Below are 115343 nucleotides of genomic sequence, written 5' to 3'. Positions count from 1 at the left end.
CCCGCGCGTCCGTCCCGGCCGACCGAGCCGGCGTGGAGGACGCGGCGCTCACGCTGCTCGCGCAGGCCGTGCTGGCCGCCGCAGGCACCCGCACCGAGAGCCGCGGGTGCCACGTGCGCACCGACTTCCCCGAGCGCGACGACGTCTGGCAGCGGACGAGCCTGGTGCTCGCCCTCGACGAGGCCGGGCACCCCGTGGTACTTCCCGGCGCCATACCGGAAGGCAGGGCGGCATGACGGCCACGATCGCTGGACCCGACATCGACGACCTGCGCCGGGTCGTCGCCACGGCACTGCAGGAGGACCTGCGATACGGCCCCGACGCCACCACCGCGGCCACGGTCCCGGCGGGCGCGACGGCCGTCGGCGCGTTCGCCGCGCGTGAGCCGGGCGTGCTCGCCGGGCTTCCCGCGGTGCGCGAGGTGCTCGACGACGTGCTGGGCCGTACCGGCTACGAGGTGCTCGCCGAGCGCGCCGACGGCAACCGGCTCGCCGCGGGCGAGTCCGCGCTGACCGTCCGGGCGCCGGTGCGGGGGCTGCTCACCGCCGAGCGCACGGCGCTGAACCTCCTGTGCCACCTGTCGGGGGTCGCGACGGCCACCGCCGCATGGGTGGACGCGGTCGCCGGCACGCGGGCGCGCATCCGCGACACCCGCAAGACCATTCCGGGGCTGCGGCTGCTGGAGAAGTACGCGGTGCGGTGCGGCGGCGGCACGAACCACCGCCTCGGCCTCGGCGACGCCGTGCTGATCAAGGACAACCACGTGGCCGCGGCGGGGTCGGTGGGCGCCGCGCTCGCCGCGGCGCGGGCGCACGCCCCGAACCTGCCGTGCGAGGTGGAGGTCGACACCCTGGAGCAACTCGACGAGGTGCTCGACCTCGGAGCCGAACTGGTGCTCCTCGACAACTTCGACGTCGAGCGCACCCGGGAGGCCGTGCGCAGGCGCGGGGAGCGCCCGACGCTCCTGGAGAGCTCCGGCGGGCTGGTGCTCGCGAATGCCCGCGCGTACGCCGACACGGGCGTGGACTTCCTCTCGGTGGGTGCACTCACCCATTCGGTCCGGGCATTGGACCTCGGTCTCGACATCAATCCTGATCCGGGGGCTTGACCTCGACCGGGGTGCAGCGCCGACCATTCTCGAGATGACCGTGCCTACCCACCCCGCCGACTCCGCAAGCTCCGCCGGCTGCCATCCCCCGGTCTGGATCTGCGCCACGTGCGCCATCGAGCATCCCGACACGCCCGAACCGCCGCAGGTCTGTGAGATCTGCTCCGACGAGCGGCAGTACGTGCCGCCCGGCGGGCAGCGCTGGACGACGCAGGCCGAGCTTGCAGAAGCGGGCCACCGGCTGCGCTTCACGGAGCTGGAGCCGGAGCTGTTCGGGATCACGGTGGAACCGCGGTTCGGCATCGGCCAGCGCGGCCTTCTCGTCCGGACCAATGGGGGCAACCTGCTGTGGGAGCCGCCGGGGTACATCGACGCCGTCGCCGTTGCCGCCGTGCGCGCGCTGGGCGGGGTGGCCGCCGTCGCCGCAAGCCACCCCCACCTCGTCGGGAGCTCGGTGTCGTGGAGCCGCGCCTTCGGCGGGGTCCCCGTGCTCTTCGCCGAGGCCGACCGGCAGTGGGTGCGCCGCCCGGACCCCGCGATCGAGTTGTGGAAGGACGAGAAGGAGGTCCTGCCCGGACTCACCCTCGTGCCGTGCGGGGGACACTTCCCCGGGAGCGCGGTGGCGCACTGGGCCGAGGGCGCCGAGGGCCGCGGCGCGCTGCTCACCGGCGACACCCTCGGCGTGGGCGCCGACCGCGCGTCCGTGGGCGTGATGCGCAGCTGGGTCAACCACGTCCCGCTGCCGCCGCGCGCCGTCCGCCGCATCGCCGACGCCCTCCGCCCCTGGCACTTCGACCGCCTCTACGGCGGGTTCAGCACGATCGACTCCGGCGCGGAGGAAGCCGTGCACCGCTCCCTGGAGCGCTACCTGCTCTGGCTGGACGACCGAGCCCCGGTGGACACCTGACACCCCGACTCGCGCGCACTCACACCCCGACTCGCGCGCGCTCACACCCCGACTCGCGGGGGTGGGACTCCACACTCCGCGAGTCGGGGTCTGGGTGTACGCGAGTCGGGGTCTGGGTGTACGCGAGTCGGGGTCTGGGTGCGCGCGAGTCGGGGTCTGGGTGCGCGCGAGTTGCGGTTGCGTGGGCAGGCCCGCCGTGGACGTGCCGCCGCGGGTCTCGTGCCGCCCACCCCCGTACGCTGGGCACATGCTCCGCCGACTCGACCTGCGTGCTGCACAACTGCCCCGCACCGCCGACCTGCGCGGCCTCCTACCGCGCGCCGCGGTGGACGTGGACGAGGTGCTGCACCAGGTCCGGCCGATCGTCGAGGACGTGCGCGAGCGCGGCACCGACGCGGCGCTGGACTACGCGGAGCGGTTCGACCGGGTCCGCCCCACCGGGGTGCGTGTGCCCGTGCAGACGCTCAACGGCGCGCTCGCCGCGCTCGACCCGGCGGTGCGCGCCGCGCTTGAGACGGCCATCGAGCGCACCCGGAAGGTCCACGCCGATCAGCGCCGCACCGACCTCGTCACCGAGGTGGTGCCCGGCGGCACCGTCACCGAGCGGTTCGTGCCGGTGCAGCGGGTGGGCCTCTACGCGCCCGGCGGGCTGGCCGTCTACCCGTCGAGCGTGGTAATGAACGTCGTGCCGGCGCAGGAGGCGGGCGTCGAGTCGCTCGTGCTCGCCTCGCCGCCGCAGGCCGAGCACGGCGGGCTCCCGCACCCCACGATCCTCGCCGCGGCCGCGCTGCTCGGCGTGGAGGAGGTGTGGGCGGTCGGCGGCGCACAGGCAGTGGCGCTCCTCGCGTACGGCGGCACCGACACCGACGGCGGCGAGCTCGCCCCGGTCGACATGGTCACGGGGCCGGGCAACCTCTACGTCACGGCCGCCAAGCGGTTGCTGCGGGGCCTGATCGGGATCGACGCCGAGGCGGGCACCACCGAGATCGCGGTGCTCGCCGACGACACCGCCGACCCGGCGCACGTCGCCGCCGACCTGATCAGCCAGGCCGAGCACGACACCGCGGCCGCGTCCGTGCTGGTCACCACGTCCGCCGAGCTGGCCGACGCCGTGGACGCCGAGCTGGAGAAGCGTGTGTCGGCCACTAAGCACTCCGAACGCGTCCGCACGGCGCTCACCGGCCCGCAGTCGGGCACGGTGCTCGTCGACGACCTCGCGGCGGGCGTCACGGTCGTCGACGCCTACGCCGCCGAGCACCTCGAGATCCAGACCCGCGACGCGCGGGAGGTGGGCTTCCGGGTCCGCAACGCCGGCGCGATTTTCATCGGGCCGTTCGCGCCGGTGTCGCTCGGCGACTACTGCGCAGGCTCCAACCACGTGCTGCCCACTGGCGGGTGCGCCCGGCACTCCGCCGGGCTGTCGGTCCAGACGTTCCTGCGCGGCGTGCACGTCGTCGAGTACACCCAGGACGCGCTGCGCGACGTGGCCGACGAGGTGGTCACGCTGGCCGCCGCCGAGGACCTCCCGGCGCACGGCGAGGCAGTGACGGCGAGGTTCGGCCGGTGACGGCCGTCGAGGAGCTCGTGGGCGGTGAGGTCGAGCTCGCGGACCTCCCGCTGCGCGACGATCTGCGGGGCCGCAGCCCGTACGGGGCCCCACAGCTCGACGTAGCGGTGCGGCTCAACACCAACGAGAACCCCTACCCGCCGCCGCCCGAGCTGGTCGCCGACGTCACCGCGGCCGCCCACGCCGTGGCCGCTGAGCTGCACCGCTACCCGGACCGCGACGCCGTCGCGCTGCGCACAGACCTCGCCTCGTATCTGACCGCGGCCACCGGCGTGCCGCTGACCAGCGCGAACCTCTGGGCCGCCAACGGCTCCAACGAGGTGCTGCAGCAGATCATGCAGGCCTTCGGCGGGCCGGGGCGCACGGCCGTGGGCTTCGAGCCGTCGTACTCGATGCACCCGATCATCGCCGCGGGCACGCGCACCGAATGGCTGCCCGCGCCGCGCCGGGCCGACTTCTCCGTGGACGTCGACGCGGCCGCCGCCGTGCTGCGCGAGCGCGCCCCCGACCTCACGTTCCTGACCAGCCCGAACAACCCCACGGGCCAGTCGCTGGAGCCGGACGAGGTCGCCGCGCTCGTCGAGGCCGCCCCGGGGCTCGTCGTGGTCGACGAGGCGTACGCGGAGTTCTCCGACCGGCCGAGCGCGATCTCGCTCCTGCGCACCCACGGCCGCAAGCTGATCGTCTCGCGCACGATGAGCAAGGCGTTCGCGTTCGCGGGCGGGCGGCTGGGCTACCTCGCCGCCGCACCAGCGGTGGTCGACGCGCTGCAGCTCGTCCGGCTGCCCTACCACCTCTCGTCGCTGACGCAGGCGGCCGCTCGGGCGGCGCTGCAGCACGCCGGGGCCACCCTCGGCTCGGTGGCGCTGCTGCGCGCCGAACGGGACCGGGTGGTGGCGGCGCTCGTGGCGAGCGGCTACGACGTGGTGCCGAGCGACGCCAACTTCGTGCTGTTCGGCCGCTTCGCCGACGCACCGCGGGCGTGGCGGGCCTTCCTCGACCGCGGCGTGCTGATCCGGGACGTGGGGATCCCGGAGCGGCTGCGTGTCACGGTCGGCACCCCCGAGGAGAACGACGTGTTCCTGCAGGTCGCGGCGGACGTTGTGGATCAGGAGATCGCGGGATGACCAGGGTCGGGCGCGTGGAGCGCGTCACCAAGGAGTCCAAGGTGCTCGTCGAGATCGACCTCGACGGCACCGGCACCACCGAGATCAGCACGGGCGTGCCGTTCTACGACCACATGCTGGACGCGCTGGGCAAGCACGGCGCGTTCGACCTGACCGTGCGTGCCGAGGGTGACGTCGAGCTCGATGCCCACCACACGGTCGAGGACGTCGCGATCGTGCTCGGGCAGGCGATCCGGCAGGCGCTGGGCGACAAGAAGGGCATCCGCCGGTTCGGTGACGCCTGGATCCCGATGGACGAGGCGCTCGCGCACGCCGTCGTCGACGTCTCGGGGCGGCCGTACACGGTGCACACCGGCGAGCCGGACGTGATGCAGGGCTTCGTCGTCGGCGGGCACTACCCCACGGTGCTCAACCGGCACGTGTTCGAGTCGCTCGCGTTCCACGGCCACCTCGCGCTGCACGTCCGGGTGCTCGACGGGCGCGACCCGCACCACATCACCGAGGCCGAGTTCAAGGCCGTCGCGCGGGCGCTGCGCGCGGCCGTCGAGCCGGACGCCCGGATCACCGGCATCGCGTCCACCAAGGGCGCACTCTGACGCTGCCGGGCGACTCCCACGTCCACAGCGAGTGGTCGTGGGATGCGGTGGAGGGCTCGATGCTCGCCTCCTGCGCGGGCCGCACCCTCGTGCGGGTTCCGGCCCGGGGCCGACCCGGCCGAACTCTGGGGACGCCGGCGGTCCGCGGTATCTGCGCCGCCGTCAGGCCGCTCTTAGGAGCGGGCTACGGCGTTTCAGGGAGGCGCGTATGGAGATGATCGATCGCGGTCCGGATCCGGACGAGTACGTGACATGGGTGCGGGAGGCCGCCGCACGGGCCCTGGACACCCATCCCGGACCGGTCGGCGAGGTGCTCGCCCGCGAGCTGCGGGCGTACGCGCAGTTCGGCTACCGGTTCGGCACCGACGGGCTGCTCGACAGGCTCGCAGGCGACATCCTGGCCCGCCCGGCGGTCGACACCGCCGCCAGCGCGAGCGCGGCGGCCACGGCCGTGCCGGCGAGGTAGGTCGCAGGCCCGAGAGCGACGAGCGCGGCGAACAGCGCGTCGGCGATCTGCAGCGCCGAGCTGTTCGTACCCTGCTCCGTGGGCGCCGAGAGCTCCAGCAGCTCCAGCACGAACGCCGCGACGCCCGTACGCATCGCCCACGCCGGTACTCGGGTGTCGCTTCACGTCCCGGCGAGTACAACCCTGCAACCTCAACTGGGGTCGAGGTCAACCGGGTTGCCGGTACCCTGGCGCCCGTGTCGCGGATCGTCGTGCTCGACTACGGGTCGGGCAACCTCAGGTCGGCCGAACGCGCCTTGGCGCGCGTCGGGGCCGACGTCACGGTCACCGCCGACGCCGACGCGGCGCTGGAGGCCGACGGCCTCGTCGTGCCGGGCGTGGGCGCTTTCGCCGCGTGCATGCGCGGACTCACCTCGGTCGGCGGTCCGCGGATCATCGAACGGCGGCTCGCCGGCGGTCGTCCCGTGCTGGGGATCTGCGTCGGCATGCAGGTGCTGTTCGACCTCGGCGTCGAGTGGGGCGAGCGCACCGCGGGCTGCGGGCAGTGGCCGGGCACCGTCGAGCGGATCAAGGCCGACGTGCTCCCGCACATGGGCTGGAACACCCTGCGCGTGCCGACCGGCTCCACCCTGTTCGCCGGGCTCGACCCCGACACGCGGTTCTACTTCGTGCACTCCTTCGGGGTCCGGACCTGGGACCTCCCCGAATCGGAGGTGCTCAAGCCGCCGCTCGTGACGTGGGCGCACCACGGCGAGGACTTCGTCGCCGCCGTCGAGAACGGCGCGCTCGCTGCCACCCAGTTCCACCCCGAGAAGTCGGGGGATGCGGGCGCCGCGGTGCTGCGCAACTGGCTCCGCGACGTCGTGGGCTGAAGGTCCTTCACGCTCGGTAGGCTTTCCGTGTGAGTTTCACCCTGCTCCCTGCCGTCGACGTCGCTGACGGCCAGGCCGTGCGCCTGGTCCAGGGCGAGGCCGGCACCGAGACCGGCTACGGCGCCCCCCGCGACGCCGCGCTCCAATGGCAGGCGGACGGGGCGGAGTGGGTCCACCTCGTCGACCTCGACGCCGCGTTCGGGCGCGGGTCCAACGCCGAGCTGCTGGCCGAGGTCGTCGGCGAGCTGGACGTCGCCGTCGAGCTGTCGGGCGGCATCCGGGACGACGCGTCGCTCGAGCGGGCGCTGTCCACGGGCTGCTCGCGGGTCAACCTGGGCACCGCCGCCCTGGAGGACCCCGCCTGGTGTGCCAAGGCCATCGCCACCCACGGCGAGAAGGTCGCGGTGGGTCTCGACGTGCGGATCGTCGACGGGCGCCACCGCCTTGCGGCGCGCGGCTGGACCACCGACGGCGGCGACCTCTGGGAGGTGCTCGCGCGCCTCGACCGCGACGGCTGCTCCCGCTACGTCGTCACCGACGTGAGCAAGGACGGCATGCTCCGCGGCCCCAACGTCGATCTGCTGCGCCAGGTCGCGAAGGCCACCCCCGCGCCGGTGATCGCGTCCGGCGGGGTGTCGTCGCTGCAGGATCTGGTGGACCTGGCCACTGTCGCCGCGGAGGGCGTCGGACTCGAGGGCTCGATCGTCGGCAAGGCGCTCTACGCCGGCCGGTTCACGCTGCCCGAGGCCCTCGCCGAGATGCGCCGGATCGACGCGGCCGGAAGGGCAGCGGGCTGACATGGGCGTTGCGGTTCGGGTGATTCCGTGCCTGGACGTCGACGCGGGCCGGGTGGTCAAGGGCGTCCGGTTCGCCGACCTGCGCGACGCGGGCGACCCCGTCGAGATGGCCAGGGTCTACGACGCCGAGGGCGCCGACGAGCTGACGTTCCTCGACGTCACGGCGTCGTCGGGGGAACGGGCCACGATGCTCGACGTCGTGCGGCGCACCGCCGAGCAGGTGTTCATCCCGCTCACGGTGGGCGGTGGCATCCGCAGCACCGACGACGTCGACACGCTGCTGCGCGCGGGCGCGGACAAGGTCAGCATCAACACCGCGGCCATCGCCCGCCCGGAGTTGCTGCACGAGGCCAGCCGCCGGTTCGGGGCGCAGTGCATCGTGCTCTCGGTCGACGCGCGCACGGTGCCCGAGGGCAGTGCGCCCACCCCGTCCGGGTGGGAGGTCACCACCCACGGCGGGCGCCGCGGCACCGGCATCGACGCGGTCGAGTGGGCGGCGCGCGGCCAGGAGCTGGGCGTGGGGGAGATCCTGCTCAACTCCATGGACGCCGACGGCACGAAGGCCGGGTTCGACCTCGCCATGATCGCGGCCGTGCGCAAGGTCGTGGACGTGCCGGTGATCGCGAGCGGCGGCGCCGGCGCGGTGGATCACTTCCTGCCCGCCGTGCGCGCAGGCGCCGACGCCGTGCTCGCGGCGAGCGTGTTCCACTTCGGGCAACTGCGCATCAAGGACGTGAAGGACGGCCTGCGCGAAGGCCACGTGGAGGTGCGATGACTGCTCGTGTGGAGGAGTCCGCGCTGGAGCCGGCAATCGCGGCCCGGCTCAAGCGCAGCCCGGACGGGCTGGTCTGTGCCGTCACCCAGCAGCGCGGCACCGGTGAGGTGCTGATGGTGGCCTGGATGGACGACGAGGCGCTGCACCGCACCCTCACCACGGGCCGGGCCACGTACTGGTCGCGCTCCCGGGAGGAGTACTGGGTCAAGGGCGAGACGTCCGGCAACGTGCAGCACGTCCACGAGGTGCGGCTGGACTGCGACGGCGACGCCCTGCTCGTCGTGGTCGACCAGACCGGCCCGGCGTGCCACACGGGCACCCGCACCTGCTTCGACACGGACGTCCTACTCTCCGGCTCGTGACCGAGCTCGCGAGGTCACCATCGGACACAGCATGGTCTGTCGCGGCACCGACGAGCGTCAGCGAGGAGGGGACGTGATTGAGGAGCTCTTCGCCACCGACGCCTACCTGCGCTCGTTCGACGCCACGATCGCGGAGGTCGACCGGGACGGCGGCCGGGTGGCGCTCGCGCGCACCGCGTTCTACCCGGGCGGCGGCGGCCAGCCGCACGACCTCGGCAGCCTCGACTGGGGCGCCGGCACCGTGCCCGTCACCCGGGTCAAGCGCGAGGCGGGGCGGATCTGGCACTGGGTCGACGCTCCCGAGCTTCCCGGCGAAGGCACCGAGGTCGCGGGTGAGCTGGACTGGGGCCGCCGACACCTGCTGATGCGCACCCACACCGCACTCCATGTGTTGTGCGGTGTGGTCTGGGTCGAGTTCGGCATCCCGGTCACCGGCGGCAACATGGAGCCCGGCGCGGGGCGGCTCGATTTTCCGCTGGAGTCGATCTCCGCTGAGCTGGGCAGGCGGCTCGAGTCGCGGATCAACGAGGAGCTGGCCGCCGCGCGGGCGGTGGTCGTGGCGTTCCTCGGTCGTGACGCCGCGGACGCGGACCCAGCCCTCATCCGCACGGCCGCGAACCTCATCCCGCGTGAGATCGACCCGCTGCGCGTGATCGACATCGTGGGGCTGGACAAGCAGGCCGACGGCGGCACGCACGTGGCGAGCACCGCCGAGGTCGGCGCCGTCCGGGTGACGGGCACGGAGTCGAAGGGCAAGGGCAACAAGCGAGTACGCATAGAGGTGATCAACGCCCCCGGGTGAGGCCCCCGTTCTTCGGTGGGTGGTGCGGCCGCCCGGCCCGCGTCCCCCGTCGGGCGGCCGCACCGGCTCAGCGGGGCGCCGTCGCGCACTTCCCGGTGAGGGCGATCAGGCCGGCCACGACCAGTGCGAAGCCGCCGAGAAGCCCGGTGAGCTGGGCCATCCCGAGCGCCGTCGACCCCGCGACGAGCGGCGTGTTCAGCGTCGCTATCGCCGTGTTGCGCCCCAGCGGTGGGTCAGCGCGAGCGCGAGGGCGACGACCACGAGGTCCATCCCCAGCGTCACCGCGTTCATCGTGTGGATGACGGGATCGGCGAGGAACGCAGGGTCCCGCGTCCCGACGGTGCTCCCGGTGAGCCAGAGGCATTTCAGCAGGACGTAGGGCAGGGTTCCGGCGGCCGCCAGCCAGCCGAGTGCGCGGTGCCCGGGCCGGACCGGTGCGGGGGGAGCGATCGCGGGGGTGAGAGTGGCGGAGGTCATGGCGTTCACCGTGGCGAGCCGCGGCGGCGCGAGCCTCCCGCCGCAGGGCGAACCAGCTCCCTCGTAAGGGGGAGGAGCAGGTCAGCGGGTTCTGCGACGATCGTCGGGTGCCCGGTCCACTGCGGAACCTGCTGGCCCCGCTCAGGGCGGGACTGACCTACCGCAGGTACGTGCACCTCTTGCTGGGTGCCGTGTTGCTCCTGCCGTACCTGGCGCTCGTGGCGCTGTTCGTCCAGTCGCTGAACCAGGGTGGGCTCGACCCGCTGGCCTTCGTGCTGCTCGTCGTCCCGGCGACGGCCGCGGCCGTCGGCGTCGTGCTGGTGCCCGGCGTGCGCGCGCTGGAGATCACCGCCGCACGTGCGCTGCTCGACGCCGACATCCCCGAGCCCGACCCGGCCACCGCCGACAGCTGGCCCGCCCGCCGACGGGCGCTGCTGTGGCTGCTTCTGAACCTCGCCGTCGGCGGCCTCACCGCGCTGGTGACGCTCGCCGTCCTGCCCACGGCGATCGGCTTCCTGTTCGCCCCGTGGCTGGTGCTGCGCCCGTTCCCGACCGGTGCGTACGCGGCCTGGATGCCGGTTGTCGGGCTGCTGCTCCCGGTGATCCTGCTGAACGCCGTGTCCGCGGGCGGTGCGGCGCTCGCTCGCCTGGCGCCGCGCGTGCTCGGCCCGACTCCCACGGAGCGGCTCGCCGCGGAGCTGGAGCGGGCGCACAACGCCGAGCGCGCCCTGGCCGAGCGCAACCGGCTCGCCCGTGAGCTGCACGACTCCGTCGGCCATGCGCTGACCGTCACAACGCTGCAGGCGGGGGCGGCCGCCCGGGTGCTCGACACGGATCCCGCGTTCGTCGCCCGTGCACTGGACGCCATCGCCGAGGTCGGCCGGGCCGCGCTGGAGGACCTCGACCATGTCCTCGGACTGCTCCGGGACGGCGGCGAGGGCACGCGTGGCCCGCAGCCCGGCCTCGCCGACCTGGACGTCCTGCTCGACCGCGCCCGCGCGACCGGCCTAGTGGTGGCCGCCGAGCGGCAGGGGCCGCTGGCCGCGGTGCCGCGCGCGGTCTCCCGGGAGGCGTACCGGATCGTGCGGGAGGCCCTCACCAACGCGCTCCGGCACGCTGGGCAGGTGCCCGTGACCGTCCGTGTCACGGCCGACGAGAGCGCCGTCGAGCTGGAGGTGACCAACCCGCTCGGGGCGGGCGGTGCGCGGGCGCGGGCCGGCGGCCGCGGTCTCGCCGGGATGCGGGAGCGGGTCAGCGTGCTGCGCGGGGAGCTCGCGGCCGGACCTGCGGGCGGGGACTGGCGGGTCGCCGCCCGTCTGCCGCTGCCCATGGCCGGATCGCGGCCCGGAACCGAGATGATGTCCCCGTGATCGGGTTGCTGTTGGTGGACGACGAGGAGCTGGTGCGCGCCGGGCTGCGCGCGATCCTCGACGCCGAGCCGGACATCTCCGTGCTCGGCGAGGCGGGTGACGGCGCGGAGGTGCCGGGGCTGGTGCGCAGGCTGGAGCCCGACGTGGTTCTGATGGACGTGCGGATGCCCCGCGGTCGACGGGATCGCGGCCACCCGGCACCTGGTGACGACGCTGCCGGAGCCGCCCCGCGTGCTCGTGCTCACGACGTTCGGCAACGACGGCCTCGTCTACGACGCCCTCCAGGCCGGGGCCACCGGGTTTCTGCTCAAACGCGCGAAACCGGCCGACATCGTGCAGGCCGTGCGCACGGTCGCGCGCGGCGAGTCGCTGCTGTTCCCCGTGGCCGTGCGGGACCTGATCGCTACCCAGGGCCGCGGCGGCGGCGACGCGCTACGGGGGGCGGGCCTCACCGAGCGCGAGGGGGAGGTGCTGCGCCTGATGGCCCGGGGCCTGTCCAACGCCGAGGTCGCCCGTGAGCTGGTGGTGGGTGTCGAGACGGTCAAGACGCACGTCGGCAACGTGCTCGCGAAGCTGGGCGCCCGCGACCGCACGCAGGCCGTCGTCGCGGCCTACGAGTCGGGGTTCATCGACCCGCGGAGGCCCGTCGAGACCTGACGGAGCCGCCCTCCGACGCACCCGGGGCGGTGCGGGGCCGCCGGGCCCCTACGGCAGCGGCCCGGTGAGGTAGCGCTGCATGTTCGGGGCCACGGCCGCGATCAGCGTCGCGTGCTCGGCCGACGCGAGCGGCTCTACCTTGAGCACGTACCGGACGACCGCAAGGCCGATCAGCTGCGAGCCGAAGAGCTCGGCCCGCAGATGCGGCCGGTCCGGGGCGATCTCCGCAACGACGTTCGCCACGAGCACGCGGCCGATGAACTCCCGGAGCATCTGCGCGGCGGTGTCGTTGCTCGCGACGCTCTGGATCAGCGCGGAGAACTGAGCGGCTCCCGAGGCGTCCCACACCTGCAGGAACCGCGCCAGCACCCGCTCGGCGAGGTGCTCCGGGTCGCCGGGGACCACCTCGACGAGGATCGTCGCCGGGTCGATCGGGATGCGGAGCACCGCCGTGAAGAGGGCGTCCTTGCCGCCGAACCAGTGGTTGACCATCGCCGCGTCCACCCCGGCGCGTTCGGCGATCAGGCGGACGGTCGCCCCTTCGTAGCCGCGCTCGGCGAACACCGTACGGGCCGCGTCGAGTAGTAGCTCGCGCGTGTCGGCGCCACCCGGCCTGCGGCCTCGGCGGCGCTGCCCGGCGGGCGTCGGGGCCTCGGTGCTGGTGTCGTCGGGAGCAGCCACGTCCCCATCTTCCTCCGCAGCGCATGTCGAGAACTGCGCACCGGCTTCTACGTCCCCTGTGAACGGCGGCCGCGACGGGTGGCCGTGGACGAGGAGGAGTACGAGATGGACACGACTACGCAGGCGGGGATCACCGGGATCCGGACGGTGGCGGTGCCGGTCGGCGACCAGGACCGGGCGCTGGAGTTCTACCGCGACGTGCTGGGTTTCGAGGTGCGTCTCGACGGCCAGTCGCCCGCCGGGAGGTGGCTGGAGGTGGAGCCGGCCGGTTCGGCGACGTCGATCGCGCTGGTCGCAGACGACGGGCAGGGCGCGGGCGTCGACACGGGGATCCGGCTGACGACGGCGAACGCGGACGCCACCCACGCCGCCCTGCTGGCTCAGGGCGTGGACGTCGACCCGGAGGTGCTGCGCTTCGGCGAGTACGTGCCGCCGATGTTCACCTTCCGCGACCAGGACGGGAACGTGCTGGTGGTCGTCGAGGCCTGAGACCAGCAACTCGCGCACTCTCAGACCCCGACTCGCGCACTCTCAGACCCCGACTCGCGGGAGTGCCGGACGCAGGTTCCGCGAGTCGGGGTCTGGGTGCACGCGAGTCGGGGTCTGGGTGCGTGCGAGTCGCTGGGAAAGTGCGTGCGAGTCGCTGGGTGGGCCTGCGCCTCGGGGTGGGCTGACCGCCCGCGCGATACTTGCGACAATGGGCGCATGACCGCTTTTGCGCCCGCGGGCGCCCTCGGAGCGGTCACCCCCAGCCGCGAGGAGTTCCGCGCGCTGGCCGTCGGGCACCGGGTCATCCCGGTCACCCGGCGGCTGCTCGCCGACGACGAGACCCCCGTCGGGGTCTACCGCAAGCTGGCCGGTGACCGGCCCGGCACGTTCCTGTTCGAGTCTGCGGAGAACGGGCGGTCCTGGTCGCGATGGTCGTTCGTCGGGGCGCACAGCGCCGCGGCGCTCACGGCCGTGGACGGCGAGCTGGTCTGGACCGGCGACGTGCCGGCCCAGCTGCCCACTGGCGGCGACCCGCTCGTGGCGCTCCGCGCGGTGGTCGAGGAGCTGCACAGCGAGCCCCTCCCCGGGCTGCCGCCGCTCACCGGCGGGATGGTCGGCTATCTCGGCTACGACGTCGTGCGGCGCCTCGAGCGGCTGCCGGTGCTCACCGAGGACGACCTGCAGCTGCCCGAGCTCGTGATGCTGCTGGCCACCGACCTCGCCGCGGTCGACCACCACGAGGGCACGATCACGCTCATCGCCAACGCCATCAACTGGGACGCGAGCGACGAGCGCGTCGACGAGGCCTACGACGACGCGGTCGCGCGGCTGGACCGGATGACGGCCCAGCTCGCCGCACCCGCGCCGTCGACGGTGGCGGTGTACCGGCCGGTGGAGCCCGAGTTCATCCGGCGTCGCTCGCCGTCGGAGCACCACGCCGCCGTGGAGGAGGCGAAGGAGCAGATCAGGGCGGGCGAGGCGTTCCAGGTGGTCGTGTCGCAGCGGTTCGAGGCCGAGTGCCGGGCCGACCCGCTCGACGTCTACCGCGTGCTGCGGGCCACCAACCCGAGCCCGTACATGTACCTCCTGCGCCTGGAGTCCGCGGCCGGGGAGCGTTTCGACATCGTGGGCTCCAGCCCGGAGGCGCTGGTCACGGTGCGGGACGGCAAGGCCACCACGCACCCGATCGCGGGCACGCGCTGGCGCGGGGCCACCGAGGAGGAGGACGTGCTCCTGGAGAAGGAGCTGCGCAACGACGAGAAGGAGCGCGCCGAGCACGTCATGCTCGTCGACCTGGGCCGCAACGACCTCGGGCGGGTCTGCCGGCCGGGCACCGTGAAGGTGCACAGCTTCTTCTCCGTGGAGCGCTACAGCCACGTCATGCACCTCGTCTCGACGGTCACCGGCACCCTGCGCGCGGACTGCAACGCCTTCGACGCCGTCACGGCGTGCTTCCCGGCCGGCACGCTCTCCGGGGCGCCGAAGCCGCGGGCGATGGAGATCATCGAGCAGCTGGAGCCGACGCGGCGCGGGCTCTACGGCGGGATCGTCGGTTACCTCGACTTCGCGGGTGACGCCGACACGGCGATCGCGATCCGTACCGCACTGGTGCGCGACGGCGTCGCGTACGTGCAGGCGGGCGGGGGGATCGTGGCCGACTCCGACCCGGTGGCCGAGGACACCGAGTGCCTGAACAAGGCGCGTGCGGTGCTGTCGGCGGTGGCGACGGCGGGCACGCTCGCCAAGCCGCCTGTCGACACGTCGGCGACGCTTGCGCAGCCGCCCGTCGACACGTCGGCGACGCTTGCGCAGCCGCCCGTCGACACGTCGGCGACGCTTGCGCAGCCGCCCGTCGACACGTCGGCGACGCTTGCGCAGCCGCCCGTCGACACGGCGGCGCGGTGACGGTGGTGTCGGCTCCTCCGGAGCGCAGCCCGCGCACGCTGGGCGTGGTGTGCGTCTCGCTGGCGGCGTCGGCGGCACTCCTGTGGGGTGCATCTGCCGTAGCCTGGGAGGGCACTCGCACCGGTGCGCAGGCCGCGCCGTCGCTCACCGGGGTGGCGCTGCTCGCGCTCGCCGGAGTGGCCGGAGTGCTCGCCACGGGCGGTTTCGCGCGCCGGTTGGTTGCGGGGTTGCTGGCGGCCGCGGGTGCCGTGCAGGTCGTCGCAGCCGCGGTGGTGCTGGGCGGTGGCGGAGGCATACTCGGCCCGCTGCTCGCAGTGGCGGGTGGAGCAGTGTTGCTTGCGGGCGCGGCGCTGGCGGTGCTGCGGGAGCGGCGGTTGCCCCGGCTCGGCGCGCGGTACGCGGCGGCCGGTGACAAGCGGGCGCAGCGGGACCCGGATCGGGCCGCCTGGGAGGCGCTCGACGCGGGCGAGGACCCCACGTCGGAACCGGTTCTCGGTGCTGACGAAGGTACTGGCGACGGCGGCAGAGAAGGGCGTGGCTAGCATGATTCGCGCTTGGCCCTATCCGGAGAGGGGGACTTCTGCCATGGAGTACGGCGGAGCGAGTGTCCTCGATTCCATCGTGGACGGTGTCAAGGCTGATCTCGCCGTCCGTGAGGCCGAGGTCGACTTCGCGGAGATCAAGCGGCGGGCGGCGGCGGCCCCGCCCCCGCGGGATGTGATGGCTGCACTGCGCGCGCCTGGCATCGGGGTGATCGCCGAGGTCAAGCGGCGCAGCCCGTCCAAGGGCGATCTGGCGACGATCGCGGACCCTGCCGAGCTGGCCGCGGCCTACGCCGAGGGCGGCGCGCGGGTGATCAGCGTGCTCACCGAGCAGCGCCGTTTCGGCGGGTCGCTCGCCGACCTCGCGGCCGTCCGCGCCGTGGTCGACGTGCCCATCCTCCGCAAGGACTTCATCGTCAGCCCGTACCAGGTGCACGAGGCGCGGGCGTTCGGCGCCGACCTGGTGCTGCTGATCGTGGCGGCGCTGGAGCAGAACGTGCTCGACTCGCTGCTCGACCGTGTCGAGTCGCTCGGCATGACGGCGCTCGTCGAGGTGCACACCGAGGAGGAGGCCGACCGCGCGCTCGAGGCGGGGGCCAAGCTCGTCGGGGTGAACGCCCGCAACCTGCACACGCTCGAGGTCGACCGGTCGATCTTCGGTCGGATCGCGCCCGGCCTGCCCACCGACGTGATGCGGGTGGCCGAGTCCGGCGTCCGAGGGCCCGGGGACCTGCTGACCTACGCCGGGTGGGGCGCCGACGCCGTGCTCGTCGGCGAGGGCCTCGTCACAAGTGGGGATCCTCGCAACGCGGTACGGGGGCTGGTGGCCGCAGGCTTCCATCCGTCGTGTTCCAGAATGGTGCGGTGAGCATCAGCAAGCCAGCCGGCACCACCAGCACGGCCAGCGACGGCATCGCCACGCGGTCCGGGCACGAGCCGGACGAGCGGGGACACTTCGGGCGTTTCGGCGGCCGGTTCGTGCCCGAGGCGCTGATCGCGGCCCTCGACGAGCTGTCCACGGCCTACGACAAGGCGCGCGGCGACCGGGACTTCCTCGACGAGCTCGACCGCCTGCACCGCGACTACACGGGCAGGCCGTCGCCGCTGACCGATGTCCCCAAGCTCGGTGAGCATGCGGGCGGAGCGCGCATCCTGCTCAAGCGCGAGGATCTCAACCACACCGGCTCCCACAAGATCAACAATGTACTGGGTCAGGCGCTGCTCACCAAACGTATGGGCAAGTCGCGGGTGATCGCGGAGACCGGCGCGGGCCAGCACGGCGTCGCGACGGCCACGGCGTGCGCGCTGCTCGGCCTGGAGTGTGTCGTCTACATGGGCGAGGTCGACACCGAGCGGCAGGCGCTGAACGTGGCCCGGATGCGGCTGCTCGGGGCGCAGGTCGTGCCGGTCAAGACGGGCTCGCGCACCCTCAAGGACGCGATCAACGAGGCGCTGCGCGACTGGGTCACCAACGTCGACGGCACGCACTACCTGCTGGGCACGGCCGCAGGCCCGCACCCGTTCCCGATGATGGTGCGCGACTTCCACCGTGTCATCGGGCTGGAGGCGCGCGACCAGGTGCTCGACCGGGTCGGGCGGCTGCCCGACGTGGTCGCCGCATGTGTCGGGGGCGGGTCGAACGCCATCGGCATCTTCCACGCGTTCCTGGACGACCCGGGTGTGCGGCTGGTCGGCCTCGAGCCCGGCGGCGACGGCGTCGAGACCGGACGGCACGGCGCCACGCTCACCGCAGGCTCGCCCGGCGCGCTGCACGGCGCGATGTCCTACCTGCTGCAGGATGAGGACGGGCAGACCGCGGAGTCGCACTCGATCTCCGCGGGGCTCGACTACCCGGGTGTCGGGCCGGAGCACGCGCTGCTGAAGGACATCGGCCGCGCGGAGTACCGGCCGATCACCGACACCGAGGCGATGGACGCGTTCTCGCTGCTCTCGCGCACCGAGGGGATCATCCCGGCGATCGAGTCGGCGCACGCGGTCGCGGGTGCGCTGAAGCTCGGCCGCGAACTGGGCCCCGACGCCGTGATCCTCGTGAACCTCTCCGGGCGCGGGGACAAGGACGTCGACACGGCGGCGAAGTGGTTCGGCATGATCTCCGGCGACGAGAGCGCCGAGGAGGCGAGCGGTACGGCGATTGCCGAAGCGTCCCTGGCGGGTCCGGGAGCCGACGCGCCGGAGGACCGCCCGAGCGGCGTGACGGGGGAGAACCAGTGAGCCGAGTCGAGTCGATCTTCCGGGCCGCGAAGGCCGAGGGCCGCGGCACGCTGGTCGGTTACCTCCCGGCCGGCTACCCCACCGTCGACGGATCCGTGGACCTGCTCCGCGCACTGGTCGACGGTGGGTGCGACCTGCTCGAAGTTGGCATCCCGTACTCCGACCCCGTGATGGACGGCCCGACCATCCAGGCCGCCGCCGACAAGGCGCTGCGCGCCGGCACCCGCCTGCGTGACGTGCTGTCGGTTGTGGAGCGGGTCAGCGCCGCCGGGGGGCGTGCGGTGATCATGACCTACTACAACCCGCTGCTGCGCTACGGCATCGACGCCTTCGCGCGCGACCTGGCCGCGGCCGGCGGGCTCGGCGTGATCACCCCGGATCTGATCCCCGACGAGGCGGAGGACTGGCTCGCCGCGTCCGACGCCCACGGGCTGGACAGGATCTTCCTGGTCGCGCCGTCGTCCACCGAGGAGCGCATCGCGTCCACGGCAGCCGCCACCCGCGGCTTCCTCTACGCCACCTCGACCATGGGCGTCACCGGCGCCCGGGACGCCGTGGCCGCGGCGGCACCGCAGATCGTCGCCCGCTGCCGGGCCCACACCGACCTGCCCATCGGCGTGGGCCTGGGCGTGCGGTCGGCTGACCAGGCCGCCGAGGTGGCGTCCTTCGCCGACGGTGTGATCGTCGGCTCCGCCTTCGTCACGGCGGCCGAGGCGGGCGGCGCCGAGGGCGTACGGGCGCTGGCCGCGGAACTGGCCGGTGGCGTGCGCCGAGCGGCCCCCCAGCCCGTCTGAGCGCGGGGCCGGAGCACGGTTCAGCCGGCGAGGAAATCGAGCAGGACGCGGTTGACCTCCTCGGAGTGCGTCCAGCCGATGTTGTGCGGGCCGCCCTCGATCTCCACTAGGCGGGCGCCGTCGATCAGCGCCGGCAGCCGCCTGGCGGTGGCGTCGATGGGAAGGATCCGGTCCTCCGTACCATGCACCATCAGCATCGGGATGTCGATCTTCGGCAGGTCGCCCCGGAAGTCGGTGAGCCAGGTCGGGACGCACGTCAGCGTGGCGTAGGCGGATGCGCCCGCGGCGACGTTGAAGCTCATCTGCAAGGCCTGTGGGCTGATCCGGGTGCCGCCGAGCTTGTCGACGTTGTTGAAGTTGTCGAGGAAGTCCGTCAGGTAGGTCGGGCGATCGGCGACGATGGCCGCCATGATCCCGTCGAAGACCTCTTTGTCGACGCCCTCGGGGTTGTCGTCGGTCTTGAGTAGGAACGGCGGGATGGCCCCGAGCAGGACTCCGGTGCGCACCCTGTCCGACCCGTGTGTGCTCAGGTACCGGGTCACCTCGCCGGTGCCCATCGAGAACCCGACCAGCGTGGCGTCGCGCAGGTCGAGGGACTCCACCAGCGTGTTGAGGTCCGCGGTGAAGGTGTCGTAGTCGTAGCCGACGGTGGGCTGGCTGGAACGGCCGAAGCCGCGGCGGTCGTAGGTGATCACCCGGTATCCCGCGTCGAGCAGGACCAAGAGTTGCCTCTCCCAGGAATGCCCGCTCAGCGGGAAGCCGTGGATCAGCACGACGGGCCGGCCGTCGCCGTGATCCTCGTAGTAGATGTCGATGTCGCCGGAGTTCTCCTGGCCGACCGTGACGAAGGGCATTGCTTCCCTTCCTCCCTGTACATTCTTGTACATGCGGTGGTCCGGCCGCCGGTCGACAACCGGAGCTGGCGCCCACGGCCTGCGCACCGGGCGCGTCCGGACGCTGCCGCCCGGCCATCGTCGGCCCCCACCTGCGGCGCTGTCTACCGCCGCCGGCGGCAATCGGCTCCGCTGTTCGCGCACCTGGCCGGGCCGGCGGCCGCTGTGGCACCTCATCACGGAGCGTGAGACGTCCCGAGGTGATGCATCTCTTCGGGTATCCGTCGGCCACGCAGGGTGGCGCGGCCGGGGCGTGCGGGGGAATGCGGGAATGGCTTTCCTACCCGAGGGGACGCATATCCTTGCGCAAAGTATTCGGCATCACACGATAGTGGTACCTGATGGGGTGAGGAAAGCGCGGAACGGATAGCTTTTGGTGTGTCAGCGGGGCTCCCTCCCGAAGGCGCTGACACTTCCGCAGGTCCCTGAAAGGGGCCGACTCATTCATCTGGAGAGAAACGTGCTGAAGAAGGCTGGAATCGTCGTGGCTGCCACCGCCGCGAGCGTGCTGGCGGTCAGCCCGCTGGCCTTCGCCAGTGACAAGGGCGGCCACGGCGACAACGAAAAGCGCGGCGGCTCGCCCACGCAGGTCAACTACCTCGACCAGGACGGCACCAGCGAGCAGAAGGGCCTGATCAACGTCGGTGACGTCAACGCACTGAACAACGTCAACGTCTGCCCCGGCGTCGCGGCGTCCGTCGGGCTCGGCAACCTGCTGGGCCTGCTCGGCAGCGGGCTCATCGGCAACGAGGCCGAGAACGAGGACATCACCTGCGTCAACGACAACAGCGTGACGCAGGTGAACAACCGCTGATCCGGTTCTCGGCAGGAACTCCTGGAACGGTTCTGGAGTAGCCGGACCATTCGGATCAGCAACCGGGGACAGCGCGCCGGACTCGCCATGGCGGGTCCGGCGTTCTTGTGCTCGGGGGTGTCCCGCGACCGCTGCGACCAGCGGCGGGCCGGTGGCGATACCGTGGCCCCGTGAGTGCTGCCGTCGCCACCATCGTCCTGGCGTACATCCCGAGCCCGGACCGCGGGGTCTGGATGCTCGGACCGATCCCGATCCGCGCGTACGCGCTGTGCATCATCGCGGGCATCGTGCTCGCGGTGTTCTGGGGCGAGCGGCGGTTCGTGGCCCGCGGCGGGCAGGCCGGCATCGTCACTGACGTGGCCGTGTTCGCGGTGCCGTTCGGGCTCGTGGGTGGCCGGCTCTACCACGTCATCACCGACTGGCAGACCTATTTCGGCCCCGGCGGCGACCCGCTCGGCGCGCTGCGGATCTGGCAGGGCGGGCTCGGCATCTGGGGCGCCATCGCGCTCGGCGCCGTGGGTGCCTGGATCGGGTGCCGCAGGCGGGGAGTCCCGCTGGGGTTCTTCGCCGATTCCGTGGCGCCCGGCATCGTCGCCGCACAGGCCGTCGGCCGGCTGGGCAACTGGTTCAACCAGGAGCTGTACGGCGGACCGACCACGCTGCCGTGGGGCCTGGAGATCTACCGGCGCGTCGACCCCTCCACGGGACTGCCGGACGCGCTCGGGGGTGTGGCGCTGGACCGCACGCCGATCGAGGTCGTGCACCCGACTTTCCTCTACGAGCTGCTGTGGAACCTCGGGGTCGCCGCACTCGTCGTGTGGGCCGACCGGCGCTTCCGGCTCGGCCACGGCCGCGCGTTCGCCGTCTACGTCGCGGGCTACACGGCGGGCCGGTTCTGGATCGAGATGATGCGCACCGACACCGCCACCCGCGTGTTCGGCGACATCCGGATCAACGTGGTCGTATCGGCCGTCGTGTTCCTCGGCGCCGTGGCCTACATTGTGCTCGTCCGCAAGCCCCGCGAGGTGCTCGCGCCCCGCGACGGCGAGGCCGAACCGGACGGGACCGAACCGGACAGGACCGAGCCGGGTGCCGCCGATGTTTCCGACGCCTCAGACGCCCGCACGGAACGCGACGAGGACGGCGCCGAACCAGCGGCGGCGGAAGCCACGGGTGAGCGAACGCCGTGACGGCGTTCACCGGCTTCGGCGACGGCGCCGTCGAGTTCTACGACGGGCTCGAGGCGGACAACTCGAAGGCGTACTGGACCGACCAGCGCGAGGTCTACGAGAACGAGGTCCGGGCACCGATGCTGGCGCTGCTCGCCGCGCTGGAGCCCGAGTTCGGTCCCGGCAAGATCTTCCGGCCATACCGCGACGTCCGGTTCTCCCACGACAAGACGCCCTACAAGACGCACTGCGGGGCGATCGCGGGCGGGTTCTACGTCCAGATCGGCTCCGGAGGGCTGGTTGTGGCCGGCGGCTACTACCGGATGGCGTCGGACCAGGTCACGCGCTTCCGCACCGCCGTAGCCGAGGACCGCAGGGGCACCGACCTGCAGAAGCGGCTCGCGACGCTCGCTGCTGACGGCTTGACGGTGTCGGGGGAGGCGCTCAAGACCCGGCCCCGCGGGTTCGACCCCGACCACCCCCGCATGGACCTCCTGCGGCACAAGGGCCTCTACGGGAGTCGGACGTGGCCGCCGGACGACGTGCTGCACGAGCCCGGGGCGCTCGACCGCGTGACCACCGCGTGGCGGGCGCTGCGCCCGCTGATCGAGTGGCTCGACGACCACGTGGGGCCGAGCGAACAGCCGCGCCGGTGACGATCACCCGGACGGGCTCCACCGTTTGTTACTCCCCGCGCTTCCTTATCGTTCCAGAACCGGCGCTAGACTGACCGACGTGAGCCGTCGCACAAAGATTGTCTGCACCATCGGTCCGGCCACTGCCACGCCGGACCGGATACGCGAACTCGTGCAGGCCGGCATGGACGTCGCCAGGTTGAACTTCAGCCATGGCAACCGGGATGACCACAAGCGGGTCTACGAGATGGTGCGCAACGCGGCGGACGCCGAGGGGCACGCCGTCGGCATCATGGGCGACCTGCAAGGGCCCAAGATCCGCCTCGGTCGCTTCGCCACCGGCCCGGTCGAGTGGCGCACCGGCGAGGAGGTGCGCATCACCGTCGAGGACGTCGCCGGCACCCACGACCGCGTCTCCACCACCTACAAGGGACTGGCGGACGACGCCCGCCCCGACGACCGGCTGCTCGTCGACGACGGGAAGGTCGGCCTGCGGGTCGTCGACGTCGACGGGCTCGACGTCGTCTGCCGCGTCACCGAGGGCGGTCCCGTCAGCGACAACAAGGGCATCTCGCTGCCCGGGATGAACGTCTCGGTGCCTGCTCTGCCCGACAAGGACTGCTCCGACCTGGAGTTCGCGCTCGACCTGCGCGTCGACTCGATCGCGATGTCGTTCGTGCGCAGCCCGGCCGACATCGACCTCGCGCACAAGATCATGGACAGCCGCGGCGGCCGCCTCCCGGTGATCGCCAAGCTGGAGAAGCCGGAGGCCGTCGACAACCTCGAGGCCATCGTGCTCGCGTTCGACGCGATCATGGTCGCCCGCGGCGACCTCGGCGTCGAACTGCCGCTGGAGCACGTGCCGCTGGTGCAGAAGCGGGCCATCCAGATCGCCCGTGAGAACGCCAAGCCGGTCATCGTCGCCACCCAGATGCTCGAGTCGATGATCACCAACTCCCGCCCCACCCGCGCGGAGACGTCCGACGTCGCCAACGCGGTGCTGGACGGCGCCGACTGCGTCATGCTCTCCGGTGAGACGAGCGTCGGGCGCTACCCGATCAAGTCGGTGCGCACGATGGCGCAGATCGTCGAAGCCGTGGAGGCCGGGCCGGTCGACGTGCCCCCGCTCAACCACGTGCCGCGCACCAAGCGGGGCGTCCTGTCCTACGCCGCCCGCGACATCGGCGAGCGGCTCTCGGCGCGGGCGCTGGTGGCGTTCACGCAGTCCGGCGACACGGTCCGCAGGCTCGCCCGCCTGCACTCCCGCCTGCCGCTGCTCGCGTTCACGCCCACCCCCGAGGTGCGCAGCCAGCTCTCGATGAGCTGGGGCGTCGAGACGTTCCTCGTCCCGGAGGTGGACTCCACCGACGCCATGGTGCGCCAGGTCGACCAGGCGATGCTCTCGATCGAGCGCTTCCACCCCGGTGACCTGGTGGTCATCGTCGCGGGCTCCCCGCCCGGCACGGTCGGCTCTACCAACCTCATCCGCGTGCACCGCCTCGGCGAGGAGGACCACGCCTGACCGGCGTCTCCGTACGCAGGCTGGGCCCGTCCGACTGGGCCCTGTCTGCTCGACCTGCGCCTCGCGGCGCAGGTCGAGCAGCGGCGGGTCCTGGCGCTCGAGGCGTGACCGGATGCCCGGTGCAGCCGGATGACAAGATGCGGCGGTGACCCGTTCGTCCGCTGCGCCCGTCCCCGAGTTCGCCGCCGACGGACTGCCCCGTGGCCAGGCGGTGCTCGACGGGCTCGTGCAGCTGCTCGACCTGGAACAGCTCGAGGTCAACCTCTTCCGCGGGGTGAGCCCGCCGCAGAGCCCGACCCGCGTGTTCGGCGGCCAGGTGGCGGGGCAGGCCCTGGTCGCCGCCGGCCGAACCGTCCCGTCCGACCGCGAGGTCCACTCCCTGCACGCCTACTTCATCCGTCCCGGCGATCCCCGCGTCCCGATCGTCTACGAGGCCGAACGCGTCCGTGACGGCCGCTCGTTCACCACCCGCCGGGTGCTCGCGATCCAGCACGGCGAGGCGATCTTCTCCCTCTCGGCGTCCTTCCAGCTGCCGCAGGAGGGCCTCGAACACAGCGCCGCCGGCCCGTCGGACGTCCCGCCGCCGGAGACCCTGCCCAGCATCGGCGACCGCGTCGCCGCGGGTCGTCACGCCGGCTGGCCGGCACGCACGCCGAGACCCATCGACATGCGCTTCGTCGACGAACCGGTCTGGTCCTCGGAGCGGACCGGTGCCTCCGACGACCCGGTGCGGGTGTGGATGCGGGCCGACGGCGCCCTCCCCGACGACCGCCTCCTGCACGTCTGCCTGCTGACCTACGCCAGCGACATGACCCTCCTCGGCTCCGTGCTCGCCCGCCACGACCTCGATTTGGACAAGGTGCAGATGGCGAGCCTCGACCACGCCATGTGGTTCCACCGCCCCTTCCGCGCCGACGAGTGGCTGCTCTACACCTGTCACTCGCCCACGGCGTCCGGCTCGCGCGGGCTCGCGACCGGCCGGTTCACCGCACGCGACGGGCGACTCGTCGCCACCACCGTGCAGGAAGGCCTCGTGCGGGTTCGCCGGAACTGACCACAGACAGGCGCCGAACCGCTACGGTCGGCGCGTGAGTCGGGTGGTCAGCGTGCTGCTGGCGTGTGTGGCGGTGCTGCTCGGGGGATGCTCGGTGGAAGGTGAGCCGTCGCCGGGGGAGCCGTCGGCGGCGGAGCCGACCGGGCTGGCGCTTCCGCCGCGGCCGCGGGACGTGCCGATCAACGGGGTGGATCCGTGTTCGCTGTTGACGGAGGCGCAGCGGGCGGAGTTGGGGCTGGACGCACGACCGGTCTTCGATCTGAGTCCGTCTGCGCTGTACCCCGGGCCGGAAGTGCCCGCCTGCGTGATCGGCGGGAACGTCCCGCGGGCGATCACGGTTGGAGTCAGCGTGGTGACGTCCGCGGGGATGGATGTGTTCACGTCGGGTGGGCTCGCCGCGGAACTGCGGCCCACAAGCGTGTTGGGGTTCCCTGCGGTCGTGGCGGTTCCCACGCGGTTCACGGACTACTGCACGGTGGTTGTGGAAGTCGCGCCTGGACAGCTGCTCGACATCCAGTTCAGGGACGGTGGACGTCGTCCCCCCATTCCGCAGGATCAGCTTTGCCGCGATGCTGAAGGTGCGGCGAACGCAGTCGTACAGACGCTGCTGGCCAGCCGCTGAGATGCCGTGACATTCGCAATTGCAAACGATCCGGGCGAACGATCAGGTGAGCCGCGAAATCGGGCCTAATGTTGTACATCCGCCCATACGAGGAGGAGTGTCGATGCCCGGCCAGCATCTGCCAGTGGTGCTCCGTCTCGAGCCGAGTGCGCTCCCGTCGGTCCGAGCGGCATTCGACGATGCCCTCGCCGAGCTGAGGCCTCATCTCGTTCGGCTCGGCAGGGACGGATACGTGCCGGACGCGTGGCTGGGCGATCCCATCAGCGCAAACGTCCAGGCTCACTACAACAGCACTGTCATGGACGCTCCTGCTGGGCCATACGCCGCCCTTGTCGCGTACGAGGCCGAGCTGATCAAGATCCGCGACAACCTCCAGCTGCTGGAAGACCACTACCGCCGTACCGAGGGCGACAACACTGCGCTCTGGGGGCGGGTGTGACCGGCATCAGGTGGGAGGGCTACTCCCACGAGGAGATCTACCGAGTCGTGCATACCGGGCCCGGGCGGGCGGCATCCGTCGCGGCCGAGTCGTCGTGGGCCGAAGTGCAGGCGCTCATCCTGCGAATCGATGAACGCATCACGGCCGCCATGAACGGTTCCGCGAGCGGGTGGGAGGGCGGCGCCGCCGACGCCGCACGGACGGCTTTGTCACCGCTTGCGCAATGGGCGTCCGATGCGGCCAACGACGCCGGCATCACTGCGCGCGCCGTGACGACCCAGGCCGAGCAGGCGCAGGAGCTCCGCAACACCATCCCGGAGCCGCCCGGCCCCGACACCAAGGCCTGGGCGTTCCTCGACACGATCACCAACGAGTCGATGGGGAGCATGGAGGATCTGCAGGCTGCTGAGCAGGAGGAGGCCAACCGGGCCGCCCGCGCCGTCGACCTCATGAACACCTATACGAACAACTCCTTCGAGAACCGCCGCCACATGGACTACTGGACGCTCCCGCCGCAGGTCACCGTCGAGACCGCGGCCCCACCCGCGCCAACCGGCGTAGGGGCCGGGGCGGGCGGTGGGTTCGCGCCCGGTGATTCGGGGCCGGTGGAGGTCGCGGCCGCGGGTGCGCCTGCCGCCCCCGGCCCTGGGGCGTCGGTGGTGGTGGGCCCTGCCGCGGATGCCCCGCCCGCCGGAAACGCCGGAGGTGTCCCGGTGGCCGCCCCTCCACCTGTTGCCGCTCCCGGTCCCGGAGCCGGAGCGACGGGTAGGGCCGGCGGAACCCCCATCGGCGGTGCGGGCCTACCGCCGGCGACTCTCCCCGCGCCAGGCACGGCGGGCGGAGCACGCAGCGCCATCCCGCCTGTTCTCCCGCCGACCGAAGCCGTGACCCCGAGCCGTCGCCGGGGTGAGGGGGAGGCGGCTGCGGTCCGGCCCGTGATCCCGGGCCCGCCGCCGCGCCCGGCGCCCGCCCCGGGCTGGCGTGACGTCGTCGCGAGCACGCCCGAGCGCCCTGCGCCGGGAGCCCGCGCTCCCGGCGAGCCGCCGGTCGCGTCCGAGCCCCCGCCGCGGAGCGGGGTGTCGCGCGGTGGTGCCGCCCTCCCGGGGCCCGCGGGGCTCTACCCGCCGATGGCCGCGGGCCTCGCAGGGAGCGCCCAAGAACAGGAGCACCGCAGGCCCGACTACCTGATCGACGACACCGATGCCTTCGCCGACGACCGCTGGTTCCCCGGGTCGGTGATCACCCCCGACGACGTGCCGCCCCGCCGTCGCTGAGCGCACAGCGCTTGCACGACCGGCGCGAGGCAGGATATGGACATGACCGACCAGGACCGGAGATGGGGCTTCCGCACGCGCGCGGTGCACGCCGGGCACGTGCCGGACGCTGCCACGGGCGCGCGGGCCGTGCCGATCCATCAGTCCACGAGCTTCGTCTTCGAGGACACCACTGACGCCGCCAGCCTCTTCGCGCTGCAGAAGTACGGGCTGATCTACAGCCGGATCGCGAACCCGACGGTCGCCGTCCTGGAGGAACGTCTGGCGAGCCTGGAGGGCGGGCTCGGCGCGGTAGCGACGTCCAGCGGGCAGGCGGCCGAGTTCCTGACGTTCGCGTGTCTCGCCGGGGCGGGTGACCACATCGTGGCGGCTGCCGGTCTCTACGGTGGCACGATCACTCAGCTGGACGTGACGCTGCGCCGGTTCGGCGTCGACACGACGTTCGTCCCGGGCAGCGAGGCCGATGCGTTCGCCGCGGCGATCACCCCGCGCACGAAGCTGCTGTTCACGGAGGTCGTCTCGAACCCGGGCGGGGAGGTCGCGGACATCGCCGCGCTCGCCGACGTCGCCCACGCCGCCGGGCTCCCGCTGGTCGTCGACGCCACGCTCGCGACGCCGTACCTGTGCCGGCCGATCGAGCACGGCGCCGACATCGTGATCCACTCCGCCACGAAGTTCCTCGGCGGCCACGGCACCACACTGGGCGGGGTGGTGATCGAGTCGGGGCGCTTCGACTGGGGCAACGGCAACTTCCCGCTGATGACCGAGCCCGTGCCCTCCTACGGCGGCCTGAGCTGGTGGGGCAACTTCCAGGAGTTCGGTTTCCTCACCAAGCTCCGCGCCGAGCAGTTGCGCGACATCGGGGCATCGTTGTCGCCGCACAGCGCGTTCCTCCTGATACAGGGCGTGGAGACACTGCCGCAGCGGATGGAGGCGCACATGGCGAATGCGCGGGAGGTCGCGGAGTGGCTCCACGCGGACCCGCGGGTGTCGTTCGTGCGGTGGGCGGGGCTACCCGGCCACCCGCACCACGACCGGGCGGCGCGCTACCTGCCGCTCGGGCCGGGCGCGGTCTTCTCGTTCGGCGTCCGGGGCGGGCGCGCCGCGGGGCAGCGGTTCATCGAGTCGGTGCAGCTCTGCAGCCACCTCGCCAACGTCGGCGACGCCCGCACGCTCGTGATCCATCCCGGATCCACCACCCATCAGCAGCTCACCGACGCCCAGCTGCGTGCCGCCGGCGTGCCGCCGGACCTCGTCCGCATCAGCGTCGGGCTGGAAGACCCCGAGGACATCCTGTGGGATCTCGACCAGGCGCTCGCCGCCGCCGCGAAGGAGGAGTCGTGACCCACGTGAAGCCGACCTGGGAGAACCCGCCCGCAACTCGGCGCCAGCAGATCCTGCGCACCACCCGCACCGTCGCCGTGGTCGGCGCCTCGCCCAACGCGGCGCGAGCCAGCAACTTCGTGGCCACGTACCTGCTCGCGAGCACCGACTACGACGTGTACTTCGTCAACCCGAACGCCACGGAGATCCTGGGCCGCCCGGTGTACAAGACGCTGGCGGACCTGCCCCTCGTGCCCGACCTCGTCGACGTGTTCCGCCGCCGCGAGGACCTCCCCGCAGTGCTCGACGAGGTCCTCGCACTCGACGGGGTGCGCACCTTCTGGCTGCAGTTCGGCCTCTTCGACGAGGGCGTCGCGCGCCGCGCCGAGGCCGCCGGCCTGGAGGTCGTGATGGACCGCTGTCTCAAGGTCGAGCACGCCCGCTTCCACGGCGGCCTGCACATCGCGGGATTCGACACCGGCGTGATCAGCTCACGGCGCCGCGCCGGCTGACGCGCTGACGGGGCGGGGCCCGTAGGTCAGGCGGCGCAGCAGCACCTCGGCCGGACCGCGGATGCCCGCCCGAGCGGACACAGCCGCCACGACGAGGATCACCAGCCATGTGCCGATCCCGACGAGGGCGGTCTGCCACAGGTGCGCGTCCTCGCCGAGGCCGAGCGTCCACGCCGGGAGCAGTGCCACGAACGCGACCGACTGGGCCAGGTAGCACGACAGCGACCGCTGCCCACAGGCTTGCAGGGCGCCGGCAACGGGTCCGGGACGGCCGCGGCGGGTGATCCGGATCGCGAGCAGCCCGAACAGCGCCGCGTACCCGACCCCGCCCGCGAAGCCGCCCAGGGTGTGCAGCGACGCGGCGAGCGCGGCCAGCCCGCCTGGCGGCAAGGTCCACATGCCTGCGGCCATCAGCGCCATCGGCAGTCCGAGCAGCACCGCGGCGCCGATACCCAGGACAGCGGCCCGGCCGAGCAGCGGCCGGTGCCGTTCCGGTTCGTCGAGGAGCCTGCGCCGCGCCGCCCATGCTCCGAGCGCCACCGCCCCGAACACGCCGATCACCTGCAGGAGGAACCCGATGATGACCCATTCGAACGCATGGACCACGAGCGCGGCGGCGGGCTCCTCGATGGCCATCGAGGGCAGGAACGTCTCGGCGTCCGACGGCGCGAAGGCGGTGCCCGCGTAGATCAGCGTTGTGAGCAGCGTCCCGCCGATGGCCACCCTGAGCAGGGTGCGATCGTCACCGCGCACCAGCAGCCCGGCCATGAGTACCGCGAGCAGCCCGTAGGCCCCGACGATGTCGCCGGGCCAGAGCAGCACGCCGTGCGCGGCGCCGATCGCGATCAACCATGCCCCGCGGCGCCGGACCAGTCGGGTCACCGCGCCTGTCGGCATCCCGACGTCGCCACGGCGCCACGCGAGCTGGACGATCCCGTAGCCGAACAGCAGCGCGAAGAGCGGGTACGCGCGCCCGTCGACGAGCAGCATCTGAAGGAGCGCGACCCACCGGTCGACGCTGTCGATGTTCAGGGGGTACCCGCGGGGTCCGATCGGGTGGCCCCAGTTGTAGACGTGGACGTTGGCCAGCGCGATGAGCAGCAGCATGCCGCCCCGCGCGATGTCGGGTGCGAGTGCACGGGCGGCGGTCGGAGTGGCCCCTGGGTCGACAGGGGCTGAGGTGGACATAGCGGGCAGCGTAGGGCGGATCGGACCTTCGCCACGTCCACCTTCGACGGGCGCGGCGTACACCGGAAGTCGACGATCCGGCGTGGGGAACCCCACTCCGAAATCGCACCGCACACGTGGTCCCCGTCGCGGCGGGAGTCCGAAACGGGGGCTAGCCTGCCAGCGTGTCTGCGTCGACCAACCCCCCTGTCACCGTCACTGTCACCGGAGCTGCCGGCCAGATCGGCTACGCGCTGCTGTTCCGGATCGCCTCCGGGCAGCTGCTCGGGCCGGACACCCCGGTCCGTCTGCGCCTCCTGGAGATCCCGCAGGCGGTGAAGGCCGCAGAGGGCACTGCGATGGAGCTCGACGACTGCGCGTTCCCGCTGCTGCAGAGCATCGACATCACCGACAACGTGAACGTGGCCTTCACCGGCACGAACGTCGGCCTGCTCGTCGGCGCCCGCCCCCGCGCGAAGGGCATGGAGCGCGGCGACCTGCTCGAGGCCAACGGCGGGATCTTCGCGCCGCAGGGCAAGGCGATCAACGACAACGCCGCCGACGACGTGCGGGTGCTCGTGGTGGGCAACCCGGCCAACACGAACGCCCTCATCGCGCAGGCCGCCGCCCCGGACGTGCCGGCCGAGCGGTTCACGGCCATGACCCGCCTCGACCACAACCGCGCCATCGCCCAGCTCTCCAAGAAGCTGTCGGTGCCGGTCACCGAGATCACGAAGATGACGATCTGGGGCAACCACTCCGCCACCCAGTACCCCGACCTCTTCCACGCCGAGGTGGGCGGCAAGATCGCCGCCGACCAGGTGGACGAGGGCTGGCTGCGCGACGAGTTCATCCCGACGGTCGCCAAGCGCGGCGCGGCGATCATCGAGGCCCGCGGCGCGTCGTCGGCGGCATCGGCGGCCAACGCCGCGATCGACCACGTCTTCGACTGGGTCAACGGCACGCCTGAGGGCGACTGGACGTCGGCCGCGCTCGTCTCGGACGGCTCCTACGGCGTGGCCGAGGGCATCATCTCGAGCTTCCCGGTGGTGTCGCGGAACGGCTCGTGGGAGATCGTCCAGGGCCTGGGGATCGACGAGTTCTCCCGCGGCAAGATCGACGCCAGCGTCGCGGAGCTGATCGAGGAGCGCGACGCGGTGAAGGCGCTCGGCCTGCTCTGACCGCCCTTTGCGCGACGGCGGTGTCTTGTCCAGCGTGCGGGCGCCACCCACGAGGAGGCGGCGCCCGCCGCAGAGCGGTCCGTCAGGCGTGCGGGTTGAACGGGATGCCGGCCGGCATCGCGCCCGCGAGGTTGTTGTCGAACGAGTTGCCGCCCCTCGGACTACGGATCGCCGAGTCGTCACCCCACCGTCGCTGCGAGTTGCACCACCGCGAACGACTCCGGCAGCAGGGCGAGCGCGTCGTCCTCACCCGCCGCCGGCTCCGAAGCCAGCAGGATGCGGCCGATCGGAGCCCCGAGAGCGAGCGTGACGGGCTCGGCGCCGAGGTTGCACACCACTCGCAATCCGCCGCGGTGCAGCACCACCGTGCGCGCGGCCTCGTCGACGTCGACGTCCACCTCGTCCAACCAGGGGTTGGACAGCTCCGGCCACGCCTTGCGCAGCGCGATCAGCTCGCGGTGCACCCGCAGCAACGTGGCGTGCGGCTCGTCCGACGGCTCACTCCAGTCGAGCTTCGAGTCGAGGAACGTGCTCTCGGCGTTCGGGTCGGGCACCTCGGCGTCGCCCCAGCCGTGTTCGGCGAACTCCGCCGTCCGGCCCGCGCGGACGGCCTCCCGCAGGGCCGGGTCGGGGAAGTGGGAGAAGAACTGCCACGGGGTGCGCGCGCCCCATTCCTCACCCATGAACAGCATCGGGGTGAACGGCGAGCAGAACACGAGCGCTGCGCCGCAGGCCAGCAGGCCGGGGGAGAGGGTCTCGGTGAGCCGGTCGCCGGTGGCGCGGTTGCCGATCTGGTCGTGGTTCTGCAGGTAGGCGAGGTAGCGGTGCCCGGGGATGCGCCGGGTGTCCACGGGCGCCCCGTGCATGCGCTGCCGGAAGCTCGACCAGGTGCCCTCGTGTAGGAACACCCGGGTGAACACGTGGGCGAGCCCGGCGAGCCCGGCCGTGGCGAAGTCGGCGTAGTAGCCCTGCGATTCCCCGGTGAGCACCGCGTGCAGGCTGTGGTGGATGTCGTCGGCCCACTGGGCGTGCAGCCCGTAGCCCCCCGCCTCGCGCGCGGTGACGAGCCGGGCGTCGTTGAGATCGGACTCCGCGATCAGCGAGAGCGGCCGGCCCAGGTGCGTCGACAGGGATTCGACATCGACGGACATCTGCGCCAGCAGGTGCGTGGCGCGGGAGTCGCGCAGCGCGTGGACGGCGTCGAGCCGCAGTGCGTCGACGTGGAAGTCGCGCAGCCACATCAGGGCGTTGTCGATCGCGTACCGGCGGACGTGCTCCGAGTGCGCCCCGTCGAGGTTCAGGGAGGGACCCCAGATGTTGCCGCCGGCGAAGTAGGGCCCGAACCGGTCCAGGTAGGCGCCTGAGGGACCCACGTGGTTGTGCACGACGTCGAGCACCACCCCGAGGCCGCGGGCGTGGCAGGCGTCGACGAACCGTTTGAACGCGTCCGGGCCGCCGTAGTTCTCGGTGACGGCGTACCAGCCGACGCCGTCGTAGCCCCAGTTCCGCGGCCCGTCCACCGCGTTCACGGGCAGCACCTCGACCAGGTCGACGCCCAGGTCGGCGAGGTGGTCGAGCCGCTCGATCGCCGAGTCGAACGTGCCGTCGGGGGTGAAGGTGCCGATGTGCAGCTCGTAGAGCACGTTCCCGGGCAGCTGCCTGCCGGTCCACGACTGGTCGGTCCAGAAGAACGCGCTGTCGTCGTAGACCTGGGACGCGCCGTGCACGCCGGTGGGTTGCCGGCGCGAGCGCGGGTCGGGTAGCGGGGTCTCGTCGTCGCCGAGCAGGAAGGCGTAGGCGGTTCCGGGGCCGGCGTCCTCGACGCTCGCGCGCCACCAGCCCCCCGCATCCGGGGACATGAGGTGCGGCGTGCCGTTGACCAGCACCCGGACGCGATCGTGCTGCGGCGCCCACACGGAGAATTCGGTCACGACGCCTGATCCTGCCGGGAAGCCGCCGGCCTCGCCGCGCCGGACGGTGTGACGTCCTCGGTAACGGAGATCAGCTCACGGCCGACCTCCGGCGTGCCAACGAGCATGCCGCTCCTAGGTTAGGAGTACTAGGCGGGGCGGACGAGCAGCGCGACGGGGTAGCGCTCCAGCACCGTCGCCAGCCGCGGGGCGCTGCCGTCGACGGGAGCCCCGCTGATCACGTCGTGCCAGTCGGTGGTGCCCTCCGGCAGCGGGAGCACGGTGTCGCCCCAGCCGCCGCGCGCCTCGAGACCGACCGGCAGCCTCGTGGCGACCGCCACCAGCGACGCCGACCGCGCGAACGCCACGGCGTGCTCGGCCGCGGGACCTTCGGCGGGCAGCGGCCGGTAGCCGGTGAACACCTCGGGGCGGAACCGGCGCAGCCGCAGCGCGCTCATCGTGACCAGCAGTTTCGCGGCGCCTTCCGCGTCGACGTCCGGCAGCCAGCCCTCGTCGAGGCGGGTGAGCATGTCGCGCCGGGCGGCCCAGTCCACCGGGCGCCGGTTGTCCGGGTCGACCAGCGAGTACTCGAACAGCTCGGTGCCCTGGTAGACGTCGGGCACACCAGGGCCGGCGATCTGCAGGAGCTTCTGCCCCAGCGAGTTCGACCTGCCGGGCCCGGAGATGCGCGCGACGAACTCCTCGATCTCCGCGACGGTCTCCGCGTCGGCGAGCACCTGCGCCGGCCACTCGGCGATCGCCTCGTCCACCTCGGGGACGGCCTCGACGTGGCTGGTCACGAGCTTGGCCTCCCGGGCCGCCTTCGTCAGGTAGCCGGCGAACCGCTCGGCTGAGATCGGCCACGCCCCGACGAGGTTCTGCCAGGCCAGCAGCTCGAGCGACCGGTCGGGCAGCGGGTGCGCCGCCGCCCACCGGCGCATCAGATCGGTCCACTCGCCGGGGATCTCGGCCAGCACCGTCAGCCGGGCGCGGACGTCCTCGGAGCGCTTGGTGTCGTGGGTGGAGAGGGTGGTCATGGTGTCCGGCCAGGACGCCTCACGCGCGGCGAGCGCCGCGTGGAACTCGGCGGGGGAGACCCCGAACCGGGACGGGTCGCCGCCCACCTCGTTGAGCGCGACGAAGCGGTTCCACCGGTAGAACGTGGTGTCCTCGACGCCCTTGGCCATGACCATGCCGGACGTCTGCTGCACGCGGGTGGCGAGAGTGCCCTGCGGGTCGGCCAGCATGGCGGAGCGGATCCGCTGCAGCACGTCGGTGAGGTCGGGGCGGTGCGTGCGAGCCACGGACACGGCCGTGTCGAGCGCCGAACGCCCCTCGGGGAGGTAGCTGCGGTAGACCGGGAACCCGCAGAGCAGCTCCGCGACGGCCGTGCGCACCCGGTCGGCGGCTGGCCCGGGCTCATCCTCCGTGGACGGTGCCGCATCCGGCACGGGTACTAGTGCGGCCCTGATGCTCGGCTCTGACAAGCAAGCCTCGGCGATGCGCCGCACCTCGGCCGCCAGGATCGTGTCGGTCACCTCGCGCCGCGCGGCGTGCTCCGCGGCGTGCAGCGACTCCTTGCGGCCCGTGTGCTCGGCGGCGAACTGGGTGAGCAGCCCGGCCCCGGCGGGGTCGACGAGCACCCCCTGGACCTCACGCAGCGCCTCGTACCCGGACGTGCCGTTGACCGGCCACGACGGGGGGAGCGCCTCGCCGACGCCGAGGATCTTCTCCACCAGTAGCCAGCGGTCCGGACCGATCGCCGCCCGGAGCCTGCGCATGTACGCACCCGGGTCGGAGAGGCCGTCCGGGTGGTCGACGCGGATGCCGTCCACCTCGCCCGCCTCGACCCAGCGCAGGATCTCGCGGTGGGTGGCCGCGAACACCTCGGGGTCCTCCACGCGCAGGGCGGCGAGCGTGGACACGTCGAAAAAGCGGCGGTAGGTCAGCTCGGCCGCGCCGCGCTTCCACGAGACCAGCCGGTAGTGCTGGCGCTCGTGCACCTCCTGCGGCGTGCCGGTGTTCCCGGTGCCGGGCGCGACGGGGAAGGCGCGCTCGTAGTACCGCAGCTGCGTGCGGTCGTCGGAGAGCGTCAGCTCCGAGAGCGCCTTCTCGACGTTCTCGTCGAGGATCGGCAGCAGTACCGGGACTGCATCCCAGTCGATGTCGAAGTACGACGCGTACTGCGACGAGCGGCCGTGGGCGAGCACGTCCCACCACCACGGGTTGGCCTGTGGCACGTCGACGCCGACATGGTTGGGCACGATGTCCAGCACGAACCCGAGGCCGCGCTCGTGGACCGCGGCCACGAGCGCCCTGCGGCCCTCCTCGCCCCCGCGCTCGCCCGAGGTGCGGGTGGGGTCGACCACGTCGTAGCCGTGGTTCGACCCGGCACCCGACTCGAGCAGCGGCGACGCGTAGAGCGCTCCGACGCCCAGCGCGTCGAGGTAGGGCAGGAGTTCGACCGCGTCGGCGAACGTGGTGTCCTTCGAGAACTGGATGCGGTAGGTGCCTGAGGGCACCGACGGGGCGGCCGGGCGACTCACGAGCCCGTGTTCTCCGTGCGCTGCAGCACCAGCAGCGAGCGGGCGGGCACGGGCAGCACCGCGGCGGCCTTGTGGGTCGGCGGCGTGGCGGCCACTACGCCGGGCACCGTGGACAGCGTGGTCACCTCACCCGCCGCGGTGTCGACCACCACCGCCCACCGCGACCCGTACTCGGGATCGGGCAGCGTGACGTCGATGTCCTCGTAGTGGGCGTTGAGGCAGAGCAGGAACGAGTCGTCGGTGACGCGCTCGCCGCGGGTGTCGGCCTCGGTGATGCCGTCGCCGTTCAGGAAGACCGTGACGCACTTGCCGAACCCGGAGTCCCAGTCCTGCTCGGTCATCTCGTCACCCGCAGGGGTGAACCAGGCGATGTCGGGCAGGTTCGGGCCGCGGCGGCTGCGCGCGATCGGGCGGCCCTCGAAGAACCGCCTGCGCCGGAACACCGGGTGGGCGTGGCGCAGCGCGGTGACGCCCGCGGTGAAGTGGAGCAGCGGCGCGTTCTTCGTGGCGAGCGACCAATCCACCCAGGCGATGTCGCTGTCCTGGCAGTAGACGTTGTTGTTGCCGCGCTGGGTCCGCCCGATCTCGTCGCCGTGCAGCAGCATCGGCACACCCTGGGAGAGCAGCAGCGTGCTGATGAAGTTGCGCTGCTGGCGGGCCCGCAGCGCGAGCACGGTCTCGTCGTCGGTGGGCCCTTCCACGCCGCAGTTCCAGGAGCGGTTGTGGCTCTCGCCGTCGTTGCCGTCCTCGCCGTTGGCCTCGTTGTGCTTCGCGTTGTAGGCGACGAGGTCGGCGAGGGTGAAGCCGTCGTGCGCCGTGACGAAGTTGATCGAGGCGTACGGGCGGCGGCCGTCGTCCTTGTAGAGGTCGGAGCTTCCGGTGAGGCGGGAGGCGAACTCACCGATCGTGCCGGCCTCGCCGCGCCAGAAGTCGCGGACGGTGTCGCGGTACTTGCCGTTCCACTCCGTCCACAGGGGCGGGAAGTTGCCCACCTGGTAGCCACCCGGCCCGACGTCCCACGGCTCGGCGATCAGCTTCACCTGGCTGATCACCGGGTCCTGCTGCACGAGGTCGAAGAACACCGACAGCCGGTCGACGTCGTAGAACTCGCGCGCGAGGGTGGACGCGAGGTCGAACCGGAACCCGTCGACGTGCATCTCGGTGACCCAGTACCGCAGTGAGTCCATGATCAGCTGCAGGGTGTGCGGATTGCGCACGTTGAGCGAGTTGCCGGTGCCGGTGTAGTCCATGTAGTACCGCGGGTCGTCCTCGACGAGGCGGTAGTAGGCGGCGTTGTCGATGCCGCGCTGCGAGAGCGTGGGGCCCATGTGGTTGCCCTCTGCGGTGTGGTTGTAGACCACGTCGAGGATCACCTCGATGTCCGCGTCGTGCAGGTCGCGGACCATCGCCTTGAACTCCGGCACCTGGTTGCCCGCGCGCGGCGACGACATCGCGTAGGCGTGGTGCGGGGCCAGGTAGGCGATGGTGTTGTAGCCCCAGTAGTTGGAGAGGCCCTTCTCCTGCAGGTGGTGGTCGTTGAGAAACTCGTGCACCGGCATGAGCTCCACGGCTGTTACCCCGACCGTCTTGAGGTGGTCGATCATCACCGGGTGTGCGAGACCGGTGTAGGTGCCACGCAGGTTCTCCGGGATGTCCGGGTGCGCGATCGTCAGGCCCTTGACGTGCGCCTCGTAGATCACGCTCTCGTGGTACGGGATGCGCGGGGCGCGGTCGGAGCCCCAGTCGAAGAACGGGTTGACCACCACGGACTTCGGCACGAACGGGGCCGAATCGGCGTCGTTGCGGCCGGTCGGGTCGTCGAAGGGATAGCCGAAGACGGCCTCGTCCCATTCCACCGGGCCCTCGAGGGCCTTGGCGTAGGGGTCGATCAGGAGCTTCGCGGGGTTGCAGCGCAGCCCGTTGGCGGGGTCGAACGAGCCGTGCACCCGGTACCCGTAGCGTTGCCCCGGCTCGACGTTGGGCAGGTAGCCGTGCCATACCGACCCGTCGACCTCGTTGAGCGCGTGCCGCTCCTCGTTGCCCTCGGCGTCGAACAGGCACAGCTCCACCTTGTCCGCGACCTCGGAGAAGAGCGCGAAGTTGGTGCCCGAGCCGTCGTAGGTGGCGCCCAGGGGGTAGGCGTGCCCCGGCCACGGCCGCATAAAGGTCCTCCGGTCGTTCGTGAATCGCAGTCCGGCCGCGGCCGTGCGCTTTCGTTCCTTCTGCGCGGAACTGCACCGGTCCGCCCAGGAAGGTTACCGGGGTACCCGGCCGGTCCGCCGGACGCGGCGCGGCGTCACGCCAGCCGGGCGGGGAAACCACCGGTCGCGATCGGGCTCCACCGGGTTGGCGTGATCCGGATGAGGGCCTTTCCCTGGGTGGTCATCGCCTGCCGGTACTCCTCCCAGTCCGGGTGCTCGCCCGAGATGCACCGGAAGTATTCGACGAGAGGTTCGAGCGCGTCGGGCAGGGTGAGCAGCTCGGCGTCGCCGTCGACCTGCACCCACGCGCCGCCGAAGTCGTCGGAGAGCACGATCACCGACGCCTTCCCGCGCTTCGCGACGTTGGCGGCCTTGGCCCGTTCCGGATAGGTCGAGATGACGATCCGGCCCTCCGGGTCGACACCCGCGGTGACAGGCGAGCCCTGCATACCGCCGTCCGCGCGTGGGGTCAGGAGGATCATGTGGTGTCGGGGCCGGACGAAGTCGAGCAGCTCCTCGAGTTCGACCTTCGTGTTTGTCGCGATCGTGCGGGGCATGCTGCCCACCCTAGGGCGGCAGATAAGGTCCGTCCTGATGAGCACCGTCTTCACGAAGATCATCAAGGGCGAGCTGCCCGGCCGGTTCGTCTGGTCCGACGACCGGGCGGTCGGGTTCCTGTCGATCAACCCGCTCACCCCGGGCCACACTCTCGTCGTGCCGCGGCATGAGGTCGACCACTGGGTCGACGCCGAGCCCGACCTGCTCGCCCACGTCACGGCCGTGTCGCAGGCCATCGGCGCCGCCCAGCGCGACGCGTGGCAGGCGCCGCGGGCGGGGCTGGTGGTTGTCGGTTTCGAGGTGCCCCACCTGCACCTGCACGTCTTCCCGGCGTGGGAGATGGCCGACTTCGATTTCTCGAAAGCCGCCCGATCGGTGGACCCCGCCGAGCAGGACGCGCACATGGAGAAGCTGCGCGGGGCCCTCCGGGCAGCCGGGCACGGCGAGCACGTTCCGGACTGACCCGGGTGGCTCCCTGACCGTCGGCCGCGCCCAGGCTCTGCACACAGATACGCGTCCCTCGACGTCCTGGCCGGCCTGTTGCGTATGTGTGTGCAGAGCCTGGACAGGCGTCGTCGAGCAGGGAGTGAGATGCAGCTGATCCTCGTCCGGCACGCGCTGCCCGAGCGCATCCACGCCTCCGACGCCGCGGCGGCCGATCGCCCGGGCGGGCCCGCCGACCCGCCGCTGACCGAGCTGGGGGACCGGCAGGCGGAGCGGCTCGTCGGCGCTCTCGCCGGGGAGGACGTGGCCGGGCTCTACGCCAGCCCGCTGGCCAGGGCCCGGGGCACGGCGGCGCCGCTGGCCGCGGCGCTGGGCCGCGACCCGGTGATCGTCCACGACCTGCGCGAGTACGACGCCGACGCCGCGCACTACGTCCCCGTGCACGAGATGGCCAGGCTCGATCCGGGCGCCTGGGAGCGGATGCTCGCCGGGCTGCTGCCCGAGCACGTCGACGTGCCCGCGTTCACCGCGCGGGTGGACGCTGCTTTCGAGGGGATCATCGCCGCGCACGAGGGCCGCGAGGCGGCGGTCGTCGTGGCACACGCCGGAGTGGTGAACACGTGGCTCGCGCACCTGCTCGGCCTGCCGCGGCCACTCACCTTCCCCCTGGACTACGCGGGCATCACCAGGATCATCGCCGCGCGCGACGGGCGCCGTCTCGTCCGAACGGTCAACGAGATCGCCCACGTGGGGGACCTGCTCACCATGACGGCCGGATCCGGGTAGGGCACGATCGTCGGATGATTGTGGGCGTTCCCCGCGAGGTGAAGAACCACGAGTACCGCGTGGCGATCACCCCAGCAGGGGTCCGGGAGCTCACCGCCCGCGGCCACGGCGTGCTCCTCGAGCATGACGCCGGTGCGGGCGCGGGCATCCCCAACGAGGATTTCGTGGCGGCCGGGGCGCAGATCAGCGCGGACGCCGACGAGGTGTGGGGCGGCGCCGGGCTCGTGCTGAAGGTGAAGGAGCCGGTGGCGTCGGAGTACCACCGTCTCCGCGCCGACCAGGTGCTGTTCACCTACCTGCACCTCGCGGCGTCGAAGGAGTGCACTGACGCGCTCGTGACGTCGGGCGCCACCGCGATCGCGTACGAGACCGTCCGGCTGCCCGACGGCTCGCTCCCGCTGCTCGCCCCGATGAGCGAGGTGGCCGGCCGGATGGCGCCGCAGGTCGGGGCGCACTACCTGCAGCGCACGGCGGGCGGGCGCGGGGTGCTGCTCGGCGGCGTCTCCGGTGTGCCCGCAGGCAAGGTCGCCGTGCTCGGCGCGGGCGTCTCCGGCATGAACGCCGCGACGATCGCGCTCGGCCTGCAGGCCGAGGTGGTCGTGCTGGACACGAACATCAACCGGCTGCGCCAGATCGACTTCACCTACCGCGGCCACCTGCAGACGATCATGAGCAACGCCTATGAGGTGGAGCGGGCGTGCCTGTGGGCCGACCTCGTGGTCGGCGCCGTGCTCGTGCCCGGAGCGAAGGCGCCCAAACTCGTGTCCAACGAGCTGGTGGCTCGCATGCGCCCGGGCTCCGTGCTGGTCGACATCGCCGTCGACCAGGGCGGCTGCTTCGCCGACTCGCGGCCCACCACCCACGGCGACCCGGTGTTCCGCGTGCACGAGTCGACCTTCTACTGCGTGGCGAACATGCCCGGCGCGGTCCCCAACACCTCCACGCGCGCCCTGACGAACGTGACACTGCCCTACGTGATCGCCCTCGCGGACCGTGGCGTCGCCGGCGCCGTCGAGGACGACCCGGTGCTGGCGGCCGGCGTCAACGTGGCCGCAGGGCGGGTGGTGCAGCCCGAGGTCGCCGCGGCGCACGGCCTCGCTGTGACCCCGTTGACCGACGTGGCCGGCGAACTACCGGAACCGCGGTGACAGTGCGCGACGGCGGCGGTTGCCCGGACCCCTTCGGGCACGATCCTTCCGTTTTGATGACTCGGCGCGCACGTTTTCCTACCCTGAGTGCAACGGGCAGGTGAGGCGGTTCGGGTCGAGGGGGAATCCACCCGATGACGGATAGCGGGCTGGGCGCGGTCTTCCGCGTCCGAGAGTTCAGGGTCGTCTGGACAGCCGAGCTCTTCTCGGTTGCGGGCGACCAGTTGGCGCGCGTCGCACTTGCGGTGCTGGTGTACGGGCGCACCGGGTCGGCGGCGTGGGCGGCGTTCACCTACGCCCTGACGTTCCTACCGGCGCTGCTCGGCGGTGTGCTGCTCGCAGGACTCGCCGACAGCTACCGCCGCCGCGAGGTCATGATCACTTCCGACCTGCTGCGGGCGGCGCTGGTCGCGCTGATGGCGATACCGCAGATGCCGTTGTGGGCCCTCTGCGGGCTGCTGGTCACCGTCGTGTTGCTCGGTGCGCCGCACACCGCGGCTCAGGGCGCCCTCCTGCCGGTGATCCTGCGCGGCGAGCTGTACGAGCGCGGCCTCGCCGTCCGCCAGATCACGACCCAGTCCGCCCAGCTGGCCGGGTTCGCCAGCGGTGGCCTGCTCGTCGCGGCGCTCACGCCGTCGGTCGCGCTGCTCGCCAACGCCGTCACGTTCGCCCTTTCGGCCGTGCTCGTGCGCGCGGGGGTGGCTGACCGGCCGCGGCCGGGACGATCCGACGGCAGCCAGGAGTCCGGCCAGGAGTCCCACTCAGCCTCGGTCGGCGGCCTCCGGGGGGCGGTCGCCGGGTTCGCCGAGATCGCCGCCGACCCCCGGCGCCGCGCGCTCGTCGCGCTCGCCTGGCTCGTCGGCTGGTACGTCGTGCCGGAGGCGCTTGCCGCGCCCTACGCCGACCAGCTCGGCGCGGGGCCCGCCGTCGTCGGGCTGCTCATGGCAGCCGACCCGCTCGGCAGCGTGCTGGGCGCGTGGCTGTTCGTCCGCTACGTCCCGGCCGAGACCAGGGCACGGCTCGTCGGCCTGCTCGCGGCGGCCGCAGGTCTGCCGCTGCTGGTCTCGCTGTTCCACCCCGGGGTGGCGCTCACCGTCGTCCTGTGGGCGTTGTCGGGGGCGCTGGCCACCGCCTACCTCCTCCAGACGCAGGCGAGCTTCGTCCGGGCGACGCCTGACGGCAGCCGTGGGCGCGCCATCGGCGTCGCGGCGTCCGGAATCGTCGCGGCCCAAGGTGTCGCGGTCCTGGTCGGTGGCCTGCTGGCCGACCTCTGGGACCCCGCCACCGCCATCGCGGTCGCCGGCGCGGCCGGCGCTTCGATGTCGCTCTGTGGTGCCCTCGCGTGGCACCGGGCCAACCGGGGAGCCTCTGTCGGGGCCTCGGTGGGAGCGCCCTCGCGCGGTTGATCCCGCGGTTCACCAGCTCTTGTTGCGCATGGGGCGTCCTTCCGTGGGGTGTGTGGTCGGGGGTGGGGGGTGGTTCACCAGCTCTTGTTGCGCACCGAGGCGACCTTTCTGAGGTGTGTTCGGGGTCTGTGGAGGTCGGTCACCAGCTCTTGTTGCGCACGGGCGTCCTTCCGTCAGCGAGGTCGGGGGTGGGCTGGGGGGTGGTTCACCAGCTCTTGTTGCGCATGGGGCGTCCTTCCGCGGGGTGTGGTCGGGGGTGGGGGGTGGTTCACCAGCTCTTGTTGCGCACCGGGGCGACCTTTCTGAGGTGTGTTCGGGGTCTGTAGAGGTCGGTCACCAGCTCTTGTTGCGCACCTGCTCGTCCTTTCCGCGGGGTATCCGGAATTGTCCGCATTGCGTCACCAGCTCTTGTTGCGCACGGTTGTCCCCCCTGATCTACGACTTGGTGGCGCAGTGCAACTGCTTCGCCTCGGTCGGTGAGTACCGTCGACAACGTGCGATCATTTGTTTCAGTTACGATCCGCGCACGATGGGTGCCGATCCGGTCGGAACGGCGCGAACGGCGCGCCGGCCGCATCCGGGGCTGTACTGCGGCAACGGATCCAGCGCGACTCTCGTCACATTTTCCACACGTCTCCCGACCCGCAGGAGTGGCGGCCGCACGGGCGATGCTGGGGGATGCGCCGCTGGCTGCGCGGCCGAGACGCGGGCGACCTCCTCTCCCCGCCCGCCCGCCAGGCGCGGCGAGCAGAGGGTTGTTGCGTGTCCTTCGGTGTTCTCGCGGTACGTCCGATCACGTGACACCTGGGGCGGGTGTCCACTATCCTCACGTGCCGCGCCAGCGGACGAGTGAGAGTGCGAATGCCTAGCGATTCGAGCGAGGATGCGGGGGCACCCCAAGCGTCCGTTTGGCGGCTGCGCCATTGGGCCATTTGGCGCACTCCGCCCCGGTTGATGCTTCCGGTGCTGCTCGTCGAGCTCACCACTGTCGCTCTTGTGGCCGTGAGCCTTCGCGGAGCGAATATCGATCCTTCCGCGGCGCTCCTCGCCACGATGTTGTGCGGATTCGGGCTCCTGCACACGGAGATCGCCGTCCGGGTTGAGCGTGTGCGGCGCCGCGTCTCCGTCACCGCGCACGTCGACCTGAGCTCGGTCTGGACGTTCGCCGCGGCGCTCCTGCTCCCGCCCGCGCTCGCCGCGGTGGTCGCGGTGGTCGTGTTCACGCACCTGTGGTGGCGGTCGTGGCGCCCGCGGGTCGCGGTCTACCGGCACGTCTTCAGCACCGCCACGATCGTCCTCGCCTGCCTCGCCGTCTCCGCCGTGATGGCCGCCGACATCGGCGGCGGGGGGATCAACCTGCTGTCCGTCGGGCTGGCGCTGCTCGTCTACACCACGGTCAACAGCGCGCTGGTCGCCGGCGCGATCGCCATGAGCAGCGCCCAACCGGATCTCTCCACGGCACTCGGCCGGTGGGACGACAACATGCTGGAGATCGCGACGCTCTCGCTCGGGGCGCTCACAGCCGTCGCGCTCTCGGTCAACCCGCTCCTGGTGCTGTTCGTCCTCCCACCGCTGCTCGTGCTGCACCGGGCCGTGCTCGTGCGCCACCTCGAGGAAGCCGCGAGCACCGATGGGAAGACCGGTCTTCTGAACGCGGCTGCGTGGATGGTGCAGGCCGAGCGGGCACTGCGGAAGTCTGTGCGCCGGGGCGCTCCGTGCGGCGTGCTGGTGCTGGACCTCGACCACTTCAAGCTCGTCAACGACACCCACGGACACATCGCGGGCGACCACGTCCTGGCCGCGGTGGCGGACACCCTGCGCACCGAGGTGCGTGAGCGCGACCTGGTCGGCCGGTTCGGCGGCGAGGAGTTCGTGGTGCTGCTCGATGAGCTGGGCGAGAGGGGAGCGGGCGAGCTCGAGGCCGTCGCGGAGCGCATCCGGCACCGGGTGGCCGCGCTTCGCGTCGAGATCCCCACGCCGGACGGCCCGCTCACGGTCAGCGGCCTCAGCGTGTCGATCGGCGGCGCCGTCTCACCCACGGACGACGCCGAGCTCCGATCGGTGCTGCAGGTCGCCGACACCGCGCTCTACTCGGCCAAACGGGCGGGGCGCAACCTGGTTCGGCTCGGCAGGGCGCTGCCGTCGCCGTCGCCGACCTCGTCCGGCCTTCCGCCCGCCGCCGCGGGCTGAACGACGGGACTCTCAGCGGTCACTACTGTCGGTGACTGCGCCATCCGGAGGTCCACCCCCATGAGGGATCTCGCTCCTCCTGACACGTCCAGCAGGCCTCACTAGCCTCGTCAAGTAACACCGATCCGCCGCGGGAAGTCCGTCGCTGAGATGGAGGAAACGCTCGTGGATGATCCGTCCTCGCCGGACGCCCGCGGTTGGGCGCTGTGGAAGCTCCCCGCCAAGGTCGTCACCGTCGTCCTGGCCGTCGAGGCCGGCGCCATGGCACTCGTCGTCGCCAGGGCGTCCGTCCCGACGCTGCCGGACGTCGGGCTCGCCGCTTTCCTCGCCACCCTGAGCGTCGTGCACACAGAGCTGGCCACCGGTATCGAGCGGGCCAGGCGCCGCGCCGCGGAGACGTCCTACTTCGATCTCAGCTCGGTGTGGACGTTCGCGGCCGCGCTGCTTCTACCGCCGCTGCTCGCTGCCGCTGTGATCGGCGTCGTCTACCTGCACCTGTGGCAGCGGGTGTGGCGCCCGGCCCGGGTGCCGCTCTACCGGCACGTCTACACCACAGCCACGGTGTTGCTCGCCGCCGGCGTGGCGCGCGGCGTCGTCCAGGCAGCCGGCGGGCTGCCCAGCGGGCCCGAGGACGTCATCGGCGTCGTCGGGGTCGGGCTGGCAGTGCTCCTGTACGTCCTGGTCAACACCGTGCTCGTGGCCGCCGCGATCGCCTTCACCCGCGACCGGCCCGCCAGCCGCGACCTCATCGGCCGCTGGGACGACAACGCGCTCGAGGTCGCCACGATCTGCATGGGCGCGCTCGCCGCCGTAGCGCTGGGCTCCACACCGGGCCTGGTCGCGCTCGTGCTGCCGCCCATCCTCGTGCTCCACCGGGCCGTCCTGGTGCGCCAGCTGGAGGAGGAGGCGAGCACCGACTCGAAGACCGGGCTGCTGAACGCGGCGGCGTGGCAGACCGAGGCGTCTCGGACGGTCCGCCGCCTGCACCGCTCCGGCGGGTCGGCGGCCGTGCTCATCCTGGACCTCGACCACTTCAAGATGGTCAACGACGCCTACGGCCATCTCGCGGGCGACGTCGTGCTCGCTGCGGTGGCCGCGGAGCTGCGGGCCGGGGTGCGCGAGCCCGACATCGTGGGCCGGTTCGGCGGCGAGGAGTTCGTCGTCCTGCTGCCGGACCTGGCCAACGGGGCCGCTGGCCAGGGCCAGATGTACGAGGTGGCCGAGCGCGTCCGCAAGCGGGTCGCCGCGCTCGACGTGGCCGTCCGAACGCCCGACGGAGGCCTCACCATCACCGGTGTCACGGTCTCGGTGGGGGCCGCGGCAGTGCCCGGCGACGGGACCACTTTGGAGCAGGTGATGAAGGCCGCCGACGTCGCGCTTTACGCGGCCAAACGCGACGGGCGCAACGTCGTGCGGGTCGCGGCGGGCGGGCTCCCGATCCCCGACATCCCGGCCCCGCGCCAGGCCAGCTGACCCCCACCCGATGCGGCGACGGCTCCCGCTTTGCGGCGTCGCCTAAGCTGACCCGGGTGACCGTGTTGCGATCCATCCGTGGCCCGGCAGACCTCAAACGGCTCGAGGCCGACCAGCTCCCGTCGCTCGCCGCTGAGATCCGCCGCGAGCTGGTGACGTCGGTGTCCCGCACCGGCGGGCACCTCGGCCCCAACCTCGGCGTCGTCGAGCTGACCATCGCGCTGCACCGCGTGTTCGACTCGCCGCGCGACACCCTGATCTGGGACACCGGGCACCAGGCCTACGTCCACAAGATGATCACCGGGCGGCAGGACGGCTGGGACCAGCTCAAGAAGACCGGCGGGCTCTCCGGGTACCCGTGCCGCGCCGAGAGCGACCACGACCACGTGGAGAACAGCCACGCGTCCACATCGCTCTCGTGGGCCGACGGCGTCGCGCGCGCCTACGAGCTCACGGGGCAGCAGCGTCACGTCGTCGCGGTGATCGGCGACGGCGCGCTCACCGGCGGCATGGCCTGGGAGGCGCTCAACAACATCGCCGCCGGCAAGGACCGCAATGTCGTCATCGTCGTCAACGACAACGGGCGCTCCTACGCCCCGACGATCGGCGGCCTCGCCGACCGGCTCGCCACACTCCGGCTGCAGCCGGGCTACGAGCGGGTGCTGGAGGCGGGCAAGCAGGCGCTGTCGAGCACGCCGGTCGTCGGCAGCACCCTCTACGCTGCGGTGCACGCCGTGAAGGCGGGCCTGAAGGACGCGCTCAGCCCGCAGGAGCTCTTCTCCGACCTCGGCCTCAAGTACTTCGGCCCGGTCGACGGCCACGACATCGAGGCCATGGAGTCCGCGCTGCGGCGCGCCCGCCACTTCGGTGGCCCCGTGATCGTGCACGCGGTGACGCAGAAGGGCCGGGGCTACCCGCCTGCAGAGAACGACGAGGCCGAGCAGATGCACAGCCCTGCCGCGTTCGACCCGGAGACGGGCCTGCCGACGGGGCCGCCGTCGGTGAGCTGGACCAGCGTGTTCGCCGAGGAGATGGTGGCGCTCGGGGCGCGCCGATCCGACATCGTCGCGATCACCGCGGCGATGCTCGGGCCCACCGGGCTCGTGCCGTTCTCGAAGGCGTTCCCGGAGCGCTGCATCGACGTGGGCATCGCCGAGCAGCACGCGCTGACGTCCGCGGCCGGGCTCGCGCTCGGCGGGCTGCACCCGGTCGTCGCCCTGTACTCCACGTTCCTCAACCGGGCCTTCGACCAACTCCTGATGGACGTCGCGCTGCACCGCAAGGGCGTCACGCTCGTGCTGGACCGCGCGGGCGTCACCGGCAACGACGGGCCGTCGCACAACGGCATGTGGGACCTGTCGCTGCTGGGCATGGTGCCCGGGATGCGGGTCGCCGCACCCCGCGACGCCGGCACGCTGCGGGAGGAGCTGGCCGAGGCCGTCGAGGTCGACGACGGGCCGACGGCGATCCGGTTCCCCAAGGGTTCCGTGGTCGAGTCCGTCCCTGCCTTGCGGCGCGTCGGCGGCGTGGACGTGCTGCATGAGCCGGCCGAGGACGCATCGGTGCTCCTCGTCTGCGCCGGGGCCTTCGGTGCGCTCGGCGTCGCCGCAGCGGAGCGGCTCGCGCAGCAGGGTGTTGCGGTCACCGTGGTCGACCCGCGCTGGGTGCTGCCGGTGCCCGAGGTGCTCGCCGACCTCGCCCGTGCCCACCGGCTCGTCGTCACCGTCACCGACTGCGGCCGCCACGGCGGGTTCGGCTCGGCGCTCGCGGACCTGCTGCGCTCCTATGAGTGCGACGTCCCGCTGCGCGACCTGGCGATCCCGCAGCGGTTCCTCGACCACGGCAGCCGGGCCGACGTGCTCGCCACCGCCGGGCTCACCGCGCAGGACGTGGCGCGGCGGGTCACGGAGTGGGCGGCCGCACTGTCCGGTGCCCGGGTGTCGGAAGAGGCGCAGGCTTCCGGGGATCCGGCCGCGTCGGAGGATCCGCGCTGATGCGCCTGCTGGTCGTCGAGGATGAGCGGGCGCTCGCCGACGCGGTCGCCCGGGGGCTCCGCCGTGAGGGCATGGCGGTCGACGTCGCCTACGACGGCGACACGGGGCACGAGAAGGCGCTCATCACGCGCTACGACGTCGTGGTGCTCGACCGGGACCTGCCCGGGATGAGCGGCGACCGGCTGTGCGCCGAGATCGTGGCCTCCGGCGCCACCACCCGCGTCCTGATGCTGACGGCCAGCGGCACCCTCGCGGACAAGGTCGACGGCCTCTCCCGCGGAGCCGACGACTACCTCGCGAAGCCGTTCGACTTCCCCGAGCTGGTGGCCCGCTGCCGCGCGCTCGCCCGCCGCGCCACCCCGGCTGTGCCGCCGCTGCTCACCGCGGGTGATGTGGCCCTCGACCCGGCCCGGCGCACCGTGCACCGGGCGAACCGGGCCGTCGAACTCACCCGCAAGGAGTTCGGGGTGCTCGAGGTGCTCCTCGGCGCAGGCGGTGCCGTGGTGAGCAGCGAGGAGCTGCTGGAACGCGTGTGGGACGAGAACGCCGACCCGTTCACCACCACCGTGCGGGTCACGGTGATGACGTTGCGCAAGAAGCTCGGCGACCCCGGCGTGATCGAGACGGTGGTGGGCGCCGGGTACCGGGTGCCGGCCGCCGGCTGAGCGGGGTGGTGCGGTGCTGCTGGACCGCCTGCGAGTGGGCCGCGTGCTGCGGGGCGTCGGCCTGCGGCCGCGTCTCACGCTCGTCTGCACCGTCGTCGTCGCGTTGGTGAGCGCCCTGCTGCTCTGGCTCGGCTGGCTGCTGGTGGGCGGGGTGGCCCGCGCGGTGCCCGCGCTCCCGCCCGGCACCGCCGTGCGCGTGGGAGACGTCAGCGTGCCCGCAGAGCAGCTGAGCGATGCGCTCGGGGAGGCGGCCCGCGCCGACGTGCTGCGTGCAGGGCTCATCGCGTTCCCGCTGGTGGTGGCCGCCGCCGCCGTGGTGTCGTGGGTGCTCGTCGGCCGTGTGCTCGAGCCTCTCCAGGCCGTCACCGCGACGGCCCGCCGCCTCACCGTCGAGTCCCTCGACACCCGCACCGGGCTGCGCGACGCCCGCGGCGAGGTCGCGGAGCTGGCCGCCGGTTTCGACGCGATGCTCGACCGGCTGCAGGCCGCGTTCGACGCGCAGCGCCGGTTCGTCGCGAACGCCAGCCACGAGCTGCGCACCCCGCTGTCGGTGCTGCGCACCGAGGTGGACGTGACCCTCGCCGACCCCGACGCCGACGAGGCGGAGCTGCGACGCATGGCCGAGGTGGTGCGCGACGCCACCCGCCGCGCCGACGACCTCGTCGCCGGGCTCCTGCTGCTCGCCCGCACCGAGGGGGCTGGGCTCGCCGACGTGGCGCCCGTCGACCTCGCCGAGGTGGCCGTCCCGGCGCTCGCCGCCGTGCGGGGCGAGGCCGCGCGGCGGGGGCTGCGGATGCAGGTACGCAGGGCCCGGGCGCCGACCCGCGGCGACCCGGTGCTGCTCGAGCGGGTGGCAGGCAACCTCCTGGAGAACGCGGTGCGCCACAACCATGAGGGCGGCTGGGTGGAGGTGTGCACGGCTACGCGCGACGGGTTCGCGCAGCTGCAGGTGACCTCCAGCGGGCCCGTGATCCGCGGCGACCGCGTGGCCGAGCTGTTCGAACCGTTCCGCCGCGGCCCGGTGGCTCGCACGGCCGACACCGCAGGCTCGGGCCTCGGCCTGTCGATCGTGCGGGCGGTGGTGCGGGCGCACGGCGGGAGGGTGCACGCCGAACCGGTGGCAGGTGGCGGCCTGCGGGTGACGGTGCAGTTGCCGACCGCGTGAGCGAACCGGCGCTAGGGCCTAGCTCCGGACGGTCAGCGCCTGTTCCAGCAGGTCCGAGAGCAGGGCCACCTGCCACGGCCGTGCCCCGCCCGCGCGCAGGGCGCCCGCGACGTCGCCGTCGGCGGGCGGGGACCAGCAGAGGCGGCGCACGAGGTCGGGCTGCAGGAGGTTCTCCACCGGCACCGACCACTGCTCGCCGACGCCCTGCACGGCGGCGCGGGCGGCGGCGAGGCGGGCGGCGGCGTCGGGGTCGCGGTCGCCCCAGCGGGCGACGGGCGGCGGGCCGTCGTTCGGCGGCGCGGTGCGGGGCAGCTCGGAGGGGTCGAGCCGGGCGGCCTCGGAGAGCGCTGCGAACCAGTAGCTGGTGAGGCGGCGCTGCGCGCGGCCACGGAAGATCGGCATCGCGGCCAGGGCGTGCGCGGTCTCGGGGGTCGCTGCGGCGGCCTCGACGATCGCGGCGTCGGGCAGCACGCGCCCGGGAGCGATGTCGCGCTCGGCGGCCAGCCGGTCGCGGGCCTCCCAGAGGGCGCGCACGGCGGCGAGCAGGCGCGGCTTGCGCAGCTTGTGGATCCCGGACGTGCGTCGCCACGGCTCGGCGCGCGGAACGGGCGGGGGTGCGGTGCGGACGGCCTCGAACTCCTGCATGGCCCAGTCCAGCTTGCCCTGCTCGGTCAGGAGGGTTGCCAGCACGTCGCGCAGCTCGATCAGCACCTCGACGTCGAGCGCGGCGTAGACGAGCCAGTCCTCGGGCAGGGGCCGGCGCGACCAGTCGGCGGCGCCGTGGCCCTTCTCCAGCGACAGCCCGAGCATCTGCTCGACGAGCGGGCCGAGTCCCACACGCGGGAGGCCGGCGAGCCGTCCGGCCAGCTCGGTGTCGAACAGCGAGGCCGGGGCGAGCCCGACCTCGGCCAGGCAGGCGAGGTCCTGGTTGGCCGCGTGGAGCACCCACTCCGGCCCGGTCACGGCAGGAGCAAGCGTCGAGAGGTCGCTGCCCAGCGGGATCGGGTCGACGAGCGCGGTGCCCGCACCTGCGCGGCGGAGCTGGACGAGGTAGGCGCGCTGCGAGTACCGGAAGCCGGACGCGCGCTCGGCGTCGACCGCGATCGGCCCGGTACCCGCAGCGAACTCGCCGGCAGTTCTAGCCAGCGCGGCGGGGTCCTCGACTACGGCGGGCAGCCCCCCGGCCGGCGCCAGCAGTGGCGTCGGTGTGGGTGGCGCCTCTCCGTCGTGCTCGGGATGCCCCGCCTGATCGAGCCGTTCCGGATCGATGCGAGCGAGGTGGGGCCGTTCTCCGCTCAGCGGATGACCCCGGCGCGCATCGCGAGCGCGACCATCTGGGCGCGGTCGCCTGTGCCGAGCTTGCGCCCGATCCGCGATAGGTGGCTCTTCACGGTGAGGGCGGAGAGGCTCAGTGCCTCACCGATCTCCTTGTTGGACTGCCCGTCCGCCACGAGCTGCAGCACCTCCACCTCACGCGCCGACAGCTCGCGCGGGGTGTTGTCGGTGCCGGGCACGCGGGTGCCGGTGGCGAGCAGCGGAGCGACCGTCGGGTCGGCGTAGACGCCGCCGTCCAGCACTCGCTTCACGCCATCGGTGACGATCGCCGCGGAGGCCGACTTCAGGAGGTAGGCCTGCGCCCCCGCCTGGAAGGCCGACCGCACGGCGTACGGGTCGTCCGAGGATGCCAGCACCACGAGGCGGTTCCACCCCAGCGAGCGCAGTTCGGTGACGAGGTCGAGCCCGCTCCCGTCAGGGAGACCGAGATCGAGGATCGCGAGGTCGCACGGCCCGTTGGCGTGGGCTCTGGCCCGCGCCTCCGCGACGGATGCGGCCTCGTACACCGTGCCTGCGCCCATCGAGCGCAGCCGGGCGGCGATCGCCTCGCGCAGGAGCGGATGGTCGTCAACCACCAGCACCGAGAACAGCTCTTCCCGCGGGTGCGGAACCATCGCGGGCGACAGCACAGCACCGGTGGTGCCGCGCACTGGAGCGCCCTGGCCCACAACGGCCACGTTACCTCCCTGGAGTCGGTCGTTGCCCCCCGACCGGCACCAGAACCCCGGTCGATTGGAACCTTCGCCCGACCGCCCGAGGAGGTGTCGTGGAGGAAGCGTAGCCCCCCAAGCGGTCTAACGTCGTGTAGTGGTTCGCACTTGTCCGGGTGAAAGTTACAGCGTTGTCGACGATGATCCACCCGATAGGGTGATCATTCTGATCACGGGGAGCGCAACAAGAGTGGTTGAACGCCTGATCAGACGGTGCGTCGGGCGAGCGGGAGGACCCCAGTAGGAGGTAGTCCGGCTGCCGACGCGACGAGTCCGCAGAACGCTTCCGCATGCCGGGAAAGGTCGCTCCCGACCGGTGTCCAGGACGCCCGAAGCTCCACGTCGTCGTCGCGGCGGGGGCCTGCGATGTCCCCGAACCGCACGGAAGAGGTCTGGGTGACGGTGCCGCCGAGGGCCACGTAGTCGGCGCCGGCGTCGTCGAGGGCCTCGGTGAGCCACGACCAGCCGACGATCGGCAGCATGTCGTCGCCCCGCTGCTCCGGTTCCACGCGGGCCTGCACGAAGCAGACCAGGCGGAAGGTGCCCTCCCATGCCTCCTGGCCTGCCGGGTCGTGCAGCAGGATCAGCCTGCCGGACGTGTCGGGCTCCGCGATGTCGTCCTCCGCTGCGGGGGTGAGGCCCTCCGCGTCGGCCTCCACCGCGAACGCCCAGGTGAAGGGGGCGAGCCGGGGTGGCGCGTCGAGCGTGGAGACGGCGAGCTCAGGCCTCAGCCGCACGGCGCGCAGCGAGGCGACCGCCTGCTGGAACTCCGGAGGTGGGGCGGGCGCGTCGGGCACGAGCCTGGACTCTAGGTCGCTCTCCGTGATCCGCAGCCGAGGCGCGCCGCGAACGTCGCAACCCGGATGGGCGACCGGTGCGCGGTGCGTGGTCGGTGCATGGGAGGATGATGAGGCCATGGCGCCCTCCGCACCCCTCGTCGCTCGCCGCGATCTTCGTTCGGCGCCGTTCCTGGCCGCGACCAGGGGAAAGACCCCGTCCCACGTGCCGGTCTGGTTCATGCGGCAGGCCGGGCGCTCGCTGCCGGAGTACCGGGCACTGCGCGCGGGCGGCGACATGCTGCAGGCCTGCCTCACCCCCGAGCTGGCCTGCGAGGTCACGCTGCAGCCGGTGCGTCGCCACGGCGTCGACGCCGCCGTCCTGTTCAGCGACATCGTGGTGCCGCTCTTCGCGGCGGGGGTCGACGTGACCATCGTCCCGGGCACCGGCCCGGTGATCGCCGAGCCGGTGCGCACGATGGCCGACGTCGAGCGGCTGCCGCTCCTCCATCCCGAGCAGATCACCCCCGTGACCGACGCGATCGGCCTGCTGCTGCGGGAGCTGGGGGAGACCCCGTTGATCGGTTTCGCCGGCGCGCCGTTCACCCTCGCCTCCTACCTCGTCGAGGGCGGCCCGAGCCGCAACCACGAGCGCACGAAGGCGCTCATGCGGTCGGCGCCCGACGTGTGGCACGCGCTGATGGCGCGGCTCGCCGAGATCACCGGCGCGTTCCTGCAGGCCCAGGTGGCCGCCGGGGTCGACGCCGTGCAGCTCTTCGACTCGTGGGCGGGGGCGCTCTCGGAGCGCGACTACCGCCAGTACGTCCTGCCACACTCCGCGCGCGTGCTGCACGGCCTCGACGACGCCGGCGTCCCGCGGATCCACTTCGGCGTCGGCACCGGCGAGCTGCTGGGCGCGATGGCCGAGGCCGGCACCGACGTCATCGGCGTCGACTGGCGGGTGCCGCTCGACGAGGCCGCGCGCCGCACCGGTGGCATCCATCCGGTGCAGGGCAACCTGGACCCGGCCGTGCTGTTCGCCGACGCCGCGTCCGTCGAGGCCGAGACGCGCCGCATCGTCGACGAGGGCCGCGCCGCCCCCGGCCACGTGTTCAACCTTGGCCACGGGGTGCTGCCCGAGACCGACCCGGACGTCCTCACCCGGCTCGTCGAGCTGGTGCACTCGCTGCGCCCATGACGGCCGGGCCCACCGTCGCCGTCGTCGGTGGCGGGATCTCCGGGCTCGCCGCGGCGCATCGCCTCCGCGCCCTGCTCGGGCCCCGCGCCGAGCTCACCGTGCTGGAGCAACGCGAGCGCATCGGCGGCGTACTGCACACCGTCGACCTCGCGGGGGTGCCGTTCGACGTCGGCGCGGAGGCGTTCCTCGTCCGTAGGCCCGAAGTCCCCGCGCTGCTCGCCGAGCTGGGTCTCACGGAGCAGCTTGTGCACCCGGGACCGGCCGCGGCGTCGGTGCGGGCGAACCGGCGCACCGGGCCGTTGCCCGCAGGCACCCTGCTCGGCGTGCCGACCAGCGCCGCGCGGCTCGATGGGCTGCTTTCGGACGCCGGGCTGGCCACGGTGGCCGCCGAGCCTGAACAGCCCCTGCAGTGGCAGCCTGGTGGTGACGTGGCGCTCGGCGGGCTGCTGCGCGCCCGCTTCGGCGATGAGCTGGCCGACCGGCTCGCCGACCCACTGCTCGGCGGGGTGTACGCCGGACGGGTCGACGCGCTCGGGCTGCGCGCCACCGTGCCCGCCCTCGCCGCCGCCCTCGACGCAGGCGCATCTTCCCTCACAGCTGCGGCCGACGCGGCGACCCCGCCCGCTCCGGCGAGCCGTGCTCCAGGGCCCGTGTTCGGCGCCGTCCGCGGCGGGTATCAGGTGCTCCTCGACGCCCTCGCCGCCGCCGCGCGTACGGACCTGCGGCTCGGCACCACCGTCCGCGAGCTGGCCCGCCGCGAGGCCGGGTGGCGGCTGACGCTCGGCCCCACCACCGCCCCGGAGGCCCTCGACGTCGACGCCGTGGTGCTCGCCGTCCCGGCCCCGGCGGCGGCCCGGCTGCTGGTCGGGGTGGCGCCCGCCGCCGCCCGGGCTGCGGGTGACGTGGAGCTGGCCTCCTCGGTGGTGGTGGCGCTCGCCTTCCGGCCGCAGGACGCCGCGGGCCTGCCGTCGACCTCGGGAGTGCTGGTCGCGGCGGACGAGCCGCTGTCGGTCAAGGCCGTCACCCACTCCACCACGAAGTGGAGCCACCTCGCCCCGGACGGGCTGGTGCGGCTGCGCGCGTCGCTCGGGCGCTTCGGCGAGGCCGCGACCCTGCAGGCCGACGACGCCGCGCTGACCGCGCGCGTCCGCGCCGACCTGGCGACGCTCGCGGGGATCACCGCCGCCCCGGTGGCTGTGCACGTCCAGCGGTGGGGCGGTGGCCTCCCGCAGTACGGGGTCGGCCACCTCGACCGGGTGCACACGATCGAGCACGGCCTGCCCGCCGGCCTGGCCGTCGCCGGGTCGGCGCTGCACGGGGTCGGCGTCCCGGCCTGCGTGGCCACGGGCCGGGCCGCCGCCGAGCGGGTCGCCGCCGGCCTTCGATCGGGACCCTCCTAGCCGGCCGCCACCGACAGGGCGGCCTGCCGCAACCTGTCGTCGCTCACGGCCCGCAGCACGGCGTCGGCGAGGTCCGCGCGGCGGATGGAGAACGAACCCCGCACGTTTGCGCCGACCCGGCTGCGGAACCGCCCTGTGCTCGGTCCGTCGGTGAGCCGCGGGGGCAGCACGATCGTCCAGTCGAGGCCGCTGGCCCGCACGATCTCCTCCATCGCCCGCATGTCCGCGAAGCCGTGCCGGAGCACGTAGCCGAGCAGCGGCTTCACAAGGAGTCGGACGAGCAGCCCGTCGCCGGTGGTGTGGGCGCCCGAGGCGCTCACCACCACGAGCCGGCGCACGCCGGCCTCCTGCATCGCGGGAACGATGACGCGGGAAGCGTCGACGCGCACGGTCGTCGGGCCGTTGCCGCTCCCGCCCAGGGCGTCGACCACGGCGTCGGCGCCGGTGACGGCGCTGAGCACGGCCGCGCGGTCGGCGAACGTCGCGACGGCAACCCGCAGCCCGTCCCGCGGGGCCAGGCGGAGCCGCGCCGGGTCCCGCACCACGGCCGTGACCGTGTGCCCCGCGGCCAGTGCCTGTTCCACGACCAGCCGGCCCGTGCCGCCGGACGCACCGAAGACAGTGAGTTCCATGACCCCTCCTGTAGGGTTAGTAAACGCTAACCACCATGGTGGGTGAGTACTCACTCACCCGTCAAGTGGAGCTGAGGAGGCGCATGGGTACGCGCGAGGAGATCCTGGCCGCGGCGGCCCGGATCATGCGGACCGAGGGCTACTCGCGGGCCACGACGAAGGCGATCGCGGCGGAGGCCGGCTACTCCGAGGCCGCGCTGTACAAGCACTTCGCCGACAAGACCGAGATCTTCCTGAGCGTCCTGGCCGAGGAGATGCCGGGGCTGAGCGCGCTGATCGGCCGCCTGGAGGAGCGGGCGGGGGCAGGCACGGTGCAGGCCAACCTGGAGGAGGTCGCCGCCACCGCCATCGCCTTCTACACCGAGAGCTTCCCGGTGGCGATGTCGTTGTTCTCCACGGCGACGCTGCTCGCCGCACACCGGGACCGCGTCCGCGAGCTGGGTGCCGGACCGCGTGCGCCGCTCGACGGGATCGCGCGCTACCTCGACGCCGAGCGACGCCTCGGCCGGATCAGCGCGACGGCCGATCCCATGGCGGTGGCGTCGCTCCTGCTCGGCGCGTGCTTCCAGCAGGCGTTCCTGGCGGCGTTCGTTGGCGAGACGCCGTCGGCGTCCGTCCGCGCGGAGCTCGCCGGGCGGCTGGTGGCGGCTCTCCTCGCCCCGCTGTGAGGAGTGGCAGGATGGAAAGCATGGCACGTCTCGACTACGCCGAGCTGAACAGCGCGATCCGCTACACCATGTGGTCGGTCTTCCGAGTCCGGCCCGGCGTGCTGGGCGAGGACCGCGCAGACGCCGCGGCGCAGGTCACCGACTTCCTCGACGCGCTGGCCGGCAAGGGCGTCAGCGTCCGCGGGGTGTACGACCTCGCGGGCCTGCGTGCGGACGCCGACTACATGCTCTGGTGGCACGCCGACAACGTCGAGGCCCTGCAGTCGGCGTACGCCGCGCTGCGCCGCACCACCGACCTCGGGCGGGCGAGCGAGCCGGTATGGAGCCAGGTGGCGCTGCACCGGCCGGCCGAGTTCAACAAGAGCCACGTCCCGGCGTTCCTCGCGGGCGAGGAGGCCAGGCGCTACGTCTGCGTGTACCCGTTCGTGCGGTCCCTGGACTGGTACCTCCTCCCCGACGAGGAGCGCCGCAAGATGCTGGCCGACCACGGCAAGGCCGCGCGCGGTTACCCGGACGTCCGGGCCAACACGGTGCCGGCCTTCGCGCTCGGCGACTACGAGTGGATCCTCGCGTTCGAGGCCGACGACCTCGATCGGATCGTCGACCTCATGCGGGACCTACGGGCCACCGAGGCCCGCCGCCACGTCCGCGAGGAGGTCCCGTTCTTCACGGGCCCGCGCGTGCAGCCCGGCGACCTTCTGGCCACCCTCCCCTAGAAGCGCGCTGAAAGCACCGTCCCAGATCAGGGACAGGGCTCGTACAACCGCCGCGTCTCCTGCTCCGAAACAGGGCCGGCCGCGGCGTAGGCCGCGGGGTCGGAGAACCGGCACCCGAACGCCGGGTCGGCCACGGCTTCCGCGTCAGTCACCGGGTCGCCGTCCGGGCGGTCGCCGCCCTTCACCCACGCCACCAGATCGTCCCAGGCCGTGCCCGCCTCCACCGCCGAGAACTCGCAGTGGCCGGTGGCCCGGATCGCCCGCTGCACGAGGAGCTCCGATCGGCCGGCGTCGGCGACCTCCCCGGCGTAGATCTGCTCCATCGAGAACGGGACGAACAGGTCGCCGAGGTCGTGCAGCGACAGCACCGGCACCCTCGGCCTGCCCTGTACCTGCGCGACGGGTGTGAGCCGGCCGGACTCCCGGACATCGGCTGCCGCGGGCGGCACGCGCTGCACGACGGCATCGATGTCGACCGGCGCGTCCGGGGCGTAGTCGGTGTGCAGGTTCGTGGCCACCAGGCCCGGGTCGGCGGCCACCCCGTCGACCGGAGTGGGGCTCGCGTCCGGCACCCCGAGCTGGAACAGGAAGTCCTTCCAGAACGAGTAGGACGCCTCGGCACCCGGCCGGGCCCCTCCCGAATCGAGCACGGTGGCGGCGCGCAACTGCTGCCCGGCCGGAGTGGTGACGGCCGGGTCGTTCGGCGCGAGGCCCAGCCCGGCGTAGACGGCCGGGAGCACGGTCGAGGCGTAGTCCGGCGGCGGCGGGTACGCCCGCACGCCCGCAAGCGCCTCGGCGGCGAGCTGGTGGTCGAGCAGGTAGTCGAACAGCTCGTGGTCGCCGAGCGCCCCGCACATCGGCAGGGCCCCGTCGTAGAAGCCGGGGTTCTCCTCGAGCGACCGGGCGATGATGTGCCCGCCCATCGACACCCCGGCCACGTAGGTGCGGCCGGGATCTCCGACGAGCTCGCCGAACCTCTCGGCCAGCGCGCGGGTCGAGCGCACTCCGGAGGCGACGTCGTAGCCGTTGCGGTCGTAGGACGAGGCCGCCCAGGCGTATCCCTGCTCGACGAACCGCTCGCGCAGCCCGAAGTCAGGGGCGTCGACCGTCAGCTCAGGACCGTTGCCGCGGTACCCGTGCGCCCACATGACCAGCTCGCCGTTCCACCGCGCCGGCACCTCGATGGCGTAGCCGGCGTTGCGGGTGACGCCGGTGAGCACGCGGGTCGGGGCGCCGCCGACGACCAGCGGGGCGAGCTCGGGCAGGACGATCGTGTAGCCCGGCCGCGCCGCGCCGACGTCCGGGTCGCCGTCGGAGGGCTCGGACGCCGCGGCAGGCGCGCTCGCCACTGCCAACCCGAGGATCGTGGCCAACAGCACCGCGAACGGACGGGTGGCGGGGCGCGGCATCGGACCTCCGGCAGCGTCGGAACAGGCGCGTGCTATCAGGCAGCTACAACATCTACCCGCCGGGAGCGATCATGGCTACCGCCGACGGGTGAACATGCCTCGGTTCAGCGCCGTCCGCTGTTCAGGTACGCGAGAACGGCGAGCACGCGCCGGTGGCCGCTGTCGGCAGGAGCGAGCCCGAGCTTGGCGAAGATGTTGCCGATGTGCTTGTGCACGGCATTGGCGGTGACGACCAGCCGCTCGCCGATCGTCGTGTTGTCGTGCCCCTCCGCCATGAGCGCGAGCACCTCCCGCTCCCGCGGGGTGAGCGTGCCGACCAGGTCGCGGTCCCGGCCGCTGAGCAGCTGCGGGGTCCATCACCGTGCCGCCGGTCGCCACCCGGTGCAGCGCGTCGAGGAATTCGGTCACCCGGCTGACGCGGTCCTTGAGGAGGTAGCCCACGCCACCGCGCCCGTCCGAGAGCAGCGTGTCGTTCGGCTCCGTGGCCGCGGTGCTCGGCCCGGCGCTAGCGGCGCTGCCGCTGCTGATGGTCTTCGTGTTCGGCGAGGAGGTGGGCTGGAGCTACCTGCTCCCGAAGCTGCTCCCGCTCGGGCTCTGGCCCGCGCTGCTGCTCAGCGGCGTGACCTGGGGTGTGTTCCACGCACCGTTCACGCTGCTGGGCTACCACTACCCGGATCTGGCGGGGGGATGGGCGATCGTGTCCACCACGGTGGCGTCGGTGCTGTTGGGCACGCTGATGGCGTGGCTGCGCCTTTCCACCGGCAGCATCTGGCCCGCCGTCGTGGCGCACGCCTCGGCCAACGTCGTGGCGGGCCAGATCCCGGCCGCGTTCGGCGAGGCGGCCGACCCGGCGGGCGCCACCACACGTCGCTGGGGGGCTGGCCGGGCTGGATCGCCATGGCCGCCGCGATCGCCGTGCTCGTGGCGACCGGGCAGCTGGCTCAGGCGTCCGGCTCGAGCCGCAGGGAGACGGAGTTGATGCAGTAGCGCAGGTCGGTGGGCGTGCCGTACCCCTCACCCTCGAAGACGTGGCCGAGGTGGCTGTGGCAGTTGGCGCACAGCACCTCCACCCGCCGCATCCCCAGGCTGACGTCGGCGCGCTCGATCACCGCGTCGCCCGCCAGGGGCGTGAAGAACGACGGCCAGCCGCAGTGCGACTCGAACTTCGTGTCCGATCGGAAGAGCTCCGCGCCACATGCGCGGCAGGAGTAAACGCCCGCCGTCTTCGTGTCGGTGTACTCGCCGGTGAACGCCTGCTCGGTGCCGGCCTGGCGCAGCACGCGGTACTCGTCGGGGCTGAGCTGGGCCCGCCACTCGGCGTCGGTCTTGACGACCTTGGGCGGCTGCTCGGTCACAGGATCCATGCCCACCAGACTATGTGCGATCCCGCGCCGGGCGCCGGTCCGTTGCGGACCGTCACCGCCAGCCCGGCCAGCAGCGCAGGCACCACCAGCCAGCCCACGCGTGTGGACGGGGCGAGCAGCGTCGCGAGGGTGAGCGCCGCCGCGGCGAACCCGGCCGCGCCCGCAGGTCCGGCGGGGGACGGGTGACGAGCCGGGCGAGCACGGCCGGCGCCGCGGCCGCGAGCAGCGCGAGCGCCACCCACCGCCCGCCCGGCAGCGCGGCCAGCCGGCCGCCGGGCAGCGGGCTCCCGGCCGGGCTCGGCACCCCGGCGAGTGCGCGGGCTGGTCGGTGACGGCGGCCATGCCCAGCGCGGCCACTCCGCAGGCCAGCACCCACCAGCGGTCTGCACACGCGGCGGGGCGATCTCGGTCCGGGTCAGCACGGCCGCCGACGCTAGGAAGCCCGCTGCCTCTGGCGCGTCCCGTCGGAGAGCCGTTGTGGCGGGCCGGATGTGGCTCTGTGGAGGGAGGTCGTGAGGGCCGCCCGTCCGTAGCATCGGGCGCGATGTCCCCGCTATCGCGGCGTCGCGCGGGAGGAGGCCCGGCGCGCCGTGCTGGAGGAACGCACCCGGATCGCGCGCGACATGCACGACGTCGTGGCCCATCACCTCTCGGCGCTCGCAGTGCGCGCGGAAAGTGCCCCGCACCGGCTGCCCGGCACCCCGCCGGAGGCCGCGGCCGAGTTCGGCACGCTCGCCGGGGCCGCACGGGAGGCCCTCACGGACATGCGCGGGCTGCTGGGCGTGCTGCGGGCCGACGACCCGGAGCGGCCGAGCGCCCCGGCACCCGATCTCGACGGGATCGCGGAACTGGTGGCGACGCTGCGCGGCTCGGGAATGGATGTCGAGCTGACGGTGACGGGGGAGCCGCGGCCGGTGCCCGGCGAGGTCGGGCCGGCCGGTGGTGCCGGGCGGCTCCGTTCTTCCCGGATAGCTACAGCCAGGTGGCGAGCACGAACAGCAACGCCTCCCACACCACGTAGGCGACACCCACGAGCAGCAGCACGACGATCAGAACGGCCGCCCAGCGGCGGCCGCCCTCGGCGCGGTTTGCGGAATCGGCGAAATCGCGCACACCGTCGAGGTAGCCCTCGACGGTGAAGGCGGGGGTGTGCCGCTGCATCCGGTCGAGATGGTCGGCGAAGGCCTGGGCATCCGGGTCGTGGGGGTCGAGCCCGACGAGTTCGTCGTCGAACTGCCGGGACCGGGCCGGACGGTCCGGTTCGTGGAGTTCGGGCACCTAGAACAGGGTAGCGGGTAGCGTGCGCCCTCGTGGCGAGCAAGAACGCGGCTGTGCTGTCCATCCCCGGCCCGGACGGCCCCCGCGAGGTGCGCCTGACCAGCCCGGACAAGGTGTACTTCCCGGAACCGGGCATCACGAAGGGCGAGGTGGTGGAGTACTACCGCGCCGTCGCGGAGCCCCTGCTCGGGGTGCTGCGGGAGCGGCCGACCAACCTCAAGCGCTACCCCGACGGGGTCGAGGGTGAGCCGTTCTACTCCAAGCGGCTGCCCAAGGGCGCGCCGGACTACGTCGAGACGGCGAAGGTGACGTTTCCGAGCGGGCGCACCGCCGACGCGTTCTGCCCCACGGAGCAGGCGGTGCTCGTGTGGGCCGCGAACATGGGCACGTTCGACTTCCACCCGTGGCCGGTGCGCCGCGCCGACGCCGACCGCCCCGACGAGCTGCGCGTCGACCTCGACCCGCAACCGGGCACCGACTTCGCCGACGCGAAGAAGGTGGCCGCCGTGCTGCACGAGGTGCTCGACGAGGCCGGTCTGGTCGGCTGGCCGAAGACGTCGGGCGGGCGCGGTATCCACGTGTTCTCCCGCATCCGGCCGGAGTGGGACTTCGTCGCCGTCCGGCACGCGGTCATCGCGATCGCCCGCCGGGTGGCCGACAGGCTCCCGGAACGCGCCACGGTCGACTGGTGGAAGGAGCAGCGCGGCGAGCGGGTGTTCCTCGACTACAACCAGGCCGCCAGGGACCGCACCGTCGCGTCGGCGTGGTCGGTACGCGGGCGGCCACGGGCCACGGTGTCCATGCCCGTGACCTGGGAGACGCTGCCGGACGTCGAGCCGGAGGACTTCGACGTGCGGACGGTGCCCGGGCTCTACGCCGAGCACGGCGACCCGCACGCCGCGATGGACGAAGCCGTCGGCGGGCTCGAGACCGCGCTCGACTGGTACGCCGCCGACGAACGTGACCGCGGGCTGGGCGACATGCCCTACCCGCCCGAGTACCCGAAGATGCCGGGCGAGCCGATGCGGGTGCAGCCGTCGCGCGCACGGCGCCCTACCAGCGGAGACATGTCGGCTGGTCGGTGAGATCGCGCCGTTGTGCCGACGAGAGTTGCAATCACGAACACGACAATGGCCACGACGACGGCCAGGACGATCCCCACACCGAGCCGTCGCGTTCACTCACGCGGCGAGCGCCTGCTCCCGGTGGGCGTCTTTGATGGCCCGGGCCATGATGATCAGGGCGATGTCCATGACCTCCGCGGTGACGTTGAGCGGTGGCAGCATGCGCACCACGCAGTCGTCGCGGCCGCCGAGCTCCAGGATGAGGCCGGCGCGCAGCGCGCGCGCCTGCACCTCCTCCGCCAGCTGTCCGGCGGTGCGGCCGTCGCCCGGTGCGTTGAGTTCGACGCCCCACATCAGACCCTTGCCCCTGATCTCGCGGACGGCGGGATGCGCGCTTAGCGGTTCCAGAGCTCGCGCGGCCTGTTCGCCGCGTGCCCGCACGTTGCCGAGCAGGTTGTCCCGGCGGACCAGCTCGACGGCTTTGGCGCCTGCGGCGAAGGCGAGCTGGTTGCCGCGGAAGGTGCCGGTGTGCGCGCCCGGGGCCCAGACGTCCAGGTCCTCGTGGTAGATGATGACGGCGATCGGGAGGCCCATGCCGCTGAGGGCCTTCGAGGCCACGATGATGTCGGGCTCGATGTCGTATTGCTCGAAGGCGAACCAGGTGCCGGTGCGGCCGCATCCGGTCTGCACCTCGTCGATGATCAGCGGGATGGCCAGGTGGCGGGTCAGCTTCCGCACCCGCTGCGCGAACTGCAGGGTGGCGGGGTTGACGCCGCCTTCGCCCTGCATCATCTCCATGATCACCGCTGCTGGCTTCGGGATGCCGCCGTTGGGGTCGGTCAGCGCCGTCTCCAGGAGCGCGGCGCAGGTGGTGTCCCAGGTGGCGGGGTCGACGTCGGCGGGGATGTCGCCCGAGGGGTAGGGGAAGAAGTGCACGCCGGGCATGCCGTTGGCGACCGGAGTTTTGGTAGACAGGTTGCCGGTCAGGGCCATGGCGGCGTGGGTGGTGCCGTGGAATCCGCCGCGGAACGCGATGATGTCGCCGCGCCCGGTGGCGGTCTTGGCGAGTTTGATCGCGGCGTCGACGGCGTTGGCGCCGGTGGGTCCGCAGAAGTGGATCTTCATGTGGTCGCGCATCGGCTCGGGCAGCATCGACAGTTGTGCCTCGGTGAAGGCGTCCTTGGCGGGTGTGGGCATGTCGAGGCCGTGGGTGAAGATCGACATCTGTTGTGTGGCGGCCTCGACCAGCTCGGGGTGGTTGTGCCCGAACGAGAGCACGCCTGCGCCGGCGAGGAAGTCGATGAACACGTTGCCGTCGAGGTCGCGGATGTAGCTGCCCTGGGCCTCGGCGACGGCGAACGGGAAGTGTCGTGGGTAGACGCGGGCGTTGGACTCGCGGCGCGCCTGGCGCTCGAGCAGCTCGGCGGAGCGCGGGCCGGGCAGCGGCGTGTTCACGTGCGGCGTTGTCACGTGCGGCTGTGCCGAGGCCAGGCGGGTTGTGGTGGTCACGAGATTCTCCCTCGGAGTTCGAATGGTGAGTGCGGGGGTGGGACCGGAGCCGGCAGCCGTCATGCGGCGAGCCGGCGCGGGTCCGGGCTGGGGCGCGGGCTCGGGCGCGATGCGACCGGGATCGCGTCGGTGGCCGACTCGAGCGCCGGGACGGTGGTGGGCGCGGGCGTCGAGCGCGTGACCGGACCGGTCTCGGTGGCCGGGTTGCCGGACCACCGTGTGAAGGGAGTGGTCTCCTCGCCCTTCATCAGGAAGCCGTCCGCGGCGAGCATCGAGCCCTGGCTCATCGTCACGCCGTAATGCACGAACGCCCCCACTCCGAGGACGACGCCGTCGCCGAGGGTGGTGTGGTTGGTCTTGAAGGTGCCGTCCTCGAGCGAGTGGCACTGGATGACGCTGCCGGCGTTGAGCACCACGTCGTCGCCCAGGGTGACCAGGGTCTTCTCGGGGATGGTGCTGCCGTCGTCGAACAGGCGCTTGCCGACCCGCACGCCGAGCAGCCGCCACTGCAGGGCGCGGAACGGGGTGCCGGCCAAGACCGGCGTGGCCAGCACCTTCCAGAGCCGCTCGTGGCGCCAGAAGTGCGGGTCGTAGATGGACACGAACTTCGGGACGAGGCGGTGGAATCCGAGCACGGCGCGTTCGGCGAAGGCGGCCAGCAGGATGTTGAACGCCGCGGTGGCGATGAGGGCGACGGTGTAGGCGAGCTCGCCGAACTGCTGGTAGAAGCCTGCGGCGATGGTCAGGAGCAGCACCATGGTGAAGAAGCCCAGGAACCGGAACAGCAGCAAGACCGCCATGCTGCCGATGTTGTGGCGCAGCTTGGCCGCGAGCCGCCTCGGCAGCTCCTGCGGCGTCTTGAGGTGGTCGAACCGGGAGTCCCGGGCGACCGAACGCGGGATCTCGAAGGGAGGTGAACCGAGCAGGCCGACGTTCTCGCGGACCGGCCCGTCGATCGGGACCATGACCTTCGTGGCGAGCAGGACGTTGTCGCCGATCTTCGCGCCGGCAGGCAGGGAGATGTTGTTCCCCATGAAGTTGCGCTTGCCGATGGTGATCGGCGACATGCGGAACGTGCTGCTGGAGTAGTCCGCGTTCATGAGCGAGACGCCGTCGGAGAGCATGGTGCCGCTGCCGATGGTGGTCAGCAGAGCGAGGTCCTGGCGGATCTCGGTGCCGAAGTTGGAGCCGGTCTGTTCGAGCTGCGGCTGGTGGTAGCCGATGAGACGGGTGTAGAGGGCGGCGGCGGAGCTGTCGCCGAAGAGCAGCATGAAGAACCTGGAGTTGCCCAGCCAGGTGATGGCCGAGGCCGCGAGGTGGCGCGGCCCGTAGAGCCGGTAGGTGCGGCCGGGGCGGACCAGGAGGGTGAGCAGGCGTGGGACGGTCGTCATGACGGCCAGGCTCAGCAGCACCCCGGCGAGGAACAGGATCGCCGAGATCGCCGCGATCGAGAGGTAGAAGCGCGGAGTGGCCAGCGAGGAGCGAGTGGGGTCGAAGAACTCGGACACCGCGGGGGAATCGGTCAGGAGAACCACCAGGACACCGGAGATGGCTGCGCTTGCCGCCAGCGTGACCATCAGCAGCAGCGCGCTGTAGACGAACCGGCGCAGCGATCCCCTCGGCGCGTCCGCGAGCACCTTGTAGTCGGTGTCCGTCGGCTCGGCGGGCACTCCGTGCCAGCGCTCGCCCGGCGGGATGCGTTGGCCGGGATGCAGCGCGGAGCTGTGTCCGAGCTGGCCGCCGTCGCCGATCCCGGTGTCGATGTCGATGACGGTCGCCTCGCCGACGAGCGCGTTGTTCCCGATCGTGACCCGGCCGGTCCGCAGAATCCCGCTCGTGGCGTGGTAGCCGGTGAACGAGCTGGCCCGGCGGATGATCGTGTCCGAACCGATGGTGAGCAGGTCGGTGGCCACCGGGACCGACGCGGACAGGATCGTCGTGCCGCGTCCGATCTTGGCGCCCAGGGCGCGCAGGTAGAGCGAGTAGATCGGGGTGCCGGCGAACAGCACCAACGGGTTGGTCGTCAGGACCGTCTTGACCAGCCAGAACCGGAAGTACTGGACGGTCCACAACCGGATCTCGCGTGGCTTCCAGCGGCCGATCAGTATCCATTTGGCCAGGATCGGCAGCAGGCAGGCGGCGAGGAAGACCGCGGCGGTGAAGCCGCCGAAGCGCGCGAACACCCCGAGCGGGGTGGCGGCCGCGGTGGACCAGATGTATCCCTCGGTGAGCAGGAGCTCCGCGACGTAGGACAGCGCCGCCAGTGTCACCAACTGCGCGGCGCCCGTCGCCAGGTAACGCGCGGTGCTCGCCCGCGCCACCTCCTGGTGTGGCGTCGCCGGCTCCGGTCCGGGCCCGGTGACACCGGATCCGGTCGGGTCGAGCACCAGCGCCAGCCGGCGGATCGTCGGGTTCTGGTAGATCTCCCGCATCGACAGCGACGGCAGCCCCCCGGTCTTGCGCACCCGGGCCGAGAACTGGGCAAGCAGCAGCGAGTTCGCGCCGAGGTCGTCAAAGAACTCGCTCTCGACGGACACGTCCGGGAGCCCGAGCGTCGCCGCGAGCGCCTCGGCGAGCAGCCGCTCGGTGTCGGTGGCCGGCGCGACCTGCTCGCCCCGGGCGGTCCGGCGCCGGGACGTCGGTGCCGGCAGGGCCTTCCGGTCGGCCTTGTCGGAGGTGGTCATCGGGATGGACGCCAGCGGTTCCAGGTAGGCGGGCACCATGTAGGACGGAAGGCGTTCGCGCAGGTAGCGGTAGATGGTGTCCGGTTGCAGCTCGCGCACCCCGCGGCGCAGGCTGTAGTAGCCCACCAGCTCGACGGTGCCGGGTGTGGGCTCGAAGGTGTCGACCACGGCGACTGCGATCTCGGGCACCTGCATCAGGACGGTCTCGATCTCCGGCAGCTCGATCCGGTAACCGCGGACCTTGACCTGCAGGTCGATCCGGCCGTGGTACTCGATCTCCCCGGCCTCGTTCACCCGGCCGAGGTCGCCGGTCCGGTAGACCCGTCCCGACGGGTTGTCGGGTGCGCCGAACACGTCAGGGACGAAGGCCTTGTCGGTGAGGTCGGGCCGGTTGAGGTAGCCCTGCGCCAGCCCGATCCCGGCGAGCCCGATCTCGCCGATCTCGCCGAACGGGAGTGCGCGGCTCGGGTCGTCCGGGTCGAGGATCACCGCGGTGTAGGTGGGCAGCGGCTGCCCGATGGTGACCGCGCGGTCGGGGTCCAGCGTGGTCCAGGTGGCGGTGACGGTGGCTTCGGTGGGCCCGTAGACGTTGAGGAACCGCCGTCCTGGGCGGTGCCAGCGCAGGATCAGATCCTGCGGGCAGGCCTCCCCGGAGACCAGCAGGAACCGCAGTTCCGGCAGGTCGTCGTCGATGGTGGCCAGCAGCGTCGGGACGACACACATCGCCGTGACGTGGCGCTCGGTGAGGAACTCGTGCAGGTCCAGGCCGACAAGGCTGGGCCCGGGGGACTTGGGAACCAGCGTGGCACCGGACATCCACGGCACCCAGATCTCCTCGACGGAGAAGTCGAAGGCGATGGTCATGCCCTGGTAGACGCGGTCGTCGGACCGGATCCCGTAGACCTCGGCCGCGACCCGCACGAAGTTGCAGATGCTCGCGTGCGAGATCGCGACCCCCTTGGGTCGCCCGGTGGTGCCGGAGGTGTAGATCAGATAGGCGAGATCGTCGACGGGAGCGCCACGCTCGGCGTCCGTGAGCAGCGACGTGTCCTGCCCCGTGATGTCGTCGGCGTCGAGGTCGAGGTCGAGCAGCTGAGGCGCGATGTCCTCCAGGCCATCGACCCGCTCGCGGACGGCGAACGTGGAGAGCACGAGGTGTGCGCCGGCGTCGGACACGATGTAGGAGATGCGGTCCGGCGGGAACCCGACGTCGAGCGGGACGTACGCGGCGTGGATCTTGGACACCGCGAGCATCGCGACGTACGAGTACACGGCCTGGTCGAACAGCAGCCCGATCCGGTCCCCGGGACGTGCGCCCTGCGTCAGCAGGTAGCGGGCCAGCTGGTTGGCCCGCTCGTCGAGCTCCGGGTAGGTGAACGTGACCCCGCCCGCGTCCACGGCGAGATGGGTGGGCTCAGCGAAGCAGCGCATCCAGTTGACGCGTTCCTCGAACACCTCGTGAAGCCGCTCACCCGGGCGGATCCGCAACCCGGGCGTGTGGCCGGAGGCGACGAGCAACGTGGGACGGTCGGGGTCCGCCGGCCCGCCCTGGCGGGGGTTCCGGACGGATGTGGTCATGGTGGACTCCTTGCAATGGGAAGCTGGTGGGGCGATCTCGCCCTATGGCGACCGACCCGTGCGACGACGCCGGGGAGGAAGGGGATCGGCGCGGGCCAGGCGCGTCGCTCAGGCGGCCGGGCCGGCCCCAAGGGGGGGTCCGGGACCACCGAGATGAAGGTCGCGTGCAGCACCCGCGCCGCATCCAGCGCCGCCGTCGTTTCGAGAGCACTGACGCCGGGCGCGGCGAACTCGAGCAGCCGTCCCGTGCGCGGTACCGCGGCGCCCATGGCGATGCCGCGGTCGGCCAAACGCCGCGGCGACCGCGCTCATCTCGACGTCCCTGACCCAGTACAGGTTCTCCGGACGCCGACCGGTCCACTCAGCGGTGCTGATCGCGCCGCGACCCCATTGAGTGCCCTCGAACGTGCGCCCGAATTCCTCACCGAAGAGCACTCTGTGCTACCAGCACACTCAATCGTGCGACTACTGGAAACCAGCGGAAAGCGATTCCATAGATCGTCGTAAGGGTAGGCGATCGGTTTGCGTACCCAATTGCCCTCGACGCGAAGGGTCAGGTCGCCGTATCCAGGCGAGGAGTGGGGAGCGTGGCTGCGGATGAAGAAGCGATCGGCCGGGGTGAGATAGCCCGGCAGGCGGTCTGGTCGGGTCCGATAGTCCAGGCCCGTGCCGGTGTCCTCCGTCACCTTCGCGGGGGTGGGTTTGATGACTTCGCCGTCGGTTGTGTAGGTAGCGCCGGCGTGGTTCGGGGCGCTCATCGAATTATCTCCCACGCACCCGCTGGCGGAACCTCCAGGGCCCCCTCTCCGGAGGTGGCGTGAGGTTGACGCGTCCATGACTGCAAGATTTGTCTTTTGGCGGGCTCATGTCGCCACGGCCAACGCCCATCTGCGGTTCCGGTCAGCCGGATTCCGCCGTACCGGTTAGCCGCAATGCTTCGGTCCGGACAGGCGTTTCTTGTGGATCGGCCGATATCGGGCCTATTCGGGCAATCCGGCGTTGTCGTAAGGGGCGGCCTGGGTGCGGCCGTCGCGAATGAAGATCCGTCGGACACGCCCTGGCCAGTTGATGCTGGTGCTCGACGCCCCACCGACGACCTCCGGTGGCGCTGTTCAGGAGGGAACCTGTCGCACGCTCATTTCTCAACTTGTCGGCCAGCCCAGGCAAGAGAACGATCGGCTCCACCGAGCCTCCGGTGCGGTCCGCCAGGTTCGCGGTCATCCCGGGACAGCGCAGACCGGTCGGATAGCGCAGCAGGTGGGTCACCACGCTGCTGATCTCGACGGCCACGGTTGCCAACACCGTCATCAGACACCTCCGGGGATGAAGCCCGGACCATGTCAGGGTAAACGCATCAGCCAGGCGCCTTCTTCCTGCTGATGTCTTGCGTCAAGAAGTTGGCCGGTTTCCAGCGCTGTGGATGTTGCGCCCATTACCGGACCGCCTGCGCCACCTGGCCGATAGATCACCCGAAATGGTTCACCGGTGACCTCGTCGACACGGGACCGGGGTTCCGCTCTTGGCGGTGCCGGAGTAGGAATTGGTCGTCAGACAAATGCCTCGGGACGTGCTGGGAGCGCTCATGGGACGACAGCCCACAGCCTCGGGCGCCCGGCATGGTCGGGCTGCGCGTTCTGCCGGGACGCTGGAGGACTTCTACGGCGCCGCGGTCCCGACAACTGAATGGTTGCTCGAGACCTACGTCTGTGACGGAACCATTCCGCTGCGAGGCTCCGGTGACGCCCAGCACGCCACGGTGGTCGATCTACCGCAGGCGGCTCGCGCTCTGGGCGCCGACCTCACCGACACCCGCTGTCACCTCCACCGGCTGCATGCCGCCGGCCGGCTGACCATCGATGAGTACGGCACCGTCGACATCACCACGCCTTATCTGGCGGTGGTCAGCTGGTGGGGTCGGCGGCGCCCAGCAGATGGGCGCGGTTGTGGTGGCGGCGTTCGTAGTTGCGGGCCGCGCGGGCGATGGCGGGGTCGGCGTCGGAGAGGCGGTCGCGGATCTCCTTGACGGTCATCGTGTCGTAGCCGGGCCAGGGTTCGTCCTCGCGTAGCGCCTGGATCTTGTTGAGCACCCTGCTGCGGTTGGCGTGGGCGGTCTCGAAGCCGTGCAGGGTGCCCAGCTGGGCCTGGGTGAGTGCGGGTAGCCGCTCGATGATCTGGGTGATGGTCAGGGTCGGGTAGTCGGCGATGGGTAGGTCCTCGGGTGCGGCGGTGAGCTCGCCGAGGGTGGTTTCGGCTCGGGTGACGCCGGGAACGCGTCGGGCCCGGCGCAGCAGGTCGGTGACGGCGTCGCGCAGTTCGTGCTGGGCGTGGCCGGCATCGGTGGACAGGTTCCCGGCGGCGCCGCGCACCTGGGCGGTGGCGGTGGCCACGGCCGCGCGATAGGAAGATCGGCCGCCGGTGGTGGCCAGCGCCGCGGTCACCAGGGCCGGCACGGCGTCGTCGAGCTGGTCGAGCAACGTGCGGGTCTCGTCGTGGCAGGTTGAGGCCAGCTCGGCGGTGGTCGTGTCGTTGAGGGTGCGGGCGGCTTCGGCGAGCGCGCGGTGGCAGTTGTGGGCGTAGGCGGCCGCCGCGGCGAGCTCGCTGGTGCGGTCGAGCAGGGTGGGTTCCACCGGGTCGCGGCGCAGCAGCCCCAAGGTCGCGCCCAGAGCCGCCGCGGAGATCCCGACGGTGTCCCCGGCGAGCTCCCGGACGGCTGCCACCGTTGTCGACAGCGGGCCGGGGTGGGCCAGCGCGGCGAGCCGGGCGTCCAGGTCGTGGGTGCGCTGCCGGGCCTGGGTTGCCTGCTCGGTCACCATGTCGCGGTGCTGTTCCGGGGCGCCGGCTGCTGCGGTGGCCAACAGCCCGGCCAGCACGTGTTCGGCGGCCCGGGCCTGCCGCAGGTACCCCACCAGAGCGGTGGGACCGGGCGTCGTTGTCGTGTCGTGGACAGTGCTGGAAGTTGTCATTTTCCAGCCCTCCAAATGGTGCGGTTGTCGGGTGACCGGCGTGTCGGTCACCTGCGGTCTGGTCGTGAGCAGTTCGGATCCCGTTGGCCTGCTCATCGGACGCGGTCCGACCGTGGGCCGAGTGGCGGTGCACAACGCGGCCGGTGCGTAATCCCGGCCGCCGGCCACCGGCCGGGTGGTCGAGGGGCCCGCTGCCGGGCCAAATTCTCCAGCGGCAGCGCGTGACGGTCATCGCCCGATCGGGTCCGTCGGGCCGCTGGTCTGCCGACGGTGTGCCCCTCATCGGGGCACACCTCGTCAGAGGTTCCCGCCGAAGTGCGGACACCTCCGGTGCAACAGCACTGCTAGGCCTGCCTTGACGTCACCCCGGGTTCGGCAGCGTCACGGCTGGGTCGCGTTCAGGGTCACGCGCAGGATCCGGTCGTCCCCGGGGTTGGGGCTGATCCGGCCGTCGCGGTTGCTCGTGGTGATCCAGAGCGAGCCGTCAGGGGCTTGGCGGGGAGTGCGCAGCCGGCCGTACGTGCTCTGCAGCACCGCCACGGGCTCGCCGACACGGCCCTCCATGATCGGGATTTCCCAGAGCCGCTGGCCGCGCAGCCCGGCCATGTAGATGACGTCGCCGACGATCGTGATTCCACTCGGAGAGGCGTCGGCCGTGGGCCACACCGCAGCGGGCCGGACGAACTCCCCGCTCGCGGCGGCAGTCGCGGCCGCGTTCGCGTCGGCGTTCTGGCCCATCCCCTCGACCTGCGGCCAGCCGTAGTTCCGGCCAGGCTCGATGCGGTTGATTTCGTCCCACTTGGTTTCGCCCAACTCGCTCGCCCACAGCCGCTGGCTCGAGTCGAACGCGATCCCCTCCACGTTGCGATGGCCCATGCTGTAGACGAGGGAACCGGGGAACGGGTTGTCCGGCGGTGCTGTGCCGGCCGGGGTCATCCGGAGGATCTTGCCCGCGAGGGAGGCCTGGTCCTGCGCGGCCGGGCCGTTGTTGGCGTCGCCGGTGCTCGCGTAGAGCATCCCGTCCGGGCCGAACTTGAGCGCGCCGCCGTTGTGGTTGATGGCGCTGGGGATGCCGGTGACGACATTCGTGCGAGGGCCGAACGCGGTGCCGTTGAACGGCATGCGCTCGATGCGGTTCTCGGTGGTGGTCGAGTAGTAGATGTAGACCAGGGAGTCGGTCGCGAAGGTCGGGGAGACCGCGATCCCGAGCAGGCCGCCCTCGCCGGGGCCGTTGGCCTCGGGTATCTCGCCGACCGGCTGGACCTGACCCTGCGGGGTGACGCGGAGGATCCGGCGGGTCTCCCTTTCGGTGACCAGGGCGTCGCCGTTGGGCAGGAAGTCGAGACCCCACGGGATGTCGAGGTTGCCGACCACGTCGCCGGTGACCTGTGGCTGAGGGATGGCTGGTGCGGCCGCCGCGATGCTCGGCGCTGCGACCCCGAGGGCGGTGAGCGAGAGCGCGGCGGCGGCGGCGGCCGCGCCCAGCGCGCGCATGCGGGGTCGTTCGGTTGCGCCCCGACTCGTCATGCCGAGGCCCGCACGTCGGCAGGCCCGACGTTCGGAGCCCGGTCCGCGCCCTCCGCAGGTTCGGAGTTCACCTTCGCGCTCTGTGCCGCCGGCATCATCGTTCCCTCCGTTCGCAGGCCTTGAATCGGCCGCGCGGCGAGAGCAGCGCGGCGGCGTGACCAGCGGCGGAGAGTCGAAGCGGGGGCCGTCGCTGTTCACCCATCGTCGCAGAGGGCGCACCGAGCGGGCAGCCGCCGAGCGGACCACTGCGATCAGCGGACGGCCGCGTCCGCGAGCCGGAAAGGGCCCGAAGTGTCCGCACTGTCCGCTGTGTCCGGCCGGCACCGTCCGATCGGACCGCTCCATTTCGGACGGTGCCGCCTCACCGGAGGGAAGGCGTGCGGCCTCCGCGTCGGTCAGCGAAGCCCGTACGGACCCGGGTGCCGGGTCGTCCACAGTGCACTGCGGACCACTGACTCCTTCGTTCGCGCCGCCGCCCGGCCCGTCAGGACTGTGGGGTGCGGGTGGTCATCGGCGTCGACGAGCTGGATGAGACCGTCGCGCCTGCCGAGGCTGATGCACTGGATGAAGTAGCGGAACCGCAGCTTCCGCGGCTCGTGACCGGCCAGCCGAGCCGCCACCGCGTCGGCGACGTACTGAGCGGTCGGGAGGCCGGTCGCGCAGGACATCCGCAGCACGTCCCCGCGGGGGGTGCGGCCCAGCGCGCTGTCGCCCACCGCGTAGACATCCTGGTGAGACACCGAGCGGTGGGTGCCGTCCACCAGCACCCGGCCGCTCTGGTCCGTGGCGATCCCGGCGTCCGCGGCCAGCTGCGGCGCCGAGAATCCGGTGGCCCACGCCGTGAGGTCGCTCGCGACGGTCTCGCCGCCCGCCAGCACGACGGCGTCCGGGCGCACCTCGGCCACAGCGGCGCCGGTGCGCACGTCTACCCCGAGCCGGTCGAACACCCGCCGCAGGTGCTCCCGTGCCCGCGTCGACAGCGCGGCGCCCGGCTCCGCGCCGGTGAGCAGGCGCACCCGCAGGGCGGGGTGGCTCTCGGCCAGCTCGGTCGCCGTCTCGATGCCGCTGAGGCCCCCTCCGACGACGGTCAGCGAGCCGCCGTCCGAGGCGACGTCCCCGACGCGCTTGCGCAGCTCACGGGCGCCGTCGAGGTGCGCAACCGGCACGGCGTTCTCGGCGGCGCCCGGCACGCCGCCGGTGGCCGGGCCGCTGCCGACCGCGTGCACGAGCGTGTCGTACGGCAGGGGGACGCTGCCGTCGAGCTGCAGCTCGCGGCGGTCCGGGTCGATCGCGAGCACCCTGGCGACGACGAGGCGCACCCGCCCGCCGCGCAGGACGTCGGCGAGCGCGTGCTCGCCCACGTCCTGGCCTGCGGCGACCTGGTGCAGGCGCACCCGTTCCACGAAACGGCCCGTTGCGTTGACGAGCACCACGTCGGCGTCACGGGCCTGGCGTGCCACTCTCTGTGCCGCCGTGAGCCCGCTGTAGCCGGCGCCGACGACCACGATGCGATGCACCACCGTGCTCTCCTTCTCTCTGGGCGGTGGGACATCACATGAGCTGTGCGGCGGCCCCGTTCCTGACAGGTGCGGCGGTGATCTGCGTCACCGGAGCTGGGCGGCGGCGAACGCGAGCTTGTCCGGGTTGGCGACCAGCCGGATCGTCTCGATCCGGCCACCGGCGATCTCCAGCACGACGACGAGCACGAGCGCGCCGTCCTGGACCAGGAGGACGCCCGGCTGCCCGTTCACCTCGGTCTCGAGGATCTTGGCGCCGGGCACGTCGCCGCTCATCCAGCTCAGGTAGCGGGCCACGCGCTCGGCGCCGCGCACCGGGAGCCGAGCGGCTGTCGCGCGGCCGCCGCCGTCGGCCCACGAGACGACGTCGTCGGCGAGCAACTCCTGGAGCCCGGCCAGGTCGCCCCCGCGTGCCGCCGCGAGGAACCGCCGGGCGATCCGGGTGCGCTCGGACGGCGACGGGTCGAACCGCGGCCGCTCGTCGGTCATGTGCCGGCGGGCGCGATGGTGCAGCTGCTGGCTGCCCGCCTCGGTGAGATCGAGGATCTCGGCGATCTCGCGGTGGGTGTAGCCGAACGCCTCGCGCAGCACGAACACGGCCCGCTCCGGCGGGGTGAGCCGTTCCAGCAGGAGCAGGAACGCCATCGACACCGCGTCGCGCTGCTCGGCCGTGTCCAGCGGGCCGAGTGTGGCGTCGGTGGTGATCACCGGTTCGGGCAGCCACGGTCCGACGTAGTTCTCCCTGCGGGCCCGGGCCGACGTGAGGCGGGTGATGCAGAGGTTGGTCAGCACCCGCGTGAGCCACGCAGCCGGCTCGCGGACGGCCGCGCGGTCGGCGGCGTCCCAGCGCAGGTAGGTGTCCTGCACGGCGTCCTCGGCCTCGCTTGCGGAACCCAGCATGCGGTAGGCGATCGCGAAGAGTCGCGGCCGCTGTTCCTCGAACGTGCGCAGCTCTTCCGGGGCGATCGACACGGGGAACGCTCCTAGCTCCTCAGGACGTGACGGTCTTCGTGTAGCGGTGCGCGGGGACCGTGATCGGCCCGGACGGGCCGGGGGCATGGTGGTCGAACGGGCCCTCGTCGGTCCATCCGCTGCGCTCGTAGAAGCGGCGGGCGCGCGTGTTGCCGGCGACCACCGCGAGCCACGCCCGCTCGTGGCCGTTGGCGCGGACCCGCTCCTCGGCCGCCGTGAGCAGGGCGCGGGCCACCCCCGACCCGCGGTGCGCCGCCGCGACGTAGACCTGCTCGACCTCGTCGCCGACCACCATCACGAACCCCGCGACCGCGTCTCCGACGAGTGCGACGACCGTCACGTCGACGTGCTCGGCTGCCCGCGTCGCGAACGACTCCGGGGTGCGGGCCGCGACGAGCTCGTCGGGGACGTGCCCCAGATGACCGTCCCGCCATCCGAGGCGCCAGATCGCGGCGACCGCAGGCGCGTGCTCCGGACGTGCCGGCCGCAGCGTCGCGGATGCCTCGATGGTCACCCGCCCGAGACTAGGGCCCTCCTCTACGACGGTCAGCGCCTCGAGGCCTCACGCGTGGCGATCCGTACCAGGTGACCGGCGGGCCCGTCGGGGGCGGGCCCGTCCGGCCGGACCATCCGCAGCTGCCGGGTGAGGGCGAGGCCGGGCACCGGCACGCGGTGCAGGCGGCCGGCCAGGAGGTCGTCGCGGACGGCGAGGTCGGAGAGCACGCCGGGAGCCGTACCGGCCAGCACGGCGCTGCGGACGGCCGCCGTCGCCGAGAGCTCGAGCAGCGGCTGCGCCCGCGGCGGCGGGGCCACTGCGGCCACCGCGCGGTCGAACGCCTCCCGCGGCCCGGCGCCCGGTTCGAGCGTCACGAGCGGGGTCGCCGCCAGCTCGGCGGGCTCCACCGCTCGGCGGGTCCAGGGGTGCCCCGGCGGCACGACGACCACCAGCTCGTCGGAGGCCACGGTGTACGAGGCGAGCTCCGCCGGCACGTCCGGCCCCTCGACGAACCCGAGCTGCACCCGGCCGCCGAGCACCTCGGCGCCGACCCGGTCGCTGTCGTGCACCGCCAGCCGCACGGCCGGGCGGGGCCGGCCCGTTGCCTCCTGTTCGGTGCCGAGCTGCACGAGCCAGCCGGGAAGGAGGAACTCGGCGATCGTCGTGGAGGCGGCGACGGCCAGGTGCCCGTTGCGCCCGCCGCGCCGCAGGGACGCGATGCCGGCGTCGAGCTCCTCGGCGGCGGTGAGCACGCGCGTGGACCAGTCCACGAGCAGCGCGCCGGCAGCGGTCAGCGTGCTGCCGCGAGGCCCCCGGTGCACAACGGGGACGCCGACGAGCTGCTCGACGGTACGAATACGAGCGGACACGGCCTGCTGTGTCAGGCCCAGCTCACGGCCCGCCGCGCCGAGACTGCCCGTACGGGCGACGGCGAGGAGTAACTCCAGAGAGCGAAGATCAGGGAGGTGCACGGAGAGCACGGCGGACCATAGCGCGCGCGTCCCCCACAAGGCGGCCTGTGATCACCTTTTGGCAAGTTTGCGACTACTCAGAGCCCCGCGCGGCCGATCGGCCGTAACCCTGCAGCTTTCGCGCAACGAGTTCGATCTCGGCGGCCGGCAGGATGTTGGGCTCGCCCAGCAGCCGGGCCTGGTAGTACATGCGGCACATCCACTCCAGGTAGACGCTGCGCGTGTACGCCGTGGCCAGCGAGTCGCCGTACGTGGTGGCGCCGTGGTTCTGCAGGATCACGCCGAACCGCCCGTCCATCGCCCGCACGCTGTTCTCCGCCAGCTCCGGGCTGCCGAAGGTCGCGTACGGCGCCACCCGCACCGGCCCACCGAGGAGCGCCACCATGTAGTGGATGGGCGGCAGCTCGGTCACCACCGCCGACAGCGTGCTGGCGTAGAGGGGGTGCGTGTGCACCACGGCCCGCGCGTCCGTGTGCGCGTAGACGGACGTGTGCATCGGCACCTCGGTCGAGGGCTCGAGCCCGTCCTCCACCGGCCTCCCGTCCAGGTCGATCACGCAAATCGACTCCGGGGTGAGGTCCTCGTAGGCGGCGCCGCTCGGCGTGATCGCGATGTGGTCCCCGGACCGGGCGGAGATGTTGCCCGAGGTGCCGACGGTGAGCTCGTCGGCCTGCATCCGGCGGCAGAACTCCACCAGCTGGACGCGTTCGTCGTGCAGGAGCATGTCGGTTCTCCTAGCTCGTCCCACTGGTCGGCCCGGCCACATCCACGCGCACGTCGTTCTCCCGCAGCGCGGCCAGGTCGCGGTCGGGGACGCCGGCGTCGACCACGACGGAGGCGAACCGGTGCAGGGGCAGCATCCGGTGCAGGGCGCTGCGGGCGAGCTTGGTGTGGTCCACCATCAGGTGCGTGCGCGCGGCCACCTCCACCATCGCGCGCTTCACCGCGACGATCTTGTCCTCCTGGTGGAAGGCGTAGCCCTCGCTCACGGCCGACGTGCTCACGAAGGCGACGTCGAAGCGCATCGCGCGCACCGCGTCCGCGCAGGCCGAACCGAGGAACGAGTCGTGCTGGACGTCGTAGTGCCCGCCCAGGGCGACCACGTGCACGTCGCGCAGCCGCGCCAGCTCGACCAGCGCGGCGAGGTAGTTGGTGGCCACCGTGAGCGGGGCGAGCGCGGCGAGGTGGGGGAGCAGCTGCAACGCCGTCGTGGAGTCGTCGAGCAGCACCGACATCCCGGGCTCGACGTACCGGGCGGCGTGCTGCGCGATGAGGCGCTTGGCGTCCAGGTTCGCCTTGGCCCGGTACTCGACGTTCGACTCGAATGTGCCACTGGGCTGCGCCGTGGCCACTCCCCGCGCCTTGCGCAGCACGCCCTGGCGCTGCAGCTCGTCGAGGTCGCGGTGGATCGTCATCACGGAGACGCCGAACGTCTCCGCGAGCTCCTGGGCCGAGACCGATCCGCTGCTGAGCAGGAGGTCGGTGATGTGGGCCTGCCTGCCCTCCGGCCTGAGGGTGCGCTCGCCGGACGCGGCCACTCCCGCCACCGGTCGCCTCCCTCGCTCGGACTTCTACGGGTGGCATCACAGCGCCTTCCCTCAGACACGTCAAGAATAGGTGTGAAGAAGACGAGAACTGATGTGAAGTCAGCTGCGAAAGAACACCGCTACCTGTGACATGAACGTGTTGACCCGAGATGTTCTCCGCTTCTACTGTGGCGCCGCGCGGTAGACCGCGTCCGAGGAAGGAGCGCCGGTGCCCGGTCCCGAGGCTGCGGGGACTGCCGCTGACGGCCCGGTGTGGCTGGGCCTGGACCTCGGTACCCAGGGCGTCCGGGCCGTGCTCGTGGACGGGATCGGAACAGTGCTCGGCAGCGGTTCGGCGCCGCTTCGACACGACGTCCGCGACGGCGAGCGGCACGAGCAGGACCCGGCCGAGTGGTGGACCGCCACCTGCGCCGCGACCCGCACCGCGCTAACGTCCCGCGCCGGCCGGCCGGTGGGCGGGATGAGTATCGACTCGACGTCGGGCACGCTCGTCGTCCAGGACTCCGACGGCCGGCCGGCCGGTCCGGCGCTGATGTACGACGACCGCCGGGCCGCCGCCGAGGCGCGGCTCGTGCAGGACGCCGGGGTGGCGCTGTGGCGCGCGCTCGGCTACCGCATGCAGGTCAGCTGGGCGCTCCCCAAGATCGTGCGGCTGGCCGGGGAGCTGCCCGTTGGGCACCGGTTCGCCCACCAGGCCGACCACGTCGCGGCTCGGCTGGCCGGCCACGCAGTCCCCACCGACTGGAGCCACGCGCTCAAGGCCGGCTACGACCTGCTCGGCGACACCTGGCCCACCGCCGTGCTCGACGCGCTCGGGGTGGACCTTGCGCTGCTCCCGCCGGTGGTCGCGCCGGGCGAGCGGGTGGCCGTGGTGTCCGCGGCGGGCGCCGAGGCGTCCGGGATCCCGGCCGGTACCCCGATCGTCGCGGGGATGACCGACGGGTGCGCGGCGCAGGTGGCGACGGCGGCGCTCGCGCCGGGGGAGTGGTGCTCGGCGCTCGGCACCACGCTCGTGCTCAAGGGCTCCACTCGTGAGCTGCTGCACGACCCGGCCGGGGGCGTCTACTGCCACCGCAACCCCGACGGCGGCTGGCTCCCCGGCGGGGCGTCGAGCACCGGCGCCGGCGTGCTGGCCCGTGACCTCGCGGGCGAGGACCTCGACGCGCTGACCGAGCGCGCGCGTGACCGGGGGGTCCCCGCGGGCGCCACGTATCCGCTGGAGGGCATCGGGGAGCGGTTCCCGTTCGTCGCCGACGCCGCCTCCGGGTTCGACGTCGGCGGACCGGCGGACGGCGATGCGGCCACCCGGCTGCAGCGGGTGGCGTACGGGGTCGCCTACGTCGAACGGCTCGCGTTCGGCGTGCTCGCGGGCCTCGGCGCGGACGTCGACGGCCCGGTGGTGGCCACGGGCGGCACCAGCCGCAACGACTGGTGGTCGCAGCTGCGCGCCGACGTGCTGCAGCGACCGGTCGCGGTGCCCGAGCAGTCGGGCTCGGCCTTCGGCTCCGCCGTGCTGGCTGCCGCCGAGCCGGGCAGGCTCGCGGAGACGGCTAGGGCGATGGTGCGGATGCAGCGGCGGTTCGAGCCGGACCCGGCGCGGGCAGCGGAACTGACGGAGGGCTACGAGCGGTTGATGGCAGCACTCGAGGAACGCGGCTGGCTGGAAGCGGGCGCGAAACCCGAGGCCGGGAGATGAGCGACACCTTCCTCACCCTCGTCCGGCACGGCCAGACCATCTGGCACGCCGAGAACCGCTACGCCGGCATCAGCGACGTGCCGCTCTCCGACACCGGCCGGGCGCAGATCCGCGCGCTCGCGGACTGGGCGCGCGCGCACCCGCACGATGCCGTCGTGTGCTCGCCGGTCTCCCGCGCCCGCGCGACCGCAGGCCCCGTGGCCGAGGCGCTCGGCCTCGAGCCCGAGGTCGTGCCGGACCTGCGGGAGGTCGACTTCGGGGCGGCCGAGGGCCGCACGCTCGCCGAGCTGCGCGAGAGCGACCCCGCGGCCGTGGAGAGGTTCGTCGCAGACCCGGCGCGGAACCCGTTCCCTGGTGCCGAGCCCCCGGGCGCGGCCGCTGAGCGCGTGCTGGCCGCCCTGCGCGGCGTCACCGAGCGGCACCGCGGCGAGTCCGTGCTCGTCGTCGGCCACAACACGGCGCTGCGGCTGGCGCTGTGCACGTGGCTCGGCATCCCGGTGGCGCGCTACCGCGAGGTGTTCCCGCGCCTGGACAACGTCGCCGCCACCCGGCTGCGGGTCCCCGCCGACCCGGCGCGCGCGCCCGCGTTGCTGGCCCTCAACGTCCCCACCCCGGCCGTTCCTACCCCGCCCGCCCCCATCCCCGCCGAAGCGCCGGCCGCGAGCTGAAGATGCTGCAGCGCGAGTTCGGCGCACGTGCGCGAGATGATCGTCACCCCTGCACCACCGGGTTGGTCAGCACGCCGACCCGCGGGATCCGCGCCTCGGCGACGTCGCCGGGGCGGATGTGCACCGCGCCGGGCGTGCCGGTGGCGATGATGTCGCCGGCCTGCAGTGGCATCACCGCGCTGTGGAAGCTCACCAGGAACTGCGGCGAGTAGCGCATGCGGGCGACGGTGTTGCTGCGCTTCGCCTCCCCGTTGAGCACGGTGGTCACCTCGACCGCCGAGAGGTCGGCCGCGCCGTCGAGCACGTCGGCGAGCGGCACGATCTCGGGCCCGAACGAGAAGAAGCCGGGGAAGTTCTTCGAGCGGGTGAGGAAACGCGGGTTGCGCTCCAGAATGTCCTCCGCCGTCTGGTCGAGGATCGCGCAGACTCCGACGAGGTGGTCGAGTGCGTCGGCCTCGGAGACGTTGCGGCAGTGGCGGCCGATCACCAGGCCCAGCTCCGCTTCAGCGGTGGTGCGCGCGCTCTGGGGTGGGATCGGGATCGGCTCGCCGGGTCCGATGACGGTGTGGTCGCCCTTCATGAACGACGCCGGCTCCTCCGGCACCTGCTCGGACAGGTCGGCGGCGTGGTCGACGTAGTTCAGGCCGATGCCCCAGATCAGTCGCGGGTGCCGGTAAGGCGGCCCGAACTCGACGCTCGCCCGAGGCGTGAACACAGCGTCGGGTGCGGCTGCGGCCCGCTCTGCGAGCTCGTTGTGGCGGTCCTCCCGCAACACGTCGAGCAGGTCGCCGTTGAAGCCGGGCAGCAGGTCGGCCACCCGGGCGACACCGCGGCGCGGGTCGATGACGGCGGGGATCTCGGTCCCGCCTATACGGATGCCGGCGAGGCGCATGGCTCTCCTTCCCGATCGGTCGGGGATCAGGATCGGGGCGTCGCGTCGTCCGACGTGCGGTCGGCCCGGGCCGCCGCGCGCCTGCGCCCGACCGCCGCGAGGCGTTCGGCGAACGCGGTGCGCAGCCGCGGCAGCACCACCGGCACCAGCACGAGGACAGCGATGACGCACAGCAGCACCAGGGACGTCGTCCGCTCTACGAAGATCCGCGGGTCCCCTCCAGAGATGATCATCGTCTGGCGCAGGGTCTCCTCGGCGAGCGGCCCGAGCACGAGCGCGATGACCAGGGCGGCGGGCGACATCCCGAACCGGCGCATGAAGAAGCCGAGCACGCCGCAGGCGAGCATGATCGCGACCTCGACGATGCTGCCGTTCACCGTGTAGGTGCCGGCAACGCAGAGCAGGATGACGACCGGGGCGAGCACGCGGAACGGCACCCGGGCGATGCTGGCGAACACCGGGATGCAGAAGACGTTGACCAGTAGCAGCATCACGTTGCCCAGGTACATGCTGGCGATCAGCCCCCAGGCGAACTCGGGGTTCTGCTCCATCAACAGCGGCCCCGGCTGCAGGCCCCACATGAGGAACCCGCCGATCAGCACGGCAGTGGACGCGGATCCGGGGATCCCGAGGGTCAGCAGCGGCACCATCGCGCCAGCGGACGCCGCGTTGTTGGCCGCCTCCGGGCCGGCGAGACCCGCCATCGCGCCCTTGCCGAACCGCTCAGGGTGCCGCGAGATGGACTTCTCCAGGTTGTAGGACATGAGCGACGCGACGGTCGCGCCTGCGCCCGGGGCGGTGCCGACGAGGAAGCCCAGCAGCGAGCCGCGCAGGATCGGGCCACGGGACTCGCGGTAGTCGGCGCGGTCCGGCCAGAAGCCGCGCGCGCGGGCGCTCACCCGTACGTAGCCGAGCCGCTCGAGGTGCCCGCCCCGCCAGAGGGTGTGCAGGATCTCCCCGACGCCGAACACGCCGATCGCCACCGGGATGAAGTCGATCCCATTGATCAGCTCCGTCGAGCCGAACGTGTAGCGCTGCTCGCCGCCGCCGATGTCGACGCCCACGGTGGCCAGGCCGAAGCCGAGGACGGCCGACAGTGCGCCGAGCAGCCAGTTGCGGCCGATGATCACGATCAGGGTGAGCAACCCGGTGACGACGACGAGGAACAGCTCCGGCGGGCCGAAGCTGGTGGCGACGGCCGCGGTGATGGGTGCGGCGACGCTGATCAGCACGGCCCCCACCGTGCCGGCGACGAACGAGGCCACCGCGGCGATCACCAGCGCCGGGCCCGCACGGCCCTTGCGGGCGAGCGGGTAGCCGTCGAAGGTGCTCGCCACCGTGGCGGACTCACCCGGGGTGTTGATCAGCACCGACGTGATCGTGCCGCCGTACATCGCGCCGTAGTAGACGGCGGCCAGCATGATGATCGCGCCGGTGGGGTCGAGCGCGAACGTGAGCGGCAGCAGGATCGCCAGGCCTGCCGACGGGCCGAGCCCCGGCATCACGCCGACGACCATCCCGATCAGCACGCCCGCGCCGAGCAGCAGCACGTTCTGCACGGTGAGCAGGGCCAGGATGCCCTGGCCGAGATCAGCGAAGACGTCCACGACGTCGCCTCCAGCGCTTCGGGATCAGGGCAGGGGTAGGACGCCGGCCGGCAGCCCGGCGTCGAGCAGCGTCTCGAACAGCAGGTACAGCCCGACGGCGATGCCAAGGCTGAGTGCCGTGTTGAGCGCAGGTCGCGGCCGGTTGAGCAGCCACAGGCAGCCGAAGAGGAACGCCGCTCCGGCGATCACGGCGCCGAGCAGCACGAACGTCGCTGCGAACGCGGCGCTGGCGGCGACCACGATCGCCAGCGTGCCGGGGTGCCTGCCGAGGTCGGCCTCGCCGCTCTCCTCCCCGGGAAGGTCCCCGCTCTCCTCCCCGGGAAGGTCCCCGCTCTCCTCCCCGGGAAGGTCCCCGCTCTCCTCCCCGGGAAGGTCCCCGACAGCCTCCGGCTCCGCCCGCATGCTCCGCACCACCGCGACGAGCGCCAGCACCAGCCCGAGCACGCCGATCACGCGGGGGAAGAACCCGGGCCCGATCCGCCCGGCGGCGGTGCGCCACTCCATCCCGAGCGCCAACTGTAGGTAGCCGGCGAGCACCACGACGAGAAGTCCGAAGAACACGGTCCGCAGACCGACGCGGGCCCGGAACCGGGCCGGCCGGGCCGCCGGGCGGGCGTCCACGGCCGTCACAGGGCGCCCTGCTCGGTGAGGATGCGCCGGAACTCGTTCTGGGTCTCCTCGAGGAAGGCGGTGAAGTCGGCGCCCCAGCGCACGTCCTCTGACAGGTGGTTCGAGGCCACGTAGGCCCGCCATTCCGGCGTCTGCACGACCTGCTGCATCGTCGAGATCCACCACTGCTGGGCATGTGCGGGGGCGTCGGGCGGGAGGATCAGCCCACGCGGCATGGACGGGATCCCGGTGAACCCGAGGCTCGCGTCCGTGGGGACCGCCGGCAGCTCAGGCAGCGGCTGCTCCGCTGTGCTGAGCAGCGCGCGCAGCTGGCCCGCCTGCACCTGGCCGAGGACGGTGCCCGGGTTGGACACCATTGCGTCGAGCGCACCGGAGAGCAGCGCCGTCTGCATCTGGCCCTCGTCGTTGAACGGGACGTACTCGATCTCGTAGCCGGCCTGCTCGGCGAGCAGGGAGTGGACGATGAAGTCGACGTTCACGGTGCCGATGCCGCCCACCACGGCGGAGCCCTTCCCGCGGACGAACTCCAGCCAGCCCGCCCAGTCGGTGACCGGGCTCGTCCCGGGCAGCAGGAACAGCGCGTCGTCGGTGGCGAAGAGCCCGACCGGCGTGAAGTCCTGCGGCTGCCAGCCCGTGTTCGCCTGCAGCGGCGTGGTGATGAACGAGCCGGACGTGGTGGAGATCGCGTAGCCGCTGCCGGCCTCGCTGAACAGGTGCCCCCAGCCGGTCGCGCCGCTCCCGCCCTCCCGATTCTCGACGACGATGTCGTGCGGGTAGAGCTGGCGGCCCTGCAGGATCTCGACGATCTTGCGGGCCATGATGTCGTTACCCCCTCCGGGCCCGAACGCGATGGTCCAGTCAAGGTCCTGCGACGGGTACTGCTCCGGCGGTTCGTCGCTCGGGGCGGCCGAGCAGCCCGTGGCGGCCACCACGGCGGCGGCCGCCACGACCGCGCCCACCCTCCTGAGGATCGTGCTGCGCATGACGTGCCTCCCTTCCCCGGCGCCGTTGCCGGGTGGTGGTCTACGTGCGGCGTTCGGCCTGCTCCGGTGTCGGGAGCCGGTGCCATGAGCCGGTGGCGAAGGCCACCGGCCGGTCGTCGTCGTCGGTGAGGCGGGACTCGAGGTGGACGATCCGGCGCCCGGGTCGCAGCATGCTCGCGGTGCAGCGGCCGGTGCCGGTGAGCGGGCGGAAGAACCGCAGGTTCATCTCGATCGTGACGGCTGCGGACAGGAACCGGTGGCACAGATGACCCATCGAGATGTCCATGGCCGTGGTGAGCACGCCGCCGTGCACGGAGCCCTGCGGGTTGCACAAGTGCTCGGCGTACGGGAGCACCACGCTGCAGGTGCGGACCTCGTCGTCGTAGCTGATGTCGAGATCGAGGAAGCGGGCCAGGAAGAACGCGCCGAACTCCGGCCGAGCCGTCGAGGCGGCGGTGGCCGCGCGTTCGACGGCCGCGTGGAGCCCGTTGGTGCCCGCCGTCATGACCAGGTGAACCGGGGAGGGCGCTTCTCCAGGAAGGCGCGCACCCCCTCGGCGTAGTCGCCCGTGTCGAACGAGGAGTTGCGGATGGCGAGGGTCTCCTCGTCGTCGGCGAGCTGCCCCGCGACGACGCGGCGGACCATCTCCTTGCCCATACGCACGCTGAACTGCGCCCTCGTGGTGACCAGCTCCGCGAACTCGTACGTGTGATCCTCCAACTCGTCCGCGGGGAATACCTCGTCCACCAGGCCGAGCTGCAGCGCCCGCTCGGCAGCGATCTGCTGGCCGGACACGAGGATCCAGGTGGCCCGCGACGGCCCGACGAGATCGACGACGCGCTTGGTCGACTCCAGGCTGTAGACCAGCCCGAGCTTGGCGGGGGTGATCGCGAAGCGGCTGCGGTCGTCGGCGAAGCGCAAGTCGCAGGCGAGCGCGAGGCCCGCGCCGCCGCCGATGCAGTAGCCGTGGATCATCGCGAGGGTCGGCTTGGCCATCGTGGCCAGCGCCCGCTCGGCCGCGGCGACGTGCTCGTTGTAGTTGCGCGCCTTCTCCGCGTCGCCGCGCTCGCGCTCGAACTCGCTGATGTCCGCCCCCGACGCGAACGCCTTGCGGCCCGCCCCGCGCAGGACGACGACCTTCACGTCCGCGTCGGCGTCGAGACCGGCGAGCACGCCGGGCAGCTCCCGGAACATGTCGATGGTGATCGCGTTGTGGCTCTGCGGCCGGTTCAGGACGACGGTGCCCACCGCGCCGGCCCGCTCCACCAGGATCTGGTCGGACACCTGGGTCAGCTCCTCTCCCGCTCGGGGTGGGCGTCGTATGCGACGCCCGTGGCGAACAGCTCCGCCAGCTCGGACTCCTCGACGCCGGACTCGCGCAGGACCTGCCCGGTGTGCTGCCCGAGCCAGGGAGCCGGGCCGCGCACGCGGAAGTCGAGGTCGGAGAACTTGGTGGGCGGGCCGATCGTGCGCATCGTGCCGATCAGCGGGTGCTCGACCTCGACCACCATGTCCCTGGCGACGATGTGGGGGTCGCGCAGCGCCTCGTCATAGGTGAGCACCGGCCCGCCTGGCACGCCCGCCCGGTCGAGCCGCTCGATCCACTCCTCGGTCGTGCCCGTGGTGGTGATCTTCTCGATCTCCACCTCGAGCTCGTCGATGTGGTCCATGCGGTCGGGCAGGGTCACGAAGCGCGGGTCGTCGAGCCACTCGGGCCGGTCGAGTACGTCGGAGACCAGGCGCTTCCACAGCCGGTCGTTGTTGGCGCCGATCGTCACGTACCCGTCGGCCGTGCGGTAGGCCTGGTATGGCGTGGAGCGCCGGTGCCGGGTGCCGGTGGCCTCAGGCACCTCGCCGGAGGCGAAGTAGGCACCCGACTCCCACACGGTCCAGGCGAGCCCCGCCTCGACGAGCGAGATGTCCATGTACTGCCCGTTGCCGGTGCGGGAGCGCTGGATCTGCGCGGCGAGGATCGAGTACGCGGCGGTGGCGCCCGCCGCGATGTCGTTGATCGCGATGCCGACCTTCGCCGGGCGGCCGCCCGGCTCGCCGGTCATCCGCATCAGCCCGACCGCGCCCTGCGCCATGATGTCGAAGCCCGGGCGGTCCCGGTACGGGCCGGTCTGCCCGAACCCGCTGATCGAGCAGTACAGGACGTCCGGGCGCACCGCGCGGACGGACTCGTAGTCGATGCCGAGCCTGCGGACAACGCCGGGGCGGAAGTTCTCGATCACCAGGTCGACGTCCCTGGCGAGGTGCAGGAACAGGTCCCGTCCCCGGTCGGTCTTCAGGTCGAGGGAGATGCTGCGCTTGCTGCGGTTGGGCATGCCGAACGGGTAGCTCTCGCCGTTGACCTTGGGGGCGAGCCTGCGCGAGTCGTCGCCGGTGTGCGGCTGCTCGACCTTCACCACCGCGGCGCCCAGCTCGGCCAGGACCATCGTGCAGTACGGCCCGGACAGGAACCGGGTGAGGTCAAGGATGCGGAATCCGTCGAGTGGGAGCATGCAGCGCCTTCCTGTGGTGCTGGCGTTTCCCGTGATACGGGATAGTATCCCGTGCTACGGGAACACTACGATCCCGTGTGACGCAGGTCAAGAAGGCGGAGCATGTCGATCACGAGTGGGGAGATGACCCCGGGAGCCGGGAACGGCCCGCGCACCGGCGTGCAGGCCGTCGACCGAGCGGTGGCGATCCTGCGCTGCTTCGACGCCCGGCGCCCCGACCTGGGCATCAGCGAGATCGCACGCATGACCGGGCTCTCCACGAGCACCACGCACCGCCTGCTCGTCGCCATGCAGAGCAACCGCCTCGTCCGCCAGACCGCGGACCGGCGCTACGGGCTCGGGCCGCTGCTCGTCCAACTCGCACGCAGCGGTGCGGTCCCGGCCACCCTGCGGGATGCCACCCTGCCGCTGATGCGCGCGCTGCGCGACGAGATCGACGAGACCGTCGCCGTGCACGAGCTGCTGCCCACCGGTGAGCGGGCGGTGGTCGACCAGGTCGAGAGCCGGCAGGTGCTGCGGCGCACCTACACCGACATCGGGGTTCCGATCGACCTCCCGCACGGGGCGCCGGGGAAGGCGATCCTCGCGATGCTGCCCCCAGCGCGCCAGGAGTGGTGGCTGAACCGCCCGATCCCGGCTGTCACCCCGGCCACGATCACCGACCCCGACCTGCTGCGCGCACAGCTCGCGGTCATCAGGACGCGCGGTTGGAGCGAGTCGCGCGCCGAACGCAACTCGGGCATCCGCGCCGTCGCCGCCCCCGTGTTCGACCACACCGGCCTCGTCGTCGGGGCGCTCGGCACGTCCGTTCCCGACGTCCGCATGGACGACCGGCGCGCGGCGCAGCTGGGGCCGCGCGTGCGCGAGGTGGCGTGGGAGGTGTCGGAGACGCTGGGCGCCTCCGCCGAGGCCGTGACCCGCACCGTCGCCGCTGCGCGGTACCCGGCCGAGGACGTCGGGGGCGACGTCCCCCGGTGGCCGGCGCTCGGCACGCCTTAGTGTGGGAAGTCCCTCCCTCAGGAAGGACGTTCACGTGCAGGTACGCCTGGCCTATGGCAGCGACGGGCTCGACGTCGAGCTCCCCGAGGAGCGCACCACCGTCGTCACGCCGGTGGCCCGGCCGGCGGCGCCCGACCCGGCGGCGCTCCTGCGCCGTGCCCTGCGCGAACCGGTCGCCGGGCCCCCGTTGCGCGAGCTCGCGAAGCCGGGGCAGCGCGTCGCGATCTCCATCTGCGACGGCACCCGCGCGCAGCCCCGCGACATCGTCGTGCCCGCCGTGCTCGATGAGCTGGACGGGATCGTCGATCCCGACGACGTCCTCGTGCTCGTGGCCACCGGCACGCACCGCGGCAACACCGAGGCCGAACTGCGCGCGATGCTGGGGGAGGCCTACGACCGCGTGCGCGTGTTCAACCACGACTCCCGCGACAGCTCGTCCCTCGTCTGGCGCGGGGTGCACGGCGACGGTGTGCCGGTGTGGCTGAACCGGCATTGGGTCGAGGCGGACCTGCGCATCACCACGGGTTTCGTGGAGCCGCACTTCTTCGCGGGGTTCAGTGGCGGCCCGAAGATGGTGGCGCCGGGGCTCGCGGGCCTGGACACCGTGCTCACGCTGCACGACGCCGCCCGCATCGGGCACCCGATGGCGACGTGGGCCGTGTGCGAGGGCAACCCGGTGCACGACGACATCAGGGCCGTCGTCGGCGGCGCGGGTGAGGTCGACTTCGCCCTCGACGTCGTGCTCAACACCGAGCAGCGGCTCGTGGCCGCGTTCGGCGGAGAGCTGTTCGCGATGCACCGCGCGGCGAGGGCGGCGGCGAAGGAGATCGCGATGGCGCCGGTCAGCGGCCGGTTCGAGGTCGTCGTGACGACGGGTTCTGGCTTCCCGCTGGACCAGAACCTGTACCAGTCGGTGAAGGGCATGTCCGCCGGGCTCACGGTGCTGGCTGAGAAGGGCACGATCATCTGCGCAGCCGAGTGCCGCGACGGGTTCCCCGACCACGGCTCCTACCGCGAGGTGCTCGCCTCCGCGCCGTCGCCGCAGGCCCTGCTGGACGGGATCGCCGGCCGCGCCGAGACCGTGCCCGACCAGTGGCAGGTGCAGATCCAGGCAGGCATCCAGACCCGCGCGAACGTTGTCATGCACACGGGCGGGCTCACCGACGCCGACCTCGCCACCGCCCACCTCGCGCAGACCCCCGACATCGGCGCGACCGTCGCGGAGCTTCTCGACATCGCGGGACCCGACAGCCGGGTCTGCGTGCTGCCCGAGGGCCCGCAAACGATCCCGTACGCGGTCTGAGCTGAGCCTGAGCCCGGCTCGCTGCCACCGTTGCCTGACGGGGCCTCCTAGGCTAAGGGGGTGCCTCGACCGTCCGGCAGCAACGCTGTGGAGAAGACGCTGGCGGTGCTCGACGCGCTCGGCGACCACGAGCGCATCGCGGACATCGCGGAGGCCACCGGGCTGCACAAGTCCACGGTGCACCGCATCCTGCAGGACTTCGCGCGGCTCGGCTTCGCCCGCGCCACCGACCACGGCACCTACCAGGGTGGCGCGCGCATCCTCGGCCTGGCCGGGCGGGTGCTCGCCCGCACCGACGCCGCCGAGCGCGCCCGCCCCGAGCTGACGGCGCTGCAGGAGGATTGCGGCGGCGCCGTGCACCTCGCGATGCTCGACGGCGACGAGGCCGTCTACGTCGCCAAGGTCGAGGGCAGCAAGCCGTACCGGATGGCCTCGCGAGTGGGGATGGCGATGCCGCTGCACTGCACGGCGATCGGGAAGGCCGCGCTCGCCGTGCTGCCCGAAGCGGAGGTGCGGGCGCTGCTCGAACGCGTCCCCCGCGAGGCCCGCACCCCCCGCACGTTCACCGACCCCGCCGCGCTCGTCGCGCATCTGCAGGAGGTGCGCGAGCGCGGCTGGTCGGTCGACGACGAGGAGAACGAGTCTGGCGTGCGGTGCGTCGGGGCCGCCGTGGTCGACCACACCGGCCGAGTAGTCGGGTCGGTCAGCGTCTCGCAGCTGACCAGTGACCCGGCGAGCCGCACGCCCGACGAGATCGGCCCCCGGGTCGCGAAGGCGGCACTGGAGATCTCCCGCACCCTGGGCGCCCCGGTCTGAAAGCGGCCTGGCGCTCCTAGATCAAAAGGGCGGGGGGTCGTCCGCCGGGTCGTGGTGTTGCGGTGTGGGCTGGTCGGGTGGGGGTCGGGCCGCCCAGACCTGGGGGAACGGGTCGTCGTCGTCGCGGTAGTCGTGCGGGGTGCTGCGGTAGCGGTGCCCGGTGGGGGTGATCCACTCGATGACGCCGTCGGGCAGCGCGTGGACCTGCCAGCCGGGGCTGTGTTTCAGGTGGTGGTCGTGGCTGCACCCGGTGGCCAGGTTCGCCTCGCTCGTCGGCCCCAGCGGGAAGGGGATGAGGTGGTCGAGTTCGCTGTCGGTCGCGCGGCGGCGGCAGATGGGCTGGCGGCAGTGGACATCGCGGGCGCGGACGTGGTCGGCCAGCCCGGCCGGGGGCCGGTCGGTGGCGCGCCCGTAATCGAGCAGCGTCCCCGAGCGCGGGTCATAGACCAGGCGCACGAGGGTGGCGTCGCTGGCGATCTCCCGGGCATGTTCGGCGGTGATCGGGCCGTGCCCGACCAGCTCACACGGCTGCTGGTCGGCCCCGAGCAGGGTGGTGAAGGGCATCACCACCTGCACCAGGGGTTTGCCGGGGGACACCGGCCGCGGGCCTTCGCTTCCGCCGGGTGCAGCTGCGGTGGCGGGGGTGAGGCGGCCGGTCAGCAGCGCGGCGAGCAGGTCGGCGCGGCGGGCGTCCATGGAACGCGGGTCCTGCGCGCCGCAGCCCCGCGCCAGCCGGGTCAGCCACCCGAACGCGGCGACCGCGTCGGTGGCCGGGAGCAGCGCCCACAACGACGCCATCCCCTCCGGTTCCGGGTTGACCGCGACGCGGCGGTCGCGGCGGGCGGCCGTGTGCCGCCGCTCGGCGCTTTCGGGGTCGGCGGCGATCACCGCCCGGGCCAGCGCCGCCTTCAACTGGCCAAGGGTTTGCTCGGGGGCCCGGGGCAGCACCCGCTCCTGCACCGCCCGCGCGGTGTCTACCGGGAGGTTGCGGGTGGCGTCACAGATCGCGGTCACCCGGCGTTCGTCCAACCGCCCGGCCTGCCACAGCCCGAGGGTTTCCGGGAGCCGCTCGACCAGTTCCCGGGACTGCCCGATCCGGGCGGTCGCCGACCAGCGGGACAGCCGCAGCGCCAGCCCCACCTCGTCCGGGGCGTACGGGCTGGCCGCGCAGGTGCGGTCGGTGCCGGCCATGTCCTTGGCGTCCGGCGGGCGGCGCCGAGCGAACTCGGCCACGATCCGGGCTTGCCGGGCCTGCGCCCACGCGGCCTGCCGCTCGAACCCGACCATCGCATCGATCAACTGCGCATCCGACAGGCACGCCGGATCCGCGGTGTCCACGTCCAGTTCGAGCGCGGCGATCCCGGACGGGGCGGTGTCGGCCCAGGTCCGGTCTGGCGGCGGTTCCGGCCAGGTGAGCAGGTCGAGATCCGCGAGCTCATCCCCTGCGAGGGAAGGCGTCACGGTCTCGAACATGTGTTCGATCGTACCGGGTGAGCTGATCTCTCACAAGGCGTCCCGAAGCCTTCTCCCGATCATCGGCCGCTGGTCTTCCCGGCCCAGTGCGACGGGCGGTCCAGGTGGTCCGGGATGCGGGTCTGTCCGTCACCCCGCGCGGCGTCGAGCTGTGTCTTCGTGACGAAGAGAGCGCCGGTCAGATCGGCGCCCGCGAGGTCGGCGGCGCGCAGGTCGGCCCCGAGGAGGTCGGCCGTGCGCAGGTCGGCGCCGCGCAGGTCCGCTCCGATCAGGAGCGCCCCCCGCAGGCTCGCCCCGCGCAGGTCGGCGCGCCCGAGCCGGGCGCCTGCGAGGTCCGCGCCGCGCCGATCCGGCCCGCGGTGACCGGCGCGCACCCGGTCGCTCACCTGCTGCAGCAGCGCTCCCACCCGGGCGCGGTGCGGACCGACGTCGAGTTTCGCCAGGTTGTCGGGGTCGGCGTTCACCAGCCCCTCGACGTCGGCCCGGACGCGCTCGATCTCGGCGCGGCGGGCGGCGTCCCGGTCGGCGGCCTCCGCCAGGTACCAGAGCAGCTCGTGGAGCTGGCGCACCACGGGCAGCAGCGCGAACATGCTCCTCGCGATATCGGGGTCGCGGCGCCAGTCGTGCCCGCCGAACACGACCTGCGTGACGTGCTGGCCCGCGCCGAAGCAGTCGAAGGCCACACACCCGGGGAAGCCGCGTTCGGGCAGCGAGTCGTGGATGCCGCAGCGGAAGTCGGACTGCAGGTTCGGGCAGGGCCGCCCGGCCGGTTTGTCGATCGCGAAGTCGGCCGACTTGGCGAAGGCGGGCGCCACGCAGCACAGGGCGGCGCATTGGCTGCAGTCGGCGCGCAGGCGCGCCCGCTGGTCGGTGTGGACGGGTGTCAGTTCCATCGCTTCCGAGTGTCCCCGCCCGCCCAGAGGCGGTCGAAATCGGATCGAGCGGGCTGTCGAAGAGGGGAACTCGACTCCGACGTACCGGCGAACCGACCCACACCACGGAAGGAACGCCACGATGAGCGACATGCAGCGGGACGTGCAGGCAGTGCTCGACGAGCTGGTCGGCAGCGGTGCCGAGCGGGGGATGCAGGCGGCGGTGTACCGCGACGGCGAGCAGCTCGTCGACGTGGTCGCTGGGGTGGCCGACCCGGCCACCGGCCGCCCGATGACCTCCGACACCCCGGTCTTCGTCACCTCGACGGGCAAGGGCGTGGCCGCGACCGTCGTACACGTGCTCGCCGAGCGGGGCGCGCTCGACTACGACACCCCGATCGCGGACCTCTGGCCGGAGTTCGCCGCGCACGGCAAGCAGGGCGCCACCGTGGCGCACGCGCTGACCCACAGCGTCGGCGTGCCCGGCCTCCCGGTCGAGCTGACGGCCGACGCGTTCCTCGACTGGGACGCCATGTGCGCGCTGATCGCGGACGCGCACCCGTGGTGGGAGCCGGGCACCGCCACCGGCTACCACGCCCAGACCTTCGGCTGGCTCGTCGGCGAGATCGTGCGCCGGGCCACCGGGAAGCGGATCTCCGAGGTGCTCCGCGACGAGGTCGCGGGCCCGCTCGGAGTGGCCGACGAGCTGTTCTTCGGCGTGCCGGCCGCTGAGATCCCGCGGGTCGCGCGGCTCGAGGACCCGGCGCCGCCGGAGGGGTGGGAGGACTCGGGTGAGGGCTTCGAGATCCCGGCGCCTGCGGGAGCGCAGGAGGGCTGGGTGTGGGCACCGCCCGCGGCGATGCCCGACGCCGCCTACGGCAACCGGGAAGACATCCTGGCCACCGACATTCCCGCCGGCTCGACCGGAACGGCCCGCGCCCTCGCCCGCATGTACGCCGCCCTGCTGACCGAGGTGGACGGCGTGCGGCTGATCACGCCCGAGCGCCTGCGGACCGTCACCGCGCCCGCCGTGTCCGGCACCGACGCCGTGCTGTACTTCCCCGTGACGCGCAGCCTCGGCTTCGGGGTGGGCGGGCAGGGCTCGTTCAGCGGGGCCACGGTCTTCGGGATGCCCGGGAGCGGGGGTACGGCCGCGTTCGCCGACACCGCCACCGGCCTCTCCATCGCCGTGACGAAGAACCGCAACTCCTTCGGCGAGTACACGAGCTACGACGCGGTCTGTGCCGCGGTGCTGAAGCACGTGTGACATGAGCGCCGCGTGGGTGCGGCAACGTCGACCCGGGGAGGGTGCCGGCCAGTTCGTCGCCGCGGTGGAGATCGCCAAGCGCCCTGAGCTGCGCAGCCTGCCGGCCGTCGTCGGCGGGGACGGCGACCCCACCCGGCGGCGGCAGTGGCCACCGCCCTCATAGGTCGAGCACTCGTGTCGCCCCGGGTCGGCAGACCCGGGGCGGCCGTGGCAGGCGCGCCCGGTGCAGGGTCGGCCTGCCACCCGTTCACCGGCGGGCGGTTCTGTCCGGTGCCCGCACCGCTAGCCCCAAGGCATCGGCGTGGCGCAGCCGCCACGGCCACCTCATCAACCGACCTTGTCGCGGTCCTGTCTCTCACGGAGTGGAGTCGAGTACTGGACTACGCGTGCCGAGGCGGCCCTAATGCGGTCTTCTTGACCAATGGGTTCTGGGCTCGCATCGAACGATCCAGCGTGTCGGGTCGAAGTGCCTGCGATGACTGGTGCCGCGCTACCGCGGTCGGATGAGGTGTCTGGGCCCCGGCCGCGGAATGGTATCGCCCGCGCCACGCTCGGCGTCCTGATCGCTGGCCTGCTGGCCGCGCAGGCCTCACCCGCCGCCGCGTCCGTACCGGTGCGGAACACCGCCGACGCTACTGCGCTGGCTCCGCTGACCAGCGACCTGCCCTACGGGCCGGACACGTGTAAGAACGGCTTCGTCTGGCGCGAAGCCCGGCCCTCCGACCACGTCTGCGTCACCCCGGCCGTCCGCCAGACCACCTGGGACGAGAACGCGCTGGCAGACTCCCGCCGCGAGCCCAACGGCGGCCCCTACGGGCCCAACACCTGCAAGCAAGGCTACGTCTGGAGGGGGGCCTTCGACGGCGACGTAGTCTGTGTCACCCCGGATCGCCGGACTCAGGCCGAGGCGGACAACGCCGCGGCCGCCGAGCGCAGGCTGTCCGGCACCACCGCTCCCAGCACCCAAACCGTGACGCTGGGCGTGGCGCACTCGCGGTGGGCCTCGGGCCTCAAGGAGTTCGAGTCCACCTTCCACTCCTGCGACGCGAGCAAGGTGCAGCAACAATCGCGCGGCCGGGTGGGCTGGGGTCAGGCCGAGGAAGAAGGCTGCTTCGCGTACGTCGCGCAGTTGGCGGTGCTCTTCGACACCGCGCCCCTGGACGGCATCCCCGACAAGATCATCAACCGGGCGGTGCTGACCTACGACGAGTCCCAGGATTGCTGGGACCTGCCCGAGGGCACGATCCCCCCTGGCTCCGAGGTCGGCGGCCCGATCACGTGTTGGCAGAGTGGCAGTGCCAGGCCCGAGAATAAGCCCAACGGCTGCGTAGTGGTCCGCGTTCCGGCGCAGGAGTGGCTCAACGCGCCACCCGGGAGCGGCCTGCGTCCATACATCACCCACTCGAGCGGCCACCCGACGATTACGCGGGGCGGTCCGCGTGAGTGGGACGTGACCGAGCCGTTCAGGTGGCAGACTGTGCCCAGCTCCAAGCCGCTGAATCCGCCGGGCCAGCCGCCGCTCAGCCCCGGCTTCGGCTTCCTGCTGACGGGCGAAATCACCTCGCTCGACCAGCTGACCGGCGATGACGATACCTTCTGCTTGTCGACGGTCTCCAACATCCGGCTGCAGGTCACCTACACCGTGCTGCCGGAGGGGGGACCGGGGCCCATCGTCAAGTGAGGCAGAAACGACGTTGAACAGCACAGGACCATTCTTGTGCTGTTCAACGTCGCTCAACTGCTGCGCGAGCCGATCGGCGCCGCGTCCATCCGCATCCGCCGGCTCGATCCCGGTGCTGGAGGCAGGGCTCCGGCAAGGCCGAGATAAGCGAGCCGACGCCACCGTCGTGGAGCCCGTGCTGGACGGCTTCCCGCTCGACCGGCCCGTCCAGCTCCCGGGGTGCGGGTCGAGCACGGCGGGGCGGGAGCTACCGACCCCTGATCACGCCCGCGTACATCGTGACGATGGACACGTTGCGCACGAGTACGTCGACGATCATCTCTACCCCAGGTGGTGCAGCCGGGTCAGCGGCAGCGTCGGGGAACGGTGGAGCGGGATCTCCCGGCCGTCGGCGCGCACCGGCCCCGGCTCGGGTGCCACCTCCACGGTCGGCGTGGCGGTGTTGTGCAGCATGTCGGCGCAGGTCAGGCCGCGGCTCCCAGAGATCGGCGAGTAGGTGCGCCCGGCGGGGAGTGCGGCGCGCGCGGCGGCGTCGTCGAGGCAGGCCTGCGCGACGAACACGTGCGCGAGCCGCGCGGGTGCGCTGCCGTGCCCGCCGTAGAAGGCGCGCATCCGCCGCGGCTGGGTGAGCCGGGTGGAACCCGAGCCCGACCCGGCGGCGCCCCACGCCACGAAACCAGACTTGATCACCAGTTCGGGCTGCGCGCCGAACCACGCCGGGTTCCACAGCACGATGTCGGCGAGCTTCCCCGGTGCGATGCTCCCGACGTGCGCAGCGATCCCGTGGGCGACGGCCGGGTTGTGCGTCAGCTTGGCGAGGTAGCGCAACACCCGGGCGTTGTTGGCGGTGTCCGGGCCGGTCTCCCCGGCGAGCGTGGCCTGGACGTGCGCGAGCTGCCAGGTGCGGCGCGCGGTCTCGGCGATGCGGCCCATCCCGAGCGCGTCGGAGTTGACGATGCTGATCGCGCCCTGGTCGTGCAGCCAGTTCTCGCCGGCGATGGCGTGTTCCCGGATGCGGCTCGCGGCGATCGCGGAGTCGCTCGGGACGTGGGCGTGCCCACGGTGCACGGTGAGCGTCATCGGGCCCAGCTCCGCCACCGTCGACGGGGTGAGCGGCAATGTCGGCGTGGTCGAGCTGGTCAACACGTTGTCCCGCGACACGATCGACAGCAGGTCGGGGTGCCCGCCGCCGCCTTCCACGTGGTAGGCGTGCACGGTCCGGCCGCCCACGGCGGAGAGGGTGTCGGCGAGGAAACCCGACTCGTTGAGTGTGTCGGTGTGCAGCGCCACCGGGAGGTCGGTGTGCTCGGCGGCGTCGAGGCAGGTGTCGATCACGTCCGGGGTGGCGCCCCAGTCCTCGTGCACCTTGAACCCGCCGCCACCCGACAGCACCGCCTCCTCCAGCAGCGCCGCCGAAGTGGAGGAGCCGCGGGCGAGGAACGCCGCGTTGACCGGCACGTCCGCCCAGCCTGCGATGAGCGAGTGCAGGTTGGAGCGGGGGTTCGCGCCGACGTCCCACACCCCGCCGATGCCCATCCCGACGATGGTTGTGACCCCGGCCGAGAGCGCAGCCGGGGCGAGGTCGGCGTTGGAGAGGTGCACGTGCGAGTCGACGATTCCGGGCGTCGCGAGCAGGCCCTCCCCGGTGATCATCGCGGTGTGCGCGTCCACCTCGAGCCGCACGCCGTCGAGCACGTCCGGGTTGCCCGCGCGGCCGACGCCGACCACCCGGCCGTCCTTGATGCCGATGTTCGTCTTGCGGACGCCGAGCACCGGGTCGAGCAGCACGACCCCGAGCACCACCATGTCGAGCGCCGAGCTGCGGTCGGCCGAGCTGGTGACGAGCGCGCCGTGGCGGGCGGTCTTGCCGCAGCCGCCGAGCATCTCCTCGCCGGGTTCGGTGTCGTCGGCCTCGACCTCGACCCACAGGTCGGTGTCGGCGAGGCGGATGCGGTCGCCCGCGGTGGCGCCGTAGAGGCGCGCGTACGCGGCCCGGTCGAGGCTGGTCACGCCCCACCTCCGAGCCGCACGACCGCGACCTCGCGCTCGGCGCCGGCGTCGACGCGCAGGGCGGTGCCCGCCGGGACGTCGAGCCGGTAGCGACCCGCCGCCTCGAGCTCCACGCGCAGTGCCGGGTTGAGCCGGTCGAGCGGCACGTGCGAGGACACCCAGACCGGCAACGGACCGGTGTTGCGCAGCACGGCCCTGGCGCGCTCCCGGCCCGGGGCGAGATCCACCTGGCCGTCGGCGGAGCGGATCGCGCCGGGCCCGTCCGCGGACGGCGGGCCGAACGGCGCGTCGACGTGCACGAGCACGCTCCCGTGCGGGAACAGCGCCTCCACCTGCAGCGCCGGCACCGCGGCCGGCACCCCGTCCACGAGCTGGTCGGGCCGCACCACCTCCCGGGCGCGCGCCACGACGTCGGCGTAGGGGAGGCCGTCCCAGGCCAGCTCGCAGATCTCGTCGCAGACGAGCGCGACGGCGTCGGGGGCGCCGAGCCGGGCCCCGCGGGCGAGGCGGCGGCGGGCCAGGTCGGCACCTGCGGCGAGCAGCAGCCGCTCGTGTTCGCGGGGAGTCAGGTGCATGACTGCTCCCGGTTCGGCATCGGCACAGCATGGAGTGCGACGCACGGCCGGGAAAGTCGGATGTCCGATGAGAACGACCGACCGGGCTGGGCAAATGCACAATCCGCGCAATCGTGGGGTGTCCGGGCGATGACAATCCCGGCGGAAGAGGGCCACACTGCCTGGCGGGGAGGGGGAGGCATGCGCGCACGCCTGCGGTTCCGGTCCGCCACTCTGCTCACGGTGCTGGTCATGGCGCTGGTGCCGGCCTGTGCGGCTCCCGCGGCGCCGCCCGGGCCACCGGCCGGGACCCTTGTGCAGGCATCCGGCCCGCTGCGCCAGACCGCGTCCGAGGTCGATGCCACGGTCGCGAGCCTGCGCCTGCTCGACGACCATCCGCTCTACGAGATGACGTTCCACGGCGGGTACGACGCCACGGCCCCGCTGCAGGAGGAGGATCTCGCCGCGGACGCTCCCGACTGGGGATGCTCCCTCGTCCACCTACCGGGCCCGGAGCCGCAGTTCGCGCGCAACTTCGACTGGGACCCGAGCGCGGCCCTGGTCGTGCACGCCGACCCGCCGGACGGTTACGCGTCGGTCGCGATCGTGGACCTGTTCTACCTGCTCGGACATCGCGGCCCCGTGGACGTCGCCGACCCGGTCACGCGGCGCCGGCTCGCCCACGGTGTGCTCGCCCCGTTCGACGGGATGAATGAGGCGGGTCTCGTGGTGGGGATGGCAGGCACGCCGGACGCAGCGGCGCCGCCCCCGGCGCCGAACCGGTCGACGGTCGGCAGCGTCCGGATCATCCGACTGATCCTGGACCGCGCGGCGACCGTGGACGAGGCGGTGGAGGTGATGCGCCGCCACAGCGTGGACTTCACTGGTGGCCCGCAGATCCACTACCTGATCGCAGATGCGACCGGGCGCTCCGCGGTGGTCGAGTACGCCCACAGCGCGCTGAACGTGATCGACGACAGGATCCTCACCAACATCGCCATGACCGGCACGACGGTCGCGGAGCGGATGGCCGACCGGCGCTACCGGCTGCTCGCCGAGGGCTCGACGGAGGAAGCAGCCGACGGGCTGGAGCTGCTCCGTCAGGTTGCGCAGCCGCACACGCGCTGGTCGGTGGCGTACGAGCCGGCCTCGGCGAGCGCGCGCCTCGTCACGTCGCAGCAGTGGGACCGGGTGCACCGCATCGGGCTGCGCGCCGTCGCCTGACTCGGGGTCGGAGGGTGATTTCGCCTGATTTGCCGGACTGGGCGCTTTCGGCCGATGGCAATCCTGATCCCCCTGGGAGCATTCGCCGACCATGGAGGGCGCGCCGATGACCCAGACCGCCAAGACACCAGCCGCCGGACACTCGTCCGCCGCGCGCTTCGTCGGACAGAGCGTGCGCCGCCGCGAGGACGCCGCCCTGATCACCGGACGTGCCACGTTTACGGACAACATCATGCTCCCGGGCACGCTCCACATGGCGGTGCTGCGCAGCCCGCTGGCGCACGCCCGCATCCGGGGGATCGACGCCAGGCCGGCCCGCGCGCTGTCCGGCGTCGTGGCCGTCCTCACCGGCGAGGACCTGGCGGGCGAGTTCGCGATCGGACTGCCCTGCGGCTGGCCAGTCACCGAGGACATCAAGATCCCCGACCACCCGCCGCTGGCCCGGGGCGAGGTCAACCACGTCGGCGACGGGGTGGCGGTCGTGCTGGCCACCGACGCGGGCACGGCCTATGAGGCGCTCGGGCTGGTCGAGGTGGACTACGAGGATCTCCCCGCGGTCGTCGACATCGAAGCGGCCCTCGAACCCGGCGCCCCGCTCGTGCACGAGGAGCTGGGCACGAACCACTGCTACACCTGGCCGCTCGCCGTCGGCGACGTCGACGCCGCGTTCGCGCAGGCCGACGTCGTCGTCGAGGGCCGCTACGTGCAGCAGCGCGTGCTGCCGTCGGCGATGGAGCCGCGCGCGGTCGTGGTCAACCCGGAACCAGTGGGCGGCGCCTTCACGGTCTTTACCTCCACCCAGGTGCCGCACTTCGTGCGCGACCTGCTGGCGCTGATCTGCGGGGTCCCGGACAGCAAGATCCGCGTCGTCGCCCCGGACGTCGGCGGTGGGTTCGGCTCGAAGCTCAACGTCTACGCCGAGGAGGCGCTCGCGTTCGCGCTGGCCCGCCGGTTCGGCAAGCCGGTGAAGTGGACCGAGACGCGCTCGGAGAACCACGTCGCCACCACCCACGGGCGCGGCCAGATCCAGAGGATCGCGGTCGCGGCCACCCGCGAGGGGAAGATCCTCGGGATGAGGGTGGAGCTGCTCGCCGACATGGGCGCCTACCTGCAGCTTCTCACCCCCGGCATCGCCGTGTTCGGCGCGTTCACCTACTGCGGGCTCTACGACTTCGGCGCCTACTCCTTCGAGTGCAAGGGCGTGTTCACCAACCTCACGCCCACCGACGCCTACCGCGGCGCGGGCCGCTCGGAGGCCGCGTACGCGCACGAGCGGATCATGGACGACCTCGCCCGGGAGCTGGGGATGGACCCGGCGGAGGTCCGGCTGCGCAACCTCATCCCGCCGTTCAGCGAGCCGCGCACCGTGCCGTCCGGGGTGATGTACGACTCCGGCGACTATGAGAGGTGCATGCGCCGGGCGATGGAGCTCGTGGGCTACGACGAGCTGCGCGCCGAGCAGCGCCGCCGCCGGGAGGCGGGCGAGGTCGTCCAGCTCGGGATCGGGATCGGAAACTTCACTGAGAGCGGCGGGTTGTCGCCGTCCAAGGTCGCCGCCGGGGTGCGCCTGCAGAGCGGCGGCTGGGAGGCCGCGACCGTGCGGATGACGGTCGGGGGCAAGGTGGAGGTCGTCACGGGAACCTCACCGCACGGTCAGGGCCACGAGACGGTGTGGGCGCAGATCGCCGCCGACGCCCTCGGCGTGCACCCTGACGACGTCGAGGTGCTGCACTCCGACACCGCGATCGCCCCCTTCGGCCGCGACACCTACGGCTCGCGCAGCCTCCCGGTCGGCGGCGTGGCCGTGCACGTTGCGGCGGGGATGGTCGCCGCCAAGGCCCGCGCGATCGCCGCGCACCTGCTCGAGGCGGCCGAGGACGACCTCGAGTTCCACGGCGGCCGGTTCAGCGTGGCCGGCACCTCCGGGCCCGGGATCACGATCCAGGAGGTGGCGCTCGCCGCGTCGCTGGCGAGCAACCTGCCCGAGGGCATGGAGCCCAACCTCACCGCCGACCACCACTTCGACCCGCCGAACTTCACGTGGCCGTTCGGCACGCACATCTGCGTCACCGAGGTCGACACTCAGACAGGTCGCGTCGGGATCCACCGCTACGTCGCCGTTGACGACTGCGGCCCGATCGTCAATCCGGCCATCGTCGAGGGCCAGCTGCACGGTGGCATCGCCCAGGGGGTGGCGCAGGCGCTCTACGAGGAGGCCGGCTACGACGCCGCGGGCAACCCGACGACGGGCACGCTCGCCGACTACCGGATCCCGACCGCGATGGACCTGCCGGTCTTCACCCTCGATCAGACCGTCACCCCGTCTCCTACCAACCCGATGGGGGTGAAGGGGATCGGCGAATCCGGGGCGATCGGGTCCTCGCCCGCGGTGGTGAACGCGGTGATCGATGCGGTCGCGCACCTCGGCGTGACGCACCTCGACATGCCGGTCACACCTGAGAAGATCTGGCGTGCGGTGAGTCGGGCGGGTAACACTGCCAGTACGCGTCAACCAGGATCGACACACCGACGGGAGGCCGGGCATGGTGGCGATCAACTGTGACATGGGCGAGGCCTTCAGCATCTACCGCTGCGGCGACGACGAGGGCCTGATGCCCTGGATCACGCTCGCGAACGTGGCGTGCGGCTTCCACGCCTCCGACCCTCGCGTGATGCGCCGGACGGTCGCGCTGGCCAAGGAGCACGGCGTGCGGGTGGGGGCGCACCCGTCGCTGCCCGACCGCGAGGGCTTCGGCCGGCGCGAGATGAAGCTGGAGCGCGACGAGCTGACCGCGAACGTGATCTACCAGGTGGGCGCGCTGGCCGGCTTCCTGCGAGAGCAGGGCATGGAGCTCAACCACATCAAGCCGCACGGGGCGCTGTACGGGATGGCCGCGCGTGACGAGCAGGTCGCCGAGGCCGTCGCCGACGCCGCCGCTGTGTTCGGCGTGCCGCTCATGGGGATGGCGGGCAGCGCGCACGAACGCGTGTGGGGGGCCAGCCCTGGCGGGTTCCTGTCCGAGTACTACGCCGACCTGGACTACCGCCCGGACGGCTCGCTGATCATCACCCGCGAGCACGCGGCGTTCGACCCCGCCGCATCCGCGCGGAAGGCCGTGCGCGCCGTCACAGAGGGCGTCGCAACCGCTGTCGACGGCACGGAGATCCCGGTGCGCGCCGACTGCGTCTGCGTGCACTCCGACACCCCGAACGCCGTCGACCTCGCCAAGGCCGTGCACGAGGCCCTGCAGCCCCACTTGAGCTAGCTCGAACCGCAAAGGAGCCCGAGTGACCCGCCACGAGGTCGTCTCGCCCATCCCCGGCGTCTTCTACCGCAGGCCCGACCCCGACAGCGATCCCTTCGCGAAGGAGGGCCAGACCGTGGCGGCCGACGACACCGTCTGCCTCGTCGAGGTCATGAAGTCCTTCCACCAGGTCTCGGCAGGCGCGGCGGGCAGGATCGTGGAGTTCCTCGTCGAGAACGAGGACGTGGTCGACGCCGGCCAGCCGGTCGCGGTGATCGAGGCAGGATCATGAGCGAGCTTGCGAGCGAATCAATGTCACAGCGCTTCCGCCCTGCGCGCGAGCTTGCGAGCGCGCCATGGGAACAGTGCCCGGCGAAGCCAGCCGAGCCTCAGCGAGGCTGAGCGTGAAGCGGCTCCTCGTCGCCAACCGCGGGGAGATCGCGGTACGGATCATCCGCGCCGCGCGCGACCTCGGGATCTCCACGGTCGCGGTGCACTCCACTGCTGATGCCGAGGCCCTGCATGTCCGGCTCGCCGATGCGGCGGTGGAGATCGGGCCGCCGCCGGCGGGCAAGAGCTACCTGGTGGCCGACGCGATCCTGGAGGCTGCGCGCTCGACCGGCGCCGACGCGATCCACCCCGGCTACGGGTTTCTGTCCGAGCGGGCCGGGTTCGCCGGCGCGGTCGCCGACGCCGGGCTGACGTTCGTAGGCCCGGACGCGGCGGTCATCGAGCAGATGGGGGACAAGGTCCGGGCCCGGCAGGTCGCCGCGGCCGCGGGCGTGCCGACCGTGCCGGGTACACCGGGCGGCGTCGAGGACGTCGACGCGGCCGTGACGGCTGCCGCGGAGATCGGCTACCCGGTCATGCTCAAGGCAGCCGCGGGCGGCGGCGGGCGCGGCATCCGCGTGGTCGAGGACGAGGCCGGGCTGCGCGCGGCGTTCGGTGCCGCGTCGAAGGAGGCGGCCAACGCGTTCGGCGACGGGCGGATGTACCTGGAGCGCTTCGTCCGCCGGGCCCGCCACGTCGAGGTTCAGGTGCTCGGCGACGGGAGCGACGCCGTGCACCTGTTCGAGCGCGAGTGCTCGCTGCAGCGGCGGCGGCAGAAGATGGTGGAGGAGGCACTCGCCCCGGGCATCGACCCGGGCGTGCGGGAGGCGATGACGGCCGCGGCGGTGCGGCTGGCCCGGGAGGTCGGCTACCGCAGCGCCGGGACGGCGGAGTTCCTCGTCGACGACGAGACCCACGAGTTCTTCTTCATCGAGATGAACACTCGCATCCAGGTCGAGCACCCGACGACCGAGTCGATCACCGGCATCGACCTGGTCGCCGAGCAGCTGCGGATCGCCGCCGGCGAGCCGCTGGGCCGCGCCCAGGCCGACGTCACCGCCCGCGGGTGGGCGATCGAGTTCCGGGTGTGCGCCGAGGACCCCTCCCGCGGCTTCCTGCCGTCGCCCGGGCGCGTCGGCCGGGTGGTGCTGCCCGCCGGGCCGTGGGTGCGGGTCGACACCTGGCTGGAGCCCGACGTCACCGTCCCGCCGTTCTACGACTCGCTGCTGGCGAAGGTCGTGGTGTGGGGCGAGGACCGGGAGAGTGCGATCCGCCGCTCGCGCCGGGCCCTGGCCGAGTTCGCCGTCGAGGGCGTGCCGACGACGGCCGGGCTCGCCACCGAGATCCTCGAGGAGCCGTGGTTCGCGGAGGGGGCGTTCCACACCGGGACGCTGGAGCAGTGGTTGTCCGACCGCGAGGAGGAGTTGGGATGAGCGAGCGTAGCGAGCGAATCATTGGCACGGCCTGCCCGCGAAGCGGTCGCCCGAGCGTCAGCGAGGGCGCGCCATGACGGACGTGCCGCCCGCCCGGTACAGCTGGGGTGGCGACGAGTTCGTCTTCGTCGAGCTCGCGGAGGAGATGAGCCTGCAGGCCAACTTCCGCGCGATGGCCATCACGACGAAGCTGCGCGACGGGCGGCCGGACGGCGTGCTGGAGATCTGCCCGGCGAACGCGTCCTACCAGGTCCGCTACGACCCGGACGTGCTGGAGCCGCGCGACCTGCTCACCCTGCTGCAGGACCTGGAGCAGCAGGTCGGCGACGCGCACGAGCTCGCGCTGCCGACCCGGGTGCTGGAGATCCCGGTGCTGTACCGCGACCCGTGGACCACCGAGACGCTGATGCGGTTCCGCGACCGCCACCAGGACCCTTCCGCCACCGACATCGAGTACGCGGCACGGATCAACGGCTACGCGTCGGTGGACGACTTCATCGCCGCCCACTCCGGGTCGCCGTGGTTCACCTCGATGGTGGGGTTCGTGGCCGGGCTGCCGTTCCTGTTCCAGATGGTTCCCCAGGAGCGGCAGATCGTGGTGCCGAAGTACCTGCGCCCGCGCACCGACACCCCGAAGCAGACCGTCGGCTACGGCGGCTGCTTCTCCTGCGTCTACTCCGTGCGCGGCGCGGGCGGCTACCAGATGTTCGGCATCACGCCCGCCCCGATCTACGACCCGGGCCAGACGCTGCCGGACTTCACCGACTTCATGGTGCTGTTCCGGCCCGGCGACGTCGTCAAGTTCACGCCCATCGACCGGGAGCGCTACGACGCCCACCTCGCGGAGGTGGAGGCCGGGACGTTCCGGGTGACCGCCCGCCCGGTCGAGTTCCGCCTGCAGCCCTTCCTCGACGACCCCGACGGCTACAACGCCCGGCTCCTGGAGGCTCTCCATGACTGACGCCGTGATCGAGGTGCGCAAGCCGGGGCTCTCCACCACCGTGCAGGACGCCGGCCGCAGCGGCTACTACCACCTGGGCATCCCGCCCTCGGGCGCGCTCGACCAGCACTCGTTGCGCGCGGCGAACCTGCTGGTCGGCAACCCCGCCGGGGCGGCCGCGCTCGAGTGCGTCTACATGGGGCCGGAGCTCGCATTCACCGCCGACACCCTCGTCGCGGTCACGGGCGCGACCATGGCGCCCAAGATCAACGGCGAGGAGCGGCCGTTGTGGGAGTCGTTCGCGGTGTCCGCGGGCGACGTCCTCAGCTTCGCGTACCTCGCCGCGGGTGCCCGGGCCTACATCGCCGTCGCGGGCGGGGTCGACGTGCCGGAGGTGCTGGGCAGCCGGTCGACCTACGCGCTCGGGGCGCTCGGCGGGTTCGCTGGCAGGCCACTCGCGACCGGCGATCGGCTGTCCGTCGGGCCTGCGGCCGCCGGCGTGGCCCCCGGCCGCAGCGTGCCCACCGACCTGCGGCCGGGCCTGGCGAAGGAGGTCGAGGTCCGGGTCGTGATGGGCCTCTACGACCACCGCCTGACCGACAAGGGCCGGTCGACCTTCCTCGACACCACCTGGGCGCTCACGCCCGTGGCCGACCGGATCGGGTTCCGCTACGCCGGCCCGGAGCTCGAGACCGTGCCGCGCGAACCCCCGTTCGGCGCGGGGCAGGACCCGTCCAACATCGTGGACGCGCCCTATCCGATCGGCTCGATCCAGGTGCCCGGCGGTGTCGAGCCGATCATCCTGCACCGGGACGCGGTCTCCGGCGGCGGTTACATGATGATCGCGACGGTGGTGTCGGGCGACCTGGACATCGTCGCCCAGTCGGCGCCCAAGACCCGCACCCGCTTCGTCGAGGTCGACCTGGACGGCGCGCTCGCCGCCCGGGCCGACTACCGCAAGCGGTCCCAGCGGCTCGTGGAGGCCCTGGGTTAGAGCGAGGCGCGCCGGCGGACATAACTGCTGACGCACGGTGTCGGCTCGGTCAGCCGCAGACCGCGCGCAGGGGGAGTTCGGCCTGCACGGTGGTGCCCGCGCCGGGGACGCTCTGCACCCCGAACCGGCCGCCGAGCGCCTCCACTCGGTCCTTGAGCCCGACCAGGCCGGACCCGTGGGCGAAGCTGGCGCCACCGCGCCCATCGTCTCGCACCCGGACCTGCAGGACACCGTCGCCGCCCTGCCCGGTATCGACCTCGACGTGGACGACGGAGGCGTGCGCGTGCTTGGCCGCGTTGGTCAACGCCTCGGAGACCACGAAGTAGGTGGCCACCTCGATCTGCTCAGGCAGCCGCCCGTCCACTCGCACGTCCAGCTCGGCCGGGACCGCGGAGCGCCGGGCGAGCGTCTTGAGCGCCGGACGCAGGCCGCCCTCGGCGAGGATCGACGGGTGGATGCCCCGGGCGAGCTCGCGCAGCTCGTCCAGCGCGCTGGTCGCCTCGGCGGCCAGGTCGTCCAGCTGCGCTTCGAGGTCGCAGGCCTCGGGCGGCACCGCGGTCTGCGCCGCGCGCAGTTGCAGGGCGAGGAAGACCAGCCGTTGCTGGGTTCCGTCGTGCAGGTCCCGCTCGATGCGGCGCCGGGCCTGGTCGGCGGCGGCCACGATCCGGGCGCGCGAAGCGGTGAGCTGCGCCTGTGTCTCGGCGTTGGCGATGGCGGTGGCGACCAGCTCGGTGAACCCGGCCAGCCGCTCCTCGGTGTCCGGCGGTAGCGACTCCTCTCGCCTGGACCCGGCGATCATGACGCCCCATAGCCGGCCCGCGACCCTGATCGGCGCGCCGACGGCGGCGCGGAAGCCCCACTCCTGGCCGAGGTCGGCGGTCGCGCCGGAGGCGTCGGCGTAGTCGTCGAGCCGGGCGGGTTGCCCGGTCTCGAACACCAGCGTGGCGATGTTCCGCCCGCCGAGGCGAGCGCGGGTGCCGATGATCGGGGCATCGCGGGCGGCGACGAAGGTCACGGCGCCGTCGGGCTCGTAGCGCAACAGGTTGGCGTGGTCTGCGGGAAGCTGCCGTGCGGCCTCCGCGGTGACCGCGGCGAACACCTCCTCCGGCGGTGCCGCGCGGGCGACCAGGGTGGCCACCCGCCGCAGCGCGGCCTGCTCGTCGGCGATCCGGCGATACTCGGCGTAGAGCTGGGCGTTGTCGAGGGAGACGGCGAGCTGGCCGGCGATGAGCTGGATCGCGTCGAGCCGTCCGGTGGTGAACGCGCCGCGGATCAGCCGGTTCTCCAGCAGCAGGACCGCCCGCAGCGCGCCGCGGCTGAGGATGGGTAGGGCCAGCAGTGAGCAGCGGTCGAGGTCGGTGAAGTACGGGTCGCGGGCGAACCGGTCGTCGCCGGTGGCGTCGGCCACGACCAGTGGTTCACCGGTGCGCTGGGCGTAGCGCAGCACCGACATCGGCACCGCGTTCTCATGCCCGGTGCCCCCGATCTGGGCGGCGCCGCCGTCACCGCCGGGCGCGGGCAGCAGCCAGTCGTGCCCGTCATCGTCCCAGAGCAGCAGGTGGACATTGGTGGCGCCGGTCATCGCGCGGAGCACCTGGACGACGCGGGTGTGCAGGCGTTCGATGGTGGTTTCGGAGCTGAGGGCTTGGGAGGCGGCCAGGATGCCGAGCAGGTCGAGGGTGCCGGTGGTCACCGTGCCGCGTTGATGCGGATCAGCGGGCCGGTTGCCGCCCGGCCCGACGGTCGCCTCGGAGTGTGGCCGCAGGGTGGGGTAGGCCCAGTCGAGTTGGTCGACTTTGGCGCTCGCGCCCCAGGCGAGGTAGGCCTGGCGGGCCTGGGCGAGCAGCTCGTGACCGGTGTGTTCGAGGCCGCGGGCCAGGTGGAAGCAAGCGGTGCGTTCGGTGATCAGGGCGCGGTGCCAGGGCCGTGCGCGGCCGGCGACCTCGCGTCGGGCAGCGTCGAAGGCCAGCTCGGCGGCCCGGACATCACCTACCGCCCAGGCCCGCTCGGCCTCCAGCCACCGCAGCAAATGCCGGAAGTTGTCCGGGGCGTCCGCGGCACGGGCAGCCAGCCAGCGCGTCGTCTCGTCCAGTTCCGACAACAGAGCGACGCGCTCGTCACCGTCGCTGGCGCGGGCTTGCTCGGCGAGGGCCAGCCCACACAGCAGGCGGGCCACGGCGGTCGCGTAGATGCCCAGGACGGCCGGCAGCAGCGGCATCACCGCCGCGGTGTGCTTCGTCAGGTCGACCGGATCGCCGAAGACCGCGGCGGCGATCGCCTGGTTGAGATGCGCCTGGAAAAGCGCGAGCGGGTTGTCGGCGTACCTGTCTGTGGGAACCGCGTCACCGGCTGCGGCGAAGCTTTCGCCGCGCAGCGCGCCGGCCAGCCACCGGTGTCCGTCGAGTGCCTGGCCGGTCTGTTCGCTGCCGGTGCGGCGGACGAAGGCGACGCCCGCCTCCACCTGGTCGTCGAGGTGGTCGAGGGTGGGCGCGCAGTCCTGCAGGTACCAGTCGATCGTGAGGTAGGTGTAGCCGGCGTTCGCCAGGTCGCCACCCGCGATCAGCCCCTCGCGGGCGCGCAGGATGGCGTCGACACAGTTCTCGATGGGCTCGTACCAGCCGCTGATGACGGCGAACGCGTAGTGCGCGCGCGAGGTCTCGGGCTCGTAGCCGCGGGCTTCGCCGACCTCCAGGAGCCGCCGGAACGCCCGGTACCCGGCACGGTAGTCGCAGCGCTGCGCCACAGCGGCGAAGGCGGCGGTGCCGGCCGGGCCGAACAGAGTACGTCCCGGGCCGTGCTCGATCCAGATCCGCAGCGCCTCCAGGCTCAGCCAGGTGTGCGAGGCGTGGTCGGCGGCGAAGTAGGCCGTCGGCAGGATCGCGTCGATCAGGCGGGCCGCGGCGAGCAGCCTGCGGTCGGTGATCTCCGGCCGAGCCAGCTCGTCGGCGGTGTCGGTGTCCAGCCACCGGTACAGATATCCGTACTGGTGGTCGAGCTCCTGACCTAGTTGGTCGGCAGCCGGGACGGTGATGTCGCACTCGCGCAGCGACTCGATGCCCAGATCGATCGCTTCCGTGAAGCGTTTGCGGTGGGTCAGGCTGCTCACCTGCACGCACGTCGCGTCCGCGCGCTGCATCGCGGTGGGGCACAGCCGGTCGATCGTGCGGTACTCCTCGTCCGCCTCCTCCAGGCGCCCCAGGCCGTACAGGGCGGCGTGGCGGCCGGTGTGCACCTCGATCAGCGTGGTGGTTTCCCCCGGCTCGATCAGCCGTAGCGCGGCCACCAGCAGCGCATCCAGCAGCGCGTGGTCCCCGACCAACGCCGCCTGGTCGGCGGCGCGGCGCAGCAGCCCCACCACCAGGTGGCGCTCCGCCGCGTCGGCGACGGCGTCGATCACCGGCAGGAACTGCTCGGCCGCCACGGCGTACAGCTCCGGTACTCCAGCCAGCCGCCGCGCCATGGCCAGCTGCAGCGCGCGTCGCCGCAGCGGATCCAGCCCGCCCAGGATGACCTCGCGGGTGCGGTCGTGGCGAAACCGCACCGCCTCACGCAGCCCCGGCTCGACTACCAGGACGCCCTCGGCGAGGGCGGGCGCCAGCTGCTGGTCCACCACGTCCGGCGGAGCATCGGTGACGGTCTGTAGCAGGCTTGCCTTGGATGTGCCGCGTCCACCCCGTCGTCGCGGTAGGCCCCGACCAGCAACAGGCCCTCGACCGGCTCCTCGGACAGCACGAGATCGACGAAGCCCAGCGGGGTGCGCCCGCCCCACTGCAGATCATCGACGAACACCACCACCGGCCGTTTCCGGGACGCGACCGCCCGCAGCACCTGCACACCCACTCGCTGCGTCCGCGCCTGCGCGGTCAGCGGATCCCCCGGATCCGGCGGCACCGCCAGCAGCGCCGCGAACTCCGGCACCACCGCGGTCAGCAGACCCGCGTTCGGGCCGACCGCCTCGATGATCCGTTCGCGGACCTTGGCCAGCTCGTCCTCCGGCTCGGCCAGCAATAGCCGACCCAACGCGCGAAACGCCTGATATCCCGCGTCGAACTCCATATCCCGCCGGTACTGGTCGAACTTGCCGGCCACGAACCAGCCGTCCCGGCCGGTCACCACCGACCGCAGTTGATCGACCAGCGCGGTCTTGCCCACCCCCGGCACCCCGCCGACCAGCGCTCCCCGGCAGCGGCCCGCCAGCGCCTCCTCGAACGCCGTCTCCAGCGTCGCCAGCTCGGCGTCGCGTCCCACCAGCCGCGGCGGCGGCAGCAGTCGCAGTGGGACGTCGTGCTCGCCGATGCGCACCGGAGCCGCTGCGGGACGTGTCTGGGCGTCGCGCACCTGTTCCAGGTCGTGGCCCAGGCCGTCGGCGGTCTGGTAGCGGTGGTCGGGTTCCTTCTCCAGCAGATGCATGACGACTTCGGACAACAGTCCCGGTAGAGCCGGGTTCACCTGGGCCGGCGCCACCGGCACCCGCGCCAGGTGATCGTGCGTGAGGCGCAGCGGATCGCCGGACCCGAACGGAGGCTCGCCCGTCGCCAGCTCGTAGAGCGTCGCGCCGAGCGCGTACAGATCAGCGCGCTGATCCACCGACCGGCCGGTACGCCCGGTCTGCTCAGGGGCGAGGTAGGCCAGCGACCCGACAATCTCGCTGTAGTGGGTGAACTCCGGGCGAATCTCGGCGGACGAGGTCGCCAACGCGAAATCCACCAGGCACGGGCCCCCATCGCCGGAGATCACGATGTTGGCCGGGCTGATGTCGCGGTGTATCACCCCGCGGCGGTGCATCCCCGCCACAGCCCGAGCCAGCTCCACGGCCAGCCGGATCAGTTCATCGACGGCCAGCGGCGTGGTCAACCCGGCCAGGGCGGTGTCACCGGCGTCCGCCAGCACGATCGACCCCGCCTGCCGCGGCGCCTCCACCAGCTCCGCGACCCCGGGAACACCGCGCAGCCGCTCCAGCATCGCCACCTCGTGCCGCAGCCGGCGTTCCGCGTGCGGCCCCAGCGGCTCCTTGCGGATGACCGTGCGCCCGGGGAAGAACAGCCGAGTGACGCGGGTGAGTGCGCTCTCGTGCAGTACTTCGGCCCGAGCAGGCGGACCCCGGCCCGGCAGCACCCCGCCTGCCCCCATCCGACACCTCCGCGCGCGGTCGGGTGCACCACCATGTCGTGCCTACACCTCATTGAGTGCGAAGGCGACTTTTCACCGGAACGCCGCCCGGCACGAGGGGCGCGCCATCAACCCGTGCCCGAACGGCTGCTCTCCACCGGGCCTTCGATCGGGCATGACCGGCCGCGACGTGACCCGTGCCCGCGGACGCGGCGGTCGTGCTGCTCGCGCTGCACCCTGTGGAACGGCACAGTTGACCACCATGGATGGGGTCCGCGCGGTCCTGCTCGACGTCGACGGCGTGCTCACGGTGTCCTGGGAGCCGCTGCCGGGCGCGGTCGACGCGGTACGGACGGTCCGCGACGCCGGGCTCGGCGTGGCCTTCGTGACCAACACGACCTCCCGCACGCGCGCCTGGATCGCCGCCACCCTGGCCGAGGCCGGTTTCCCGGTCGAGCCCGGCGACGTCCTCACCGCGCCCGCGGCCACCGCGGCGCACCTCGCACAGCACCGCCCCGGCGCCCGATGCCTACTGCTGACGAGCGGTGACGTCGCCGAGGACATGGCGGAGGTGCCGCTCGTCGGCTCCGACGGTGAGCCCGACGTGGTGGTGCTCGGCGGCGCGGGCCCGGAGTTCGACTACGCGGCGCTCAACGGCCTCTTCGGCCACCTGCAGCGGGGCGCCGAGCTCGTGGCGATGCACCGCAACCTGTTCTGGCGCACCGCCGCAGGCCTGCAGCTCGACAGCGGCGCGTTCCTGCTCGGGCTCGAGCGGGCGGCAGGCGTGGAGGCCACCGTGGTCGGCAAGCCTGCGCCCGAGTTCTTCGCCGCGGCGCTGAGCCGCCTCGACGTCCCGGCCGAGGCCGCCGTGATGGTCGGTGACGACGTCGAGTCCGACGTGCTCGGCGGGCAGGCGGCCGGGATGGCGGGGGTCCTCGTACGCACCGGGAAGTTCCGGCCGGACGCCGAGGAGGGGGTCGGCGGCGAGCGCCCACAGCATGTGATCGACTCGGTCGCGGACCTCCCCGAGCTGCTCGGCCTGGGATGATCGGGCCGTGAGCACTGAACTGTCGCCTTTCCACCTCGCCGTTCCCGTCGACGACATCGCCAAGGCCCGCGAGTTCTACGGGGGCGTGCTGGGCCTCGCCGAGGGCCGCTCCGACGACCACTGGGTCGACTGGAACCTCGACGGCCACCAGTTCGTCACCCACCGCGCCCCCGGGTCCGGCCCGGTCGGCTGGAGCGACGTGGACGGGCACAAGGTCCCGGTCCCGCACTTCGGCCTCGTCCTTGGCGTCGAGCGCTTCCACGAGCTTGCCGGGCGGCTCCGCGCGGCCGGCAGTGAGTTCGTCATCGAGCCCTACCAGCGGTTCGCGGGGGAGCCCGGAGAGCAGTGGACGATGTTCCTGCTCGACCCCGCCGGCAACGCGCTGGAGTTCAAGGCCTTCGCCGACCGGTCGCAGCTCTTCGCGAAGTAGCCGGCGGCAAGAGTGACCTAGCCCGGCGAGGCGGGAGCGCGGCGGCTGCGCGGAGGTACCGTCGGTCCATGACCGACACCGCCTTCTGGCACCCGTTCGCCGCGATGGGCGCGGTCCGCGACTCCGAGTTCGTCGTCGTCCGCGGAGAGGACGTCTGGCTCTGGGATGAGAGCGGACGCCGCTACCTCGACGCGACGGCCAGCCTGTGGTGCGTCAACGCCGGGCACGGGCGCACGGAGATCGCTGACGCGGTCGCGGCTCAGATGCGGGAGCTCGCGACCTACCACACGTTCACCGACTTCGTGAGCCGTCCGGTGCAGGAGCTCACCCGCAGGCTCTCCGGGCTCGCGCCGATGCCGGACGCGAAGATCTTTTTGGCCAGCGGCGGCGGTGAGGCGATCGAGACGGCCGCGAAGATGGCCCGCGAGTACTTCGCTCGCACCGGCGAGCGGGAGCGGACCGTCCTGGTCAGCCGCACCAACGCCTACCACGGCACACACGGCTTCGGCACCTCTCTCGCCGGGATCCCGCCGAACCGGCTGGCCGCCCCGTTCGTGCCCGACGTCGTGCAGGTCACGTGGAACGACCCTGAGGCGCTCGAGGCCGAGCTGCTGCGGATCGGGCCGGAGCGGGTGGCCGCGTTCTTCTGCGAGCCGGTGATCGGGGCGGGCGGGGTGCTGCCGCCGCCGCCCGGGTACATCGAGCGGGTGCGCGAGATCTGCAGCAAGCACGGCGTGCTGCTCGTGATCGACAGCGTGATCTGTGGGTTCGGCAGGCTCGGCGACTGGTTCGGCGTGGACCGGTTCGGCATCGAGCCCGACCTCGTCATCTTCGCGAAGGGCGTCACCAGCGGGTACCTGCCGCTGGCAGGCGTCGTCGCGCACGGCCGCGTGGCCGCGCCGTTCTTCGAGCGCGGCGCGCCCCCGTTCCGCCACGGCGCCACCTACGCCGGGCACCCGACGGTGGCGGCGGCCGCGCTCGCCAACCTCGACGTGCTGGAGGGCGAGGGCCTGCTGAAGCGCGCCGAGGGCCTGGAGGGGCAGCTTCACGACGCCCTCCTGACGCTCGCCGACCACCCGCTCGTCACCGAGGTGCGGGGCGGCACCGGCGTGCTGGGTGCGGTGGAGATCGACTCCGAGCGCCTCGCGGCGAACCCCGGGCTCGTCGGCGCGCTGAGCGTGGCCGCGCGGGAGCGGGGCGTGCTGGTGCGGCCGATGGTCTCGGCGATCGGTTTCTCCCCGCCGCTCACCTTCGCGGAGGAGCACCTCGATGTGCTCACGGACGCGATGCGCGGGGCACTCGACGCTGCCAGGTGACGCACCCCGCCCATGGGCGGCGTGTCGCAGCTGACTCGGACGTGGAAGGCCCGACTACGAGGAGCGCATTCTGGCGGCCGGTGGACCACGGACGGGCGGTGGTTCGTGACCTGCGGTGATCGACATTGCAGACTAGCCGGGTTCGGCGACCACGGCATGTGAGGGCTCTCACTCACGCGGGCGCTGTACACGCTGGAACCGCGCCTTGACCGTGCCCCCTTCGTTGCACCTCGTGACAACAGGCTGACGATGGTCCAGGTGACGGGAGCGTGCGATGGCCGGCGAGTCGATGGGTGGAGGACGCGTCTCCGCCCGGCGTGCCGTGGCTGACCTCCTCGGGGGCTGGGCCCCTCAGGACGGTGGCCGGCAGGACCGGGCGACTGACGGGGGGCCACTGGACGTCTGGGCGCCCGTCGAGGCCCGTACATCCGGTTGGGCACCGGGCGATGACCGCACCGACGCCAGGACGAGGGACTATCAACGGGTGGAGCACCGCGATGGGGGCAGCCGGGGGCCTGCGGAACGCACACCCGACGGCTGGGGGCAGAGCGAAATGACCGCACGCACCAGCACAGACGACGACCGTCCTCCCGGAGGCTGGCCCCGCCGGGACCAGACGCGCACCGACCGCGTCTCCGACGCGAGGCCCTTCGAGGACGGACCGCTCGACAGGTCCGGCACCGAAAGGTCCGGCACCGAAAGGTCCGGCACCGAAAGATCCGGCACCGAAAGATCCGGCACCGAAAGATCCGGCACCGAGCCGGGGCCCAGTAACGGTCTGTTCGACGACGACGGCCAGGCGGCCCGTGAGCAACGCAGGCGCAGCGTCGGCGAGGGGATCTTCCGGGAGCGCGCCGACCGCGCCCCCGGCGGGATGTTCGACGACTCCCCCTACCGCGACCAGCCGTCCCAAACCCCTGAGGACCCCGCGGTCGACACGGACCGGGACCTGGACACCCAGGGCGACCGCGACGAGGACGACCCCGCTCGCGACGAGCGTGCCTACGGCGACCGAGACCACGCCGCGCGGGACTTCCCCGACGCGGACTTCCCCGACGCGGACCACGCAGACCCGGACTACGCGGAGCGGGGCCACGCGGACCGGGACTACGCGGACCGGGACTACGCCGACCGGGACTACGCCGACCGGGAGTACGCCGACCAGGAACGCGGCGACGACCCGGATCCCACGGCCCGCACCGACGAGGATCCCCTGAGCGCCGGTCGCCCACTCGACGACCCGGGCCTGCAGGACCCGGCGTCGGCCGAGCCCGCTCCCGCGGACGACCCGGCGGCCGAGGCCCTCGGCACCGTGCTCGCCGAGTTCGCCGCCCGCAGGCGCTCCGCGCAGGAGACCGCGGCCAACGCCGAGGCCATCGCCGCCGCCG

103 protein-coding genes and 4 pseudogenes (1 of these 107 running past the window's edge) are annotated in these 115343 nt (G+C 72.5%); 66 read left to right on the top strand and 41 right to left on the bottom strand.

What is annotated here, in order from left to right; translation table 11 throughout:
• The 12 genes from ABD143_RS27515 to ABD143_RS27460 form a co-directional block, all read left to right on the top strand.
• On the top strand, positions 1-236 hold the 3' portion of the coding sequence (locus ABD143_RS27515; RefSeq protein WP_343984333.1) for an L-aspartate oxidase. 1384 nt of this gene lie to the left of the window's left edge; the window shows 236 of its 1620 coding nt (coding positions 1385-1620); its start codon lies off the left edge, out of view; the stop codon is at positions 234-236.
• Positions 233-1108 carry a carboxylating nicotinate-nucleotide diphosphorylase gene (gene nadC, locus ABD143_RS27510; RefSeq protein WP_343984332.1) on the top strand — a complete coding sequence of 292 codons (876 nt, stop codon included), beginning with the start codon at positions 233-235 and terminating at the stop codon, positions 1106-1108. Before ABD143_RS27515 ends, nadC begins: the two co-directional genes overlap by 4 nt.
• 34 nt (positions 1109-1142) lie before the next feature.
• On the top strand, positions 1143-2015 hold the full coding sequence (locus ABD143_RS27505; protein ID WP_343984331.1) for an MBL fold metallo-hydrolase: 873 nt from the start codon (positions 1143-1145) through the stop codon (positions 2013-2015).
• 247 nt (positions 2016-2262) lie between these two features.
• Positions 2263-3582, top strand: a complete 1320-nt coding sequence (gene hisD, locus ABD143_RS27500; protein WP_343984330.1) for a histidinol dehydrogenase — start codon at positions 2263-2265, stop codon at positions 3580-3582.
• On the top strand, positions 3579-4709 hold the full coding sequence (locus ABD143_RS27495; RefSeq protein ID WP_343984329.1) for a histidinol-phosphate transaminase: 1131 nt from the start codon (positions 3579-3581) through the stop codon (positions 4707-4709). Before hisD ends, ABD143_RS27495 begins: the two co-directional genes overlap by 4 nt.
• The gene (hisB, locus tag ABD143_RS27490; protein ID WP_343984328.1) at positions 4706-5305 is read left to right on the top strand and encodes an imidazoleglycerol-phosphate dehydratase HisB; all 600 of its coding nucleotides are present in this window, start codon (positions 4706-4708) and stop codon (positions 5303-5305) included. Before ABD143_RS27495 ends, hisB begins: the two co-directional genes overlap by 4 nt.
• A 208-nt stretch (positions 5306-5513) precedes the next feature.
• Positions 5514-5771: a hypothetical protein gene (locus ABD143_RS27485; protein ID WP_343984327.1), complete on the top strand. Its 258-nt coding sequence runs from the start codon at positions 5514-5516 to the stop codon at positions 5769-5771.
• A gap of 236 nt (positions 5772-6007) precedes the next feature.
• On the top strand, positions 6008-6643 hold the full coding sequence (gene hisH / locus ABD143_RS27480; RefSeq protein ID WP_343984326.1) for an imidazole glycerol phosphate synthase subunit HisH: 636 nt from the start codon (positions 6008-6010) through the stop codon (positions 6641-6643).
• 29 nt (positions 6644-6672) lie between these two features.
• Positions 6673-7440 (top strand): bifunctional 1-(5-phosphoribosyl)-5-((5-phosphoribosylamino)methylideneamino)imidazole-4-carboxamide isomerase/phosphoribosylanthranilate isomerase PriA, encoded by a 768-nt coding sequence (gene priA, locus ABD143_RS27475; RefSeq protein ID WP_343984325.1) that lies wholly within the window; start codon positions 6673-6675, stop codon positions 7438-7440.
• Position 7441: 1 nt separating this feature from the next.
• Positions 7442-8215 carry an imidazole glycerol phosphate synthase subunit HisF gene (gene hisF / locus ABD143_RS27470; RefSeq protein WP_343984324.1) on the top strand — a complete coding sequence of 258 codons (774 nt, stop codon included), beginning with the start codon at positions 7442-7444 and terminating at the stop codon, positions 8213-8215.
• Positions 8212-8577, top strand: a complete 366-nt coding sequence (gene hisI, locus ABD143_RS27465) for a phosphoribosyl-AMP cyclohydrolase (RefSeq protein ID WP_343984323.1) — start codon at positions 8212-8214, stop codon at positions 8575-8577. The genes hisF and hisI overlap by 4 nt, the downstream gene beginning before the upstream one ends.
• Positions 8578-8650: 73 nt before the next feature.
• Positions 8651-9379: an alanyl-tRNA editing protein gene (locus ABD143_RS27460; RefSeq protein WP_343984322.1), complete on the top strand. Its 729-nt coding sequence runs from the start codon at positions 8651-8653 to the stop codon at positions 9377-9379.
• Positions 9380-9583: 204 nt separating this feature from the next.
• Here ABD143_RS27460 and ABD143_RS27455 read toward each other — a convergent pair whose 3' ends face one another.
• The gene (locus ABD143_RS27455) at positions 9584-9856 is read right to left on the bottom strand and encodes a hypothetical protein (RefSeq protein WP_343984321.1); all 273 of its coding nucleotides are present in this window, start codon (positions 9854-9856) and stop codon (positions 9584-9586) included.
• Between the two features lie 107 nt (positions 9857-9963).
• Between ABD143_RS27455 and ABD143_RS27450 the strand changes: the two genes are divergently transcribed.
• Entirely contained in the window at positions 9964-11226 is a 1263-nt protein-coding gene (locus ABD143_RS27450; RefSeq protein ID WP_343984320.1) for a sensor histidine kinase, read from the top strand.
• A pseudogene (locus tag ABD143_RS27445) lies at positions 11223-11883 on the top strand (response regulator transcription factor). Before ABD143_RS27450 ends, ABD143_RS27445 begins: the two are co-directional and overlap by 4 nt.
• 48 nt (positions 11884-11931) lie before the next feature.
• Here ABD143_RS27445 and ABD143_RS27440 read toward each other — a convergent pair.
• Entirely contained in the window at positions 11932-12564 is a 633-nt protein-coding gene (locus ABD143_RS27440; RefSeq protein ID WP_343984319.1) for a TetR/AcrR family transcriptional regulator, read from the bottom strand.
• A gap of 105 nt (positions 12565-12669) precedes the next feature.
• Here ABD143_RS27440 and ABD143_RS27435 point away from each other — a divergent pair, with 105 nt between their 5' ends.
• The 6 genes from ABD143_RS27435 (at position 12670) to trpA (ending at position 18526) form a co-directional block, all read left to right on the top strand.
• A complete protein-coding gene (locus tag ABD143_RS27435) occupies positions 12670-13053 on the top strand; it encodes a VOC family protein (RefSeq protein WP_343984318.1) in 384 nt (127 codons plus the stop codon).
• Positions 13054-13269: 216 nt separating this feature from the next.
• A complete protein-coding gene (locus tag ABD143_RS27430) occupies positions 13270-14958 on the top strand; it encodes an anthranilate synthase component I (RefSeq protein WP_343984317.1) in 1689 nt (562 codons plus the stop codon).
• Between the two features lie 5 nt (positions 14959-14963).
• Positions 14964-15500 (top strand): Trp biosynthesis-associated membrane protein, encoded by a 537-nt coding sequence (locus ABD143_RS27425; protein WP_343984316.1) that lies wholly within the window; start codon positions 14964-14966, stop codon positions 15498-15500.
• Positions 15501-15543: 43 nt separating this feature from the next.
• Positions 15544-16368, top strand: coding sequence for an indole-3-glycerol phosphate synthase TrpC (gene trpC / locus ABD143_RS27420; protein ID WP_343984315.1), 825 nt, complete (start codon positions 15544-15546; stop codon positions 16366-16368).
• Between the two features lie 2 nt (positions 16369-16370).
• Positions 16371-17732, top strand: coding sequence for a tryptophan synthase subunit beta (gene trpB / locus ABD143_RS27415; protein ID WP_343984386.1), 1362 nt, complete (start codon positions 16371-16373; stop codon positions 17730-17732).
• Positions 17729-18526: a tryptophan synthase subunit alpha gene (trpA, locus tag ABD143_RS27410; protein WP_343984314.1), complete on the top strand. Its 798-nt coding sequence runs from the start codon at positions 17729-17731 to the stop codon at positions 18524-18526. The genes trpB and trpA overlap by 4 nt, the downstream gene beginning before the upstream one ends.
• 20 nt (positions 18527-18546) lie before the next feature.
• Here trpA and ABD143_RS27405 read toward each other — a convergent pair whose 3' ends face one another.
• Entirely contained in the window at positions 18547-19380 is an 834-nt protein-coding gene (locus ABD143_RS27405) for an alpha/beta fold hydrolase (protein ID WP_343984313.1), read from the bottom strand.
• A gap of 499 nt (positions 19381-19879) precedes the next feature.
• Between ABD143_RS27405 and ABD143_RS27400 the strand changes: the two genes are divergently transcribed.
• The 10 genes from ABD143_RS27400 to ABD143_RS27355 all read left to right on the top strand — a co-directional run bounded on the left by ABD143_RS27400 (position 19880) and on the right by ABD143_RS27355 (position 28783).
• Positions 19880-20233: a hypothetical protein gene (locus ABD143_RS27400; RefSeq protein WP_343984312.1), complete on the top strand. Its 354-nt coding sequence runs from the start codon at positions 19880-19882 to the stop codon at positions 20231-20233.
• 170 nt (positions 20234-20403) lie between these two features.
• The gene (gene lgt, locus ABD143_RS27395; RefSeq protein WP_343984311.1) at positions 20404-21423 is read left to right on the top strand and encodes a prolipoprotein diacylglyceryl transferase; all 1020 of its coding nucleotides are present in this window, start codon (positions 20404-20406) and stop codon (positions 21421-21423) included.
• Positions 21420-22058, top strand: a complete 639-nt coding sequence (locus ABD143_RS27390) for a DUF2461 domain-containing protein (protein WP_343984310.1) — start codon at positions 21420-21422, stop codon at positions 22056-22058. The genes lgt and ABD143_RS27390 overlap by 4 nt, the downstream gene beginning before the upstream one ends.
• A 79-nt stretch (positions 22059-22137) precedes the next feature.
• Positions 22138-23559 (top strand): pyruvate kinase, encoded by a 1422-nt coding sequence (gene pyk / locus ABD143_RS27385; RefSeq protein WP_343984309.1) that lies wholly within the window; start codon positions 22138-22140, stop codon positions 23557-23559.
• Between the two features lie 145 nt (positions 23560-23704).
• Complete coding sequence (locus ABD143_RS27380; protein WP_343984308.1) at positions 23705-24613, top strand: acyl-CoA thioesterase; 909 nt, start codon at positions 23705-23707, stop codon at positions 24611-24613.
• A gap of 67 nt (positions 24614-24680) precedes the next feature.
• A complete protein-coding gene (locus ABD143_RS27375; RefSeq protein WP_343984307.1) occupies positions 24681-25235 on the top strand; it encodes a DUF3558 domain-containing protein in 555 nt (184 codons plus the stop codon).
• Positions 25236-25338: 103 nt separating this feature from the next.
• Positions 25339-25674: a hypothetical protein gene (locus tag ABD143_RS27370; RefSeq protein WP_343984306.1), complete on the top strand. Its 336-nt coding sequence runs from the start codon at positions 25339-25341 to the stop codon at positions 25672-25674.
• Positions 25671-26948, top strand: coding sequence for a PPE domain-containing protein (locus ABD143_RS27365; RefSeq protein WP_343984305.1), 1278 nt, complete (start codon positions 25671-25673; stop codon positions 26946-26948). The genes ABD143_RS27370 and ABD143_RS27365 overlap by 4 nt, the downstream gene beginning before the upstream one ends.
• A gap of 42 nt (positions 26949-26990) precedes the next feature.
• On the top strand, positions 26991-28292 hold the full coding sequence (locus ABD143_RS27360; protein ID WP_343984303.1) for an O-acetylhomoserine aminocarboxypropyltransferase/cysteine synthase family protein: 1302 nt from the start codon (positions 26991-26993) through the stop codon (positions 28290-28292).
• Entirely contained in the window at positions 28289-28783 is a 495-nt protein-coding gene (locus ABD143_RS27355) for a CoA-binding protein (RefSeq protein ID WP_343984301.1), read from the top strand. The genes ABD143_RS27360 and ABD143_RS27355 overlap by 4 nt, the downstream gene beginning before the upstream one ends.
• Here the strand turns inward: ABD143_RS27355 and ABD143_RS27350 are convergent.
• A complete protein-coding gene (locus tag ABD143_RS27350; RefSeq protein WP_343984299.1) occupies positions 28763-29971 on the bottom strand; it encodes a DUF418 domain-containing protein in 1209 nt (402 codons plus the stop codon). The genes ABD143_RS27355 and ABD143_RS27350 overlap by 21 nt on opposite strands.
• A 164-nt stretch (positions 29972-30135) precedes the next feature.
• On the opposite strand from ABD143_RS27350, the gene ABD143_RS27345 reads away from it, so the two are divergent.
• Positions 30136-31131, top strand: a complete 996-nt coding sequence (locus tag ABD143_RS27345) for a malate dehydrogenase (protein ID WP_343984297.1) — start codon at positions 30136-30138, stop codon at positions 31129-31131.
• A gap of 179 nt (positions 31132-31310) precedes the next feature.
• On the opposite strand, the gene treZ is transcribed toward ABD143_RS27345, so the two are convergent.
• From treZ to ABD143_RS27325, 4 genes are all read right to left on the bottom strand, one after another.
• Complete coding sequence (gene treZ, locus ABD143_RS27340) at positions 31311-33062, bottom strand: malto-oligosyltrehalose trehalohydrolase (protein WP_343984295.1); 1752 nt, start codon at positions 33060-33062, stop codon at positions 31311-31313.
• Between the two features lie 128 nt (positions 33063-33190).
• Entirely contained in the window at positions 33191-35587 is a 2397-nt protein-coding gene (gene treY, locus ABD143_RS27335) for a malto-oligosyltrehalose synthase (RefSeq protein ID WP_343984293.1), read from the bottom strand.
• Positions 35584-37749 (bottom strand): glycogen debranching protein GlgX, encoded by a 2166-nt coding sequence (gene glgX / locus ABD143_RS27330; protein WP_343984291.1) that lies wholly within the window; start codon positions 37747-37749, stop codon positions 35584-35586. Before glgX ends, treY begins: the two co-directional genes overlap by 4 nt.
• Before the next feature lie 134 nt (positions 37750-37883).
• Entirely contained in the window at positions 37884-38345 is a 462-nt protein-coding gene (locus ABD143_RS27325; protein WP_343984289.1) for a PPOX class F420-dependent oxidoreductase, read from the bottom strand.
• 37 nt (positions 38346-38382) lie between these two features.
• Between ABD143_RS27325 and ABD143_RS27320 the strand changes: the two genes are divergently transcribed.
• The 9 genes from ABD143_RS27320 (at position 38383) to ABD143_RS27280 (ending at position 49617) form a co-directional block, all read left to right on the top strand.
• Positions 38383-38808 carry an HIT family protein gene (locus ABD143_RS27320; protein ID WP_343984288.1) on the top strand — a complete coding sequence of 142 codons (426 nt, stop codon included), beginning with the start codon at positions 38383-38385 and terminating at the stop codon, positions 38806-38808.
• A gap of 129 nt (positions 38809-38937) precedes the next feature.
• Complete coding sequence (locus ABD143_RS27315) at positions 38938-39576, top strand: histidine phosphatase family protein (protein WP_343984286.1); 639 nt, start codon at positions 38938-38940, stop codon at positions 39574-39576.
• A 14-nt stretch (positions 39577-39590) separates the two neighbouring features.
• On the top strand, positions 39591-40724 hold the full coding sequence (gene ald / locus ABD143_RS27310) for an alanine dehydrogenase (RefSeq protein ID WP_343984284.1): 1134 nt from the start codon (positions 39591-39593) through the stop codon (positions 40722-40724).
• Between the two features lie 134 nt (positions 40725-40858).
• Positions 40859-42130: an MFS transporter gene (locus tag ABD143_RS27305; RefSeq protein ID WP_343984282.1), complete on the top strand. Its 1272-nt coding sequence runs from the start codon at positions 40859-40861 to the stop codon at positions 42128-42130.
• A 954-nt stretch (positions 42131-43084) separates the two neighbouring features.
• A complete protein-coding gene (locus ABD143_RS27300) occupies positions 43085-44320 on the top strand; it encodes a GGDEF domain-containing protein (protein ID WP_343984280.1) in 1236 nt (411 codons plus the stop codon).
• A 165-nt stretch (positions 44321-44485) separates the two neighbouring features.
• A complete protein-coding gene (locus tag ABD143_RS27295) occupies positions 44486-45793 on the top strand; it encodes a GGDEF domain-containing protein (RefSeq protein ID WP_343984278.1) in 1308 nt (435 codons plus the stop codon).
• 56 nt (positions 45794-45849) lie between these two features.
• A complete protein-coding gene (gene dxs, locus ABD143_RS27290) occupies positions 45850-47787 on the top strand; it encodes a 1-deoxy-D-xylulose-5-phosphate synthase (protein WP_343984276.1) in 1938 nt (645 codons plus the stop codon).
• Complete coding sequence (locus ABD143_RS27285) at positions 47787-48452, top strand: response regulator transcription factor (RefSeq protein ID WP_343984274.1); 666 nt, start codon at positions 47787-47789, stop codon at positions 48450-48452. Before dxs ends, ABD143_RS27285 begins: the two co-directional genes overlap by 1 nt.
• Positions 48453-48465: 13 nt before the next feature.
• Positions 48466-49617 carry a sensor histidine kinase gene (locus ABD143_RS27280; RefSeq protein WP_343984272.1) on the top strand — a complete coding sequence of 384 codons (1152 nt, stop codon included), beginning with the start codon at positions 48466-48468 and terminating at the stop codon, positions 49615-49617.
• Between the two features lie 18 nt (positions 49618-49635).
• On the opposite strand, the gene ABD143_RS27275 is transcribed toward ABD143_RS27280, so the two are convergent.
• From ABD143_RS27275 to ABD143_RS27265, 3 genes are all read right to left on the bottom strand, one after another.
• The gene (locus ABD143_RS27275) at positions 49636-50886 is read right to left on the bottom strand and encodes an HRDC domain-containing protein (RefSeq protein ID WP_379659714.1); all 1251 of its coding nucleotides are present in this window, start codon (positions 50884-50886) and stop codon (positions 49636-49638) included.
• A gap of 26 nt (positions 50887-50912) precedes the next feature.
• Complete coding sequence (locus ABD143_RS27270) at positions 50913-51566, bottom strand: LuxR C-terminal-related transcriptional regulator (protein WP_075949948.1); 654 nt, start codon at positions 51564-51566, stop codon at positions 50913-50915.
• A gap of 302 nt (positions 51567-51868) precedes the next feature.
• On the bottom strand, positions 51869-52459 hold the full coding sequence (locus tag ABD143_RS27265; protein ID WP_343984270.1) for a DUF3000 domain-containing protein: 591 nt from the start codon (positions 52457-52459) through the stop codon (positions 51869-51871).
• Positions 52460-52577: 118 nt separating this feature from the next.
• Here ABD143_RS27265 and hemE point away from each other — a divergent pair, with 118 nt between their 5' ends.
• Together hemE and hemG are read left to right on the top strand one after the other, a co-directional pair.
• On the top strand, positions 52578-53636 hold the full coding sequence (gene hemE, locus ABD143_RS27260) for a uroporphyrinogen decarboxylase (RefSeq protein ID WP_343984268.1): 1059 nt from the start codon (positions 52578-52580) through the stop codon (positions 53634-53636).
• Complete coding sequence (gene hemG, locus ABD143_RS27255) at positions 53633-55036, top strand: protoporphyrinogen oxidase (protein WP_343984266.1); 1404 nt, start codon at positions 53633-53635, stop codon at positions 55034-55036. Before hemE ends, hemG begins: the two co-directional genes overlap by 4 nt.
• On the opposite strand, the gene ABD143_RS27250 is transcribed toward hemG, so the two are convergent.
• Positions 55033-55668 carry an NAD(P)-dependent oxidoreductase gene (locus ABD143_RS27250; protein ID WP_343984264.1) on the bottom strand — a complete coding sequence of 212 codons (636 nt, stop codon included), beginning with the start codon at positions 55666-55668 and terminating at the stop codon, positions 55033-55035. The two genes, hemG and ABD143_RS27250, sit on opposite strands and share 4 nt — an antisense overlap.
• Before the next feature lie 83 nt (positions 55669-55751).
• Here ABD143_RS27250 and ABD143_RS27245 point away from each other — a divergent pair, with 83 nt between their 5' ends.
• Positions 55752-56336, top strand: coding sequence for a TetR/AcrR family transcriptional regulator (locus ABD143_RS27245; RefSeq protein WP_343984262.1), 585 nt, complete (start codon positions 55752-55754; stop codon positions 56334-56336).
• 20 nt (positions 56337-56356) lie between these two features.
• Positions 56357-57052 (top strand): hydrogen peroxide-dependent heme synthase, encoded by a 696-nt coding sequence (gene hemQ / locus ABD143_RS27240; protein ID WP_343984384.1) that lies wholly within the window; start codon positions 56357-56359, stop codon positions 57050-57052.
• Positions 57053-57078: 26 nt separating this feature from the next.
• Here hemQ and ABD143_RS27235 read toward each other — a convergent pair whose 3' ends face one another.
• Positions 57079-58461 carry a hypothetical protein gene (locus tag ABD143_RS27235; protein ID WP_343984260.1) on the bottom strand — a complete coding sequence of 461 codons (1383 nt, stop codon included), beginning with the start codon at positions 58459-58461 and terminating at the stop codon, positions 57079-57081.
• Positions 58462-58565: 104 nt separating this feature from the next.
• Positions 58566-58926: pseudogene (locus ABD143_RS27230) on the bottom strand (response regulator transcription factor); the annotation flags it as partial.
• 1 nt (position 58927) lies between these two features.
• On the opposite strand from ABD143_RS27230, the gene ABD143_RS27225 reads away from it, so the two are divergent.
• A complete protein-coding gene (locus tag ABD143_RS27225) occupies positions 58928-59440 on the top strand; it encodes a CPBP family intramembrane glutamic endopeptidase (protein ID WP_343984258.1) in 513 nt (170 codons plus the stop codon).
• Here the strand turns inward: ABD143_RS27225 and msrB are convergent.
• Both msrB and ABD143_RS27215 read right to left on the bottom strand, forming a co-directional pair.
• Positions 59403-59825 carry a peptide-methionine (R)-S-oxide reductase MsrB gene (gene msrB, locus ABD143_RS27220; RefSeq protein ID WP_343984256.1) on the bottom strand — a complete coding sequence of 141 codons (423 nt, stop codon included), beginning with the start codon at positions 59823-59825 and terminating at the stop codon, positions 59403-59405. The genes ABD143_RS27225 and msrB overlap by 38 nt on opposite strands.
• Positions 59813-60247 carry a hypothetical protein gene (locus ABD143_RS27215; RefSeq protein WP_343984254.1) on the bottom strand — a complete coding sequence of 145 codons (435 nt, stop codon included), beginning with the start codon at positions 60245-60247 and terminating at the stop codon, positions 59813-59815. Before ABD143_RS27215 ends, msrB begins: the two co-directional genes overlap by 13 nt.
• A gap of 168 nt (positions 60248-60415) precedes the next feature.
• Here ABD143_RS27215 and ABD143_RS27210 point away from each other — a divergent pair.
• Positions 60416-60610: pseudogene (locus ABD143_RS27210) on the top strand (histidine kinase); the annotation flags it as partial.
• A gap of 187 nt (positions 60611-60797) precedes the next feature.
• Here the strand turns inward: ABD143_RS27210 and ABD143_RS27205 are convergent.
• Positions 60798-61103: a hypothetical protein gene (locus tag ABD143_RS27205; protein WP_343984252.1), complete on the bottom strand. Its 306-nt coding sequence runs from the start codon at positions 61101-61103 to the stop codon at positions 60798-60800.
• A gap of 32 nt (positions 61104-61135) precedes the next feature.
• Between ABD143_RS27205 and ligD the strand changes: the two genes are divergently transcribed.
• Positions 61136-62188 carry a non-homologous end-joining DNA ligase gene (gene ligD / locus ABD143_RS27200; protein ID WP_343984250.1) on the top strand — a complete coding sequence of 351 codons (1053 nt, stop codon included), beginning with the start codon at positions 61136-61138 and terminating at the stop codon, positions 62186-62188.
• A gap of 96 nt (positions 62189-62284) precedes the next feature.
• Here the strand turns inward: ligD and ABD143_RS27195 are convergent, their stop codons facing one another.
• From ABD143_RS27195 to ABD143_RS27145, 11 genes are all read right to left on the bottom strand, one after another.
• Complete coding sequence (locus tag ABD143_RS27195) at positions 62285-63676, bottom strand: aspartate aminotransferase family protein (protein ID WP_343984248.1); 1392 nt, start codon at positions 63674-63676, stop codon at positions 62285-62287.
• A 59-nt stretch (positions 63677-63735) separates the two neighbouring features.
• Positions 63736-67938 (bottom strand): Pls/PosA family non-ribosomal peptide synthetase, encoded by a 4203-nt coding sequence (locus ABD143_RS27190; protein ID WP_343984246.1) that lies wholly within the window; start codon positions 67936-67938, stop codon positions 63736-63738.
• A 900-nt stretch (positions 67939-68838) separates the two neighbouring features.
• Complete coding sequence (locus ABD143_RS27185; protein WP_343984244.1) at positions 68839-69246, bottom strand: hypothetical protein; 408 nt, start codon at positions 69244-69246, stop codon at positions 68839-68841.
• A gap of 593 nt (positions 69247-69839) precedes the next feature.
• A complete protein-coding gene (locus tag ABD143_RS27180) occupies positions 69840-70901 on the bottom strand; it encodes a hypothetical protein (RefSeq protein WP_343984242.1) in 1062 nt (353 codons plus the stop codon).
• A 381-nt stretch (positions 70902-71282) separates the two neighbouring features.
• Positions 71283-72395, bottom strand: coding sequence for a PQQ-dependent sugar dehydrogenase (locus ABD143_RS27175; protein WP_343984240.1), 1113 nt, complete (start codon positions 72393-72395; stop codon positions 71283-71285).
• 428 nt (positions 72396-72823) lie between these two features.
• On the bottom strand, positions 72824-73948 hold the full coding sequence (locus ABD143_RS27170) for an NAD(P)/FAD-dependent oxidoreductase (protein ID WP_343984238.1): 1125 nt from the start codon (positions 73946-73948) through the stop codon (positions 72824-72826).
• Positions 73949-74032: 84 nt separating this feature from the next.
• On the bottom strand, positions 74033-74911 hold the full coding sequence (locus ABD143_RS27165; RefSeq protein WP_343984383.1) for an RNA polymerase sigma-70 factor: 879 nt from the start codon (positions 74909-74911) through the stop codon (positions 74033-74035).
• Between the two features lie 25 nt (positions 74912-74936).
• Complete coding sequence (locus ABD143_RS27160) at positions 74937-75431, bottom strand: GNAT family N-acetyltransferase (RefSeq protein WP_343984236.1); 495 nt, start codon at positions 75429-75431, stop codon at positions 74937-74939.
• Between the two features lie 32 nt (positions 75432-75463).
• Entirely contained in the window at positions 75464-76393 is a 930-nt protein-coding gene (locus tag ABD143_RS27155) for a LysR family transcriptional regulator (RefSeq protein ID WP_343984234.1), read from the bottom strand.
• Between the two features lie 64 nt (positions 76394-76457).
• On the bottom strand, positions 76458-77108 hold the full coding sequence (locus ABD143_RS27150) for a class II aldolase/adducin family protein (protein ID WP_343984232.1): 651 nt from the start codon (positions 77106-77108) through the stop codon (positions 76458-76460).
• A gap of 10 nt (positions 77109-77118) precedes the next feature.
• Positions 77119-77931, bottom strand: coding sequence for a DeoR/GlpR family DNA-binding transcription regulator (locus ABD143_RS27145; protein ID WP_343984230.1), 813 nt, complete (start codon positions 77929-77931; stop codon positions 77119-77121).
• A gap of 208 nt (positions 77932-78139) precedes the next feature.
• On the opposite strand from ABD143_RS27145, the gene ABD143_RS27140 reads away from it, so the two are divergent.
• On the top strand, positions 78140-79627 hold the full coding sequence (locus tag ABD143_RS27140) for an FGGY-family carbohydrate kinase (RefSeq protein ID WP_343984228.1): 1488 nt from the start codon (positions 78140-78142) through the stop codon (positions 79625-79627).
• Positions 79624-80295 carry a histidine phosphatase family protein gene (locus ABD143_RS27135; RefSeq protein ID WP_343984226.1) on the top strand — a complete coding sequence of 224 codons (672 nt, stop codon included), beginning with the start codon at positions 79624-79626 and terminating at the stop codon, positions 80293-80295. Before ABD143_RS27140 ends, ABD143_RS27135 begins: the two co-directional genes overlap by 4 nt.
• Positions 80296-80338: 43 nt before the next feature.
• Here ABD143_RS27135 and ABD143_RS27130 read toward each other — a convergent pair whose 3' ends face one another.
• The 7 genes from ABD143_RS27130 to ABD143_RS27100 are packed head-to-tail and all read right to left on the bottom strand — an operon-like array spanning position 80339 to position 86911.
• Entirely contained in the window at positions 80339-81187 is an 849-nt protein-coding gene (locus ABD143_RS27130; RefSeq protein ID WP_343984224.1) for a fumarylacetoacetate hydrolase family protein, read from the bottom strand.
• A 26-nt stretch (positions 81188-81213) separates the two neighbouring features.
• Entirely contained in the window at positions 81214-82794 is a 1581-nt protein-coding gene (locus ABD143_RS27125) for a tripartite tricarboxylate transporter permease (RefSeq protein ID WP_343984222.1), read from the bottom strand.
• A 24-nt stretch (positions 82795-82818) separates the two neighbouring features.
• Entirely contained in the window at positions 82819-83424 is a 606-nt protein-coding gene (locus ABD143_RS27120) for a tripartite tricarboxylate transporter TctB family protein (protein ID WP_343984220.1), read from the bottom strand.
• A complete protein-coding gene (locus tag ABD143_RS27115; RefSeq protein ID WP_343984218.1) occupies positions 83421-84407 on the bottom strand; it encodes a tripartite tricarboxylate transporter substrate binding protein in 987 nt (328 codons plus the stop codon). Before ABD143_RS27115 ends, ABD143_RS27120 begins: the two co-directional genes overlap by 4 nt.
• Positions 84408-84447: 40 nt before the next feature.
• Positions 84448-84912, bottom strand: coding sequence for a PaaI family thioesterase (locus ABD143_RS27110; protein WP_343984216.1), 465 nt, complete (start codon positions 84910-84912; stop codon positions 84448-84450).
• On the bottom strand, positions 84909-85691 hold the full coding sequence (locus ABD143_RS27105) for an enoyl-CoA hydratase-related protein (protein ID WP_343984214.1): 783 nt from the start codon (positions 85689-85691) through the stop codon (positions 84909-84911). The genes ABD143_RS27110 and ABD143_RS27105 overlap by 4 nt, the downstream gene beginning before the upstream one ends.
• A 5-nt stretch (positions 85692-85696) precedes the next feature.
• Complete coding sequence (locus ABD143_RS27100) at positions 85697-86911, bottom strand: CaiB/BaiF CoA transferase family protein (protein WP_343984212.1); 1215 nt, start codon at positions 86909-86911, stop codon at positions 85697-85699.
• A 102-nt stretch (positions 86912-87013) separates the two neighbouring features.
• Here ABD143_RS27100 and ABD143_RS27095 point away from each other — a divergent pair, with 102 nt between their 5' ends.
• From ABD143_RS27095 to ABD143_RS27085, 3 genes are read left to right on the top strand one after another with little or no spacing between them, the layout of a single operon-like run.
• Positions 87014-87910 carry an IclR family transcriptional regulator gene (locus ABD143_RS27095; protein ID WP_343984210.1) on the top strand — a complete coding sequence of 299 codons (897 nt, stop codon included), beginning with the start codon at positions 87014-87016 and terminating at the stop codon, positions 87908-87910.
• 34 nt (positions 87911-87944) lie between these two features.
• The gene (larA, locus tag ABD143_RS27090) at positions 87945-89213 is read left to right on the top strand and encodes a nickel-dependent lactate racemase (protein WP_343984208.1); all 1269 of its coding nucleotides are present in this window, start codon (positions 87945-87947) and stop codon (positions 89211-89213) included.
• A gap of 60 nt (positions 89214-89273) precedes the next feature.
• Complete coding sequence (locus ABD143_RS27085; protein WP_343984206.1) at positions 89274-90029, top strand: IclR family transcriptional regulator; 756 nt, start codon at positions 89274-89276, stop codon at positions 90027-90029.
• Positions 90030-90050: 21 nt separating this feature from the next.
• On the opposite strand, the gene ABD143_RS27080 is transcribed toward ABD143_RS27085, so the two are convergent.
• Positions 90051-91502: an HNH endonuclease signature motif containing protein gene (locus ABD143_RS27080; RefSeq protein ID WP_343984204.1), complete on the bottom strand. Its 1452-nt coding sequence runs from the start codon at positions 91500-91502 to the stop codon at positions 90051-90053.
• A gap of 59 nt (positions 91503-91561) precedes the next feature.
• Entirely contained in the window at positions 91562-92395 is an 834-nt protein-coding gene (locus ABD143_RS27075; RefSeq protein WP_343984202.1) for a pentapeptide repeat-containing protein, read from the bottom strand.
• A gap of 121 nt (positions 92396-92516) precedes the next feature.
• On the opposite strand from ABD143_RS27075, the gene ABD143_RS27070 reads away from it, so the two are divergent.
• The 3 genes from ABD143_RS27070 to ABD143_RS27060 all read left to right on the top strand — a co-directional run bounded on the left by ABD143_RS27070 (position 92517) and on the right by ABD143_RS27060 (position 95322).
• Entirely contained in the window at positions 92517-93641 is a 1125-nt protein-coding gene (locus tag ABD143_RS27070) for a serine hydrolase domain-containing protein (RefSeq protein ID WP_343984200.1), read from the top strand.
• Position 93642: 1 nt separating this feature from the next.
• The gene (locus ABD143_RS27065; protein WP_343984392.1) at positions 93643-93804 is read left to right on the top strand and encodes a hypothetical protein; all 162 of its coding nucleotides are present in this window, start codon (positions 93643-93645) and stop codon (positions 93802-93804) included.
• 312 nt (positions 93805-94116) lie between these two features.
• Positions 94117-95322, top strand: coding sequence for a hypothetical protein (locus ABD143_RS27060; protein ID WP_343984198.1), 1206 nt, complete (start codon positions 94117-94119; stop codon positions 95320-95322).
• A gap of 321 nt (positions 95323-95643) precedes the next feature.
• Here the strand turns inward: ABD143_RS27060 and ABD143_RS27055 are convergent, their stop codons facing one another.
• Positions 95644-97332: an urease subunit alpha gene (locus ABD143_RS27055; protein ID WP_343984196.1), complete on the bottom strand. Its 1689-nt coding sequence runs from the start codon at positions 97330-97332 to the stop codon at positions 95644-95646.
• Entirely contained in the window at positions 97329-97907 is a 579-nt protein-coding gene (locus ABD143_RS27050) for an urease subunit gamma (RefSeq protein ID WP_343984195.1), read from the bottom strand. The genes ABD143_RS27055 and ABD143_RS27050 overlap by 4 nt, the downstream gene beginning before the upstream one ends.
• Before the next feature lie 180 nt (positions 97908-98087).
• On the opposite strand from ABD143_RS27050, the gene ABD143_RS27045 reads away from it, so the two are divergent.
• From ABD143_RS27045 to ABD143_RS27015, 7 genes are all read left to right on the top strand, one after another.
• Positions 98088-99110 carry a carcinine hydrolase/isopenicillin-N N-acyltransferase family protein gene (locus tag ABD143_RS27045; protein WP_343984193.1) on the top strand — a complete coding sequence of 341 codons (1023 nt, stop codon included), beginning with the start codon at positions 98088-98090 and terminating at the stop codon, positions 99108-99110.
• Between the two features lie 106 nt (positions 99111-99216).
• A complete protein-coding gene (locus tag ABD143_RS27040) occupies positions 99217-101673 on the top strand; it encodes a xanthine dehydrogenase family protein molybdopterin-binding subunit (RefSeq protein ID WP_343984191.1) in 2457 nt (818 codons plus the stop codon).
• Positions 101654-102376 carry a 5-oxoprolinase subunit PxpA gene (gene pxpA, locus ABD143_RS27035; protein ID WP_343984189.1) on the top strand — a complete coding sequence of 241 codons (723 nt, stop codon included), beginning with the start codon at positions 101654-101656 and terminating at the stop codon, positions 102374-102376. Before ABD143_RS27040 ends, pxpA begins: the two co-directional genes overlap by 20 nt.
• Positions 102377-102398: 22 nt before the next feature.
• Entirely contained in the window at positions 102399-102647 is a 249-nt protein-coding gene (locus tag ABD143_RS27030; RefSeq protein WP_343984187.1) for an acetyl-CoA carboxylase, read from the top strand.
• A gap of 112 nt (positions 102648-102759) precedes the next feature.
• A complete protein-coding gene (locus ABD143_RS27025) occupies positions 102760-104118 on the top strand; it encodes an acetyl-CoA carboxylase biotin carboxylase subunit (protein WP_343984185.1) in 1359 nt (452 codons plus the stop codon).
• A gap of 73 nt (positions 104119-104191) precedes the next feature.
• Entirely contained in the window at positions 104192-105079 is an 888-nt protein-coding gene (locus tag ABD143_RS27020) for a 5-oxoprolinase subunit B family protein (protein WP_343984183.1), read from the top strand.
• Entirely contained in the window at positions 105072-106052 is a 981-nt protein-coding gene (locus ABD143_RS27015) for a 5-oxoprolinase subunit C family protein (RefSeq protein WP_343984181.1), read from the top strand. The genes ABD143_RS27020 and ABD143_RS27015 overlap by 8 nt, the downstream gene beginning before the upstream one ends.
• A 49-nt stretch (positions 106053-106101) precedes the next feature.
• Here ABD143_RS27015 and ABD143_RS27010 read toward each other — a convergent pair whose 3' ends face one another.
• Both ABD143_RS27010 and ABD143_RS27005 read right to left on the bottom strand, forming a co-directional pair.
• Entirely contained in the window at positions 106102-109665 is a 3564-nt protein-coding gene (locus ABD143_RS27010) for a GAF domain-containing protein (protein ID WP_343984179.1), read from the bottom strand.
• Positions 109617-111182 carry a serine/threonine protein kinase gene (locus ABD143_RS27005; RefSeq protein WP_343984178.1) on the bottom strand — a complete coding sequence of 522 codons (1566 nt, stop codon included), beginning with the start codon at positions 111180-111182 and terminating at the stop codon, positions 109617-109619. The genes ABD143_RS27010 and ABD143_RS27005 overlap by 49 nt, the downstream gene beginning before the upstream one ends.
• 241 nt (positions 111183-111423) lie before the next feature.
• On the opposite strand from ABD143_RS27005, the gene ABD143_RS27000 reads away from it, so the two are divergent.
• From ABD143_RS27000 to ABD143_RS26985, 4 genes and pseudogenes are all read left to right on the top strand, one after another.
• The gene (locus ABD143_RS27000) at positions 111424-112209 is read left to right on the top strand and encodes an HAD-IIA family hydrolase (protein ID WP_343984176.1); all 786 of its coding nucleotides are present in this window, start codon (positions 111424-111426) and stop codon (positions 112207-112209) included.
• Positions 112210-112216: 7 nt separating this feature from the next.
• The gene (locus ABD143_RS26995; RefSeq protein ID WP_343984174.1) at positions 112217-112639 is read left to right on the top strand and encodes a VOC family protein; all 423 of its coding nucleotides are present in this window, start codon (positions 112217-112219) and stop codon (positions 112637-112639) included.
• Between the two features lie 68 nt (positions 112640-112707).
• The gene (locus ABD143_RS26990) at positions 112708-113955 is read left to right on the top strand and encodes an aminotransferase family protein (RefSeq protein WP_343984172.1); all 1248 of its coding nucleotides are present in this window, start codon (positions 112708-112710) and stop codon (positions 113953-113955) included.
• A 553-nt stretch (positions 113956-114508) separates the two neighbouring features.
• Positions 114509-115343, top strand: a pseudogene (locus ABD143_RS26985) (hypothetical protein); the annotation flags it as partial.

Origin of the sequence: Pseudonocardia aurantiaca, from assembly GCF_039526725.1 — a bacterium.
GTDB classification, from domain to species: Bacteria; Actinomycetota; Actinomycetes; order Mycobacteriales; family Pseudonocardiaceae; genus Pseudonocardia; species Pseudonocardia aurantiaca.
The sequence above is the reverse complement of the archived record's forward strand: the minus strand, read 5'-3'. Positions and strand labels throughout refer to the sequence as shown.

Coding starts and splice junctions, on each gene's coding strand:
- hemQ (WP_343984384.1), top strand. CDS start 56,357: ATGGCACGTCTCGACTACGCCGAGCTGAACAGCGCGATCCGCTACACC.
- hisB (WP_343984328.1), top strand. CDS start 4,706: ATGACCAGGGTCGGGCGCGTGGAGCGCGTCACCAAGGAGTCCAAGGTG.
- ABD143_RS27135 (WP_343984226.1), top strand. CDS start 79,624: ATGAGCGACACCTTCCTCACCCTCGTCCGGCACGGCCAGACCATCTGG.
- ABD143_RS27070 (WP_343984200.1), top strand. CDS start 92,517: ATGAGCGACATGCAGCGGGACGTGCAGGCAGTGCTCGACGAGCTGGTC.
- ABD143_RS27100 (WP_343984212.1), bottom strand. CDS start 86,911: ATGCTCCCACTCGACGGATTCCGCATCCTTGACCTCACCCGGTTCCTG.
- ABD143_RS27360 (WP_343984303.1), top strand. CDS start 26,991: ATGACCGACCAGGACCGGAGATGGGGCTTCCGCACGCGCGCGGTGCAC.
- ABD143_RS27015 (WP_343984181.1), top strand. CDS start 105,072: ATGACTGACGCCGTGATCGAGGTGCGCAAGCCGGGGCTCTCCACCACC.
- ABD143_RS27250 (WP_343984264.1), bottom strand. CDS start 55,668: ATGGAACTCACTGTCTTCGGTGCGTCCGGCGGCACGGGCCGGCTGGTC.
- ABD143_RS27505 (WP_343984331.1), top strand. CDS start 1,143: ATGACCGTGCCTACCCACCCCGCCGACTCCGCAAGCTCCGCCGGCTGC.
- ABD143_RS27285 (WP_343984274.1), top strand. CDS start 47,787: ATGCGCCTGCTGGTCGTCGAGGATGAGCGGGCGCTCGCCGACGCGGTC.
- ABD143_RS27235 (WP_343984260.1), bottom strand. CDS start 58,461: ATGCCGCGCCCCGCCACCCGTCCGTTCGCGGTGCTGTTGGCCACGATC.
- glgX (WP_343984291.1), bottom strand. CDS start 37,749: ATGCGGCCGTGGCCGGGGCACGCCTACCCCCTGGGCGCCACCTACGAC.
- hemG (WP_343984266.1), top strand. CDS start 53,633: ATGACGGCCGGGCCCACCGTCGCCGTCGTCGGTGGCGGGATCTCCGGG.
- ABD143_RS27065 (WP_343984392.1), top strand. CDS start 93,643: ATGAGCGCCGCGTGGGTGCGGCAACGTCGACCCGGGGAGGGTGCCGGC.
- ABD143_RS26990 (WP_343984172.1), top strand. CDS start 112,708: ATGACCGACACCGCCTTCTGGCACCCGTTCGCCGCGATGGGCGCGGTC.
- ABD143_RS27430 (WP_343984317.1), top strand. CDS start 13,270: ATGACCGCTTTTGCGCCCGCGGGCGCCCTCGGAGCGGTCACCCCCAGC.
- ABD143_RS27000 (WP_343984176.1), top strand. CDS start 111,424: ATGGATGGGGTCCGCGCGGTCCTGCTCGACGTCGACGGCGTGCTCACG.
- ABD143_RS27115 (WP_343984218.1), bottom strand. CDS start 84,407: ATGCGCAGCACGATCCTCAGGAGGGTGGGCGCGGTCGTGGCGGCCGCC.
- ABD143_RS27045 (WP_343984193.1), top strand. CDS start 98,088: ATGCGCGCACGCCTGCGGTTCCGGTCCGCCACTCTGCTCACGGTGCTG.
- ABD143_RS27080 (WP_343984204.1), bottom strand. CDS start 91,502: ATGTTCGAGACCGTGACGCCTTCCCTCGCAGGGGATGAGCTCGCGGAT.
- ABD143_RS27175 (WP_343984240.1), bottom strand. CDS start 72,395: ATGCGCGCGCTGGGCGCGGCCGCCGCCGCCGCCGCGCTCTCGCTCACC.
- ABD143_RS27185 (WP_343984244.1), bottom strand. CDS start 69,246: ATGACGGTGTTGGCAACCGTGGCCGTCGAGATCAGCAGCGTGGTGACC.
- ABD143_RS27245 (WP_343984262.1), top strand. CDS start 55,752: ATGGGTACGCGCGAGGAGATCCTGGCCGCGGCGGCCCGGATCATGCGG.
- ABD143_RS27075 (WP_343984202.1), bottom strand. CDS start 92,395: ATGGAACTGACACCCGTCCACACCGACCAGCGGGCGCGCCTGCGCGCC.
- hisI (WP_343984323.1), top strand. CDS start 8,212: ATGACTGCTCGTGTGGAGGAGTCCGCGCTGGAGCCGGCAATCGCGGCC.
- ABD143_RS27050 (WP_343984195.1), bottom strand. CDS start 97,907: ATGCACCTGACTCCCCGCGAACACGAGCGGCTGCTGCTCGCCGCAGGT.
- ABD143_RS27270 (WP_075949948.1), bottom strand. CDS start 51,566: ATGGTTCCGCACCCGCGGGAAGAGCTGTTCTCGGTGCTGGTGGTTGAC.
- ald (WP_343984284.1), top strand. CDS start 39,591: ATGATTGTGGGCGTTCCCCGCGAGGTGAAGAACCACGAGTACCGCGTG.
- ABD143_RS27190 (WP_343984246.1), bottom strand. CDS start 67,938: ATGACCACATCCGTCCGGAACCCCCGCCAGGGCGGGCCGGCGGACCCC.
- ABD143_RS27455 (WP_343984321.1), bottom strand. CDS start 9,856: ATGACCTCCGCCACTCTCACCCCCGCGATCGCTCCCCCCGCACCGGTC.
- ABD143_RS27315 (WP_343984286.1), top strand. CDS start 38,938: ATGCAGCTGATCCTCGTCCGGCACGCGCTGCCCGAGCGCATCCACGCC.
- ABD143_RS27320 (WP_343984288.1), top strand. CDS start 38,383: ATGAGCACCGTCTTCACGAAGATCATCAAGGGCGAGCTGCCCGGCCGG.
- hisD (WP_343984330.1), top strand. CDS start 2,263: ATGCTCCGCCGACTCGACCTGCGTGCTGCACAACTGCCCCGCACCGCC.
- ABD143_RS27005 (WP_343984178.1), bottom strand. CDS start 111,182: ATGGGGGCAGGCGGGGTGCTGCCGGGCCGGGGTCCGCCTGCTCGGGCC.
- ABD143_RS27325 (WP_343984289.1), bottom strand. CDS start 38,345: ATGCCCCGCACGATCGCGACAAACACGAAGGTCGAACTCGAGGAGCTG.
- ABD143_RS27370 (WP_343984306.1), top strand. CDS start 25,339: ATGCCCGGCCAGCATCTGCCAGTGGTGCTCCGTCTCGAGCCGAGTGCG.
- msrB (WP_343984256.1), bottom strand. CDS start 59,825: ATGGATCCTGTGACCGAGCAGCCGCCCAAGGTCGTCAAGACCGACGCC.
- ABD143_RS27405 (WP_343984313.1), bottom strand. CDS start 19,380: ATGCCCTTCGTCACGGTCGGCCAGGAGAACTCCGGCGACATCGACATC.
- ABD143_RS27040 (WP_343984191.1), top strand. CDS start 99,217: ATGACCCAGACCGCCAAGACACCAGCCGCCGGACACTCGTCCGCCGCG.
- hisF (WP_343984324.1), top strand. CDS start 7,442: ATGGGCGTTGCGGTTCGGGTGATTCCGTGCCTGGACGTCGACGCGGGC.
- ABD143_RS27130 (WP_343984224.1), bottom strand. CDS start 81,187: ATGCGCCTCGCCGGCATCCGTATAGGCGGGACCGAGATCCCCGCCGTC.
- ABD143_RS27020 (WP_343984183.1), top strand. CDS start 104,192: ATGACGGACGTGCCGCCCGCCCGGTACAGCTGGGGTGGCGACGAGTTC.
- ABD143_RS27350 (WP_343984299.1), bottom strand. CDS start 29,971: ATGTCCACCTCAGCCCCTGTCGACCCAGGGGCCACTCCGACCGCCGCC.
- ABD143_RS27110 (WP_343984216.1), bottom strand. CDS start 84,912: ATGACGGCGGGCACCAACGGGCTCCACGCGGCCGTCGAACGCGCGGCC.
- nadC (WP_343984332.1), top strand. CDS start 233: ATGACGGCCACGATCGCTGGACCCGACATCGACGACCTGCGCCGGGTC.
- ABD143_RS27435 (WP_343984318.1), top strand. CDS start 12,670: ATGGACACGACTACGCAGGCGGGGATCACCGGGATCCGGACGGTGGCG.
- ABD143_RS27305 (WP_343984282.1), top strand. CDS start 40,859: ATGACGGATAGCGGGCTGGGCGCGGTCTTCCGCGTCCGAGAGTTCAGG.
- ABD143_RS27485 (WP_343984327.1), top strand. CDS start 5,514: ATGGAGATGATCGATCGCGGTCCGGATCCGGACGAGTACGTGACATGG.
- trpC (WP_343984315.1), top strand. CDS start 15,544: ATGGAGTACGGCGGAGCGAGTGTCCTCGATTCCATCGTGGACGGTGTC.
- hemE (WP_343984268.1), top strand. CDS start 52,578: ATGGCGCCCTCCGCACCCCTCGTCGCTCGCCGCGATCTTCGTTCGGCG.
- ABD143_RS27180 (WP_343984242.1), bottom strand. CDS start 70,901: ATGACAACTTCCAGCACTGTCCACGACACGACAACGACGCCCGGTCCC.
- ABD143_RS27150 (WP_343984232.1), bottom strand. CDS start 77,108: ATGCTCCTGCACGACGAACGCGTCCAGCTGGTGGAGTTCTGCCGCCGG.
- ABD143_RS27095 (WP_343984210.1), top strand. CDS start 87,014: ATGTCGATCACGAGTGGGGAGATGACCCCGGGAGCCGGGAACGGCCCG.
- pxpA (WP_343984189.1), top strand. CDS start 101,654: ATGGTGGCGATCAACTGTGACATGGGCGAGGCCTTCAGCATCTACCGC.
- ABD143_RS27060 (WP_343984198.1), top strand. CDS start 94,117: ATGACTGGTGCCGCGCTACCGCGGTCGGATGAGGTGTCTGGGCCCCGG.
- ABD143_RS27300 (WP_343984280.1), top strand. CDS start 43,085: ATGCTTCCGGTGCTGCTCGTCGAGCTCACCACTGTCGCTCTTGTGGCC.